The organism is Paraburkholderia fungorum (genome assembly GCF_003610895.1).
Lineage (GTDB): Bacteria > Pseudomonadota > Gammaproteobacteria > Burkholderiales > Burkholderiaceae > Paraburkholderia > Paraburkholderia fungorum_B.
In genome coordinates this window covers 1-114514 of the sequence record NZ_MCAS01000068.1, presented here as the reverse complement: position 1 = coordinate 114514, position 114514 = coordinate 1, and the positions used below count along the sequence as shown (strand labels likewise).

General features: G+C 58.7%; 107 protein-coding genes and 2 pseudogenes (1 of these 109 cut by a window edge). 65 read left to right on the top strand and 44 right to left on the bottom strand.

Annotated features, from left to right (window positions below):
• The 4 genes from BCY88_RS37505 to BCY88_RS37490 form a co-directional block, all read right to left on the bottom strand.
• Positions 1-454, bottom strand: the 5' portion of a protein-coding gene (locus BCY88_RS37505; RefSeq protein WP_120349122.1) for a UbiX family flavin prenyltransferase. It extends 161 nt beyond the left edge of the window; only the first 454 of its 615 coding nucleotides appear in the window; the start codon lies at positions 452-454; the stop codon falls past the left edge of the window.
• A complete protein-coding gene (locus BCY88_RS37500; RefSeq protein WP_120349121.1) occupies positions 451-1848 on the bottom strand; it encodes a UbiD family decarboxylase in 1398 nt (465 codons plus the stop codon). The genes BCY88_RS37505 and BCY88_RS37500 overlap by 4 nt, the downstream gene beginning before the upstream one ends.
• A 94-nt stretch (positions 1849-1942) precedes the next feature.
• Positions 1943-2869, bottom strand: a complete 927-nt coding sequence (locus tag BCY88_RS37495) for an amidohydrolase family protein (RefSeq protein WP_120349120.1) — start codon at positions 2867-2869, stop codon at positions 1943-1945.
• The gene (locus tag BCY88_RS37490) at positions 2869-3834 is read right to left on the bottom strand and encodes an amidohydrolase family protein (RefSeq protein ID WP_120349119.1); all 966 of its coding nucleotides are present in this window, start codon (positions 3832-3834) and stop codon (positions 2869-2871) included. The genes BCY88_RS37495 and BCY88_RS37490 overlap by 1 nt, the downstream gene beginning before the upstream one ends.
• A gap of 242 nt (positions 3835-4076) precedes the next feature.
• Between BCY88_RS37490 and BCY88_RS37485 the strand changes: the two genes are divergently transcribed.
• On the top strand, positions 4077-4982 hold the full coding sequence (locus BCY88_RS37485) for a LysR substrate-binding domain-containing protein (RefSeq protein WP_120349118.1): 906 nt from the start codon (positions 4077-4079) through the stop codon (positions 4980-4982).
• 8 nt (positions 4983-4990) lie between these two features.
• Here BCY88_RS37485 and BCY88_RS37480 read toward each other — a convergent pair whose 3' ends face one another.
• Entirely contained in the window at positions 4991-5887 is an 897-nt protein-coding gene (locus BCY88_RS37480; protein WP_120349117.1) for a LysR substrate-binding domain-containing protein, read from the bottom strand.
• Positions 5888-6037: 150 nt separating this feature from the next.
• Between BCY88_RS37480 and BCY88_RS37475 the strand changes: the two genes are divergently transcribed.
• Both BCY88_RS37475 and BCY88_RS37470 read left to right on the top strand, forming a co-directional pair.
• Complete coding sequence (locus BCY88_RS37475; RefSeq protein ID WP_120349116.1) at positions 6038-6568, top strand: (2Fe-2S)-binding protein; 531 nt, start codon at positions 6038-6040, stop codon at positions 6566-6568.
• A gap of 1 nt (position 6569) precedes the next feature.
• Complete coding sequence (locus BCY88_RS37470) at positions 6570-8843, top strand: xanthine dehydrogenase family protein molybdopterin-binding subunit (RefSeq protein ID WP_120349115.1); 2274 nt, start codon at positions 6570-6572, stop codon at positions 8841-8843.
• 88 nt (positions 8844-8931) lie between these two features.
• Here BCY88_RS37470 and BCY88_RS37465 read toward each other — a convergent pair whose 3' ends face one another.
• Positions 8932-9843, bottom strand: coding sequence for a LysR family transcriptional regulator (locus tag BCY88_RS37465; protein WP_120349114.1), 912 nt, complete (start codon positions 9841-9843; stop codon positions 8932-8934).
• Between the two features lie 111 nt (positions 9844-9954).
• Between BCY88_RS37465 and BCY88_RS37460 the strand changes: the two genes are divergently transcribed.
• The 3 genes and pseudogenes from BCY88_RS37460 to BCY88_RS37450 all read left to right on the top strand — a co-directional run bounded on the left by BCY88_RS37460 (position 9955) and on the right by BCY88_RS37450 (position 13251).
• Positions 9955-11256 carry an SGNH/GDSL hydrolase family protein gene (locus tag BCY88_RS37460; RefSeq protein WP_120349113.1) on the top strand — a complete coding sequence of 434 codons (1302 nt, stop codon included), beginning with the start codon at positions 9955-9957 and terminating at the stop codon, positions 11254-11256.
• Positions 11257-11259: 3 nt separating this feature from the next.
• Positions 11260-11409: pseudogene (locus tag BCY88_RS37455) on the top strand (oxidoreductase); the annotation flags it as partial.
• Positions 11410-11571: 162 nt separating this feature from the next.
• On the top strand, positions 11572-13251 hold the full coding sequence (locus BCY88_RS37450; protein WP_120349112.1) for an ABC-F family ATP-binding cassette domain-containing protein: 1680 nt from the start codon (positions 11572-11574) through the stop codon (positions 13249-13251).
• Between the two features lie 187 nt (positions 13252-13438).
• On the opposite strand, the gene BCY88_RS37445 is transcribed toward BCY88_RS37450, so the two are convergent.
• Positions 13439-14986: a glycosyl hydrolase family 79 C-terminal domain-containing protein gene (locus BCY88_RS37445; protein WP_147408617.1), complete on the bottom strand. Its 1548-nt coding sequence runs from the start codon at positions 14984-14986 to the stop codon at positions 13439-13441.
• A gap of 840 nt (positions 14987-15826) precedes the next feature.
• On the opposite strand from BCY88_RS37445, the gene BCY88_RS37440 reads away from it, so the two are divergent.
• From BCY88_RS37440 to BCY88_RS37430, 3 genes are all read left to right on the top strand, one after another.
• Positions 15827-16813 carry a zinc-dependent alcohol dehydrogenase family protein gene (locus tag BCY88_RS37440; protein WP_120349110.1) on the top strand — a complete coding sequence of 329 codons (987 nt, stop codon included), beginning with the start codon at positions 15827-15829 and terminating at the stop codon, positions 16811-16813.
• A gap of 523 nt (positions 16814-17336) precedes the next feature.
• Positions 17337-17627 (top strand): GNAT family N-acetyltransferase, encoded by a 291-nt coding sequence (locus tag BCY88_RS40645; protein WP_404935763.1) that lies wholly within the window; start codon positions 17337-17339, stop codon positions 17625-17627.
• 56 nt (positions 17628-17683) lie between these two features.
• On the top strand, positions 17684-18145 hold the full coding sequence (locus BCY88_RS37430) for a GNAT family N-acetyltransferase (RefSeq protein ID WP_220669724.1): 462 nt from the start codon (positions 17684-17686) through the stop codon (positions 18143-18145).
• A 243-nt stretch (positions 18146-18388) separates the two neighbouring features.
• Here the strand turns inward: BCY88_RS37430 and BCY88_RS37425 are convergent, their stop codons facing one another.
• On the bottom strand, positions 18389-19885 hold the full coding sequence (locus BCY88_RS37425; protein ID WP_120349108.1) for an RNA-directed DNA polymerase: 1497 nt from the start codon (positions 19883-19885) through the stop codon (positions 18389-18391).
• Positions 19886-20278: 393 nt separating this feature from the next.
• Between BCY88_RS37425 and BCY88_RS37420 the strand changes: the two genes are divergently transcribed.
• The 6 genes from BCY88_RS37420 to BCY88_RS37400 all read left to right on the top strand — a co-directional run bounded on the left by BCY88_RS37420 (position 20279) and on the right by BCY88_RS37400 (position 25757).
• Positions 20279-20656, top strand: a complete 378-nt coding sequence (locus BCY88_RS37420; protein ID WP_120349107.1) for a hypothetical protein — start codon at positions 20279-20281, stop codon at positions 20654-20656.
• Positions 20657-20987: 331 nt separating this feature from the next.
• Positions 20988-22604: a hypothetical protein gene (locus tag BCY88_RS37415; RefSeq protein WP_120349106.1), complete on the top strand. Its 1617-nt coding sequence runs from the start codon at positions 20988-20990 to the stop codon at positions 22602-22604.
• 42 nt (positions 22605-22646) lie between these two features.
• On the top strand, positions 22647-22952 hold the full coding sequence (locus BCY88_RS39720; RefSeq protein WP_147408616.1) for a hypothetical protein: 306 nt from the start codon (positions 22647-22649) through the stop codon (positions 22950-22952).
• Positions 22953-23012: 60 nt separating this feature from the next.
• The gene (locus tag BCY88_RS37410) at positions 23013-24458 is read left to right on the top strand and encodes a DEAD/DEAH box helicase (RefSeq protein WP_120349105.1); all 1446 of its coding nucleotides are present in this window, start codon (positions 23013-23015) and stop codon (positions 24456-24458) included.
• Between the two features lie 169 nt (positions 24459-24627).
• Entirely contained in the window at positions 24628-25350 is a 723-nt protein-coding gene (locus BCY88_RS37405) for a helix-turn-helix transcriptional regulator (protein WP_120349104.1), read from the top strand.
• A 32-nt stretch (positions 25351-25382) separates the two neighbouring features.
• Complete coding sequence (locus BCY88_RS37400) at positions 25383-25757, top strand: VOC family protein (protein ID WP_120349103.1); 375 nt, start codon at positions 25383-25385, stop codon at positions 25755-25757.
• 100 nt (positions 25758-25857) lie between these two features.
• Here the strand turns inward: BCY88_RS37400 and BCY88_RS37395 are convergent, their stop codons facing one another.
• The gene (locus BCY88_RS37395; protein WP_120349102.1) at positions 25858-26715 is read right to left on the bottom strand and encodes a LysR family transcriptional regulator; all 858 of its coding nucleotides are present in this window, start codon (positions 26713-26715) and stop codon (positions 25858-25860) included.
• A gap of 142 nt (positions 26716-26857) precedes the next feature.
• Between BCY88_RS37395 and BCY88_RS37390 the strand changes: the two genes are divergently transcribed.
• Both BCY88_RS37390 and BCY88_RS37385 read left to right on the top strand, forming a co-directional pair.
• A complete protein-coding gene (locus BCY88_RS37390) occupies positions 26858-28327 on the top strand; it encodes an MFS transporter (RefSeq protein ID WP_120349101.1) in 1470 nt (489 codons plus the stop codon).
• A 201-nt stretch (positions 28328-28528) separates the two neighbouring features.
• Positions 28529-29824 (top strand): flavin-containing monooxygenase, encoded by a 1296-nt coding sequence (locus tag BCY88_RS37385; RefSeq protein WP_120349100.1) that lies wholly within the window; start codon positions 28529-28531, stop codon positions 29822-29824.
• Positions 29825-30092: 268 nt separating this feature from the next.
• Here the strand turns inward: BCY88_RS37385 and BCY88_RS37380 are convergent, their stop codons facing one another.
• The gene (locus tag BCY88_RS37380; RefSeq protein ID WP_120349099.1) at positions 30093-30725 is read right to left on the bottom strand and encodes a TetR/AcrR family transcriptional regulator; all 633 of its coding nucleotides are present in this window, start codon (positions 30723-30725) and stop codon (positions 30093-30095) included.
• A 123-nt stretch (positions 30726-30848) separates the two neighbouring features.
• Between BCY88_RS37380 and BCY88_RS37375 the strand changes: the two genes are divergently transcribed.
• From BCY88_RS37375 to BCY88_RS37365, 3 genes are all read left to right on the top strand, one after another.
• A complete protein-coding gene (locus BCY88_RS37375; protein WP_120349098.1) occupies positions 30849-31583 on the top strand; it encodes an SDR family NAD(P)-dependent oxidoreductase in 735 nt (244 codons plus the stop codon).
• A 64-nt stretch (positions 31584-31647) separates the two neighbouring features.
• Positions 31648-32415 carry an SDR family NAD(P)-dependent oxidoreductase gene (locus BCY88_RS37370; protein WP_120349097.1) on the top strand — a complete coding sequence of 256 codons (768 nt, stop codon included), beginning with the start codon at positions 31648-31650 and terminating at the stop codon, positions 32413-32415.
• Positions 32416-32442: 27 nt separating this feature from the next.
• Positions 32443-33039 (top strand): NADPH-dependent F420 reductase, encoded by a 597-nt coding sequence (locus BCY88_RS37365; protein WP_120349096.1) that lies wholly within the window; start codon positions 32443-32445, stop codon positions 33037-33039.
• 552 nt (positions 33040-33591) lie between these two features.
• On the opposite strand, the gene metC is transcribed toward BCY88_RS37365, so the two are convergent.
• The gene (gene metC, locus BCY88_RS37355) at positions 33592-34752 is read right to left on the bottom strand and encodes a cystathionine beta-lyase (protein ID WP_120349094.1); all 1161 of its coding nucleotides are present in this window, start codon (positions 34750-34752) and stop codon (positions 33592-33594) included.
• A 244-nt stretch (positions 34753-34996) separates the two neighbouring features.
• On the opposite strand from metC, the gene BCY88_RS37350 reads away from it, so the two are divergent.
• Complete coding sequence (locus tag BCY88_RS37350) at positions 34997-35752, top strand: AraC family transcriptional regulator (protein WP_220669723.1); 756 nt, start codon at positions 34997-34999, stop codon at positions 35750-35752.
• A gap of 487 nt (positions 35753-36239) precedes the next feature.
• Here BCY88_RS37350 and BCY88_RS37345 read toward each other — a convergent pair whose 3' ends face one another.
• Positions 36240-36644: a hypothetical protein gene (locus BCY88_RS37345; RefSeq protein WP_220669722.1), complete on the bottom strand. Its 405-nt coding sequence runs from the start codon at positions 36642-36644 to the stop codon at positions 36240-36242.
• 456 nt (positions 36645-37100) lie between these two features.
• On the opposite strand from BCY88_RS37345, the gene BCY88_RS39715 reads away from it, so the two are divergent.
• Positions 37101-37496, top strand: a complete 396-nt coding sequence (locus tag BCY88_RS39715) for a hypothetical protein (RefSeq protein WP_147408615.1) — start codon at positions 37101-37103, stop codon at positions 37494-37496.
• 52 nt (positions 37497-37548) lie between these two features.
• On the opposite strand, the gene BCY88_RS37335 is transcribed toward BCY88_RS39715, so the two are convergent.
• Positions 37549-37881, bottom strand: a complete 333-nt coding sequence (locus tag BCY88_RS37335) for an SMI1/KNR4 family protein (RefSeq protein WP_220669721.1) — start codon at positions 37879-37881, stop codon at positions 37549-37551.
• A gap of 252 nt (positions 37882-38133) precedes the next feature.
• Between BCY88_RS37335 and BCY88_RS39710 the strand changes: the two genes are divergently transcribed.
• From BCY88_RS39710 to BCY88_RS37300, 7 genes are all read left to right on the top strand, one after another.
• Complete coding sequence (locus tag BCY88_RS39710; RefSeq protein ID WP_147408614.1) at positions 38134-38820, top strand: hypothetical protein; 687 nt, start codon at positions 38134-38136, stop codon at positions 38818-38820.
• Positions 38821-38939: 119 nt separating this feature from the next.
• Positions 38940-39428 carry a hypothetical protein gene (locus BCY88_RS37325; protein WP_147408613.1) on the top strand — a complete coding sequence of 163 codons (489 nt, stop codon included), beginning with the start codon at positions 38940-38942 and terminating at the stop codon, positions 39426-39428.
• A 403-nt stretch (positions 39429-39831) separates the two neighbouring features.
• Entirely contained in the window at positions 39832-40209 is a 378-nt protein-coding gene (locus tag BCY88_RS37320; RefSeq protein ID WP_147408612.1) for a hypothetical protein, read from the top strand.
• 142 nt (positions 40210-40351) lie between these two features.
• A complete protein-coding gene (locus BCY88_RS37315) occupies positions 40352-40939 on the top strand; it encodes a DUF6817 domain-containing protein (RefSeq protein WP_147408611.1) in 588 nt (195 codons plus the stop codon).
• Positions 40940-41204: 265 nt separating this feature from the next.
• Complete coding sequence (locus BCY88_RS37310; RefSeq protein WP_120349086.1) at positions 41205-41915, top strand: hypothetical protein; 711 nt, start codon at positions 41205-41207, stop codon at positions 41913-41915.
• 477 nt (positions 41916-42392) lie between these two features.
• On the top strand, positions 42393-43193 hold the full coding sequence (locus BCY88_RS37305) for a PhzF family phenazine biosynthesis protein (protein WP_120349085.1): 801 nt from the start codon (positions 42393-42395) through the stop codon (positions 43191-43193).
• A 384-nt stretch (positions 43194-43577) separates the two neighbouring features.
• Entirely contained in the window at positions 43578-44093 is a 516-nt protein-coding gene (locus BCY88_RS37300) for a 2OG-Fe(II) oxygenase (RefSeq protein ID WP_259461646.1), read from the top strand.
• 297 nt (positions 44094-44390) lie between these two features.
• On the opposite strand, the gene BCY88_RS37295 is transcribed toward BCY88_RS37300, so the two are convergent.
• Positions 44391-45410 (bottom strand): aldo/keto reductase, encoded by a 1020-nt coding sequence (locus tag BCY88_RS37295; protein WP_120349084.1) that lies wholly within the window; start codon positions 45408-45410, stop codon positions 44391-44393.
• Positions 45411-45515: 105 nt separating this feature from the next.
• On the opposite strand from BCY88_RS37295, the gene BCY88_RS37290 reads away from it, so the two are divergent.
• Together BCY88_RS37290 and BCY88_RS37285 are read left to right on the top strand one after the other, a co-directional pair.
• Positions 45516-46430: a LysR family transcriptional regulator gene (locus BCY88_RS37290; RefSeq protein ID WP_147408610.1), complete on the top strand. Its 915-nt coding sequence runs from the start codon at positions 45516-45518 to the stop codon at positions 46428-46430.
• A 241-nt stretch (positions 46431-46671) separates the two neighbouring features.
• On the top strand, positions 46672-48135 hold the full coding sequence (locus tag BCY88_RS37285) for an amidase (RefSeq protein ID WP_120349082.1): 1464 nt from the start codon (positions 46672-46674) through the stop codon (positions 48133-48135).
• A gap of 386 nt (positions 48136-48521) precedes the next feature.
• Here BCY88_RS37285 and BCY88_RS37280 read toward each other — a convergent pair whose 3' ends face one another.
• Positions 48522-48908, bottom strand: coding sequence for a MerR family transcriptional regulator (locus tag BCY88_RS37280; protein ID WP_120349081.1), 387 nt, complete (start codon positions 48906-48908; stop codon positions 48522-48524).
• An 86-nt stretch (positions 48909-48994) separates the two neighbouring features.
• On the opposite strand from BCY88_RS37280, the gene BCY88_RS37275 reads away from it, so the two are divergent.
• From BCY88_RS37275 to BCY88_RS37250, 6 genes are all read left to right on the top strand, one after another.
• Positions 48995-49903 (top strand): alpha/beta fold hydrolase, encoded by a 909-nt coding sequence (locus tag BCY88_RS37275; RefSeq protein WP_120349080.1) that lies wholly within the window; start codon positions 48995-48997, stop codon positions 49901-49903.
• Positions 49904-49928: 25 nt separating this feature from the next.
• Positions 49929-50840: an alpha/beta hydrolase gene (locus BCY88_RS37270; protein ID WP_120349079.1), complete on the top strand. Its 912-nt coding sequence runs from the start codon at positions 49929-49931 to the stop codon at positions 50838-50840.
• Between the two features lie 274 nt (positions 50841-51114).
• Entirely contained in the window at positions 51115-51741 is a 627-nt protein-coding gene (locus BCY88_RS37265; protein ID WP_120349078.1) for a HEAT repeat domain-containing protein, read from the top strand.
• 344 nt (positions 51742-52085) lie between these two features.
• On the top strand, positions 52086-53504 hold the full coding sequence (locus BCY88_RS37260) for an esterase/lipase family protein (RefSeq protein WP_120349077.1): 1419 nt from the start codon (positions 52086-52088) through the stop codon (positions 53502-53504).
• A gap of 354 nt (positions 53505-53858) precedes the next feature.
• A complete protein-coding gene (locus BCY88_RS37255; RefSeq protein ID WP_120349076.1) occupies positions 53859-54179 on the top strand; it encodes a hypothetical protein in 321 nt (106 codons plus the stop codon).
• Between the two features lie 291 nt (positions 54180-54470).
• Positions 54471-55115 (top strand): ankyrin repeat domain-containing protein, encoded by a 645-nt coding sequence (locus BCY88_RS37250; protein WP_120349075.1) that lies wholly within the window; start codon positions 54471-54473, stop codon positions 55113-55115.
• A 269-nt stretch (positions 55116-55384) separates the two neighbouring features.
• On the opposite strand, the gene BCY88_RS37245 is transcribed toward BCY88_RS37250, so the two are convergent.
• Positions 55385-56950, bottom strand: a complete 1566-nt coding sequence (locus BCY88_RS37245; protein ID WP_120349074.1) for a S53 family peptidase — start codon at positions 56948-56950, stop codon at positions 55385-55387.
• Positions 56951-57516: 566 nt separating this feature from the next.
• Positions 57517-57624, bottom strand: a complete 108-nt coding sequence (ligD, locus tag BCY88_RS40845) for a non-homologous end-joining DNA ligase LigD (RefSeq protein WP_404935764.1) — start codon at positions 57622-57624, stop codon at positions 57517-57519.
• Positions 57625-57659: 35 nt separating this feature from the next.
• On the opposite strand from ligD, the pseudogene BCY88_RS40860 reads away from it, so the two are divergent.
• Positions 57660-57791 (top strand): annotated as a pseudogene (locus tag BCY88_RS40860) (IS481 family transposase); the annotation flags it as partial.
• Between the two features lie 194 nt (positions 57792-57985).
• On the opposite strand, the gene xylB reads toward BCY88_RS40860, so the two are convergent.
• From xylB to BCY88_RS37205, 7 genes are all read right to left on the bottom strand, one after another.
• Positions 57986-59446 (bottom strand): xylulokinase, encoded by a 1461-nt coding sequence (gene xylB / locus BCY88_RS37235; protein ID WP_120349073.1) that lies wholly within the window; start codon positions 59444-59446, stop codon positions 57986-57988.
• Between the two features lie 49 nt (positions 59447-59495).
• Entirely contained in the window at positions 59496-60374 is an 879-nt protein-coding gene (locus BCY88_RS37230; protein ID WP_120349072.1) for an AraC family transcriptional regulator, read from the bottom strand.
• 44 nt (positions 60375-60418) lie between these two features.
• Complete coding sequence (locus BCY88_RS37225; RefSeq protein WP_120349071.1) at positions 60419-61594, bottom strand: ABC transporter ATP-binding protein; 1176 nt, start codon at positions 61592-61594, stop codon at positions 60419-60421.
• Between the two features lie 3 nt (positions 61595-61597).
• Positions 61598-62632, bottom strand: coding sequence for an NAD(P)-dependent alcohol dehydrogenase (locus BCY88_RS37220; RefSeq protein ID WP_120349070.1), 1035 nt, complete (start codon positions 62630-62632; stop codon positions 61598-61600).
• A 10-nt stretch (positions 62633-62642) separates the two neighbouring features.
• Positions 62643-63455, bottom strand: coding sequence for a carbohydrate ABC transporter permease (locus BCY88_RS37215; RefSeq protein ID WP_120349069.1), 813 nt, complete (start codon positions 63453-63455; stop codon positions 62643-62645).
• On the bottom strand, positions 63443-64321 hold the full coding sequence (locus BCY88_RS37210; RefSeq protein WP_120349068.1) for a carbohydrate ABC transporter permease: 879 nt from the start codon (positions 64319-64321) through the stop codon (positions 63443-63445). Before BCY88_RS37210 ends, BCY88_RS37215 begins: the two co-directional genes overlap by 13 nt.
• A 107-nt stretch (positions 64322-64428) precedes the next feature.
• Positions 64429-65649, bottom strand: a complete 1221-nt coding sequence (locus tag BCY88_RS37205) for an ABC transporter substrate-binding protein (RefSeq protein ID WP_259461641.1) — start codon at positions 65647-65649, stop codon at positions 64429-64431.
• A 316-nt stretch (positions 65650-65965) separates the two neighbouring features.
• Between BCY88_RS37205 and BCY88_RS37200 the strand changes: the two genes are divergently transcribed.
• The gene (locus BCY88_RS37200; RefSeq protein ID WP_120349067.1) at positions 65966-66397 is read left to right on the top strand and encodes an NUDIX hydrolase; all 432 of its coding nucleotides are present in this window, start codon (positions 65966-65968) and stop codon (positions 66395-66397) included.
• Between the two features lie 77 nt (positions 66398-66474).
• Here BCY88_RS37200 and BCY88_RS37195 read toward each other — a convergent pair whose 3' ends face one another.
• The 5 genes from BCY88_RS37195 to BCY88_RS37175 form a co-directional block, all read right to left on the bottom strand.
• On the bottom strand, positions 66475-67464 hold the full coding sequence (locus BCY88_RS37195; RefSeq protein ID WP_259461640.1) for a hypothetical protein: 990 nt from the start codon (positions 67462-67464) through the stop codon (positions 66475-66477).
• A 2-nt stretch (positions 67465-67466) separates the two neighbouring features.
• Positions 67467-67985 (bottom strand): (2Fe-2S)-binding protein, encoded by a 519-nt coding sequence (locus BCY88_RS37190; protein ID WP_120349066.1) that lies wholly within the window; start codon positions 67983-67985, stop codon positions 67467-67469.
• Complete coding sequence (locus tag BCY88_RS37185; RefSeq protein ID WP_120349065.1) at positions 67982-70714, bottom strand: xanthine dehydrogenase family protein molybdopterin-binding subunit; 2733 nt, start codon at positions 70712-70714, stop codon at positions 67982-67984. The genes BCY88_RS37190 and BCY88_RS37185 overlap by 4 nt, the downstream gene beginning before the upstream one ends.
• An 813-nt stretch (positions 70715-71527) precedes the next feature.
• Positions 71528-72991 carry a surface-adhesin E family protein gene (locus BCY88_RS37180; protein ID WP_147408609.1) on the bottom strand — a complete coding sequence of 488 codons (1464 nt, stop codon included), beginning with the start codon at positions 72989-72991 and terminating at the stop codon, positions 71528-71530.
• Positions 72992-73399: 408 nt separating this feature from the next.
• A complete protein-coding gene (locus BCY88_RS37175; protein ID WP_120349063.1) occupies positions 73400-73786 on the bottom strand; it encodes a hypothetical protein in 387 nt (128 codons plus the stop codon).
• 437 nt (positions 73787-74223) lie between these two features.
• Between BCY88_RS37175 and BCY88_RS37170 the strand changes: the two genes are divergently transcribed.
• A complete protein-coding gene (locus BCY88_RS37170) occupies positions 74224-75171 on the top strand; it encodes a GlxA family transcriptional regulator (RefSeq protein WP_120349062.1) in 948 nt (315 codons plus the stop codon).
• Positions 75172-75411: 240 nt separating this feature from the next.
• On the opposite strand, the gene BCY88_RS37165 is transcribed toward BCY88_RS37170, so the two are convergent.
• The 3 genes from BCY88_RS37165 to BCY88_RS37155 all read right to left on the bottom strand — a co-directional run bounded on the left by BCY88_RS37165 (position 75412) and on the right by BCY88_RS37155 (position 77758).
• Positions 75412-75876, bottom strand: coding sequence for a YybH family protein (locus BCY88_RS37165; RefSeq protein WP_120349061.1), 465 nt, complete (start codon positions 75874-75876; stop codon positions 75412-75414).
• Between the two features lie 128 nt (positions 75877-76004).
• On the bottom strand, positions 76005-76859 hold the full coding sequence (locus tag BCY88_RS37160) for a DJ-1/PfpI family protein (protein WP_120349060.1): 855 nt from the start codon (positions 76857-76859) through the stop codon (positions 76005-76007).
• A 152-nt stretch (positions 76860-77011) separates the two neighbouring features.
• Positions 77012-77758 carry an SDR family oxidoreductase gene (locus tag BCY88_RS37155; RefSeq protein WP_120349059.1) on the bottom strand — a complete coding sequence of 249 codons (747 nt, stop codon included), beginning with the start codon at positions 77756-77758 and terminating at the stop codon, positions 77012-77014.
• A 364-nt stretch (positions 77759-78122) separates the two neighbouring features.
• Between BCY88_RS37155 and BCY88_RS37150 the strand changes: the two genes are divergently transcribed.
• The 3 genes from BCY88_RS37150 (at position 78123) to BCY88_RS37140 (ending at position 81523) form a co-directional block, all read left to right on the top strand.
• Positions 78123-78827, top strand: a complete 705-nt coding sequence (locus BCY88_RS37150) for an SH3 domain-containing protein (RefSeq protein ID WP_259461639.1) — start codon at positions 78123-78125, stop codon at positions 78825-78827.
• A gap of 305 nt (positions 78828-79132) precedes the next feature.
• Positions 79133-80143: a hypothetical protein gene (locus BCY88_RS37145; RefSeq protein WP_259461638.1), complete on the top strand. Its 1011-nt coding sequence runs from the start codon at positions 79133-79135 to the stop codon at positions 80141-80143.
• 135 nt (positions 80144-80278) lie between these two features.
• The gene (locus BCY88_RS37140; RefSeq protein WP_120349056.1) at positions 80279-81523 is read left to right on the top strand and encodes an MFS transporter; all 1245 of its coding nucleotides are present in this window, start codon (positions 80279-80281) and stop codon (positions 81521-81523) included.
• 348 nt (positions 81524-81871) lie between these two features.
• Here the strand turns inward: BCY88_RS37140 and BCY88_RS37135 are convergent, their stop codons facing one another.
• From BCY88_RS37135 to BCY88_RS37125, 3 genes are all read right to left on the bottom strand, one after another.
• Positions 81872-82813, bottom strand: a complete 942-nt coding sequence (locus BCY88_RS37135; RefSeq protein WP_120349055.1) for a dihydrodipicolinate synthase family protein — start codon at positions 82811-82813, stop codon at positions 81872-81874.
• Positions 82814-82930: 117 nt separating this feature from the next.
• Positions 82931-84073: a mandelate racemase/muconate lactonizing enzyme family protein gene (locus BCY88_RS37130; protein ID WP_120349054.1), complete on the bottom strand. Its 1143-nt coding sequence runs from the start codon at positions 84071-84073 to the stop codon at positions 82931-82933.
• A 113-nt stretch (positions 84074-84186) separates the two neighbouring features.
• Complete coding sequence (locus tag BCY88_RS37125; protein ID WP_259461636.1) at positions 84187-85146, bottom strand: LysR family transcriptional regulator; 960 nt, start codon at positions 85144-85146, stop codon at positions 84187-84189.
• A 149-nt stretch (positions 85147-85295) separates the two neighbouring features.
• Between BCY88_RS37125 and BCY88_RS37120 the strand changes: the two genes are divergently transcribed.
• The 4 genes from BCY88_RS37120 to BCY88_RS37105 all read left to right on the top strand — a co-directional run bounded on the left by BCY88_RS37120 (position 85296) and on the right by BCY88_RS37105 (position 89076).
• On the top strand, positions 85296-85661 hold the full coding sequence (locus tag BCY88_RS37120) for a cupin domain-containing protein (RefSeq protein WP_120349053.1): 366 nt from the start codon (positions 85296-85298) through the stop codon (positions 85659-85661).
• Positions 85662-85747: 86 nt separating this feature from the next.
• On the top strand, positions 85748-87082 hold the full coding sequence (locus tag BCY88_RS37115; RefSeq protein ID WP_183081546.1) for an MFS transporter: 1335 nt from the start codon (positions 85748-85750) through the stop codon (positions 87080-87082).
• Positions 87083-87267: 185 nt separating this feature from the next.
• The gene (locus BCY88_RS37110) at positions 87268-88452 is read left to right on the top strand and encodes a porin (protein WP_120349052.1); all 1185 of its coding nucleotides are present in this window, start codon (positions 87268-87270) and stop codon (positions 88450-88452) included.
• A 195-nt stretch (positions 88453-88647) separates the two neighbouring features.
• Positions 88648-89076, top strand: a complete 429-nt coding sequence (locus tag BCY88_RS37105; protein ID WP_120349051.1) for a YciI family protein — start codon at positions 88648-88650, stop codon at positions 89074-89076.
• Positions 89077-89235: 159 nt separating this feature from the next.
• On the opposite strand, the gene BCY88_RS37100 is transcribed toward BCY88_RS37105, so the two are convergent.
• Positions 89236-89784 carry a TetR/AcrR family transcriptional regulator gene (locus tag BCY88_RS37100; RefSeq protein ID WP_120349050.1) on the bottom strand — a complete coding sequence of 183 codons (549 nt, stop codon included), beginning with the start codon at positions 89782-89784 and terminating at the stop codon, positions 89236-89238.
• A 116-nt stretch (positions 89785-89900) separates the two neighbouring features.
• Here BCY88_RS37100 and BCY88_RS37095 point away from each other — a divergent pair, with 116 nt between their 5' ends.
• The 4 genes from BCY88_RS37095 (at position 89901) to BCY88_RS37075 (ending at position 94118) form a co-directional block, all read left to right on the top strand.
• On the top strand, positions 89901-90560 hold the full coding sequence (locus BCY88_RS37095) for a DJ-1/PfpI family protein (RefSeq protein WP_120349049.1): 660 nt from the start codon (positions 89901-89903) through the stop codon (positions 90558-90560).
• Positions 90557-91066 (top strand): DUF2867 domain-containing protein, encoded by a 510-nt coding sequence (locus BCY88_RS37090; protein ID WP_120349048.1) that lies wholly within the window; start codon positions 90557-90559, stop codon positions 91064-91066. Before BCY88_RS37095 ends, BCY88_RS37090 begins: the two co-directional genes overlap by 4 nt.
• Positions 91067-91995: 929 nt before the next feature.
• Complete coding sequence (locus BCY88_RS37085) at positions 91996-93243, top strand: GGDEF domain-containing protein (RefSeq protein WP_259461635.1); 1248 nt, start codon at positions 91996-91998, stop codon at positions 93241-93243.
• Between the two features lie 569 nt (positions 93244-93812).
• Positions 93813-94118, top strand: a complete 306-nt coding sequence (locus tag BCY88_RS37075; RefSeq protein ID WP_259461634.1) for a DUF6881 domain-containing protein — start codon at positions 93813-93815, stop codon at positions 94116-94118.
• A 46-nt stretch (positions 94119-94164) separates the two neighbouring features.
• Here the strand turns inward: BCY88_RS37075 and BCY88_RS37070 are convergent, their stop codons facing one another.
• Positions 94165-94803, bottom strand: coding sequence for a nitroreductase family protein (locus BCY88_RS37070; protein ID WP_120349046.1), 639 nt, complete (start codon positions 94801-94803; stop codon positions 94165-94167).
• A gap of 363 nt (positions 94804-95166) precedes the next feature.
• On the opposite strand from BCY88_RS37070, the gene BCY88_RS37065 reads away from it, so the two are divergent.
• The 7 genes from BCY88_RS37065 to BCY88_RS37035 all read left to right on the top strand — a co-directional run bounded on the left by BCY88_RS37065 (position 95167) and on the right by BCY88_RS37035 (position 100083).
• Entirely contained in the window at positions 95167-96069 is a 903-nt protein-coding gene (locus tag BCY88_RS37065) for an amidase family protein (RefSeq protein ID WP_120349045.1), read from the top strand.
• 116 nt (positions 96070-96185) lie between these two features.
• Entirely contained in the window at positions 96186-96680 is a 495-nt protein-coding gene (locus BCY88_RS37060; RefSeq protein ID WP_120349044.1) for a GNAT family N-acetyltransferase, read from the top strand.
• Positions 96681-97031: 351 nt separating this feature from the next.
• Positions 97032-97322, top strand: coding sequence for a hypothetical protein (locus tag BCY88_RS37055; protein ID WP_120349043.1), 291 nt, complete (start codon positions 97032-97034; stop codon positions 97320-97322).
• Between the two features lie 468 nt (positions 97323-97790).
• Entirely contained in the window at positions 97791-98243 is a 453-nt protein-coding gene (locus tag BCY88_RS37050; protein WP_120349042.1) for a hypothetical protein, read from the top strand.
• Positions 98244-98411: 168 nt separating this feature from the next.
• Positions 98412-98936: a P-loop nucleotide/nucleoside kinase family protein gene (locus BCY88_RS37045; protein WP_120349041.1), complete on the top strand. Its 525-nt coding sequence runs from the start codon at positions 98412-98414 to the stop codon at positions 98934-98936.
• A 42-nt stretch (positions 98937-98978) separates the two neighbouring features.
• Positions 98979-99308 (top strand): TfoX/Sxy family protein, encoded by a 330-nt coding sequence (locus tag BCY88_RS37040; RefSeq protein ID WP_120349040.1) that lies wholly within the window; start codon positions 98979-98981, stop codon positions 99306-99308.
• Positions 99309-99462: 154 nt separating this feature from the next.
• Positions 99463-100083 (top strand): alpha/beta fold hydrolase, encoded by a 621-nt coding sequence (locus BCY88_RS37035; RefSeq protein WP_120349255.1) that lies wholly within the window; start codon positions 99463-99465, stop codon positions 100081-100083.
• A gap of 116 nt (positions 100084-100199) precedes the next feature.
• On the opposite strand, the gene BCY88_RS37030 is transcribed toward BCY88_RS37035, so the two are convergent.
• Positions 100200-101114, bottom strand: a complete 915-nt coding sequence (locus BCY88_RS37030) for a LysR family transcriptional regulator (protein WP_120349039.1) — start codon at positions 101112-101114, stop codon at positions 100200-100202.
• A gap of 171 nt (positions 101115-101285) precedes the next feature.
• Here BCY88_RS37030 and BCY88_RS37025 point away from each other — a divergent pair, with 171 nt between their 5' ends.
• Together BCY88_RS37025 and BCY88_RS37020 are read left to right on the top strand one after the other, a co-directional pair.
• Entirely contained in the window at positions 101286-102644 is a 1359-nt protein-coding gene (locus BCY88_RS37025; protein ID WP_120349038.1) for a nucleobase:cation symporter-2 family protein, read from the top strand.
• Positions 102645-102688: 44 nt separating this feature from the next.
• A complete protein-coding gene (locus tag BCY88_RS37020; RefSeq protein ID WP_120349037.1) occupies positions 102689-103198 on the top strand; it encodes a nucleoside deaminase in 510 nt (169 codons plus the stop codon).
• 59 nt (positions 103199-103257) lie between these two features.
• Here the strand turns inward: BCY88_RS37020 and BCY88_RS37015 are convergent, their stop codons facing one another.
• Together BCY88_RS37015 and BCY88_RS37010 are read right to left on the bottom strand one after the other, a co-directional pair.
• Positions 103258-104583, bottom strand: a complete 1326-nt coding sequence (locus BCY88_RS37015; protein ID WP_120349036.1) for an arylsulfatase — start codon at positions 104581-104583, stop codon at positions 103258-103260.
• 28 nt (positions 104584-104611) lie between these two features.
• Positions 104612-105916 (bottom strand): MFS transporter, encoded by a 1305-nt coding sequence (locus BCY88_RS37010; RefSeq protein ID WP_259461633.1) that lies wholly within the window; start codon positions 105914-105916, stop codon positions 104612-104614.
• 104 nt (positions 105917-106020) lie between these two features.
• Here BCY88_RS37010 and BCY88_RS37005 point away from each other — a divergent pair, with 104 nt between their 5' ends.
• A complete protein-coding gene (locus tag BCY88_RS37005) occupies positions 106021-106929 on the top strand; it encodes a LysR family transcriptional regulator (protein WP_183081545.1) in 909 nt (302 codons plus the stop codon).
• A gap of 95 nt (positions 106930-107024) precedes the next feature.
• Here the strand turns inward: BCY88_RS37005 and BCY88_RS37000 are convergent, their stop codons facing one another.
• From BCY88_RS37000 to BCY88_RS36990, 3 genes are all read right to left on the bottom strand, one after another.
• The gene (locus tag BCY88_RS37000) at positions 107025-107627 is read right to left on the bottom strand and encodes a hypothetical protein (protein ID WP_120349033.1); all 603 of its coding nucleotides are present in this window, start codon (positions 107625-107627) and stop codon (positions 107025-107027) included.
• A gap of 288 nt (positions 107628-107915) precedes the next feature.
• Positions 107916-108479 carry a GNAT family N-acetyltransferase gene (locus tag BCY88_RS36995; protein WP_120349032.1) on the bottom strand — a complete coding sequence of 188 codons (564 nt, stop codon included), beginning with the start codon at positions 108477-108479 and terminating at the stop codon, positions 107916-107918.
• A gap of 232 nt (positions 108480-108711) precedes the next feature.
• Positions 108712-109344 (bottom strand): FMN-dependent NADH-azoreductase, encoded by a 633-nt coding sequence (locus BCY88_RS36990; RefSeq protein ID WP_120349031.1) that lies wholly within the window; start codon positions 109342-109344, stop codon positions 108712-108714.
• Between the two features lie 131 nt (positions 109345-109475).
• Here BCY88_RS36990 and BCY88_RS36985 point away from each other — a divergent pair, with 131 nt between their 5' ends.
• Positions 109476-110375 carry a LysR substrate-binding domain-containing protein gene (locus BCY88_RS36985; protein WP_120349030.1) on the top strand — a complete coding sequence of 300 codons (900 nt, stop codon included), beginning with the start codon at positions 109476-109478 and terminating at the stop codon, positions 110373-110375.
• Between the two features lie 209 nt (positions 110376-110584).
• Positions 110585-111154: a hypothetical protein gene (locus BCY88_RS39705; RefSeq protein WP_147408608.1), complete on the top strand. Its 570-nt coding sequence runs from the start codon at positions 110585-110587 to the stop codon at positions 111152-111154.
• Positions 111155-111220: 66 nt separating this feature from the next.
• On the opposite strand, the gene BCY88_RS36975 is transcribed toward BCY88_RS39705, so the two are convergent.
• Entirely contained in the window at positions 111221-111781 is a 561-nt protein-coding gene (locus BCY88_RS36975) for a cysteine hydrolase family protein (protein ID WP_120349028.1), read from the bottom strand.
• 367 nt (positions 111782-112148) lie between these two features.
• On the opposite strand from BCY88_RS36975, the gene BCY88_RS36970 reads away from it, so the two are divergent.
• Together BCY88_RS36970 and BCY88_RS36965 are read left to right on the top strand one after the other, a co-directional pair.
• Positions 112149-113381, top strand: coding sequence for an alkaline phosphatase family protein (locus BCY88_RS36970; RefSeq protein WP_259461631.1), 1233 nt, complete (start codon positions 112149-112151; stop codon positions 113379-113381).
• Positions 113382-113385: 4 nt separating this feature from the next.
• The coding region (locus BCY88_RS36965) for a cytochrome-c peroxidase (RefSeq protein WP_404935762.1) at positions 113386-114514 on the top strand (1129 nt) is incomplete at its 3' end.

The window sequence follows — 114514 nt, the reverse complement described above, 5'->3', positions numbered from 1 at the left end:
CCGGCACGGGCGGAGCGACGATCGCGCCCATTTCGGTGACGGCGATCATGTTGCGCAGATGCGCCAGCGTATAAGGCGTCTCGCGTGCCAGCAGCACCAGAGGGCGGCGCTCTTTCAACGTGACGTCGGCGGCGCGCGAGATCAGGCTGGACGACATGCCGCTGGCAATTTCGGCAAGCGTCTTCATCGAACACGGCGCGACGATCATGCCCAGCGAGCGGAACGAGCCGCTGGAGATCGCCGCGGCCATGTCGTCGCAACGGTAGGTGAAGCTGGCGAGGGCACTGACTTCGGCGAACTTGTAGTCGGTTTCGTGCGTCATGGTCAGCAGGGCGCTGCGCGAAACGGTCAGATGCGTTTCGATGCCGAGTTCACGCAGCAGTTGCAGCAGACGCACGCCGTACGTGAAACCGGACGCACCGCTGATGCCGACAACGAGTCGCCGCGGGGTCATGGTCGGGCTCCGGCGCTGGCGCGGGCCAGGATATCGACGGCGTGTTGCATGGCGCTCTCGCTGATCTTCGCGCGGATGCCGTCGAAGTGGGAACCGCGCGTCGCATCGATGCCCATGCGCGACGTGGTGCCCGCCGCGGACGAAGACGGGTCGAGCGGACTGCCCGGCAAACCGTCGACGATAAATATGTCCTGATGCGGCTGGAAATGCGTGGCGATGGCCCACAGCACTTGCGAATCGTTGGTGATGTCGATGTCGCTATCCACCGCCACCACGTTCTTCAAATACGGGTCCCAGCCGAGCAGCGCGAGCATGATCTGACGTGCTTCGCCGTCGCGCGATTGATTCAGTGCGACGTAGCAGTGAAAGTGCGTGCCCGAGTTCGGGTAGTGCAGTGCGGTAACGGCAGGAAAGCGCGCCTTCAGCTTCTCGCTCATTTCCGCTTCGCGCGGCAAGCGGGCCAGCGTCAGATGCTCGGCGTACGGACCACCGACGACATCGACAAGCCATGCATCGTTACGCCGCATCATCGTGTCGACGCGCAGCACGTTGTTGGTCGAGCGGTCCGATGAATAGCCCGTGAATTCGCCGAACGGACCTTCTTCTGCATGAGCGTCGGGATCGATCGTGCCTTCCAGCACAAACTCGGCGGAAGCGGGCACGCCGATTCCATATCGCGGTGTGCGGACCAGTTGCAGCGGCGCACCGAATAATCCCCCTGCAATGGCGCGCTCATCTGTGCCGAAAGGCACCCGCGCCGCAGCGGCCAGCATGAACAACGGATGCGCGCCGATCACCATCGCGACCTTCAAGGTGTCGCCGCGCGCTTTGGCGGTTTGCAGCATGCGCCAGAGATGGCCGCGCGAATGCAGGCTGGTTGCGAGCGCGTTGCGGGCATGCCGCATCGAACGGTGATAGCTCAGGTTCGCCACGCCCGTCACGGGGTCTTCGGCGACGATTACCGCGTTGGTGATGTAGGGACCACGATCGGTATCGAAGTGGCGGATCATCGGCAGTTGCGCGAGATCGACGGCGTCGCCTTCGATAACCTGGTCGAGAACCGGACCGGTCGGCACGAAAACCGGCGCGATGGGTGCATTCGCACGCTGCTGGTAGGCGTCGAACAAGCCAGACGCATCGACGTCGAACAAGCGGCCAATACGCGTGCGTGAAGCGAAGAAATTGGTGACCAGCGGTGTCGCGATACCGTCGACCTTTTCGCAGATCAACATGTCATGCCGTCCGCGTGAGGCCAATTCGGCCACGATAGCGGTGACGTCCTGATCCGCCGCCACCGGTTGCTGAATAGTCAATACGTCGTCGGGAAACTGCTCGCGATACGCATGAGCAAAGCGATGAAAATCCTGCGTGGCGCGGAAGAGGTTATCCGCCATAGTGAACTCCGTCGAAAGCGATAACGAAAGCGGACTGTCGGGACCGGCAGGCGCGGTGTGAGCCGCGCCTGCCTTACAGCAAGCGCTAAACGCGTCAGGCAGGCTGCGTTACGTCATTCACGTAGGTCGCCTTCAAGCGCTTTTCCGCTTCAGCCAGATCCTTCGGCGGCTTGGTGGGTTCGATGCCGACCAGGCGGGCGATGTTGTTGCCCATGTAGTCTTCGAGACCGTCTTCGTCCAGATCCATACCTTGCGGCGCCGGTCCACACAACATTTCGAGCTCGCGCAGCCACATGCCCGGCTCATTCGGTGGCGAATCGGTACCGAACACGATCTTGTTGCGCGGCAGTTCACGAGCGAATTCGACGATGCGCGACTGATAGCACCAGCCCGATTCGCAATACACGTTCGGTGTATCCATCGCCATCCAGAACGCTTCGAACGAGTAGTTACCGCCCGTTTGAATCCCGAAGTGACCGATGATGAAGTTCACCATCGGGAACTCGCGGATGATTGGATAGAACTGCGTCGGAATCGTGTACGGTCCGTCGCCGGTGTGAATCAGCACCACCACGCCGAGCTCCGCACACTTCTTCATTGCCGGGCGCAGCCAGTCGAGCGCGCGATCCGGCCGATAGCCGTGCATGTTCGCGTGCAGCTTGAGCATCTTGAAGCCGTACTCCTTCACGTGGAATTCGAGTTCGGCCGCGCCGTTCTCCGGGCCCCAGCGCGGGTTGTACGTGAAGTTGCCGATAAACCGATCCGGGTACTTCTGCGTCAGCTCGGCGATATACGACATGTAATCGCGAATGCCTTCACGGCCGCGGCGATTGCCGTCGCGATAGCCGGTGTTGCCCGGCGGCGGCTGAATGAAGCCCATGTCGATGCGGCGCGGCTTGCCGTTGATGATGTACGGACCGTCCATCATCTTCAGCATGCGTTCGCCGGTGAACGGCTCGCCGGTGTGGCGCCACGCTTCGTCGACGAGATTGGTCGGGTGCAGATGGGTATCGATGATCATCAGCGGGCTCCTGCGTAGGCTGCTTGTGATGCCTGGGCGGCGTGTTTGTGCGACGCGCCGGCATGGTGTTTCAGATAGGCTTGCGCTTCTTCGACGCTTCGCGGCGGCGCGCTCGGCTCGATGCCGATCATGCGGGCGAGGTTGTTGCCGAGATAATCCTCGAGCGTGTCTTCGTCGAGATTCAGGCCTTGCGGCGGTTCGTGACACAACACTTCGAGCAATCGCAGCCACATGCCGGGTTCGTTCGGCGGCGTGTCCGAGCCGTAGAGAATCTTGTGGGTCGGCAGCACCTTCGCGAATTCCACGATCCGCGATTGCAGGCACCAGCTCGATTCGCAATACACGTTCGGTGTATCGAGCGCCATTTGATACGGCTCGAAGCAATACACGCCACCGGTCTGCACACCGAAGTGCGCCATGATGAAATTCACCGACGGGAATTCGCGGATCAGCGGGTACCATTCGCTCGGAATGCTGTACGGCCCGTCGCCGGTGTGCAGCTTCACGAGCAGGCCCAGGTCCGCGCATTTACGCAATGCGGGCCGCAGCCAGTCGAGCGCGCGGTCGGGACGATAGGCGTGCATATTGGCCTGCAGCTGCACCATCTTGAAGCCGTGTTCCTTCGCGTAGAACTCGATTGCTTCGGCGCCGTTCTCCGGGCCGCAACGCGGGTTGTAGACGAAGCAACCGATCAGACGGTCCGGGTACTTCTGCGTCATTTCGACGGTGTACGCCATGTAGTCGTCGATCGACTCGCGTCCCGTGCGGTTGCCGTCGGTCCACGTATAGATCGTGTTGCCTTGCGGCGGCTGAATGAATGCCTTGTCGATGCGGCGCGGCTTGCCGTTGATGAGGTACGGCCCGTCCATCGTTGCGATCAGACGCTCACCGGTAAATGGCTCGCCGTCGTGGCGCCAGGCGAGGTCGACCAGATTGGTCGGATAACAGCTGGTGTCGATGATCATGTACTCGATCTCCTTGAGAGGAACTGGTGTATCCAGTTGCCGGATCGCGGGCAGGCGCATCGATGGAACGGAGCCCAGACGGGCTTGCCCATGCGGCCCTTTGCAAGGCGCCATTTTTGAGCGCCTTCCCCTCGCCGGCATCGAGTGTCACACTGATGTGCACTGCTGCTTGCGATGCAGTCTCACAAGATAAAAACGCTCTGTACAATATTTTTTAACCACGATCTTGATACGTTTGCGATATGGACATCCGGCTGTTGCGTTACTTCGCGGTACTTGCCGACGAACTGCATTTCGGCCGGGCAGCCGCGCGGCTGCACATTTCGCAGCCACCTCTCAGTCAGCAGATTCGTATCCTTGAAGAGGAGATGGGCACTGCGTTGTTCATGCGCTCGCAGCACCGTGTCGAACTCACTGATGCAGGGAAAACACTTAAAGAGCAGGTGCCGCTGATCTTCGCGCAGTTCGAACGCGCGATCGATCTGACGCGTTGCGCGGGACGCGGTGAGGTGGGCAGTCTCGAGATCGGCATCATCAGCTCGGCGATGGTCGAGCCGATTCCGCGTGCGCTACGGGTATTTGCGGAGAAACATCCGCAGGTGCAGTGGACGCTGCATGAGATGACACCCGCTGCGCAGATTCTCGCGCTCAAGGAGCGGCGCCTCGATGTGTGCTTTTTCCGGGTGTCGCACGAGGACCCGGAAATTCGCAGTGAAGTGGTGATGCGCGAATCGGCGGTGGTGGCGCTGCCGTTAGGGCATCGGCTTGCCGCGCGTGAGGAGATCGCGTTGAGGGAGTTGGAGACCGAGCGGTTTGTGTCGTTCGGTTTGCGGCAGTCGCAGCTTGCGCGCTTTCTGCAGGACTGTTGTGTCGAGGCAGGGTTTACACCGCAGATAGAACAGGAGGTGGTCGAGGTGCATACGCTGCTGTGTCTGGTGCGCGAGGGCCTGGGCGTGGCGCTGCTGCCTTCCTCGGCTCGGCAATTGACGACCGGCGGCGTCGCCTTCGTGTCGCTGGCAGCACCTCGTCCGGAGGTGTCGTTGCATGCGCGCTATCGTGCTGAGGATGCGTCGCCGGTGCTTTCGCTGTTTCTTGACACGATGCGCGAGGTGGCCACCAGCATGGACATGAATGCGCAGAGCGGCTGAGCTTAACGCTAGTGCGCGCCGACCGCCTGCGCGACCAGCTCGCGAATCACATCGATTAACGGCGCGACGCGTTCAGCTTTCTCGCGCGGCCATACGGCATACAGGTTGTAATGCGTCGGAATTTCCACCTGGGTGAGTTCGACCAGATTCCCCGCGCGTCGCGCGTCCGCTGCGAGCAGGCCGCGCGCCAGGCCGGCACCTACACCCGCGCTGGCGGCTGCAATCAGCCCTGCTGCGTTGTCGAACACGGCGACGGCATCCGGTTCGACCGCCGGCAAGCCTGCCGCGGTGAGCCACGGAATCCACGAGCGTTTCGTGTAGCCGAGCAAGGGTAAATCGAGCACCTGTTCCGGCGTGAGCGGCAGGCCCAGCCCGCGCGCCTGAAGCAGCGCGGGCGAACCCACGGCAGTCAATCGATCGCCGCAGATCAGCGCGTTTTCGAAGCCATCCCATTCCCCATACCCGTACCGCAGCGCGATATCCACGCGGTCGAACGCGCTGCGCTCGTAGCGCGGCGTGGACAGCACGGTGAGCGACGTACCGCTCAATGCGCCGAGCAACGTGGGCAAGCGCGCCACCAGCCAACTCTGCGCAAGTTCGGGATCGACATCGAGCGTGATCGACTGCTTGACCATGCGCTCCTTCACCGACGACAACGCGCGATCGATCTGCTCGAAACCATCCGCCAGCTGGTTGGCGAACAGCACGCCCGCATCCGTGAGCACCACGCGGCCGCTCTCGCGCACGAACAGGGGTTGCCCGACGAACTCCTCGAGCGTGCGGATCTGCTGGCTGATCGCGCTGTGCGTGAGCGACAACTGGCGCGCCGCGCTCGAAAAGCTGCCGACGCGCGCCGCTTGCAGAAAGGCCTGCATCGACTGAATGGAAGGGTAGCGCTTCAACATGGGTGTTAGCCGGACTTACGGGTGATGGAAGAAATCGTCGCTGGCGTTGTGTTTAACGGCTTTCAATAATGACCGCAAGCACCCGGCCCTGGCGGCACGTACTCCACGCTGCCTCACGCCGCGCTGCACAACAACATTCAGGAGACACGCATGATCGAGATCGTGGTCAACGACACGCAGCACTCGCTCGACAATGTACCGGAAGACATGCCCCTGTTGTGGGTGTTGCGCGACCGGCTCAAATTGACAGGTACGAAATTCGGCTGTGGCGGCGGGTTTTGCGGCGCGTGTACGGTGCATCTGGAAGGCGAGGCCGTGCGCTCCTGTTTGTTGCCGATTGCCGCGGTGGCGGGCAAGCGCATCACGACGAACGAGGGATTGTCGAAAGACGGTACACATCCGCTGCAACTCGCGTGGGTGGCAGAGGACGTGCCGCAATGCGGCTACTGTCAATCCGGTCAGTTGATGCAGGCGGCCTCGTTTCTGAAGGATAAGCCGACTGTCAACGATGAAACGATTGCCACGGCGATGTCCGGCAATATCTGCCGCTGCGGGACCTACTCGCGGATCAGGAAGGCGATCAAGCGTGCGGCTTCGGGCGATGCGGCATTGGCGTCGGTTGCGCCGGCGTGCGCATTAGTCTGCTCCCCTACCTCCGCCTCCGCTAACGAGGAGGTTTGACATGCACAACGATAAACAGGCGCTGAAAGATGCGCATGGTGCCGCACGCCGACGCTTCATCAAACAAAGCTCGGCGTTGTTGGCCTCGGGTCTCGCTATCGGGTTTCAATTGCCTGAAGCATTTGCCGCGGATGCGAACGCGAGCGGCGACCCGAAACCTCAACCCGGCGAATTCGAACCGAACGCGTGGGTGCGTGTACTGCCCGACGATACGATCAAGCTTGTGGTTCATAAGCACGATTCGGGCACGGGTACGCGAACCGCGCTGGCTGCCGTGGTTGCGGAAGAACTCGATGTCGATCCGTTTCGCGTGGAGGTGATCACGCCGGAGAATCCGTTCTTCGGCGACTATATTCATCCGCTGTGGAAGGTGTTTTCGACAGGTGGCAGCACGAGCGTCTCGCTTGAATACGAGCGCTTGCGGCGTGCCGGCGCGACCGCGCGTGCGATGTTGATTGGTGCTGCTGCGAAACAATGGAATGTGGCGCCGTCTTCCTGTTCGACGGAGAACGGTTTTGTTGTCGATAAGGCCAGCGGTAAGCGCGCGAACTATGGCTCGCTGGCGAGTGTGGCAGCGCAGTTGCCCGCGCCGAAAGATGTCGTGTTGAAAGACCCGTCGCAGTTCAAATACATCGGCAAACTGCAGAAAAAGCGTGGTGCCGATCTGAAAGCGAGAGGGGCGTTTCCGTACAGCATCGACGTGTCGTTGCCGGACATGCTGGTGGCGGTTGTCACGCGTGCACCGGTGATCGATGCACGCGTGCGGAGTGTTGATGCGAAGGCCGCGTTAGCCGTGCCGGGCGTGCGGCAGGTGTTGCAGATTCCTGGCCGTCCTGATCTTCTCGGCGGCAACCAGGCGGGCGTCGCCGTGTTGGCCGATGATTACTGGTCGGCGCATCAAGGTCAGGCTGCGCTGAAGGTTGAGTGGGAAGACAGTCCGCTGGAGACCTTCGACAGTAGTACGCTCGCCGCGCGTCAGGCTGCGTGGCTCGATGATCCTGTCGCGCATGTTGTGCCGACGATTCAAACCGGTGACGCGAAGACGGCATGGCCACATGGCGCGCGGGTGATCGAGGCGTCCTATTCGATGCCCTATAAGGCGCAAAACGCGCTTGAACCGATCAATGTCACTGCCTGGGCTAAAGACGGCCACATTGAGTACTGGGGTGGGTTGCAAGTGCCTTCAACGGTGCAGGAAGCGGCTGAGGTGATTGGTGGGATTCCTGCTGAACGCGTTGTGCTGCATGAGCTTGTGTCGGGCGGCAGCTTCGGTTCGCGTGAATCGAAGTATTGGCTATTCGAAGTGACATGGCTTGCGTTGAAAGTCGGCAAGCCGGTCAAGCTGATGAACAGCCGCGAAGATGAAATGCGTGCGCTCTTTTATCACTCGGCGAGTTATCACCGCGCCAAGGCCGCTTTTGATGCGCATGGCAACCTCACTACATTGCAGTTGCGCGCGGTGATGCCCGCTTCGCCGGAACAATGGGAGCCGGGTTATTTCGATCGTCCGGACCGGATGGATTACAGCACTACCGAAGCGATCAGCAAGTATGAGTTCGCTTACGATGCGCCGCACGTGGATATTGGTTGGGTGCGTCATGAAACCGGTGTGCCGACAGGTTGGTATCGCGCGGTGAGTTATATCCCGAACGTGTTCGCGGTGGAATCTTTCATGGATGAAGCCGCGCATGCCGCGCAGCGCGATCCGATTGAGTTCCGGCTTGCGTATATGAAGGACCCGCGGCATAAGGCGGTGTTGCGCGAGGCGGCGCAGCGGGCTGGGTGGGGAAAGGCGCTGCCGGCTGGTACGGCGTTGGGTATTGCGACGAATCAGGCGTATAGCAGCTATGTTGCCGTCGTAGCGCGAGTTGTTAGGAAGGGTGACGCGGTTGTGGTGGAGAAGCTGACCTGTGTGGCGGATTGCGGGCTGGCCGTGTCGCCGGGTGGGGTTGAAGAACAACTGTATGGCGGGCTGATGTGGGGGCTAGGACACGCGACGGCGGATCGCATCGATATTCGGCATGGGCAGGTGGAGCAGAAAAACTTTGATTCGTATCGCGTGATGCGGATGAGTGATATGCCGGAGGTGGATATTCTGATCGTGCAGGGGGATCCCGCGAAACCTGGCGGCGTGGGGGAGTTATCGAGTCCTTCGGTGGCGCCGGCGGTGGCTAATGCGGTGTTCAGGTTGACGGGGAAGAGGGTTAGAGATACGCCGTTTGATCTTGAGAAGATCGGGACGCTTGGGAAGGCCGGCGGGAAAGTGAAGGTTTGAGTGGACAGTGGTGGGGCGCTCAGGTGGTGGCGTTGCGGGTCGCCTTCCTGACATTCGCATATAGCGTCCCCCTCTATGTCAAACAGAATCAGTGTTCGCAGATGTTGACCCGTTCCGCGAGGAAATCCAGAAAAGCTCGCGCTCTCATGGGCAGGTAGCCACCTTGTCCGACGAAGACGGCATGGACTTCTTCAACATCGTTTGGATTGAATGCTTCGAGCACTGGCGACAGGCGGCCGGCAGCAATGTCTTCCCGAACCTGGAAGGCGGCAAGGCGCGCCAGGCCCAACCCGGCGAGCGCCAGACGATGCAAGGCTTCACCGTCACTGGCTTGGGCGTTTCCAGTTACGGGAAGCACCGCATCCGTACCTTCGTGCCGCAGGGGCCAGCCGGGCTGGGCGCGCACGTAGTTCGCCCCGAGGAGGTTGTGCCGGCGCAGCTCATCTGGCGTGGAGGGTGTGCCGTGACGCGCCAGGTAGCCGGGTGCTCCGACAATGACCATGCGTGTCTGACCGAGCTTGCGTGCCATGAGGCTGGAACTTTTGAGTGGGCCTGCACGAACCGCCACGTCGGTACGCTGCTCCAGAATGTCGATGACCTCATCGGTCAGCACGATGTCCAGTGTGACATCGGGATAGCGCTCCAGGAATTCCGGCGCAAGCGGTAGCAGGAAGTGGTGTCCGAACGGCACGTTCGCGTTCACCCGCAGTCTGCCCCTGGGCGTGATGTGTGCGCTGGCGCAACGCTCCGCTTCGTCCAGATCGGCCAGCACACGCCTGCCGCGCTCATAAAAAGCGCAGCCTTCGGGAGTAAGTAGAAGCTGCCGCGTGGATCGGTTGATCAGCCGCGTTCCAAGGCGTTGTTCCATGCGTCCGACCAGCTTGCTGACGGCAGATGGCGTCATCCCGCAGACACGGGCAGCCGCCGAGAAACCGCCCAGCTCAATTACACGGACGAACACTTCCAGTTCGCCAGATCGGTTGACCTCAAGACGAGCCATGTCGGCCTCCTAGGTGAATTCAACTCACAAATATTTTTACTGGGGACAGTCTATTCGATATTCGTCGTTGAATTCATCATTGACGCTCATGCCGCCATTGAATTCACTGATATGAAAAAACTCTCCAGGCCATCGACATGCGCCGTGTTGGCCTTCGCGCTTACGGCCGGCGCAATTGTTCCTGCTGGCCGCGCCAACGCCGCCGATTCCAACTGGGTAGCCAGTTGGACCGCCAGTCCGCAGCCGGTATGGGACGCGGATTTCCTGTTTCCCACCAACGTTCCTGCCGCGCTACATGACCAGACGGTGCGTCAGGTGGCTCGTGTCAGTCTGGGAGGGCCGCGCGTGCGCATCGTGTTGTCCAATGCCTTTGGAAAGCAGCCGGTCACCGTGGGTAAGGCCACGATCGGGCTGCCGGCCGCGGGCGGCGCCGTGTTCGCCGACAGCCTGCACACCGCCACCTTTGGCGGGCAAAAAATTGCGACGATCCTGCCTGGCGCGTCGTTGGTCAGCGACCCTGTTGCGTTGTCCGTGCCCGCGCTTGGGCAGGTCGCGGTGAGCGTGTATTTGCCGGAAGAAACGCCGATGTCCACCTTCCATTGGGATGGTCGTCAAACCGGCTGGATCGCTTCCAACGACCAGACTGCTGCCGCGAAACTGGACGAATCCGGTCCTCATTTTGAGCACACTACAGCGCGCCCGCTGCTGACCGGGATTCTCGTCGAGGCCACACCAACCACGCGCACGATCGCGGTCATCGGCGATTCCATCACGGACGGCGCCACGGCCAGCCTGGACAACGACAGCCGGTGGCCTGATTTCCTCGCCGCGCGATTGGCGCCGCATGGGGTGGCGGTCATCAATGCAGGTATCTCCGGCGCGCGCCTGTTGTCTGATGGCATGGGCGTCAACGCGTTGGCGCGGTTCGACCGGGATGCTCTCGCCCAGCCGGGTGTGCAGAGCGTCATTGTGATGCTGGGGATCAACGACATTTCCTGGCCAGGGACGGCCTTTGCGCCAACCAGTTCGCGTCCGGCGCTGGACGCGCTCACGGCGGGCTATCGCCAACTGATCGAGCAAGCCCATAACCGTGGCGTGCGCGTGATTGGCGCGACGCTCACGCCCTTCGAAGGCGCGTTGCCCGGCACACCGCTGGATAACTACTACCAGCCCGCCAAGGAGGCTTTGCGTCAGCAGGTGAACGAGTGGATTCGTCACAGCGGCGCATTCGATGCCGTCATCGACTTTGATGCGGCACTACGCGATCCCGCTCATCCGACCCGCATCGGCACGCTTTTCGATTCCGGCGATCACCTGCATCCGGGCGACGAAGGCAACCGCGTAATGGCCGAGACCGTCGATCTGGAAGTCTTGCTGTCCGGCAGCGGCCGCACCCACTCACAGGAGCGCTGAATCGTGTTGTTCACGCCTTACCGTATGGGCAACCTGGAGTTGCCCAATCGTATTGTCATGCCGCCCATGACCCGCTCACGTGCAGGTGCCGGTAATGTGCCCACTGCATTGATGGCCGAGTATTACGCGCAGCGCGCCACGGCCGGGCTGATCGCTGACCCCGCAGCCGGATCGCCCTGAGCGCCAGTGCCCGCCTCGCTTTGCGGCCGGTGGGCGCCGCAAAGCGCAAGCGGCTCTTCCCTCGTGCGGCCAGAAAAGAGGCAGCCGTGTACGTCCGGTCGGCTATCATGCCTATCCTCTCCGAAGTAGCTCCTTATGATTTCCGTCCGTAATGTCACCCTGCGCCGCGGCGTCAATGTCGTACTCGACCGCGCGTCCGTCACCTTCACCCCCGGCGAAAAGATTGGCCTTGTCGGCCGCAATGGCGCCGGCAAATCATCTTTCTTCGGCCTTCTCAACGGCACGTTGCACGAAGATGGCGGCGAGTTCTCGATTCCCGCTGCATGGAAAATGGGCCAGGTCGCGCAGGAGATGCCGGAGACCGAACAAAGTGCGACCGACTTCGTCATCGACGGTGACACCATACTGCTGGCCGCGCAGGCCGAAGTAGCCGCCGCTGAGGCCAGCGACGACGGCATGCGCATGGCGCACGCCTACATGGCCCTGCACGACGCCGGCGCGCATGATGCCCCCGCGCGTGCCCAGGCGCTGATCCTGGGCCTGGGCTTCAGTGCCGCGCAGCTCGACCAGCCGGTCAACAGTTTCTCCGGCGGCTGGCGCATGCGACTGCAACTGGCGCGCGCGCTCATGTGCCCGTCCGATCTGCTTTTGCTCGACGAACCGACCAATCACCTGGATCTGGACGCGTTGGTCTGGCTGGAAGCGTGGCTCAAGCGCTACGAAGGAACCATGGTCGTGATCAGCCACGACCGCGAATTCCTCGACGCGGTGACGCAGGTGACCGTGCACGTCGACAACGCCAAGCTGGTGCGTTATGGCGGCAACTACAGCAAGTTCGAAGAGATGCGCGCCGAGCAACTCGTGTTGCAGCAGGCCGCGGTGGCCAGGCAGGCGGACAAGATCGCCCACCTGCAGAAGTTCATCGACCGTTTCAAGGCCAAGGCCTCGAAGGCGAAGCAGGCGCAGAGCCGGGTCAAGGCGCTCGAACGCATGGAGAAGATCGCACCGGTGCTTGCCGACGCGGAGTTCACCTTCGAGTTCAAGGAGCCGCTCAACGTCCCGAACCCGCTTTTGTCGATGCTGGACGCGAGCTTCGGCTATCCCGCGCCGACCGACGCAGCGCCGGACACGCCGCCAACGGTCATTGTGCGGGGCATCAACCGCTCCGTGCTGGCTGGGCAGCGCATCGGCATTCTCGGTGCCAACGGTCAGGGCAAGTCGACGCTGGTGAAGACGGTGGCGCACGAGCTGGCGCCGATTGCCGGCGAAATCAGCGAAGGCAAAGGCCTGAACATCGGCTACTTCGCACAGCAGGAGCTCGACGTACTGCGTCCCCTCGACACGCCGCTGGAACACATGATCCGCCTTGCCAAGGACACGCCTGCGCACCTGCGTGCCCCCGGTCAGAGCGGCACGGAACAATCGCTTCGTACCTTCCTCGGCACCTTCAACTTCAGTGGCGACATGGTCCATCAGGCGGTCGGCACGATGAGCGGCGGCGAAAAGGCGCGGCTCGTGTTGTGCATGATCGTGTGGCAGCGCCCCAACCTGCTGCTGCTCGACGAGCCTACCAACCACCTCGACCTGGCCACACGCGAAGCGCTAGGCATGGCACTCAACGAATTCGAAGGCACAGTGTTGCTGGTCAGTCACGACCGGTCCCTGCTGCGCGCGGTATGTGACGAGTTCTGGCTCGTTACCAAGGGTGGCGTCGAGCCCTTCGACGGCGATCTGGACGACTACCAGCAGTTCCTGCGCGAAGAAGCACGTCGTATGCGCGAGCAAGCTGCCGGGGAGCAGAAGGCCGTCGCCTGAATTAACTCCGTGGCAGTTGCAGTTCGGAAGCTGCGATAGCGCTCGCATCACGAGGAAGCAATGCCGAATTAATCAAGACGCCTAAGCCCCGCCGACTGGGCGCACCAGAATCAGTTCGATACGTTGGTGAGCTCTGTCTATAGCGGGACTCCGCGCAGGGAGAGCGCCTCATCCCCACCAGGCAGGCCTAGCGAAACTCTACGATGGCCGCACTGGCATGCGGTAGCGACACCATGTAGACGCCATCCTTCGGATGCACTGTCGTGCTCTCCCTGGTACCGTGCAGGACGCCGTCCTGGACGCCTCCTGTAACCTTGAATGTCTGTCCGGCCAGCGTGACCTTGTCGTCGGCGGTGTAGTGCGTGTAGTCGCTCACCCGGTAGTCGTTGTTGGTGGCACGCAGGGCCGAGACCATGGCGTCACCATGCCGTGTCAGATGCAGTACGACATCGCCATCACCGGCCTGATCTTCTTCCTTGTTGATGAGCAGGACTCGAATCTTGCCGTGTTCGTCTGTCGTCGCATACGCCTTGATGTGGAGCGGCGTCGACAGGCTTACCGGAAGCAGCGCCGCCTTCGATTGCAGCATCTCATCAACAGTCAGCATGCCGTAATAAATCGGGTTGATCTGCGAGATCGTGTATTCGCTCTCGGGAAAGGTCCCCGTGTGACTGAAGCGGAACGGCGTGTAGTAGGCATTGGCGTTCGCGATCGTGAAGATATTGATGCCACTCACGCCGGCTTCTGCATAGCTCATTGCTTCGTCAAGCACCCACAGTGCGGACTGGAAGGTGTTGCTCACGCCGTCTTGTCCACCGCAGGCAACGGAGTTCACTTCTCCGATACGTACGTTCCCGCGGCCGGCACGGTTCAGGGCGGCAATGTAGCCGCCAATCCGGTTGGGACTCACGGTGGATGTCGGGTGGTTGATGGCGTCGCTTGAGAGCAGGTAGTCGGCCGGCACGACCTTGCCGTTGCAGTGGCTTCCGCCGTAGTAGTGCAGGTCGAGCATGCCCAGGTGTGCATGCTCGGACGCAATGAAATCGTCGAGGCTCTTCATGAAGCCGCCCGGATAGCCCGAGAAAACCGGTGCTGCCATCGGCACGCCGGTCCCTTTGCTCTCGATGGCTGCGACCGTCTGTTCGTACTGGACCTTGTACTTCGCATAGGTATATTTCGACCGGAAGTGCTCGGCGTTGTACAGATCGGGTTCGTTGCCGATCTCGTAGCTCAGCACACTGCCTTGTGGCAGCAGACTATGAAACGATTCCGCCTGGCTGGCCGCGATGCCGTTCTCATTGCCTTGCGCGTCGAAATTACCGAAGAAGTCGACACCCATGAAATATTTGACGCCATGCCGTGGGGATTGTGTGTCCCGGTAGAGATTCGACAGCGCTGGAAGATGATCGGAAATCGTCGTGGGGCCAAACGCTTCGTCATTCAGCTCCCGGATTTCCATGGGCCCGTTGCTGTAGGTCGACAGGTTCCCGAGAAGCTGCCGGAAATGCGGATTGGGCGACGTGCTGGTCCCCACCATGTAAGGCGTCTCGCTCAGGACCATCGACAATCCAAGGAAGGATGGCGCCACGGATTTCTTTCTGGCATTCGGATCGACGCTCACCGTAGCCGTCACCTTGGGTGCACCAGTTGAGGGCAGGCTCTGACTGGCCAAAGCACTGGACATGAGCCCTGAGAGCAGGGAAGTGGCCAGGATTATGCGCGTGATGTTCTGCATCGTTTGATCCTGATGGAGCGGAGCTGCGACGGCCCCGGACAAATCGGACAACCCAGACCGTCGCCGCTCTTGGGAAAAGAGCGGGCGATGGCGCACTTGCGCAGCTTGTCGTGATGCCATGCTTCGATGGACGCTCTTGCATTGAGGTGCGATCGGTCTGCTTGACCGCTCGCACTCACGTGCGGAATGCATCGGGTCCCGGATAGGCTGTCATCTGGTCGACAGACGAGCAGGCCATAGTGCAGGATCCGCTTAGATAAAACGGCGGAACCTCGATCCTCGTTGACAATGAATTGTCATCGGGGATCGAGAGTGGTGGCTGGAGTCGTCATGCCACGGCGTGGCCTTTCCAGGAGCCTTCATCCTGCCTGCATCAGCCCTATTTTTTCTTTCGTTTATATTCCGGACTTCTGATGATTGGCGCGAAAACGGCAGTCTCCATGGCCGGGTTCTGCGGTTTCTCAACTGTTCTAGTGTCGGCTTTACTTATCAATCTGCCGCACCTATGCTGCACGGAAGGCGCTTCGGCGCTAACAACAAGTGGTGCCCGAAAGTCGGTGGGGTCGATCATGGCGCCGTCAACTTCAGTATCGAGGTCACGACTTACCACGGTCCGCGTCTCCCAGACGGTGCGTCACCCGCAAGGCATCCGACTGCGGAGCCCGTTATGTCCACTGTCTCAGTGTCACCGCAAGTGCGTCACTTTCCGGTTCCGGCTTCTTCGTTCGGAATCGTCCTCGCAATTCTGGGTCTTTTTCTCGCCACGCTAAGACTCCTGTTGCGTGGCAAGCTGTTTATGAAATAAACGAGACCATTGATGGTCACACGAAGGATGTTTCCATGAAGATGCGAGCGCTCGTCCTCGATCGCTACAACGGTCCACTTGAACTTACCGAACTTGACGTGCCGGCACCGGCGCAAGGAGAGGTGCGAGTCCGTATCAAGGCAAGTGGTCTGAATCCACTGGACACGAAGATTCGAGCAGGCACGGCAGATCACGCAAGGCATCCGTTGCCCCTGATACTCGGGATAGACATGGCAGGCGTGGTCGACGAGGTTGGACCCGGCGTCACCGCCTTCAAAGTGGGCGATGCAGTGTACGGAATGACGGGCGGTGTTGGCGGTATTCAAGGGTCGCTGGCCCAATACGCTTCGGTCGATGCGAGCCTTCTGGCACGCAAGCCGGCTAATCTGTCGTTCCGCGAGGCCGCTGCTTTGCCGCTGGCGTTCATTACCTCGTGGTCTGGCATCGTGGATCGCGCGCATTTGCAAGCGGGACAAACCGTGCTCGTGCAGGGCGGCGCAGGCGGTGTCGGCCATATATCCGTGCAAATCGCGCTGGCGCTCGGTGCGAACGTGTTCGCGACAGCCAGTGCTGCGAATCAGGAGGTGGTCGCGCGTTTTGGTGCAACGTCAATTGACTACTCCGCGCAGACAGTCGAACAGTATGTGGAGTCTTGCACGCGTGGGAAGGGCTTCGACCTCGTCGTCGATACCGTTGGCGGCGCGACGCTCGACGCGTGCTTCCAGGCAGTGAAGCACTTCGGACACGTGGTCAGTGCGCTCGGATGGGGCACACACGCGCTTGCGCCTCTTTCCTTCCGCGAGGCGAGCTATTCAGGGGTTTTTACACTTTATCCTCTCTTGAGCGGACAGAACCGGGCACACCACGGCGAGATGCTGGAGCAGGCCACCCGCCTGGTTGAAGCAGGGAAATTGACGCCGCGTCTCGATCCGGGCCGCTTCGATCTCAGTTCCGCGGAGTCCGCTTACGCATTGATGGTTGGCGGAGCCGCCGAGGGGAAAGTGGTGGTGGATGTGTCTTGATGAGGTGTCCGTCAAACATCGAAACGTGCACGTCACGGGACATCGACATGCACGTTGTTGTTCGCGGTGGATCCGTCTTGGCGCAATTGATTGAAGGTACGGGTGCTTTTTAACTCTGAACCAGTTGCGACTTCGACAACCAATTGGTCGTGCAGGTCGAGCGTGTGAGATTAAAATAGCCCATGGCAACGTCTTCAGGATCGTTCGCCTGTCGGACCGGATTCGGCCATGAAGAGACGGTCGACTGCAGTACCAGGATCCTCAACAATCGGAGTGCTAGTGCGCGTGCGGCTACACACGGCAAGGGCACAATCGATGATGAAAAAGAACATCCCGAAGGCTGTGACAGAAGACGCATCCGGAACACGCAACCGCAAAACGATGCGGTCGTCACACGCGAATCGCAGTTGTCCCACCACTGCTCAATCGCCAAGCTGTTGCATCAGCTTGGGTACGAGGCGACGCCGCATTATTTCTGAAGAAGCTGCAATCATTGGTACGTAGCCCGGCCGACGAAATATTCGTGGCCACCTTGCATCACAAAGTTGTTGGTAGTGTCAGCGTACACGCGCTTCCGCTGGTCCTCGCAGCCGGATATCTGGGACGGATTACCAGCATGGTCGTCGACGAGAACCACCGGGGAGGCAGTGTCGGCAGTGCCATGATTGCGGCTGTGGAACGGTGGTTTAACATGGTTGGATGCGTGAAGTTGGAAGTGACGGGCGGCGATGGCCAACCCGACGCCCATCGCTTCTCTGAAAGACACGGCTTCCTGCGAGCCGGACAGAGGCTCGCCAAAGAGAGCATGCTGTAGGCTGTCGGTCGAACCATGCGTCGTCTAGACTCGTCTTAGCTTTCCCAATGACCCTTATGAACTCATTGCTGACCATTCGAACGGCACGGCGCGCAGACGCTGATGCCCTCCAGTCGTTGTATCGTCAGTTGGTCAACGACGAGAACGTCAATCCAACGGAGTCACAAATTCAGATTCTCGAAGAAGATGCTCGCACTCAGCTGCTGGTCTGCGAGATTGAGGGCCATGTTCGGGGCACTGTTTTGATCTGTCTTTGTTCAGATGCCATGTATGCCGGACAGCCTTTTGCGGTAGTGGAGAATCTCGTCGTTGATCTGGAATTCCGGGGAAATGGAGTTGGGCGGGCGCTCCTACGTGAGGTCGAGCAATTTTGCCTGTCACGGAACTGCTCAAAAATGATGCTTCTTAGCTCAGCGTCTCGCGTCCGCGCACACCGATTCTTCGAGCAAGTCGGTTTCAGTGGTGACCGAAAACGTGGGTTTATCAAATACCGCCGCCAGTTCGGCCAAGCGGCCTGAAGTTCGTCGTCGCTCGTCGGCCAGGAACGGTCGTTTAAGCAGGTGCGGCCCGGTCGCTCGAGGCGCCGTTGCCAGCACTTGAGCCGGCGCTCTCACTTTTTGTCGCTGGCCGGAAGCAGGAATTTTATGCGTAGCTTACCGCCACCATGACAGGTTCAAATTACCACTGCGAAAGCCACGAACCTCGATTAGAGCTCAATGGCGGAGTATCTGCTGAAGCGTCATGGGAAAGCAGTCAGCTCGCTAGTACGCCCACGCGTTCTGTTGAAACAACTCCACTTCGTTCGGAGCGACGACCTCCGGCGTGTCGCTCGCCTCTTTGACCACGATCTTTGATACATTCAGCGCGGCATTGAGATCTGCTGAACTTATCCACGAATTGTTCCAGAGATCTATGGTCTCGCCGTTCACAATCTTGCAAATGGGTTCGTCGCTTACGTACTCGACGCCGACGCTTTTGGGCTTCGTCACTCGCTGAAGCCAGATCTGGAGATACCCGTTGTATGGCACCTTGCTCATCTTCTGGTAAACCTTGTTCCAAAGTCGGTTTTTCTCATCAGTGCTCTGGAACGAAATGAGATGGCTCAAGATACCTGCGATCGCTGGAAATGTTTGTGGCGAAAGCACCGCGATGTCCGTTGCGATGGCGACCTGAACTTCCAAATCATCGGGTTCGACTTTTTGTTGAATCACCCTTGTATGTAGTTCTCCGGATAGACGACGGAGCGCGCCGCTGTTGGGATATCGCTTGCCGAACGAATGAAGACGAAGTAGCTGCTTCTGTATGGTCTTCGCATTCGTGTCACCCAAATCGGCGAGGTCAATCCCGGCCAGCTTGTCCGGCTTGATTGAACCTTCTATCACGTTTGTGCTTATGAAAGTTTTCGACACGCCAAGACGCATCCCGACACACCTGAGTTCGTCGCTAACTATCTTAAGAATTTCTTCCGCCCGTACGTCGCTGTTCGTGAAAATTCGGTAGTCGTCTCGGTATCGTAGAATGCGGAAATCGTCGGTTTCTTTCAGTTTTTTTGTGATTAATTCGTCGACGTAGCCAAGCACCAGCTCAGCAATGAAATCCATTAGAACGGACCCTTGCGAAATGCCATTGGTCTGTCCGTATCGACCTGCACGGATGAGGGTATCTATCTGATCGCCGAGCAGGCTGCCCTTGGGTTTTGTCGTCTTCGCCGTTTCGAGTCCATGCAGCGCCCAAGCGATACTATGAGTGTAGAGGGAGCCGTAACAATCCGTCACGTCGGTGTGAAGGACATGACTGAACTCCAGTGAATAGCGAAGGGACCTCTGTTCGACTTCTTGCCACCATTTCTTCACCTGAGTTGCCTGATCTGATTGATGGTCGACAGATATTACCGGCGCGCTGCAGCAAGTGACGCACGCTTCGTCGAACGACGCAAACCGTTTCGTAATCGTTGACCAATTCCCCGACGAACATAAAAGATTGACGAGCGCGACGTAGATGGCGGGGTGCATCAGCTCGTAAGGGCGCCACGCGAAGCGCCCATCTTTGTTCGCGATGAAGCTGTAGTTCACGTCAGAAAGATGTTCGGGTTTGCTGCTCGCGAGGCTAGAGTAATTTCCGCCTTTTAAGACTGCGGCGACTCCTGCAAGAATAGGTTCAAAACTAAGATAACTAGGGAGATCACCATTGAAGTAGCTGCTGCCCTTCATGAAGTATTTGGCGGCATCTTCTGGACCCAGATCTGAAATCTTTTTCATCTTGTGTTCCAGACGTTATTTGGTGCAGCAACGTTGAAAGACCATTCTTGACTAGCCATCTGAAGGCGACGCTGCGGAATGGGGTCTCGTGATCGAAGTACCGGAACCCAAGGCTTTCGAGTCCGCGATAGGCTATTACTACCATCGAAACGAGCTTGAGCTGAGCAACTCGCCATCGCGGTGTCTGATTCGGTTGTTGCGTGAGCTCTCGACGCTTGCCTCCCACTCGAGAAACGGTAATATACCGAGAAATTTGTAGGCGCGCCTTGGTGCCTGTAGTCGCTAGGTCCGGCGCGGCACCTAGCAAGCTTCCTATCCCAAAGCGCGCGAGGGCAAGCGTGCTTCCTAAGATGCTCAAAACCTAAAAATGTCAACGAATACAACAGACGGAATATGGACATCATCGGAACAGTAAGCACCGCGATCACCTTGGCGAAGCGGTTGCGCGAAATTTCGAAGAACATCGAGGACGCTGAGTTCAAGAATCTACTCGCCGATCTCTCAAATGAGCTTGCAGACCTGAAACTCGAGGCTGCGATACTCAAAGAGCGCATCGTTTCGCTGCAGGAGGAGAATGCGCTGTTGAGTAAAACATCAGAGTCTCCGCACACGAAGCCGACGGGTCGAAAATGGGGGTGCTATCAGTTTGCGGAAGACGATGGGCTATATTGCCCTGCCTGCTGGGATTCCAAGCGAAAGAAGTCGTCTACTACGCGAGTCAATTCGCGGTTTAGACATTGTCCTGTTTGTAACGCGCCGATCGGTGCTTGATTTATCTGGACGCTGTGAGACCATCGGATCAGAAAATCGATCGCCGGCCCAAACAGTTCATACGTGACCGCTTAGCCCGGAAGCGGTCGTCGGAAGTACGCGCCTTCGGACAGCCGCTTTGGGGCGTTCTGAGCCGACCGCGTCCGATCCGAGGACTGGACATTGAGATGATCGCACCGCGCAGCGAACAGTCGCTCTTCGCCAGCCACGAGCCTTCATTGCCAACGAGCGGGGCGAATAGAGGGACTCTTCATCGACTCGCCCGCGGGCGCTAAAGTTTTATTTGCCAGCGCCGATAGGATCACTATCAATACGTTGGGCGATAAAAAACGTGGCAAAAGACGAAAAACTCAAATCGCATGATTTTTGGCTAACTGCATGCGGCTTCGATACTTACCAGCGCAACTCTAACTTTGCCCGTCTCGATACTCCGTGGAATGCGTTCACTATTGACGAAAGAGTGCTTGTATGTGCTCTTTGGAGCGACCAGATTGTGAGTGTCCGCGATCCAGAGACGGGACAGGCGAGGCGGTTCGTGCGCTTGGGTGGGAAACTCCGGCGGTGGAAGGGCGTTGCGCAAAAGCACGGCGAAGAAGCGCGTGAAAATCTGGACCGGGCAGTTGAACAAAGGATTCCAGTGCTCGGTTACGAAGTCGAACCACATCCCGGACTGCTGGAAACTGGGCAACGGAAGGTAAAGCACTTTTATTTGAACCGGGTGACCCAGTTGCGGGGCTGGGTAGGGTTGCGTCTGGACGACCTCAAGGAGCGACTCGACATCGACGGTGAGTTCGATCGTCGAGGAATCGAGCGCGATGACTATCCCACAATTGCCCCGACGTTGTTCGAGCTCGTAGAGACGACCGCTGAGATACCTGTTTATCGGCGGAGACCTGATTCAGTCGCCGCGACCGCCAATGCGGATGAAGAGGAACACGCTCGCGAGCAAGGCGACGAATTAGAGAATTCCGTACAGGACGACAATGATGGAGAAGTTGGCAACCGCAACGAGGCAAGCAGCCCAGCAGACAGCCGAAAGGTTTTCGAGAGCGAAGAAGATCTCGTCAACCAGCCCGCAGACGGCGATCTGAGCAACGATGAATATGCTCGTCTTGCGTTACCGCTTCTGGTGCATCACGTGCTTCGTCAGACCGACAATGTGATGAAGACGATCACATACTCGGATCTGGCAGAAGAGCTTGGTCGACGCAATAAGCATGGTGAGCCATGGCCCCGCGGCTTGGGTCAGGTATTGGGCAGGGTCTCTGCGATCATTGAACGCGCCGGCTTGGATTACCGTGATCCGCCACCGTTGCTCACGTCCGTAGTAGTTCTTTCGTCTGGCCAGAATGCGGGGTTGCCTGGTAGCGGACTAAAGAATGAATGGCGTGGCTATGAATCGCTGCCCTACAAGGACAGGAAGGCGAGAGTGATGCTCGAGTACAGTCGCGTCCTTAGCTATGGAAGTCGCTGGAACGATATATTGCGAATCGCCAGCTTGCCAGAGGCGAGTGTTCCACCCGATCAGGTTCGTCGCAACGGTGGATGGGGTGGAGGCGAGTCGCAAGCCCACAAAGCCCTGAAACGCTTCGTGCTCAACAACCCGGCGCTATTCGACGCGCCAGTCGACTGCTGGCTCCAAGAGACAGAGCATGCACTTCACTCTGGTGACGGACTCGATGTCATGTTCAAGTCCGAAACGATGTGGCTTGGTGTCGAGGTGAAATCGCGTGTGTCGGACGGGAACCTGGATGACTACCGCCGTGGACTCTTTCAGGTAGTCAAATATCGGGCGGTTTTGGAGGCCCAGGCACGCGTCGACCATCCTGCCGGGCCGCCTCAGGTGCGGGTCATCCTTGTGCTTGAGAGTTGTCTGCCATCGGAACTCAGGCAGGTTGCGGAGATGCTTGACGTCCCATTCATAGAACAGATAGTTCCTGAGTCCTGAGGCAACCGCTCGGGAGCAGACTCCGCGAAGTCCGGCGCGGCGATGACACAACAGCCGCACCACTTTGATCAGCGAACGTCGGCTCAGGCAGATGACCCACCAGCAGCCTTTCCGCGACGAAAGTCCGCTTCACTCTTTAAAGAACCATTGGTGCTCGATATGCCGGAAGTCGGCTCAGGGTCGAAAACTGCCCGACAGGAAATCAACACGCGTGAGCCATGGCAGAGCCCATCGCGCAAAGGCTTATCTGGCGCTTGCGGCAATGCTGCCCATCGCCGTCTCGTCGTACAGCGTGTCGGCACCGTACGTTTTTCAGTGGCGACCAACATCGATCTTCTTGACCATTGATCTGCGCGGTGCAATCAGACGGTAACCGCTAGAATTGCGGTTTTAACCCGGAATACGCCAATGTCTTTTGCCTCGCTTGGCCTGATCGATCCCTTGCTGCGTAATTTGCAGGACCTCAATTACCAGACACCTACGCCGGTGCAGGTCAAGGCGATTCCTGCTGTGCTCAAGGGCAAGGACGTCATGGCTGCGGCGCAGACCGGCACTGGCAAAACGGCGGGTTTTGCGCTGCCGCTGTTGCAACGGCTGGTGCAACACAGCCCGGCGGTGTCCAGCAACCGCGCGCGTGTTCTGGTGCTGGTGCCCACGCGTGAACTGGCCGAACAGGTGCTGCAAAGCTTTATCGCTTACGGCAAAGGTCTCGACTTACGATTTCTGGCCGCCTATGGCGGCGTGAGCATCAACCCGCAGATGATGAAGTTGCGCAAAGGCGTAGATGTGCTCGTTGCCACGCCGGGCCGTTTGCTGGATCTGAATCGCCAGAACGCAGTGCAGTTTGATGAAATACAAACGCTGGTGCTGGACGAAGCCGACCGCATGCTGGATCTGGGCTTTGCGCGCGAACTCAACGCCGTCTTTGCTGCCCTGCCCGTTGAGCGCCAGACGCTGCTGTTCTCCGCGACGTTTACCGATGATATCCGTGCCATGGCGGCGGGCATTCTGCGCGACCCGCTCAATATCAGCGTCAGTCCGCCCAACGCCACGGCCAGCAGGATCAAGCAGTGGGTGGTGACGGTGGATAAAAAGAACAAGCCTGACCTCTTCATGCACCTTGTTGCTGAGAACAACTGGGAGCACGCGCTGGTGTTCGTCAAAACCCGCATTGGCGTGGATTACCTGGCGGCCATGCTGGATGAAGCGGGCTATGCGGTCGACACCATCCACGGCGACAAACCGCAACCTGCGCGCCTGCGTGCGCTGGAACGCTTCAAGACGGGCGAAGTACAGATGCTGGTCGCCACCGATGTGGCTGCGCGCGGGCTGGATATCGACGACCTGCCGCTGGTGATCAACGTTGATCTGCCGATCGTGGCGCAAGACTACGTGCACCGTATCGGCCGTACCGGCCGCGCGGGCGCGAGCGGCGTGGCGGTGTCCCTGGTATGTGCCGACGAAGCGCCGCAACTGGCTGCGATAGAAGCGCTGATCCGGCAAACGCTGCGCCGTGAAGAAGAGCCGGGTTTTGAAGCCGAACACCGCGTGCCGCAAACCAGCGCGACGGGCGAGATCATCAAGAAACCCAAAAAGCCCAAGAAGCCCAAAGTGCAGCAAGCTGCGCCGGGCGCCATGCAGGTGCCCAGCAAAAAACCGCGCCCGCAGAGTGGCGAAAACAAACGTAAGCCTGCGGCGCAGCGCGCTGTGGCGACGGGTAAAGGCACCGGCTTTTCCAGCGGCAGCCCGTTCAGCGTACAAAAGCCACGCAGCAAACCCGCCGGCAAGCCAGCTGCGGGTTCAGTCAAGCCGGCTGGCAAATCCGCTGGTGGCCGCGGCAAACCTCAGCCCTGATACGTGGGGACGAGCAACGCCAGTCTTGGAGCAGGTTAGTGAGCAGGGCGCTCTATCGAATTTTCCCGCTGCATACCTGAATTATTTCCGCTGGACGTCCCGCAGCAAACTTGCCATGGCGCGGACCTTGGGCGGCGGAGCTTCCTTGCGCCGATATCAGGATCAACGTATGACCCGTTCCGAACGTCTTCTTAGTCTCCTGCAAGTGCTACGGCGCTACCGCCGTCCCGTGAGTGGCCAGGCTTTGGCCGAGGAACTCGGTGTGAGCATCCGCACGCTATACCGGGACATCGCCAGTTTGCAGGCGCAAGGAGCGATGATCGAGGGGGAGCCGGGGGTTGGTTATGTGATGAAACCGGGCTTCATGCTGCCGCCAATGATGTTCCGCTCAGAGGAGCTCGATGCTTTGGTTCTTGGCATGCGCTGGGTGGCTGATCGCTGCGACAAGACGCTATCGGACGGCGCGCTGAGCGCGCTTGCGAAGATAGCTGCCGTGCTGCCCACTGAACTGCGCCGCGAACTGGACGAATCGTCGCTGCTGGTCGGTGCGCCGTTAAAGAGGCCTGCCCATAAAGTCTCGTCGGACCTCCTGCGCGCGGCGGTCCGGGCAGAGCGAAAGCTCAATATTACTTATATGGACGGCAGCGGTGCTGAATCGCAACGGATAGTTTGGCCATTTGCGCTGGTGTATTTCGACCAGGCCCGGGTGCTGATGTGCTGGTGTGAGCTTCGCGCAGACTTTCGGAATTTCCGCTCGGATCGCATCTTGAACGTCGAGGAAATGGAGGAGCGCTACCCCGAAAGACGATCAACGCTGCTTCGCAAGTGGCGCAAGGTAAACCACGTAGCCAGCCGCACCATACTGCCAGAATCTGACAGTATGGTCTCTTAGACTGAGTTCCCTTTCTTGGTCAGGAGCTCAAAATGAAGTTTGCGTCTGTTCGCGTTGTTACCCAGGATGTCGAAGGTCTGATCGAGTTTTACCAAAGGCTTGCCGGTCTCGATGCTGCACGGCCGGCTGATGGCTTTGCGGAAATCCAATTCGGAGGGGCGGTGCTTGCGATTTCGTCCGAGCACCTGATCAAGCTGTTTAATGTCGGTGCCGCCACTGCGGCTGCGAATCGGTCGGCGATCCTGGAGTTTGAAGTGGAGGACGTTGATGCAGTGTTCGAACGGATGAATGCGTCGGGAACAGAAATCGTCATGCCGGCGACGGTGATGCCGTGGGGCAATCGCTCTCTCTTGCTGCGCGATCCGGATGGAAATCTCGTCAACATATTTTCCCGACCCAGGCGCTGAGGAAGGTTGCCGGACCACGGTCACTTTCCCTGACGCAGGTTCCCGTCACGGCCGCTCCACAGTTTCACAAAGCACATCATTCGAGTCTCGGGCGAGCCGTCTATCGGATCGCCGGTCGATGCTCCCGAAATGCGGCGGCAAGCGTACGCAAGGCTTCACGCGACTTCGTATCCGAGAGGCTGGAGTGCAGCACAATTTCCGACGGAGGAAGCGCGGGCAGGCCCAGTGGCGCGCCGACTTCGATGAGACCGAGCGGCGCGACCCGATGCGCGAAGGCCCCGACGGCCAGCCCGGCCGATACGGCAGCAGTAACGGCCGTTGTACCCCCACCGATAAACACATCGACCCAGGCAATCCCCGCTGCGTCCAACTTGCGCGTCGCCACGTTGCGTATTCCGCACGATGCCGAGAGCGACGCGAGTCGCAGCGGCCCCCCTGCACGATGCACGAAACCGGGCGATGCAAACCAGCCCAACGGCTCCAGCGCGAGCACTTCGCCATTGCGGCGGTCGTCCTCGCGACGCAGGATCGCAGCGTCGAGCTTGCCGAGTTCGAACGCGTCGAGCAGTTCGCGGGACGACTCGATCTGTACTTCGATCAGCAAGGTGGGATCGTAAGCGTGCAACCGCGTGAGCAGGACCGGCAGATCAGGGCCCGCGATATGGTCACTGATACCGAGGGCAAGGCGCCGTGTGGTGCCCGCTAGCTCTGCGAGGGCGCGCTCATGCGCCGCGACGAACTCGCGCGCAGCATCCAGAAACGAGGCTCCGCGCGCGGACAGCCGTACTAGCCGCGGCGTGCGCTCGATCAGCTTCTGGCCGAGCCGGTCCTCCAGCCGCTTCAGCTTCATGCTGATCGCGGCCTGTGTCGTGTCCATCGCCTCTGCGGCGCGCGTGAAGCTCTGAAAGTCCGCGACGAGTGTGAAGGCGCGCACCGCGTCGACATCCAGGTTTGCCATGATAATCATCTCCAAACGTTATCACTGATATATTCATTCATCCCATTGAGTTATGGCAAGTGGTATCGCATAGTGCTCTTCATCGACCACCGGTCCGGTCAATCATCACGCTCGCATCTCCATTCGACGAACGATGACACCCATGAGCACACTCGACAAAGCGCGCCTGCATTCTTCGCTCGACACGCACACAGCCGACCCGCGGCGCTGGCTCGCGCTACCCGTCCTGTTGACGGGGGCGTTCCTTCCGATCCTTGACTTCAACGTTGTCAACCTTGCACTTCCGTCAATCAGGCAGAGTCTCGGCGCCACGTCTGGTGAGATCGAATTCGTCATCTCGGCGTATGCGGCAACCTACGCAGTTTTCCTCATCACGGGTGGGCGGCTCGGCGACCTGTTTGGCCGCAAGCGCATGTTCGTGACCGGCGTTGCCGGCTTCACACTCGCGTCGGCATTGTGCGGACTGGCACCGTCCGCTACCGCACTCGTCGCGGCGCGCATCCTGCAGGGCCTGACCGCGACCGTCATGGCGCCTCAGGTGCTGGCCTCCATTCGCGTATTGTTTCCGCCCGCAGAACAGGGACGCGCACTCGCACTCTATGGCGCAACGTTCGGCCTCGCGAACATCTGTGGCCAGGTGCTGGGCGGCGCGCTCGTATCGTTCCATCCGTTGGGGTTCACCTGGCAGGCTATCTTCCTGATCAACGTGCCTATCGGTCTTGTGGCATTCGTCGGCGGTCTCGCGTTTCTGCGTGACTCGCGGGCTGAGCACGCCCAACGTCTCGACATTGGCGGCGTGGTGCTGCTCTCGGTTGCCCTCGGCCTTCTCGTCTATCCGCTTGTCGAAGGACGGGAAACCAACTGGCCGATATGGATCATCGCGATGCTCGTCGCAGCGCCGTTCGTTTTCGCGCTGTTTGTGCGCTTCGAAACGCGCCTGGCCGCGAGGGGTGGTTCACCCCTTGTCGAGTTCGCGCTCTTCCGGGAGGCGGGCTTCGCGGTCGGCGTTGCTATGGCATTCGCGTTGTATATGCTCTCGTCGTTCTATCTGACATTCTCCGTGTACCTGCAAGGAGGCTTGCATCTCTCACCACTTCAAGCAGGCCTGGAGACGTTGCCGTACGCCGTCGCCTATTTCCTGGCGTCCCTTGTCTCCGCTCACGTCGTGCAGCGGCTTGGAAAGCTCGCCCTGACGGTTGGGTTCGCCTTGCAGGTGGTCGGCTTCAGTGTCGCGCTTTTTGCGGTGGCGGGAATGCTGGCGAGCGGTCTTCATGTGGGTCTGGCGATCGCCGGGCTGGGGTTCGGCACGGTCATGCCGTCAGTCATCAAGGCGGTGATCGGTGGGGTTGCGCCGAAGCATGCAGGTCTTGCTTCTGGAATTGTCATTTCGACGTTTCAGATCGCCTCGGCGCTAGGTGTCGCGATCATCGGCGGCGTGTTCTATGCCGAACTGGGTGCCGGTCGCGGAGCAGTTGCGTTCGGTCACGCATTTGCCGTCGCGCTTGGCTGCAACGTGGTGTTGCTGGCCATTGGCGGCGTGCTTTCACTATTCCTGCCCGATCAGCGGCACGCGCCCTCAAAAGCAACTTCCAGCTCACGCGAACCGTCGTGAATATCGCCGCGCTACTTCAAATTCAGCATCCGCGGCCTATACTTTTCAGGGACATTTCGTTTGCTACCTATTAGAACCAGGGGCATTTTCGTATGAGGAACACATCCTGACCCGCAATGGGCTGGTCAACTCTGGCGCTTACTGGTGTAGCTGAGGCGAACCAGGTCGTTCCGGGGTTGAGTGTGAGGGACGTTGAACATCATGACCACAGGCTCGGATCTCGATCTGGTTATCGTGGGCGGTGGCATTGGCGGTGTCATCTGCCTGAAGTACGCCAAAGATGCCGGGCTCAAGACGCTGCTGCTGGAGCGCCGTGAGCGAATCGGCGGACTGTGGCGCGATCTTCCCTCGTGGCAGGACATCCAGTTTCGCAAGGAAGACTGGGCGCTCGGCGATGTCCCACTGTCCGAAGAAAGGCAGCCGGGTGTTTTGCGCAACATCGAGGCCTGGGTCGAACGGTTCGATCTCGCGCCTCAAATCGTCCTCAATGCACCGGTCACGAGCGCACATTCCGGCGAAGGCGGCTGGCAAGTGACAACAGAGGGCGCCTTGTATCAATCGAGGTGGCTCATCGCCGCAACAGGGGGACACAATCGCCCCGTCGTGCCGCAGGTCAAACGGGATGATTCGGCGATCACTGAATATCACTCGTTCGGACTGCGTAATCCGGAAGAGTTGAAAGGCAAGCGCGTCACTGTCGTGGGCGGTGGCGCATCGGCGTACGATCTGCTTGACCTGTGCTTCGCATACGAGGCGAAGAGCATTGCGTGGGTCTATCGTTCCACCAAGTGGATGCGCCCGACGCGCCAGGCCAAGTATCTCGGGATCGACATGCGCCTGTTGGCGAAATACCAGATGCTTGGTCTTTCATCGAGCGCGTTGAACCGCCGCATCAACGAGGACCTGCAGGCAAGGTACAAGAAGGCCGGAATCACGGAGATCATGCCCGAGGGCGACTTCGACATCCGTCACGACCAGCTCATTCCGGGCCGGCCACGTATGATCCAGGGTTTCCGCAGTATCGAGCGCCACCGCGGTGAAGTGCAGTCCGTCCACGGCCAGACGATTCGCCTCGCGAACGGTGAAGAGATCGGGACGGATCTGTTGCTTTGGGGAACCGGGTACGCGATGGAACTTGGCTACCTGGGGCTGGATTCGCTGACAACGGCAGGAGGACTGAATGAAATCTCCGCGCGCTGCTACTCCGCCTTTCGCTCAATCGACGCCCCCAACCTGTTTCTCCTGGCACCTGGCGTGCTTGAGACAAATACCTCGACGCCGTGGGCTTACGCCCATGTAGCGAGGTCGATCATGGCCCACATTGCTGGCACCTCTGTTTTTGTGGACCCGCCGGTTCAGGCTCTTACCAATCATTTCGACCTTGTCAAAATGCTGGCACTGCACGATCGACGAAACTACCCGTTAGGCCTTTGGTACCTCACGTATCTTTGGCTCGCGATGTTCCATCCGAAGGCACAAGCGATGCCGATCCCTTGAGGTACACAGCTGATCGAATCACAGCGCCGTGGCGAGACGATTGAACGAGCGTCCGGGAAGGACCATGGAGTGCGAGACGCCAGCCGAGCGATTCCAGCAAACTATTGCATCGACCGGTTGAGTTCCCCGTCGACCTCGACCAATCGCGAACTCGCAAATTTCAGGTTCTGCGCGCCACCTGCATCACGCAGAGTCGAGCCAGAAGCGGCCAATCGCTCAAGTGCACTAATGGCCATTCGAGTGTCGGCTCCAGCCGGCTTTCCGCCATCTAGTCCGAATCCCCAAGGCTTCCCTGGCACGAAGTATCCGTCGGCAATTTGATTCGCCGCGTTGCCTTCCTGGCATCGTTGCCAGGCCGACTTGTCAGGATGGCGCTGGTAATGAGGTGAACGAGATGATCCGCTCGTGGCGCGAATGAGGGTTGGTCGACCGCCCAGCCGAGGGCCGTTATCAGGGCGAACAGGTCGTCCCCATTCATATCGGCGCGTGCCGTTCCCTCGCCCTGAGCGCGGAGCAGTAGGCGCGCGCCTGCTGAGTGCACCGCTGCGCACGACGCATAAAGCGCGGAATCCGTGTTCGTGTGGGCTGCCGCCATCATGGCGACAACACCCCTGTAGCTTTGGGTGAATACCACCAATTCCCGAAACCAGATGAGAAGTGCTTCGTCAGCCGAAGTCGATGTTTCGAGCTCGGCTGCCTTCTGCGTCAGTGCGTCCAGATGAGTGCATAGCAAGGCTTCGAATAGGGCTTCGCGTGTCGGGAAATGACGAAGCAGTGTGGCCAACCCGACGCCGGCCCGGCGCGCAATGTCGCGCATCGATGCGTCGGCACCATGCTCGGTGATGACGTCACGCGCGACTGTGAGGATCTGGCTGCGATTTTTTTGAGCGTCGGCTCGCATAGGAGATGTTGACAAGTGGATCAGTGATCCATATAGTGTTTATGTGGATCGGTGATCCATATAATACAGCGCTGTATGGCATTTCTCCAGCTTCCACGCAACTCCAATGAAAGAGCACATGAAATGAACAGACTGAATGGAATGACCGCCGTGGTCACCGGCGGCGCTACCGGCATCGGCCTCGCCGCGGCAAAGCGCTTCATCGAGGAAGGCGCATTCGTCTTCATCTTCGGCCGCCGGCAGGATGCACTCAATGCGGCTTTGGCCGACCTCGGGCCTAATGCCCGCGCGGTGAAGGGCTCTGTCTCCAATCTGGCCGACCTCGACCGACTCTACGCGGCGGTGAAGGCCGAGCGCGGCACGCTCGATATCGTCTTCGCCAATGCCGGGGCGGGAAGCCAGCTTCCGCTCGGCAAGATCACATCCGGGCACATTGACGAAATCTTCGACACCAACGTAAAGGGCTCGATCTTCACGGTCCAGCAGGCGTTGCCGCTGATGGGTGCGGGTGGTTCGATCATCCTGACCGGATCGAGCGCCGGCGCCACGGGCGCCCCGGCATTCAGCGCCTACAGCGCGAGCAAGGCGGCAGTGCGCAACCTCGCGCGGACCTGGGCGGCGGACCTGAAGGGCACCGGCATCCGCGTAAACGTGCTGTCGCCCGGGCCGACGGCGACCGAACTCGCGAAGGAAGCGCTGGGCGAGGAAGGCGTGAAGGCCTTCGGCTCGATGACTCCGCTCCAGCGCATGGCCGATCCGGCGGAGATCGGGGCGGTGGCCGCCTTCCTCGCGTCACAGGACAGCAGCTTCATGACCGCCAGCGAAGTCGCTGTTGACGGCGGCCTGGCGCAAATCTGACGTGCCACGCCCGGCCGGTCACTCCAGTGATCCGGTTATGCACACATCCACTGAGGAAAATGAAATGGAACGATCTCTTGAAGGAAAAACTGCTCTCGTTACCGGAGCATCGCGGGGCATTGGCCGCGCCATCGCCGAACGTCTTGCAAAGGATGGCGCGACGGTCGCGCTGACCTACAACGCCAGCAAATCCGGCGCAGACGAAGCGGTCGCGGCCATCGAGAAAGCGGGAGGCACCGCGTTCGCGATCCACTCGGACCTCGTTGACCCGGCGACCGTCCCGGCCCTGTTTGAGAGACTCGATGACGAGTTCACCAGGCGGAAGGGAAGCAAAGCGCTCGATATTCTGGTGAACAACGCCGGCAATTCCGGCTGGGTTGGCTTCAAGGACGCGACGCCGGAGAGTTGGGACACCCTGATTGCGGTCTACGCCCGCGCGCCCTTCTTCATCGTTCAGGCTGCTCTGGACCGTCTCGCAGATGGTGGACGCATCATCAACATCTCATCCGCTGCCGCCACGAAGCCCGTAACAGCCGCACCCGTCTATTCGATGGCCAAAGCGGCCATCAACAACCTGACCCATGCGCTCGCGTCCGAGTTGGGGCCACGCGGGATTACCGCGAACGCCGTAGCGCCGGGCTACACGCGAACGGACGTGAACGCCGCCATCCGGGAGAATCCCGAACTCGTAAAAGCGGTCGAGGCCGAAATCGCGCTGGGACGCTTTGGCGAGCCTGCGGAAATCGCCGCCGTCGTGGCATTTCTGGCCTCCGATGACGGCCACTGGGTGACTGGTCAGACGATTGAAGCGAGCGGCGGCTACAAGCTCTGAGCGCGCCGAAAAATCAAAGGAGAACTTATGAGCTACGCAATCATCGGCTTCGGCAAGATCGGCTACGCGCTTGCCAAGGCGTTTGCCCGCAGCGGTATCGAAGTATCCGTTGCAACCACGCGCGACCCGGAAAGCTTTGCGTCCGACGCCGCCGCGATCGGACCCGGAATCATTCCCAAAACCCTGGCGCAAGCCGTCAAGGCAGACACCATCTTTTTAGCTGTCCGTTTCGAGTCGCACCCGGAGATCGCGAAAGCGCTGCCGAACTGGAAAGGAAAGACCATCATCGACGCGATGAACACGTTAGCCCCGCTTGAGGAGCTGGACGATCTCCCGTCCTCAGTTTTCGTCGCGAAGGCGTTCAGCGGAGCCAGGCTGGTGAAAGGCTTCAACCATCTGGTCGCTGCCGTCCTTGACCAGGACCCGGCCGTACACGGTGGCAGGAGAGTCGTGTTCCTGGCGAGCGACGATGACGGCGCAGCAGCGGAGGTTGGTGCGCTTGCGGAAAAGCTCGGTTTCGCGCCAATCAACCTCGGTGGGCTTTCGGAAGGTGGACTGCTTGTGCATGCGCGCGGGAATAGCTGGGGTCAACTGATATTCAAGGATCTCGTCAAGTTCAAATAGCGGCGCGTCACGACAAAGTCACAGCGGCCACGCGCATCGCCAGATGCATGCGGGGATCTGATCGAGATTCAGTTAGTGCTTCTGAGCGAATGCCTCATAGCCGCTAACGACCCACCGGCCCCGAGCGCTCGTAACGGCAGACGCGATGCGAGCGAATGTCCGTTCGGGATTGGAAAGCGGTCGTTGCTGACATGGCGACCCGGATGACGGCTCGGGTGTCGACTCCAGCCTTCCGCGGACGAAATCGCGAAAGCCCACTTTGCTAGATCGAAATCAGGCCGGTTTCGGCCAGAATCCGACACTCAGCCGGATTTTCGTAACGGCCGGTCACGCGCGAATAGCCGCCAAGGAGATAAATAAGCCGTAAGCCAGCATTGATCGACGCTCGCCGGCGCTGAGGCGTGAAGAGCGCTGCGGGTTGGCCGCCCTGAGCGCGGCATCGTCCGGCGACGTTCTCCGCCTGTCTGCACGGCAGCTTGAAGCCGACATTGGCGCGAGTTGCATGATGCCGTCGAACTTGAATGGCCATGCTTCCTCGCGCGCAACCAGGCATCAGAGCGTGCCGGTCATCGCCGCAAACGCCACTTCGAGGTCGGCCCGGAGGTCGTCCGGGCTTTCAAGACCAATGTGCAGCCGCACCAGACGGCCCTCGTCAGCCTGTTCTGCGTTGCGCAGGTGATGAGGAATCGCAGGCATGACAAGACTCTCGAAGCCGCCCCAACTCGTCCCCAAGGCAAAGAGCCTAAGCGAGTCGATGAATCGCGCGAACGACGCTTCATCGCATTTTGTCAGCTCGATCGTGAACGGGCCCGCTGCGCCTGAAAACTGATTGCGCCAGAGGTCATGGCCGGGATCAGTATCGAGCGCAGGAAATAGCACACGACGCACCTCCGGACGGTTCTGTAACCATTCGGCAAGCTCCATGGCGGTAGCTTGATGCCGACGCATCCGGACGGACAGCGTTCTAATACCACGAAGAGTAAGCCAACAAGCGTCGGGGGCCGCGTGTGTGCCATTGAGGTCACATTGCGCCCGCACTTTCTCGAGCGCGTCATTCGTTCCCGTGATCAGTCCGAGCAACAGATCGGAATGTCCGTTGATGTACTTGGTGGCCGCGTGGATGGAGAGGTCGATTCCAAGAGCATGAGCCCTGAAAAACACGGGTGTACCCCATGTTGAGTCGGCTGCGACCGGAATGTTCGCCGATTTCGCCATGGCACATATTTGGCGTATGTCGTACATCTCCATGGTCAATGACGCTGGCGATTCAACGAAAATCAGGCTCGTGTCTTTTCGAATGCGTGCTTTGATGTCGTCGGCTGGGCCGTAGAACTCAACATCGGTCCCGGCAGGCACCAGTACCTTTTCGCAGTAGGCCCTTGTCGGGCCATACACACCATCGCTGACCAGAACGTGACGGCCAGGACCGCTGAAGGTAGCCAGGACCGCGACGATTGCAGACAGGCCGCTGGTTGTCGCAATACACCCTTCGGTTTCCTCAAGAGCAGCCATCATTCGCTGCAGTTCGAATGTCGTCGCCGTGCCTGAGCGGCCATACCGCAGGGAGTCAAATACCTTTTCGCCATAGCCTTTCCTGAAGGTAGCGAGCGAGTCCGAGACGATGGTCGACGCTCTCACGAGAGGTGGATTCACCGCACGGACCGCGCTTGCAGTCTCTCTTCCTAGATGGACGATTGCAGTTTCTTGTTTCATAAGTTCTGTATCTTCAGGAGTGGTCCGATTTCAGGTTCTGTACCCGAATACGGGTTACGGGGACACTGGGCAACGAAGAGCCGATCGCGATCGCAAGTGATGGATTTTGCACCGTGTGACTTCGAGATCTGGACGTCAGGGAGTGCGTCGAGGGGTGAATGTGCGTGCAATAATAGGCTCTCCTGCAAGGGCCTACTTTCGCAGTCGGGCCAGCTTTATACGAGAGTGGGCCATGGTACGCCACATGCTGATCGACGCTGTTGATGACGCCGCAGCGTCGATTATTGCCGTGGGGAATGACTACCCTGATGGCCACGTTATTCCGCCGCACTCCCACCGGCGCGGTCTGCTGTTATGCGGTACCTCGGGCACGCTCGTGATGACGACATCGCGTGGATCCTGGGTGATGCCGCCGCGGCATGGCATGTGGATTCCACCGAAAATCGAGCACAGCGTGCGGGCCGTCGGATCCGTGCAGATGCAGAGTCTGTATCTGGAGCCAGGTAAGACGACGGCAATGCCAGCGGAGGCACAGGTGGTCGCGATTCCACCCTTACTGCGCCTTCTCATCGCTGACGCGTTAGATCTTCCTGTTGACTACGCGCCAGGTACTCGGGCCAGTGCACTGATGGCCTTGATTCATCATGAGGTGCTGCGTCTTGAGGTGTTGCCGCTGTCGCTCCAGTATCCGGAGCATCGGGCTCTCGCCGAACGCTGTCAGCGGTTTCTGCTCAAACCGCGTGTCTGTGAGACCACAGACCAGTGGAGTGCTGACCTGCATATGAGCCGCCGCGCGTTCACGCGACTGTTTCGTGCGGAGACCAACCTGAGTTTCGTGGCGTGGCGGCAGCAGGCATGTCTGACGCATGCATTGACGCTCCTGGCATCGGGAACGTCCGTCACGACGGTGGCTCTGGAATTGGGGTACGACAGTCCGGCGGCGTTTTCCACGATGTTCAAAAAGGCACTTGGCGTCTCACCACGCCTGTACGGCGTTTGAATCCCTGGCGCTACGATCGCGAACTGAGCTGGTCAGTTCGCAATTCGTTCGTCCGCCCTTGGACGGTACTGCGCTGGACATGTTGAAACTTGTCGGGTGAAGACGGTGAAGCAAAACACCCTCAGGTTCAAGCTGCTGTGGTCCCAACTCAGCCTTCAGATATAACTGAACTGCGGGCCATGAATCGTTAACCGAGGTTATCGAAGGGGACGTCGCAATGTCTCATCGCACCGTCAAAGCAGCCGCTTGCGATGAAGGGCGGTGACTGACCGTGCTGGGTCGCGTGCTGCCGGTCGCATGAGACGGCGTTGGGCCAGTCTCGGCCGTTCGACATCGAGTGGTCGATTGTCAACGATCGAACTGCGAGGCCATTCCCTTTGACTTTGCTTGGCAAGTATTACAGTCAATTCGCATTAGGTTTTGTCCAGCACCGTGGGCCTTGGATAAACGCGCATGTCTCTTGCGGCTTATGGACATCGGAAATAACTCAGACAGTAACAGTGGCGTCTGACCCATGAAACGAACTGTCGGGTGAGCTAATCCTGTGGGTGAGCCAGACCAGCATGACGAGTGCAAACACGTTCACGCCTATTTGACCAAAGCCGTACCAGACGGCAGACAGAACAGCGTTGAAGCCTAGAGTGAACGAAAACTGAAAATGAGGAGTCAGTACGTGGACTATCTGGATTGCCCAGAAACACAGCCCTAGATAAGCCGCCCAGCGCTTTTCCTTAAGACAACCAAAACCCGCGGTTGCACCTGCGACCGCTAACGTTAGATTGCTGATCAGAAAAAGCGGGGGATTGCCGTGAGTGGATGCAATCCACAAAGTCCAGACAGCGCCCAACAATCCGTGGACGGTGAGAATGACTGCGATGACCTTGTCTTTCATTGCCATACTCTCCGCCCCCGGCCCTTTGCTGTAGTCTCGGCGTATCGGTTCGATTCAAGACCCGCGTCGTGTTGTAGATGTGCAGCGAGGCAAGGTCTGCGCCTGACTATTACGCAGACGGTGCCCAAGGCCCTGGGCGCGGTCAGCATTACCCTCTGGTTCCCCTTGCGGGGTGTCCGTCCCCTCGCCGCAAAATCATTATATCGACATCCCGGAAGAAGTTGAGTGGGTGGCTGCGTCAGTGCAGGATGGAAATTTGTTGCGCCCGACCGTCCGTTGACGAGAACGCTGAGAGACTGTTCAGGGTCGCGCACAGCCAGTCGTATCAGGTGGAGTTCGGCAAACCTGCGATGCTCTCCGTTCGTCCCTGTGCGGCCACGAGCGGCCAATCACCGATCGAGGCTAAATGGTTGACAATAGCTGTCGTCCTATACCAGACCTGAGGCCCTAAGTCGCATGAGAATCGCTCTTCAAGATCCGTTCAGCGTCGTCATTGACGTTGTGGGAATAGACGAACGTCTCCCCTCAATGCAATGCACTGTCGCCGTGAAAGCAGACCAATTCGAGCAAAGGCTGGAGTATCGCGATCATGTATGGATATCCTGCTCGGCTTGGGATTCGTTCTTACGCGGACTGGCCTCCAATGATTGCTTAGATCCAGAATTGGTTGATATGGACCGCAGAGTTGCGCTGCGTATTTTGAAGTCAGCGATCAGCTGTCAGGTGTCTTTTGAAGGATCAAGGGCTCATCTAACTGGAATGGTCTGTAAAACGATGATTCAGGCGCCACTTCATCGTGACGATCTTGCGGTGGTTCACCGTAAGTTCGCCGATTTCGACCGTTGGTGGTAAGCACGGACGAGACCAAAGGCGACGGCAGGCGGCCACAAGCGACCGGTCAGCCTCACTTCTTGTTCAGGCGTTTCAAGAAGTCAGGGTCAATCCACGCGCGTCGCACTTGCCCTTCCTCTAGCGTGACTGGCCGCGGCTCGGTAAGTCGGTCGATAAACGCGTTTTCGGATGCTGCGAGCCTTGTGACGTTGCCCGTTTCGTGGTCCCAAAAAGAGACGCCATCGTCGGTGCGAAGGAAGTAGTTCCCGCAGTCATCGACGGCAAATGGCTTGAAGGACGAGCTGAAAAGCTCATTTCGGTCGCCTTGTGGAAGCGTCCGGATAACCCCGTATTCTTCGCCAGCATCGTCGTGAAACACTTTGCCATATATCTTGTTCCAGTCCATCGTTGGCCTCTGAGAAGTCGATGCGCCCGATCGTATCAGGACAGCGATCTAGCGATTGTCTTGTGCGTTTTGAATGACCGCTTACTGGAAGCGCAAGGGACCGTTGTGGGTCGAGCGCTGAAGTTCGGCCAGGAACGGACGTTCGACAGCGGTGTACAGATCGTCGACAATTGCAAGCATAAAATGTCGGCCACTCCCGGTCAACTCCGGCCAATAGCGACTGTTTTCCTCTCCAGACAAGGCGTTGCGACAATGGGCATCAGCAAGTGGTTTGAGCGCGCTCGCAAAGATACTCACAAGGCTGAACCATTCGAGATCGTGACTTTGGAGGCTGCGCATCGAGTGATCTCCCCCATTGTTGATGCGGCTTTAGACGGGAGGGGATTTGAGGCAGTGGCACCGCTAAAGTGGGTACGATTTGATGGAACGCCCATACGGCAGATGTTTGCATTTCAGGCATGGAAAGGCGGCGTAATAGCGCCACGATGGGGCCTGTCCTTTGACTTTGTCCCGCACGTATCGGGTAGCTCTGTTCGATGGCATCGAACCAATAAATCTGCGATGTTTGATCTCGCTGTCGACGCGCGCGACAGGGTCTTGGACGTTAGTCTTATTCGCGGAGAGAATATTGTCGTTCAAAGGTCGGCAGCGATCGTCGATAAGGCAGTCGCGCGCGCAGACGAGTTTTGGCGACGGGTCAATTCGATCGAGGATGTTGTTGCGGCATTCGAATGGCTGCGAGGCTATCTGTCGACAGGGGGCTTGGGATTCTACAACTACGTCCAGCATCCCATCGCGCTTGCGTTCGTGCTCGCAAGGGGCGGCGACGTAGCTGGCGCACGTCGGGAGCTGGACCGCTTTCTGGCACGGCGGTCGCCGGAAGATCCGGTTTCGATACGCCTCAGCAAACTGCTGACCGAAGCCATCTGCACCGCATGACTGCGGGCGCGCTCGCGCAATGCCAATAGTCCGGGTTCGGCCAGAAACAGTCGCTCGACGACCTGCGGTGAATCGTTGACAATTGGTTTCGATGTCCTCGCTTACGTAGACCAAGAAAAATGAACTTCCACGAAACTACCGTGACATTCGATGATGTTTCAGCGCTAACCCACGCGGTGACGAAATTCGGACCAGTTACTATATTCAATTTTGTTGCGAATGGCCGGCATGAATATGCGGTGCAAATTGGTGGGAAAGTTTGCGTGGAACCGAAAATGACGGTTACCGCCCTGCTTGGGGAGGCCGGCAATTGGCAGACGCTGGAGGGTTGGATCGACCATCAAACTGGTCGGATTGAGGGCGCCCCCTCAACTTCTTCGTTGCGATTCTCTGCACTTCTATTTGGCAGTCTATTTCTCATCGTACTCGTGTTGGGCGCTTCTTTTTGGTCTTGGGGCCGAGGCGAGCATGGGCTAGCGATAGGGATGGACTTGGCATTCGGGTTTGGCGCTTTATATACCTTCGTAGGTTGGTATCGGGGGAGCAAAATCCGGCACCACCTTGAGACGGTAAAATCAGGCAACTTGGTGACCGCTCGATCAGGCTGATTGCGGCCAGGAACAGCCGTTCGACTGAACGAGTTAAATGTGGACAATCAGTTTTCCTAGGTCTCAGGCCACGCACACATAAAACGTATGGTTCGCCCGCCCCGTCAAGCCGACCTGATAGTGGACTTCTCTTTAACGGCTCATAGATCAGATGGTTCATTGAAGGAGGTCATTTCAGGCTACCGCCCAATCTACAAGGTGCGTGCCGATTACTGGTCTTCCGCTCACCACGAGTTCGTAGACGCAACGGGTGTCTGCACAGGGCAGCAGTGCAAGGCAGAGGTGTGGCTCCTTTCACCTGAGGCTTATCCACATACATTTTGGATTGACCGACGTATTGAAGTAGCTGAGGGGTCAAGAGTTGTCGGCGTTGCCGACGTTCTGCAAATACTCAATCCACTGCTTGGACTACGCACAAATGGTTAAGCGAGATCGTTTGTTTAATTTGAGCCTCTGGATTGATGTACTGTGGGGGAACAAGCGGGCAGTTGTGGTTCTCATATCGGCAATCGCGGCGATTACCTATGTGTTTGATGTCTTGCCTGGGCAGCAAATGCGGGAATTCAGGTCGCAGCCGACGGTCACCGAGTCAGGCAAGGTCATCGCGCTTGGTCGCGAGTCAATTACCGTTCAACTCGCAGATGGCCCCATCTCCACGCCGACCACTCTGTCAGTCCACGTCGGCGAGACCGTTGAGGTTCAACACATGAAGGAGTTTCCAGCCCGCGTGGTAAGCATCCGTCGTGTAGATAACAAAAGCGTTCCCTCATTTGCGCCATGAACGGCTGCTTTACGGCGGGGCGATTGATCGCTCGGGGTCGAGGTGGGTCGCGCGCTATCCGGCAGAGTTCGGCCACTTTGAGACGTCCGACAGGTTGGGTTGGATCGTTAACAATTCAGCACCGTTGACCATGAGGGGGCTCATGCTTGAGCAACTACAACGCGAAGTCCGCAAGTTCGGCACCGATCAGATCTTTCATTTTGGAAGACCGCTCACATCGCATCTTGTCGAGACCAGCAGATGGCTTAAGACATGGGGCAGCCCACGCGCTCTAGTTGCAGCCGGTGCCTTTCACAGTATCTATGGGACTGAAGAGTTTCGTGAAAGAGCCGTCTCACTGGAGCGACGCCCAGAGATACGGGAGATCATTGGCGAAGAGGCCGAGGCGCTTGTCTATCTCTTTTGCCTGGCAGATCGTCATGCGCTCTTCTCTGCCCAAGCGGCCGGTTCTTACTCGGTTCCTCTTCCATCCCTTGGAACCCGCGCGGAACTTGATGAACCGACGTTCGCTGCACTTTTGGAACTGGAAGCAGCAAATATCGTCGATAGCGCATTGCATCAGGCGGACGCTCCATCCACCGCAGGACGGTTCTGGTTGGAACGGTTTGAGTCAGTCAAACCTTGGCTCTCTGACAGGGCCTACCACACTGCCCGCGACGTCTTGACGACTTGGCGCGCGGAGACGGTTCGTGAGCGAATGAGGATGGAGGGATGGTTGACCGATATCTAGCCGGACGACTTTGTGTTGACGTCGCTCGGCTACGAAGGAACGAGTGACCGCTTTGAAGTGGACTGAAGGACCGCTGTGGGTCGGGAGGGGCCGATTGCGGCAGCGAAGGATCGGCCGGTCCATGCCGTTTACATGAGGCAGTGACCGGCCAAGAGCAGTCCTTCGACAACTACGCAGAAATCACTGACAATCCGACTCGTAGTCGAACCGCCAATCGCACTTAAATTACGAATGTATTGGAATTTCAACGTTTCGGACTTTAGACGTGAGCACATTCAAAAGCGATCTCTACGATATCTGCAACATTGTCGCAAACGAGTTCTCCGGTTGGAAATTCTCTTCCGGTCAATTTAAGAACAAGTCTTTGAAACACACCGATTTGATCGTGCACCCAGGTTTCGGATTCGAACGAGGTACGACACCACTGCAACCCGGTGTGACTTTAAATAACAAGCGCGCGATGAGATTGTCAAAGCAATTGTTTGGGGCGGTCCGAGAGACATCGATAGTCAATTTCCAGGTGATCGCGCATGCGCTGGTTCACATGCCAGCACATCTGCGGCTTGGTGCCCTGATCGTTGAGGAAAAGGATGCGTTCCTCACGGCGGCGAAGACCACACCAGCTGTCGAGGGGATCACTCTGGACATTTCTGAAGCATATCCTGTCCTTGTTGCGATGATGAAGGATGGTATCTCCTTCATTGAAACTCACTACGACTTGGGAAGCGAAGAGGCGCTCTTGAAGGCACTCCCGCCCGTCTACACGACGCGACACGAGAACTTACCATACGATCAGATGGAGCAACAGAAAGGTGTCCAGGTATGCCTGGCTCACACGTTGTTCGGGGATTTCGAGTTTGTCGAACGCTATCTAAGTGATGAGTTCAGAACCATCTTTCCGAAACGTACTGATGAACTGAAGAAGATCGTCGACGCACTGCCGCGATTAAAGAAGCTCGATTGCGAGAACGGCTAGGCAATTTAGTGACTGGAGGTTCTGGACGCGGCCGGCATTCGCCGCTGGAGATGCTTGCGGGGTTTAGGCCTCGCGCTGCGGCATCAGTTGTATCGACGTGGTAGATTTAGACGGAGAGTCGGTGGCCTGCGAGCGAACAATAGGAAACGTTGTCCGCGAATGTCTGATAACGAGAAAGCGGACTGCCTCTTGTGGATCGAACTGGGTCCCTCATCATCGGGCGGAGCTCACCACCTACGGACATCCGACCGCTCGCTCACGCGGACACTCTAACATCGGCATTAGCCAGACAACGTACCTTCACACTCGGCCTCTGCCCCGCGTCGTCGGCTCAGGCGGATGGCCACTGACCACGGTTGCATTTTCTCCCCAGCATCGAAAACTGTACATGTTGGCCAACTGAACGGGCTGATATCGTGTTCAACGCTTTGGACTGCAGGTTGCTGACAAACCTATCGCTTTGAACAGGAGCATTTCATGAAACTCCCGATCTATCAGATCGATGCATTTTCGGACAAAGTCTTTAAGGGTAACTACGCTGCGGTGGTGCCGCTCGAACACTGGCTGCCCGATAGCTTGATGCAGGCGATCGCTACCGAGAACAATCTGTCCGAAACAGCATTCTTCGTGAAAAATGCTGACGGTGCGTTCGACGTGCGCTGGTTTTCGCCTCTCACCGAAATCGCATTTTGTGGACATGCCACGCTGGCAAGTGCATATGTGATCTTCAAGCAATGTGACGATCTGGAAGTCATCGAATTTGTTGCGAAGGCAGTCGGTCGGCTTACTGTTCGCCGTATGGACGACGGTCTGATTGAAATGAGCTTCCCACAGCGTCGGCCTGAGCAATTGAACGAGATACCCGACAACCTGACGATGGGGCTTTCGATACGGCCTCAAGAAATACTGGTAAATCAGCAAGCCTACGTCGCCGTCTACGCAACCGAACACGAAGTGCGATCCATTGTTCCCGACCTCAATCTGCTGTCAACGCTTGCTCCGCTCGATGTGGTCGTGACGGCGCGCGGTGAGAACCACGATTTTGTGTCCCGCTACTTCTGGCCTGCCAATGGCGGCGATGAAGACCCGGTGACCGGATCCATTCACGCTGCGCTTGCACCATTCTGGTCCGAGCGTTTGGGCAAGCCCGAACTCGTGGCCTTGCAGGCGTCACGCCGCAGCGGGCTGCTCTATTGCCGCGTACTGAACGACCGGGTGTATATCTCTGGCCAGGCCGTTCAATATCTTGAAGGGACAATCGAAGTTCCTGACGCGTAGGAGATAAAGTTCACGCTGCGTAGAGTCTTTCGCTGCAGTCCCGCGCTCCGATCACGCACGTCGGCCAACACCACTGCAGGCGCGGCCGATACATGTTCGAAGCTGCCTTGAGGCCGCGTCAGGTCGAAGGGCGGCTCTGGAGCGACTCATAGCGCTTGAGCGCATTCCACAATGAACCCAGCGTAGATCAAAGCCCACCTCGATCAAATCCCTCGGACAGTAGTTCGAATTTCCAATCAGCACCCTCGTTCGAAGGAACAGGCAGTGAACCGCATACATTCGTCGGCACATTCCGAAGCGCCCGGAGATGGAGGGCATCGACGAATCCTGGATGCTCTTCATGACCATGGTTGGTCGGAACAGGACAATTTTCTTCCACCGGACTTGACACTCGAACTCGCACTGGAATGTGCAGCGCTTGAGGTGGCCGGGACGCTCGCATTGGCGCGGGTCAGCCAGGGTGCGGCGCGTTCGCTCCAGCCCGGTGTACGCGGTGACCGGATTCGCTGGCTGGAGGCGGGGCAATCCGAAGCCTGCGATCGATATCTCGCGATCATGGAAACGCTGCGTATCGCGTTGAATCGCAGGTTCTTTCTGGGACTCGACGAATACGAGAGCCATTTCGCGTTCTACGCGCCTGGCGACTCGTATCTGCAACATCGCGATCAGTTTCGCCACGACGACAGCCGCACCGTGTCGGTTGTCGTCTATCTGAATGCAGACTGGCTGCCTGAGCATGGCGGTGAATTGCGACTGCATCCGGAGGGCTTGGACATGTGGGACATCTCGCCGGTCGGCAGCCGGATCGCGATGTTTCTATCCGCCGATATGCTGCACGAAGTATTGCCCGCGACGCGCGAGCGCATGTCGCTCACTGGATGGTTTAGACGCCGTGCGTAATGCCCTTGGCTTTGGCGTGTTCACGTGCGGCGAACTGCTGGCAGCGCCAAACACGACCCTGAAGACTCTCGTCCGGTTCATATCTGCTGCATTCAGCGAGTGATCGAGGTATGCGTCGGAGCGGGTCCGGCCAGGACGAGACAGTCACGCTTTCATCTCGACTGGCCGAAGTGTGATCCAGGGCGGACCCTCGCGCTAACCAGCTGGCCGCGGCGAAACGAGTCGCAGCCTTGACGCAGGAAGCCCTCGAAAGCGGCCTCATGTCGAAGCTACGGCATCGTTGCATATGGCGTTGCGTTAAACACGATCTCTATCGTGGAAGTGCTGCATCCAGTGCGGATACGGGACGATCGCCTGCGAAACCTTGTCGAGGCGATCGCGAATCTCCGGGGGTAATTGCAATTCACCAGCCTGCAGATTGGAGGCAAGCTGCGCGTCTGAACTGGCTCCGACGATAACGGTGTCGACCTCATCCCGACCAAGTAGCCATGCAAGCGCGATCTGAGCCGGCGTCGAACTCAGTTCCGCAGCGACCAGACGCAGTTCGTCAACGATCGGATCGGCCGTCCTGGGGTCGATAGGGGGGAAGTTCATGTTGGTGCGTCGCCCCTTTGCAATTGCACCTCCGTCACGGGTGTACTTGCCGCTGAGATACCCTCCAGACAGAGGACTCCATACCATCAGGGCCATGCGATGCCGGCGCGCTACTGGCGCAACTTCATGTTCGATATCGCGCGCCGCAAGCGAGTAATGTACCTGATTGCTGGTTACTCGCGCCCAATGCGCTTGCGCGGTGATGGCGTTCACCTGTTCGAGGTCAGACGCGCTGAAGTTGCACACGCCGATGTGACGGACCTTGCCTTGTGTCACCAGGTCGTCGAGCGCGCGCAGCGTCTCCTCAAGGGGCGTATGCGGATCGCGGTCGTGAAGCTGCATCAGATCGATGTGATCCCGACCGAGCCTCTTGAGGCTGGTTTCAACCGTGCGCATGATATGCGAGCGGCCCAGTCCAACTTCGTTGGGCCCTGGCCCGGTGCGCAGACGCACTTTCGTGGCGACCAGCATCCGTGTTTCGTCTAGTCCAAGATCCGTCAGAACCTGTCCCACGACCTGTTCGGATTGGCCCTGGGAGTAGGCATCGGCGGTATCGATCAAATTGACACCGTGCTCCACTGCGATGCTGACAAGCCGGGACGCCTGATCACGACTCAGGCCGGCGATCGAAGCCCAGATGCCGTCGCCCGAGCCAAATGTCATGGTGCCGAGAGTGAGGCGGGAAACCCGCAGGCCAGATCGGCCAAAAGTTACGTAATTCATTCGAGAACTCCTAGCAATGTCGCGGAGTTCGGACGATAAGTCTTTTGCTTTAAATCGCCTAGACCGTAAAATACGAAGACTTTATTCGTCTGAAGCGAGCAATCAGTGCGCCTTGATCAACTTGCTGCGATGCGCCTTTTCGTCCGCATCGTTGAGACCGGGTCGTTCGCTAAAGCCGCGCGGGCTCTGGATATGTCGTCCTCGAATGCGACGGAGCGGATAGCCGGCCTCGAAAAATCCATCGGCGTTCGCCTGCTCGCGCGTACAACCCGCGCTGTAGCGCCTACTCAGGCCGGAGCCCGTTATTTCGAAGTTTGCCGCCGCGTTATCAGCGAGCTCGACGAAGTGGAGGCATCGCTTTCGGAGTCGCGCGAGGCGCTTGCGGGACGAGTGAGAGTCAGCGCGAACGTTTCAGTGGCAAGGTCCATTCTGATTCCTCGTCTTCCTCAATGGTTCGAGTCGCATCCACGCATTCGGGTCGAATTGATCATGAGCGACTCCCGCAGCGATTTTGTCCGCGACGGTATCGATTTCGCTGTACGAATCGGAGGCCTTGAAGATCAGGATCTGGTATTTCGACCCCTCGGCAAGCCGAAGCGCGTGACTGTAGCGTCGCCCGAGTACCTTCGCCGGATGGGGCGACCCAGAAACCTGGAAGGTCTGTCGAAGCATCACCTGATAGATTTTCTGCTTCCAGAGCCGGGAGCGCGGCTGGAATGGGAGTTCGAGGAAACGGGCAGGCGGGCGGCGCGCTTTCCACAAACGGTGGCAGCCATCGGGGACGCTGACGCTCGCCTGCAACTCGCCATCGCGGGGATGGGGATAGTCCAGAGCCTGAGCTTTATAGCGGCACCCGCCTTGCGGGAAGGCAAACTGGAGAGGGTGCTGAAGAAGCTGGAAACGGCCGCGCCCGAGGTTGCAATCCTCTATCCGCGGGATCGGCATCTTCCCGCCAGAACGTTGGCCACCATGGACGCCTTCACCGGCTGGATCAGGGACGCAATTCAGGAGGCAATCTAGGGACAGCCCCGTCCGTCTCCCATGAACCATTCTCGTGGCGCGTAGCGCACGATCCTGTACGACCGAGTTTGACCGCAAAAGTGGACGGCGATAGCGGCAATTTTCGTGATTGAGTTTGCAAAACAACGTGTGCTCGTTTGATCTCTACTATCCCGCGAGTTAACATCACCGCGGAGTGGATGGCGGCCATCAGCTCGTTTCGGGCGGGGCGCCTTGCCTGGCATCGGGAGCGGTTGTGCACATGACGAACTTCGAATGGCAATACAAGTCTGTCCGGGAAATGGCGTCGGCGCTGGCGGCCAGGGAGATTTCGGCCTGCGAACTTGCGGAAGCTGCCATTGCCCGAATTGAAAGCCTTGACCCGAAGCTGAATGCGGTCTGTGTGCGCGACTTCGATCGGGCGCGTGACGCGGCGCGCGCCGCCGATCACGCATTGGCGACGGGCGAGCGGCGGCCCCTCCTTGGCATTCCGCTGCTCGTCAAGGAATCCTTCAACGTCGCGGGCCTGCCGACGACGTGGGGCTTTCCGCAGCACAAGAACTTCGTTCCAACGGAGGACGCGCTGCCGGTGGCGCGCGTGAAGGCCGCGGGCGCCGTGATCCTTGGCAAGACGAACGTTCCGTTCGGCCTTGGGGACTGGCAGAGCTACAACGACATCTACGGCACCACCAGCAATCCCTACGACTTGACCCGCTCGCCTGGCGGGTCATCGGGCGGGTCGGCCGCTGCGCTTGCCGCGGGCTACGTGCCGCTTGCGCTCGGCTCCGATCTCGGCGGATCGCTGCGGATGCCGGCGCATTTCTGCGGCGTCTATGCCCATAAGCCTACGCTCGGGGTCGTGCCGGCACGCGGACATGTCCCACCGCCTTACGCGCCCCTGCCCGATACGATCGATCTCGCGGTTGTCGGGCCGATGGCGCGCTGCGCCGCGGACCTTGCGCTCCTTTTCGATGTCATGGCCGGGCCGGACGAGATCGATACGGGGATCGCCTACAGGCTCGACATGCCGGCTCCGCGACATGATCGGCTGAGCGACTTTCGCGTGTTGGTCCTCGACAGGCATCCGCTCCTGCCGACCGACAGCGCCGTGCGGCTCGCGATCGGGACGCTTGCCGAACACCTTGAGGGAGCCGGCGTTCGGGTCGCGTATAAAAGCGAGCTGCTTCCTGATCTCGGAGATAGCGCGCTGCTCTACATGCGCATGCTGATGTCCCTTCTGGCCTTGAACTGGCCCGCGGACGTTTATGCCAATCTTCAGAAGCAGGCGGCGGCGATGCCCAGAGAGGCCTCCGGCCTGGACGCCGAGCGGGTTCGTGGAGCGGTGCTGAGCCACCGCGACTGGATCGTAGCGAACAACGCCCGTTGCCAACTGCGTGCGCAATGGCGTGAGTTTTTCAAAGCGTTCGACGCATTGATCTGTCCCGTCTCGCCCGTGACTGCGTTCTCACACGATCATTCGAATAGGGAAACACGGCAGATAGTGATTGACGGTGAGCCCCATCCCTACGGCAACCAACTCATATGGCCAGGCGTCGCCACGCTTCCGGGCCTGCCGGCGACGTCCATTCCTATCGGTATGTCAGCGGAGGGTCTTCCAATCGGCGTTCAGATTGTCGGACCGGCATTCGAAGATCGGACGCCGCTCAAGCTAGCCCAATTGATAGAGGCTGAATTCGGCGGCTTCGTTCCGCCGGCAGACTTTTGACCCGCAATTGGCGCCGCCTCGAAAATTACGCTAACTCCGAGATTGAGTAGTTAGGCTAACCATTTCAAGCGGGCAGGCACGATCGATTTGCCGGTTCAATGTCCGCCATGGGCTCCACGTTGCCCCACGGCGCGGCTTGTTCGACCAAAGACCGATGACGTGCTGCCGTCACCAAGTGCGCGCCGGGGTGGCGTCGCATGAATCCTGAAACTCGGTACGTCGCAGGTTTTGGGAATTCTGCGAACGGACGGCGACCATGTGGTGTCACCTGTGCGTTGCCCCTACCGGCCGTAATGGCGCGACTCCAGCCTTCCGCGGACGGGGCCGCGAAGGCTCACTTCGCTAGAGCGAGATCGAGCCGGTTCCGGCCATTCGAACGCCGCCCCTTACTCGACTGGCGGAATCGCGCCTTCTGACAAGGTTTTGATGAGCCTCATGCGACGTCGTTCGAGATCCGCGATTTGACGATCGATGGTTTCGAGGCGTCGCCGCTGGAGATCGGTGATCTGGTCGCATGAACGAGCGCCTTCGATCAGAAGCATGCAGTCCGGGAAGCCGAGAATGTCGTCAATGGTGAAACCGGTCGCGATCATACGCTGGATCTGCCTGACCTGCGTGACCGCCTTGTCGGGGAACATGCGGTATCCATTGCTCGCGCGCACCGAGGCGAGCAGACCGTGTTCGTCGTAGTGACGGATCGATCGCACGCTTGCGCCGGTGCGTTGCGAAACTTCGCCGATAGTCAGTAGTTCCTTCGGGGGCATCTTGTCCATGAAAAGCAGGCTAGCACAAATTGCTTGACCCTGACATTGGTGTGAGGGTTGAGACTGGGCCGCTGATTCACCTTGAGGACTTCTTGATGCCCACCCGAATGCTCAGTTATCTGCTGACCGCCGCAGTCTCGGCGGCAATGCTATGTGCGTCGATACCCGGCGCGGTCGCTGCTCCGACAAGCTATATGGTTACATCGAAGGATGGTGTAAAGCTTGCGGTTCAGGAAAGCGGCAACCCCAACGGCCCACCGGTCATTTTCATTCACGGCCTGCTTGGCAGTCGCCTGAACTGGGAAGCGCAAGTGCAAAGCCCCGAGTTACGCCAATACCGGATCATTATCTACGATCTGCGCGGCCACGGCCTGTCGGATAAACCATCCGGTGCCACGCCGTATCACGATGGACGCCGTTGGGCCGACGACCTCGAAGCGGTCATCGACGGCTCGCATGCGAAAAACCCCGTCGTGGTCGGTTGGTCGCTTGGTGGTGTGGTGATATCGAACTACCTCGCAACATATGGCGATAACAACATCGCCGGCGCCGTGTACGTCGATGGTGTCGTCGAACTCGCGCCGGGTCAGATAGTCGATCACCCCGAGGTCTATCGCGACATGAATTCGCCGGACCTGAAAACCCATCTCGATGGCGAGCGTGCCTTCATTGGGCTGTGTTTTAACCATCGTCCGGATGAAGTCACCTTCAGCCGATTGCTCGCCAACGCCGCGCTAGCGTCGTGGGACATGCAGAAGGAAATTCCGACGATGACGGTGTTTGCAGCCGAGGCGCTCAGCAAGACGCGCGTACCATTGCTGTTCATATACGGCAGCCGCGATGCTCTGGTCGACACGCCCACCACGCTGGCCCGCGCGACCGCGCTGAATCCACGCATTCTGAGCAAAGTGTACGCTGGTGCGGGCCACGCATCGTTTATCGAAGAACCCGATCGCTTCAATCACGATCTTGCCGAGTTCGTCAGATCGGTGTCGGGGAAATGAAGTGCTGTTCCACAGGGAGGTAACCATGGAACCCGAAGTCGAACGCACTGCGGCGGCGGATTTTTTTCCTGGTTTCGCCAGGCTCGACATCGAAACCGACGATGTTTCGTTTCAGGGCGTCATCGGCGGAGCGGGACCACCGGTTCTGCTGCTACACGGCTATCCGCAGACCCACGTCGCGTGGCGACTGATTGCGCCGATGCTCACCAAGTCGTACACCACCGTCGTGCCGGACCTGCCGGGATACGGTGGCAGCCGGACACGTAACGATCAGCCGCGATGGACCAAACGGCGCGTGGCTAGCGCACTCGTCGCGTTGATGGATCGGCTTGGGCACGAGCAGTTCGCCGTAGTCGGACATGATCGAGGCGCTCGCGCTGGATACCGGCTTGCTCTGGATCATCCTCAGCGTGTCACTGCCTATGCATCGCTGACCGTTGTGCCCACGCTCGATGCTTTCGCGCGTATCGACAAGACTTTTGCGCTGAATGCCTGGCACTGGTTTTTTCTGGCGCAACCCTCGGACCTTCCCGAGCGGATGCTGGCGGCCGATCCAGACGCCTACATTGATGCTGCGCTCGCGAAGATGGCGGGAGGAATCGAGCGGATCGATCCATTGGCGCTAGAAGCCTATCGAACCGCATTCCGAAACCCGGACGTGCGTCACGCGATTTGCGAAGACTATCGCGCCGCTACGTCAGAGGATCTGGAACAGGACGCGAGCGATTTTGCAGCGGGCCGAAAGCTCGCCTGTCCGATGCTGGTGCTATGGAGTGAAACAGAGCAAAAGGCGAGAAATGTTTCGCCCATCGATACGTGGTCGAGATGGGCTGAAAATGTGGCGGGTGGCGGACTGCCTGGTGGACATCTGCTGCCTGAGGATGCCCCGAACGAGGTGTTGGCTTACCTCGAAAATTTTTTGGCCGAACGGCTTTAGCGTGGTTGCTTGCTAACCGTTCTGGAATTGCACCTGACTGACGCCAGAGAGCGAACGACTGCTTTACCGCTCGGAAGCGGCGAAGGGACGGTCGGTTAGCGAACGGCGGAGAAGGCGGCGAACTGGATCTTTCATCATTAGGCAGAGTCCGGCCAAAACCGAACCGTCGACAACACCTCCTCGATCGCTGACAATTTGAACTGCCGAGTCGGCCACCGTTCGCTCAGTCGACCGACCCGTTACATTCAAGAATATGTTTTCGTGAGGTGTGGTAATGCGGCAGGATCTCGTTGATCTGATCCAACGGATGACGGCGCGTGAGAAGCTAGCCAACTCGGACAATTCAATCTCGTGGCAGGCGCATCGCGAAGCGGAACTGCTTGCCGACAAGACGTTAGTTGACGAACTCGATGCGTACCTGGATCAGAAGCCTGAAAGGGAACAGCGTTCAGCGGCTTACTTCATAATCGGTAAGATCGGAACGAACTGCCTCAGCGAGGAGTGTGCGTCACGCCTGATTGGATATTCATCCAGGGAGAGCGACAAGCATGCACTGGCAGGGATCCTTGAACTGCTAGCCGATATTCCGAAGCCAGAGAGCGTCGATGTAAGGCCGCTGTTTTCTCTTCTCAAGGATAAACGATGGCGCGTGAGGTATTCCGCAATACTGTCTCTTAAGCTTTGCCAGAATGCCGAGGCTGAAGATAGGTTGCTGGAGATTCTCGCGACCACCTCGGATCCCTATGACGCAACATACTGCCACGCCACTCTTTACCAAATTGGTACGCGCAAAGCTCTGCCCGCTCTTGCGCAAAACCTAAAGTCTCGAAAGCGCGACGTGAAGGCGTCAGCTCAAGCGGCTATACAGGCTATTGAGGCACGTGAGGCCAGCCAGTCGTAGGGGACGACGATGAGTCTTTATCCACCCAACGCATTGCTTTCTATACGGGTGGATTCAACGTCCGCTTTGGGACAATGCGCCTGACCCTTACGGGTCGACTCCAGTTTTCCGCGGACGGGACCGCGAAGGCCCACTTCGTTAGATCGACATCGGACCGGTTCCGGCCATGAGCGGCCGTTGGAGGTGGCGGCCCGGATTGTTGACAATAAGTGCGCTCTTTGCGTGGATCATCACAATGCCACTGCCTTCCGTCTGCGCTCAAGTTCTCCCGGTTCGTGCCGTTGATAACAGACTTGCGGCTTCGGATCATCGGGCCGTGTTGAACCTATGACGAGGAGAATGTCGTGCTGTGGCCGCATACTGTATTGGATGGGATGATTGTGCTGGGCGCTGGCGTTATGTTTGCCCTCGGGGTGTTCTTCTGCGCTTCCTTTCTATATTTTGTCGGCAGACATCGTGTCGGGGCGCTGGATTATGCTGTCAAGACCGTTGCTATCGGCCTGCTCACGGTTCCGGTAGCCATTCTCATCACCGTCACCCTCATCATTTACGCATTGTTTCGGATCGCGCGCGGTATTCATTCCGCATGGCGATCGATCATGAAATCGCGGCAGGTCGACGAGTTGGACGGCGGTGAGCCCGCGGACACCTCCGAAGTCACTGTTCACCTCGTGCACGGCACGTTTGAGCCCAACGCGGCATGGACGCTTCCCGGTTCCAATATGCGGAAGGCGATCGAGGAGATCAGGCAGAAGGTGAAGCTTGCGCGATTTTCATGGAGTGGAGCAAATACCCCGAAGGCACGCAGTGAAGCTGCTCGGGCGTTGGCCGAAAAGCTATGTGCTTCGCCTGGCCGCAAGCACTACATCGTGGCGCATAGTCACGGGGGCAATATCGTCCGAGAAATGTCGCACTTATATCCCGACACCGCATCCAAAGTTCACGGCGTCTGTCTACTTTCCCCGCCGTTCATATACCGACGGAAGATTACGCGCACAGCGGGAGGCTTGATTTTATTGAACAGCATTGGCTTTGTCCTCGCCATCCAGATTCCCGTCGCGGCGGTTCTGGTGCCACTCGGCCTGTACTGGCCCTACGGAGTTCTTGCGGCGGCAATTCCCACCTTGTTCGTTGACCTTGGGCTGTCGGCCTATTGCCGCCGCTCGAACGCAAACGAAATGAACCCCGCACACGAGTCCGTGAACTTTCGAGATGTTCAGATCTACCACGCGATCGGAGATGAAGCTGACTCTGGGTTGCGGTTCGCGAGTTTTCTGCATGAGGTCTGTTTTGGCGTGCTGTCGCAGCTGAAGGCCACCGCGCATGCCGCAAAGGGTAAATTTCACTGGCCGTATGCAATGAGCTACCTGTTCTTCATCTGCGCCATCGCTTATGTGATCCGGGGTCCGGCGGGGCCGTGGATGGCTGTCGATCTGGTTGGTCTGGTATCGATTGCCGCAGCCCATCTGCTGCAGACGGTCCGGCCGCCAAACGATGAACCGATGGTGCTGGTGGCCGCGGCCGTACCGATTGCCGCCTTCTCATTCTGGCTGGCCGTTGCGAAAGCGATGGCCTATGGGGACTGGCGCCTGATCTTCTGTCCTGACATTTTCGTTTCGTCGTCGGAGACGCCGGAGGGCGACCACTCGATGTTGAAGTTTGCGCCGCAAAGTGATGGCACTATGGTTCATTCGACACACTCGCATCCTCAGGCGGTACTCAATGTCGCTCAATGGCTGGAAAGCCTAATCGACCGACACTGAGCGCACGTTGGTAGCGTTGCGCTACGAAGAGATCACGGGTGCGCTGAATTGTGAGTTCCGAGACGTCACTCCTTCTATTTCAGACGTCTTGAATTGCATGGCACAGCTCGGATTACTGCCGTCCGTGCGTGTTACCTTCGCCAGCGACGTGTAAATCCAGCGACCGCTATCGGGCCAGGGGAAGGTCCGTTGTGGGTCGGGAAGGGCCGACTGCGGCAGCGAAGGATCGGCCGGTCCATGCCGTTTACATGGGGCAGTGACCGGCCATGAAGAGACGTTCGACCGCAGTAGCAAGATCGTCTACGATCGAGAGTGTTAAATAAAAGCCTACCCGTGTGCTGATAAAACGAAATCATGGTGACCAAAGAAGAAATCGGCTTGGAGCAAGCTCGTGGAATTGCGAGGGAGCAAGCGTTGCTTCACTTGGGAGACGCAGTTGACAACGAATGTCTCGATGCTCTGCATACGCACTATTTGGAGGCGAAACACTGCTGGTTCTTCTTTACCAACCCGGCAATCGCCCTAGACGACAACGCTCATTTAGGCATCAAATGGGCCTATGCGGTTAGCAAGCACGGGACGTTCAGTTTGATCCAAGACTTCTCCGGCGATCCAGAACAGTTAAGAGCTTATTTGCTGACGATGTCGGATTATTTTGCACGCAAGAGCCTTTAATTTCGAAGGTCAGCCGTGTCTCTGGTGGTCTCTAGAATGTTGGTGTGCCGGGTAGCTTAAGCTCCTCACACGAGTGACCGCTACCGGGAACAGCGAAAGTCGGTTCCGGGTCGACTCCAGCCTTCCGCCGACGGAATCACGAAGACCCACTTCGCTAGATCATCATCAGGCCGGTTCCGGCCAAAACCGGCCATTGGACTGCCCCCAGATTGACGACAATCTAACAGTCTAAACTTTGTGACAATTAGCGCTGCTCGAATCGGAGCGCTCGCGATCAAGTAAGGAGACGAAATGGGTAAGCCGTCGAGAACAGCACTAATTTCCGCATCCCGCATGTGGGATTGGCCGACAGTCGCTGCACTATTGGCTGCGGCCCCTGAACTTGTCGCGGCAAACGACCCGCAGGGGCACACCGCTCTGCATCGGGCATGCGCAGTCAAGCCTGGTAGTAGTCCACAACTGGTCGAGCCGAACGGCATCAAGACCATCACGACTTTGCTCGAAGCGGGTGCGGACCTCGAACAGGCCGTGCCAATGGATGAGGACGAAGGGGATTTTCGGGCCACGCCGCTATGGTATGCGGTCGCCCGTGGAGAAAATTTTCCTTTGATCGAGTTTCTTTTGCGGCGTGGCGCCAACGCCAGCTATTCGCTTTGGGCAGCAGTATGGCGCGACGACGTGGGCGTATGTCGCGCACTGCTGAAGTCCAAGCCTGAACTGAATCTCAGGGCGCATGGCGAGACACCCATTTTCTATGCGGCGAGGCTCCAGCGGCTCGCCACGTTAGCCCTCTTGATCGACGCCGGAGCGGACCCGTCGATTCCAGACTCGGTAGGTCGCGACACCGTAGCAATCGCTCGGGAACGCAAACTGCCCGAAGAAATTATCGAACGATTGGTGTCGCTGCAGCAGCGCAAGTTACGTCGCCGTACCTAAAACGTATGCTCGTGTTCCTCCAGCACCATTCTGGCGATGGGTTGTTTCGGGGACTTGCCGCGGTCCGTTCAGGGGCGTGTACTGCCGATCGTCGTCAGGCAGTGACTGGTCGCTTTCCGTCGTTCGATAACATCTCCAATGCCGGCGAATACCGAGGGGGTCTGGTTGAACCGGCACATGTTCGCGCACGGCGCCGCTGCTGGCCAGAGCGGCGGGCACGCTAAACAACGGCGATACAGAGGACCCCCCGGCGTGTTCTCACCCATACGCTAGACAACTCCCTGAATGCCTGGGCCATTAGGACTTCCTAATCCTGTGCAGGCGTCCCACCCAGGTGCTGCGTAGTACGTACCGTTATTCCCGGAAATGATGTCCTTCAGGCTGCCGGCACTCGCGTAAAGCCGCGGGTTTATGTAGCCCGCCGAAGAACCGTTGTTCGCGTTGACTCGCGCGATCAGGGCGGCCCATAACGGTGCGACCGCGCTGGTCCCCCCGGCTACCTGGTCCTGTCCGTCAACCCGGGTGGCGTATCCCGTATCGGGATCCGCGTCTCCAGAAACATCGGGAATCCCGCGCATAGTTAATGGGCTTGAAGCGCCGCCCGTCTCCGTAACCTGCAGTCCGGATTGCCAGGAAGGGATTGGAAAGAAACTGCTGACGCCGCCGCCAGTAGCACCGTCGTTGCTAGCAAGGTTGTTCCACACCGTCTCGCTCTCTATCTGGCCGCCGGAGACAGCGATGCTCGTGCCCCCACACGCGAGCGCGTATGGGCTGGACGCTGGAAAATCAGCATGATCTGCGTCGTCACTCTGGCCGTCCGTTGAACCGTTGTCCCCAGTAGCAACGCACACTGTGATGCCCATTGTCGCGGCGGCCTGGAATGCCTGATCAAATGCCGTCATGGATTGACTGGTCCAGGTCGACTCAGCGCCACCCCAACTGATTGAAATCACCGACGGGTTGTTTGTCGTGTCGTGGATCGCGGTTGTCACAGCATTGAGAAACGCATCGTCGGAGTTCTGCGCAAAATAAAGCACTATGTTGGCTTGCGGTGCTATTGCGCCAGCGACGTCGATGTCGAGATTGACCTCGCCGTCGTTGTTGTCGCTTGGGTTCCCCGTAGGCGTATTCTCACCCATTGCCACGGACACGTTCGGAGTCGCAATGCCTAGCTCGCCAAAGTAAGTGCCGAGATCCGCGGTTGCGTATCCGCCCCCAAGTTCGATCAGTGCTATGCACTGGCCAAGGCCAGTTCCTGCCGGGAAACCATACATCGTGGCCACCTGGTTGGGCGTAAAGTCCTGCGGTTCATCTGCAGGCGCCGCGTGGCCTGCTGCTGCGGGCGACGTATTACGCCTGCGGATGTGCGGCTGGGCTTGCGGCCGGTTATCGAGGCCTAGTACGGCAACAACCGAATCTTCCAGCTCGGCGGGCAGATGAACCGCCCCCTCGCGCCCTCTATATTTTCCCCCTGCATATTCGTATGTTTGCAGGTCTACGCCAAAGGCATCATTGAATTGCGCGACCGTCCCAGAGAGTCTTATTCTTTTACTCCCATGGTGTTCATCGACAACTCCTAGACCGTGTGTGGCCGCAAAATTCTTAACGGCGGCGACAGCGTCGGCACGCGCGCCGAACTGGGTCGCGAAGTTTGCCCGGCTGAGGTGGCTACGTGGAGTAAGTCCAGCTTTGTCCGCGGTCTCCTTCAGCTTGTCATCCGCTATACCCTTCACGATAACGGTGACTATGAGTCGCTCTGTGGGATCTGCCTTACCTACGGATCGCGCTCCGCGAAAAGCCTTTCTTTCGCTTCCTTTCAATGAGATTCCTGTCATGGCGGTACCCCTAATGGTCGATAGTTCCACCCTACGGAGGTTCGATAGGCCGGCCTAAGCCTATTGGCTTTCGGCAGCAACGCATAACGAACCGGATTTGAAAGCGGTCGTACAGTCCTCCATTCCACCGTTCTCTGTTGCGAGTGCGAGCTTCGCATCTCGATTCGCATTTGATGAGTGCGCATGCGCGGTACGGTGTTTCCCCGAGGGATTGTCGGTAAGCACGCAAACCGTCGAAGAGGTCAGGAATCTGAACCATTTGAACGGGATCGTGAGCGTTAGTTACCCAGACGCTGTTATCGACTGCCGCGGTGGTTATTAAAAAATAGTACTGCGTATGAAATACAGGAAGTCACTCTGGAGTAAATCAAATGCTTAATTATCGATCGTGCCGCATCAAGGAGGCAGATCATCCGATCTGCGGGACCCTATATTTCGACTTTGCGGAAGCTTTGGTATCTCGCCGGATTTTTCTCTTATCAACTGGAGATCGTCGTAGTCGAAGGAAGTATAGTGCGGGCGCGTCTAACTACAAGACAATAAGAGGCGCAATAGCGCGCGTTCTTTCACCCTCGTTTTCGCGAGAGTGGTACGACAATGTGTATGTATTTTCCGCCACGTGTCTTGGGAAATGATTGGAGGCCCAGATCGTCGAGCACCACCTTGACCGGCATCGACTCCTCTCGCATCGCGTTCCGAGGCAATGCGGGATCTGGACGCATGGCTTGATCAGTACAGCAATGAGCGCAAACATCAGGGGCGATGGTGCTATGGCAAGACGCCTGGGCGTACCTTCCTCGATTCACTCGAAGTCGCCAGAGAGAAACCGATCCCTTACTGATTAACGTCTTTGGCTTCGCTTCCCCGACTACCTGTCAGGTCCGATCCGGGCTAATACAGGTAAAGAAACCGACAATGGAGTTTGCGCCAAATGTGGCCGGGTGATCGGCAGTCAGTTAGCGCGCCAGCTGCTGGAATTAAATCCTCACCGGCGCAACTGAACTCCTTGCCAGAATGATGGCAAACAGCCGCCATTCATCTGGAAAACTCGTCCTTAAGCGCCCCATATATCCTGCGGTACCGCGCGAGCCGATCCTCCATCAAAGCCCGCTGCCCCGCATCCGGCTCGCATACCTCAATCGTTGCCGGAGCCGCACACACCTCCGTAACGTTCTCCCCCGTCACAGCCAACCGTGCCAGCCGTGCAGCGCCCAAAGCCGCGCCGACGTCCCCACCATCATGACGGCGCATTGCAACCCCCGTCGCGGTTGCACAAAGCTTCGCCCAGAACCGGCTACGCGAGCCACCGCCAATGAAAGAAGCCGTGTCCAGCGTCGTGCCGGCATCCTGTAGCGCCGCGTAACCGTCGGCCATCGCGAAAGCCACACCTTCCATCACACTGTACGCAAGCTCCGCCTCACCGTGAGCGCCGGTTAGCCCCCAGAACACCCCCTTGGCATTCGCGTCATTGTGTGGCGTACGCTCACCGCTCAGATACGGCAGAAACAGTGGCGCGTCCTGCGCATCGGCATTCTCAGCCAGACGCGCGAGCTCGCCGACATCCGTCTTGAGCACCTCGGACAACCACGCGAGACTCGACGCCGCCGACAGAATGACGCTCATCTGATGCCACCGATCCGGCAAGCAATGGCAGAAAGCGTGCACCGCCTGTGCGGGATTCGGCGCAAACCGGTCCGTCCCGGCAAACAGCACGCCCGACGTACCCAATGACAGGAACGCGCTACCGGCCTCGGCAACGCCCATGCCGATCGCACTAGCCGCGTTGTCTCCCGCGCCGCCACACAGCAGCACCGGACCTGCAATGCCCCATTCGCGCCGTAAAGTATCGTTCAACTGTGCCGCCGCCTCGCTGCCTTCCACCAGCCTCGGCATGTGCTCACGCGAGAGGCCGGTCGCGGAGAGCATCCTGTCCGACCAGTCGCGTTTCGCGACGTCGAGCCACAGCGTGCCCGACGCATCGGACATGTCGGAGACGAACTCGCCAGTGAGCCGCCACGCCACGTAGTCCTTCGGCAACAGGACCTTGTGCGCGGCGCGGAACACGGCCGGTTCGTATTTGGACAGCCAGAGCAGTTTCGGCGCGGTGAATCCCGGCATCGCGAGGTTGCCGGTAATCGAGCGCGACTCTGGAACCAGCGCTTCAAGCTCGACACATTCGGCAAACGCCCGGGTGTCGTTCCACAGGATCGCGGGGCGTAACACCTGACCGGTGCGGTCAAGCAGGGTCGCGCCATGCATCTGCCCGGATAGGCCAATACCGCGTAGCGCCGAAAAACCGGCGGGATTGGACGTCCGCACCTGCGCGATGGCATCCAGTGTGGCGTGCCACCACGCCTGTGGGCTCTGTTCGGACCAGTGCGGGTGAATTTTCTCGACTTCAAGCCGTGCACTGCCGGTGGCGAGTGTGTGCGATTCGTCGTCTGTGAGTAGCGCTTTTACCTCGGAGGTCCCAAGGTCGATTCCAAGGAAGGTCAAGAGTGTCGTCCTGGTTCTTGCGGCCGGCTGGTCTTGCCGAAGCAAAACATCAAGCCGCGATCATGTGTTCGTTAAGCTGATGCAGCGCGCGAAACTTCGACGGCGGCATCGCCTTCGTTGAAAGGAATTGACGATTGAAGTTCGACAGATTGTTAAAACCGATGCGGTAGCAGATCTCCGTCACGCTAAGCGTCGAACACATCAGCAGTTCACACGCTTCGTTGATCCTCAGCCTGTTCTGGTACTGCACAAACGTGCACCCGGTGTGCCGTCGGAAAAAGCGTGTGAACGTGCTCACGCTCATGCCGGCAAGCTCGGCGACATCCGCTTCGCGCAACGTGCCCGGGAGGTTCTGCTGAATGTACGAGAGCACCTGATTGATCGTGGACTGCATGTAGCGATGCGCGTTGACGTCGTATGCGGGTCCCGCCAGCAGGGTGCGCTCCGTGCACGACGACAACCTGTCGAAGATCGCCATCAACAGTTCGACGCGGCGGCAACCGTGTGAAACAGCAAGCTCCAGCATCATGGGCGCAATGGCCAGACCCACCGCGTCCGGAAACTGGATGCCGCGCCCCGCATCGTCGACGAGGCCGACAATCGAATGCAACTCGGTAAACGCGGCCGCCATGCGTTCGACCGCGTCACGCGAAAACTGCAGAACCACGTCGCGTGACGGCACGGTGTCGCGTTCGCCGACTTCGCTGATCCAGTTGTGCGGCAAATTCGGTCCGGTGATCACCAGGTTGCCTGGCGCGAAGTCGCCGATGAAATCGCCGACAAAGAACTTGCCGGTCGACGCCCGGATGACGTGAATCTCGTACTCCGGATGAAAGTGCCACTTCGCTACCGTATGCGGATAGTCGTGCACCCAGGCACGGAACGACTCGTCCCGTCGCGTGTGCACTAACTCCAGATCTGGATTCATACCGATTCTCCTTCCCGGCCGTCTCGCCGCCGCGTCTTCTTGTGTTAATGCAAAGCCGCTCCCTGTACATCCGTGTCCTGATGCGGCGGACTGGCGAGCGCTGCCCGGGTCCTTTGAGGAACGGGCAATGACACGTTTTGCTCGGTCTGGGCATCGAAAACGTGCAGATCGGCGACCTTGAACTGAAACGTTACCACGCTATCCAGTTCGGGCAGATTGTTCGCCGGCACCAGCGCGGCCAGGCGTTCACCGGCGAATTCGAACGTGACGAGCGCCTCCGCGCCCAGCAGTTCGATCAGCTCCACCTTGCCGCGAAGCCTTAGCGAGCCGACTTCGTCGTCGGCGGAGGCCACCTTCAGATAGTTCGGCCGGATCGCCAGCTTCACCGCCTGGCCGGCCTGCAGCGCTGCGAAACGCGGCCCGGCAAGCGCCCAGCGCTGGTCCTGCACCTGGACGAAACACGCTTCACCTGCTCGCTCGACCGTCGCGGACAGGAAATTCATGGCAGGTGTGCCGATGAACCCCGCGGCGAACAGCGTATGCGGGAAATGGTAGAGATCAGATGGCGTGCCGGCCTGTTCAATCCGTCCGCCTCGCATCAGGATCACGCGATCGGCGAGCGTCATGGCCTCGAGCTGGTCATGCGTCACGTACACGGTCGTGGTCTTCAGGCGCAGATGTAGCCGCTTGATATCGCCTCGTAACTGGGCCCGCAGTTTCGCATCGAGGTTGGATAGCGGTTCGTCGAAGAGAAACACTTCAGGTGTCTTGATCATTGCGCGGGCGATCGCCGCGCGCTGCTGCTGTCCGCCGGACATGGCGCGCGGTTTGCGATCGAGCAGCGCGTCGAGGTTCAGCATCGCAGCGACTTCCCGCACGCGGCGATCGATCTCCGCAGCCGGTACCTTCAATCGACGCAAGCCGAACGCGACATTGTCATACACCGTCATGTGCGGATACAGGGCGTAGTTCTGGAACACCATCGCGACGTTGCGCTCGCGTGCCGGCAAGTCGTTCACGATGGTGTCACCGATCGCAAGGTCCCCGCCGCTAATACCTTCGAGACCCGCGATCATGCGAAGCATGGTGGACTTGCCACATCCGGATGGTCCGAGCAACACCACGAACTCGCCGTTGGTGATTTCCATATCGAGCGGGTGCAGCACGGGCGGGCCGCCGTCGTAACGTTTCGTGAGACCTCTGCAGACGATTTTGGCCATGGCTCAGTCCATCTCGATCTGGATTTTGACATCGTTCGGGCGTCCGGCTGCGGCCTCTTCGAACGCTTTGAGGCCGTCGGCGAATGCGAACTTGCGCGAGATGAACGGCTTTACGTCGATCATGCCTGAGCTGATCAGCGCCAGTGCGCGCGGGAACACATTCGCGTAGCGGAACACCGACTCGAGGCGCGCTTCCTTCGCCTGCATGGCGACGACGTCGAGCGGCACGCGGTCGACCGGCATGCCGACGAGGACCGCGCAGCCGCCCGGGCAGAGCAGATCGAACAGGTCGTCGTAGACCTTCGCGCTGCCGCTCGCTTCGAATACGACGTCGGCGCCCCAGCCCGTGGTGACTTCACGAACGACGTCCGTGAGCCGTTGCTCGCGCACATCCACGGTTGTCACTGCCGGATTGCCGGCAAAGAGCGCCAGCTTTTCCTTGACCATGTCGGCCAGAATGACGCGCGACGCGCCGCCCGCCAGCGCGGCCAGGGCGGTCATCGCGCCGATCGTACCAGCGCCGATCACGACCGCTACATCTCCCGGTTTCATCGCGGCCTTCTTGGCGGCCTGCAGTCCGATGGATAGCGGCTCGACGATCGCGCCCTCCGCGAAGGACACATTGTCAGGAAGCCGGAAGGTGAACGCCGCCGGATGCACGACATACGGCGTCAGGCAACCGTGAATGGGCGGTGTTGCCCAGAAACGCACCGCGGGATCCAGGTTGTACAGGCCGCGCATGGTTGCCGGTGAGTCGAATTGTGGAATGCCGGGCTCCATGCAAACGCGGTCGCCCACATGCAGGTGCGTGACTTCGCTGCCCGTTTCGACCACCGTGCCAGACGCTTCGTGACCCAGCACCATCGGTGCATCGACCTTGAACGGCCCAATGCGTCCGTGCGTGTAGTAATGGATGTCGCTACCGCAAACGCCAACCGTGTGAATCTTGATCTTGACGTCGCGAGGACCGACTTCTAGCGGCAGGTCGATATCGCGCAGCGCGAGCTGGCGCGCTTCTTCGAGTACGAGGGCTTTCAAAACGATCTCCTTACTTGCCTTTGAGCATTGAATTCAACAGCCGGCTCAGAACGCCGACGAAAATGATCGGAGGAAGCGCGAGCAGGACGGTGGACGCATTGATCACGCCCCACGGCACCTCCTGCCCGAGCGAAGTGAATGCGGAGGCAACAACGGGCAGCGTCGCGCTTCTCGACGACGTCAAGGCGAGTGCAATCATCAGTTCATTCCAGACCAGCACGAAGCTGAACACGATGCCGCCCATCAGCGTGGTGGCGCTGATCGGCAAGGCAATCCGCCAGAACACGCCGTACGGGCCGTAACCATCCAGCGTGGCGGCTTCTTCGACTTCGCGCGGCAGACGCTGGAATACCGGAATGGACAACCAGGTAATGGTCGACAACGTGACCAGCAGATAAGTCACCACCATCGAGAGCTTCGTGTCGTACAAGCCAAGATCGACCCATATCGCAATCAGGGGGATGGCAACCGCGACCGGCGGCAGGAACCGCAGCGACAATAGAAAGAACTGGATGTCGCGCTTGCCAGGCACGTGATAGCGCGCGATCACATAAGCCGCGGGTACACCAAGCAACGCGCCCAGCAAGACGGCACAACCGACGATAGAAAGGCTGTTGGCGAGTCCAATGAGAACCTCGGGGCTCGACACGACCTGCCGGTAGTTGTCGAGGGTCGGCGTAAAAATGAAGCGCGGCGTTGGCGTAACGATATCGAGCAGGTTTTTCAGCGAATTGAGAAACGCCCAGAAGATCGGAAACACAGCCAGGATGGCGAGCGCCGCGCCGAACGACCATGCGGCGCTACGCGAAATCAATCTTCCCATTTGTTCACCCGCTTCCAGATGAAAGTGAAAATCAGCGTGGTCGCAACCATCATCAGTACTGCCATACTCGACGCATAGGAAACCTTGCCGGACAACCCGATACCTTGCGAATAGGCGTACATGTCGAGGGTTTCAGTCGTGATTCCAGGGCCGCCTTTGGTCATGACATAGACCAGATCGAACGAGCGCAGCGATTCGACCATCTTGATGAACACGAGACTCATGATCGGCACCTTGAGCATGGGCAGCGCGATATACGCGTAGACCTGCCAGGTGCGTGCATAGTCGAGCCGGGCGGCTTCGAGCGGTTCGGGCGGCAACGTTTCAAGCAGTTTCAATACGACGACCGCAAAGAACAGCCCCCACTGCCAGATGTCGACGAGCGCCACCGCATACAGCGCCAGGTGCGGATCGGATAGAAACGCCGTGTTGTCGATTCCCAGCAGCCCGAGAAACCAGCTCAGAATGCCGGTGAGCGGCGAATACATGAACTTCCAGATGAAGGCCGCCGACACGCGCGGTAGAAGCACGGGCACGATCAGCAGGAGCGAAATGACACTACGCATCCGGCCATGAATCTGCTCGAACAGATAGATCGCGATCAGAACGCCGACCACGACTGCGCCGACCACCGTGACAAATTCCCAGATGGCCGACACCTCGATGGAATTGAGGAACCGTCTATCCGAGAACAGCCGGGAAAAATTGCGCAGCCAGACGTACTCGCTGTCCGGGTAGCGCAGCACGCGATTCTTCAACGCGAGGTTGATTGCCGCGATGGTAGGCACGAGACCCAGGAGCGCCATCATGGCAAGAGGCGGCCCTAGAAATACGAACGGAAGGCTGGTTTTGCCCCGATTGAACATTGATTTCTCCAACAGCGTGGCGTTCGTGAAGCGGGTGTTCCCGTGAGACCACGACCGGATCTGCATTGCCCCCTGGCGCGCATGTCGCGCGGCAAGGGGCGCCCACGCTACTTCTTGCCGCCGTGTTCCATCGCATCCTGAGCGTATTGAACGGCGTCGTTCAAGGTCGCCTGAACGTCCGGCTGCGTACCCGTGAACACTTCCTCCAGCGCGATACCGAGGTTGTCGCCGATGTCCGGCCACTGCGGGCTCGACCAGATCGTCACCTTCGTAACCGGATTGGTGTCGTTCAGGCCGGCGAGAATCTGCGGCTTCACGTGCTTCTGGAAGTAATCGCTCTTGATCGTGCTCGAGCGGTTGTAGTCGCTAAAGACGTTGTCGCGCAGGCGGGCCTGTTCCTGATCTTTGCCGGTGGCCCAAGCAATGAACTTTCCTGCCGCCTGACGCGTGCATTCGTCCTTGGCGCCGACAGAGGAAATCGCGAGACCATGACCGTAGGCAGCCGAGGGCAACGGTGCCGGCGGCCTGACGTATCCCACCTTGTCGGCCACACTGGACTTGCTCGGATCCTCCATCCAGTCGGCGAACGGCGTCGATTCGATCATGAAGGCGACCTTGCCGGAACGGAACGCTTCGAGCGCATTGCTCCAGTCGTACGTCGCCGCGCCCGGCGGCGCGTATTTGAAGAGGTCCCGATACAGCAGCGTGGCCTTCACCGCGGCCGGCGAATTGAAATCCGGCGCCTGGTTCTTGTCGGTCCAGGTGCCGCCCTCGGCCAGCATGAACGGCGCCCAGCGCCACACGTTCATGCCCGAACCACGTTGCCCGCGTGCAACCCAGCCGTACATGTTGGGCGGGGCATTGAGCTTCTTGATGTCTGCAACGAGCTCATCGAGTGTTTTCGGCACCGGGAGATGCGCTTTCTCGAGAAGGTCGCGCCGGTAGAACAGGAAGTCGCCTCCGCCGATCAGCGGGGCGAAATAGGCGACACCCTTGTAGCTCGCCACGGCGCGGCGGCCCGGCAGGAAGTCGTCGTAGTCGGCGTCTTTCGGGTAGTACTTCAGCAGCGGAACGACCCAGCCCGCCGATGCAAACTCGGCGACGTTCGCCTCATCGACGTAATAGATCTGATAGGAACCTGCACCTGTCGACGCGTCGAGCCGTGATTTCGAACGACGGTCGTTTTCGCCAAAGTAGTTGATTTCAATTTTGGTGCCGCTGCGCTTTTCATAGTCGGGCAGCGACTTCTCCATGACCGTCAGGCCGAGGCTCTTCTGGGCCAGCACCTTGAGCACGGGAACGTTGCAGGTCTGTGCCGTCGCTAGCATCGGAAAACTTGCGCTCAGGAATGCGCAAGCTGTCAATAATTGAACTGGTTTCACGCTCGTCTCCGCTTTTGGAATGTTCTTTGGCATCGCCATACGGCGCTGCGATTGGGAGCACAGCAAGCGTACGGTGAGGAGAACTGTAGTGGGCGCGGCCAATGGCCAGCCACTGCAAAAGGCGGAAACGGCTGATACTTTTTGCTCGCGCTTTGGGTGCGGTGCACAAAATGTGTCAGTGGGCGGGCGGCCCCGTAAGATGGCGGTTTTGGTGGAAGCGCCGCGAAGTTTCTGTGACGAGGTTATCCAAGGTGCCTAAAAAATGACCCGACTGCAAAGCGTTGTTGACGTGAATGTGCTGTTCCTGAACGAGAAGGGCGAGTGTCTTTTCATCCAGCGAGCCAACACCGGATTCCGGGACGGCCAGTACGCGCTGGTCGCGGGTCATCTTGAGCCGGGTGAATCGATAGTGGAGTGTGCGATTCGCGAGTCGAAGGAAGAGGCCGGCGTGACGATCGCGCCTGGGGCGCTGGACTTCAGGCTCGTCATGCGTCGCGATTCGGATCAGAACCGCATTAGCTTTTTTCTGTCATGCCGGTCATGGGAAGGTGTGCTGAAGAACATGGAGCCACAAAAATGCTCCGGTTTTGTCTGGGCAGATCCGAACAATCCGCCCGTTCCCGCCGTCGACTATGTGGTTGACGCCCTCGCGCGTATTCGGGAGGGCGTCATGCTTACGGATTTCAAGGTATAGGTGTTTCGCTTCTCACGTCCGCTTCTCACGTCCGCTTCTCACGTCCGTTTTTCACGTTTGTTTGCCAGCCTTCCCCTTCAGCCGCCTTTTGCACCGCCTTGCGCATTGGGTGTGAAGTGGCATTTCGGATCGTTCTTCCCCTGCTCGGAGCAACAGGTCAGCAGATTCCTGACCGAATCAACGCTCGCGGCGTCCCACTCTGCCTGGCTTCGGTTGTTGTCGACCGGCATCCAGTGGTTCAGCGGATAGCTGCTAGCGAGCTTGTCGCTGCCCTTCGGCGGCGGCAGCATGCCCGCCGCGAGCGGAACGTAAATGTCGCAGCTATGCTGGTTGCCGATGCGGTGGCAGCCGATGCAGGTGTTGCCGGGCGTGCTGATCGCAAGCGACGTCCACGAGGCGAAGGCGTCGCCGATATTGACGTATCTGCCCCACGGATCGGTTGGCACCTTATCCCAGACCTGACCGAGCCACGGGCTGTACATCACCGGGCTGGCATCGTGGCACGACACGCACTTTTTCGTTGCGGTCGCGGCGGGCGGCCACCAGAATGCCTCTGCGGAAACATGACCCGGCGGCGGTGTCGTTTCGTTGGGCGGCGGTACGCGCGAGGCGTTGAACCCTGCGGCACTGCCCGGATGCTCCGCATGGAACCAGCATGTTTTGCCGTTAGCTGTGTTGTGCAGCACGATGTCGACTTCGTCGTAGAGAGGGCTTCGGTCTGCGCGAATCATCTTGCGGCGGCAGAACGCGGAGATCTCCGTCGTGCCGTGCGACAGGTTGAGGATCTTCGAGTACGGCGTGCAGGGGCCGGAAGTGGGCGATTCATAGGGCAGCAACGCGGGACGGTCGCAGGTCATGTTCGCGAAGTAACGCCCGGGCACGTGGTTGTTCACCGTAATCGGCACCGTGGTGCCGGCGTTGCAGTTGAAGGCGGGAATCTCTCCGACTTCATCGGCGCACTGCTGGCCATATTGAAGAAGCGTCTGATCCGCCGCGTCGGCGGCGAACGCGGAGCGTGCTGCGAACGTCAGCAGCAACAGCAGCAGGACACGCAAACAGATTGTCATGGTCATGCTCCGTTACGTGCGAACGGCGCGGCGATCTTGCGGATCGCTTCGATGTACTTGACATAGCCGGTACAGCGGCACAGATTGCCGCCAACCCATGTCTCGATGGTTTCGTCGAGTTGCGCGACATTGACGGGATTTGACTGTAGGTGATCGAGCATCGCGGTGGCCGCCATCAGAAAACCCGGCGCACAGTATCCACACTGGAAGGCGAACGATTCCAGGAAGCTCTGCTGCAACGGCGATAACTTGCCATCCTGCATGAGGCCTTCGACGGTGTAGACGTGCATGTTCCGCATCGCACTCACCGGCGTCGAGCAGGCAAGCGTTTTTTCCATGGGCGAGTCGATCAGATTGCGCGTGCCGACGGTGCATGCCCGGCATGCGCCGATTCCGCAGCACAGTTTGGTGCCCGTGAGATCGCGCCGCTCATGCAGAAAGTCGATCAGGCTCATGTCGCCATCGGCGGCTTGCGCCTCGACCGCATGTCCGTTGATGTACATCCGAATAGTGCCGCTCATTGCAAGACTCCCCGAATCTGTTCCGGCGTTACCGGCGTTTCTCTGAAGCGATGACCCGTTGCCATTGCAAGCGCATTGAGCAAGGCTGGCGCGATAGGGCACATGACGGCCTCTGCAATGCCGCGCGCGTTGCCGGGATCGTCGTTGGGCGGCGGTAGCGCGATCAGCGTCTGTACCGGAATGTCGGTCAACCGCGAGATCTGGTAGCGGTCCAGGTTCCAACGGCCGCCCCCCGGCCCCTCGTTGCCGAGCGGGCAGGTCTCGGTCAGCACGTTGCCAATCCCCATTGCCACCGCGCCCTGCGACTGTCCTTCGACCAGTTCCGGGCACAGCAGACGCCCAACGCTCACTGACGACACCACGTGCTCGACCTTGACGCGGCCATTCGCAGGATCGACCGCCAGCGCGATGAGCGCAGCTGAGGGCGCGTAGGTGGTGCGCTGGAATTTCGCGCCGTTGATCACCGGCTGATGCAGTTCGCGATACAGCGGCGTCAGGCTGTCTGGATTCGTGCCCACGGCGACGTAGTCGTATTCGACGTCGGCCGGTCCGGACCTGAAGGGATAGGTGCCGGTCCAGAAAGAGCCGGCGTAGCTTGCATGGACGGCCGCGACGGCGGGCAGATTCATGTTGCGCATCTGGACAACCAGATCGCTCCATGGCAGTGGCTTGCTGATGCCGCGTGCGGTCAGCGCGCCGTTGACCCATTTGATGTCGGCGGCTTTCACATTCTCATGCCAGAGCGTTGACGCAGCGGGCAGCACGCTCTCCAGCAGCAACGCCTGCGCCGCTCCCTTCACCGCGTGATATTGATGAAACGCGCCGAGACACGCGCTCGACGAGCCCGACGTGTAGCGCACGTCAGTTTGCTTCTGTGGGGTAGCGGTGCCGTTCAGGCCCAACGCCTCGAAAGGCTCGAACACGCTCATCGCGATCGACTGGGCGTTCTGTCCCAGGTATTCGGATGGCGCGAGGCCGAGCGTGGTGGCGGCGCCGTTGCCCATGTCGGTGTATGTCGTGATCACACGCAGGCTGCCGTCCGGAAGGATTTGCACCATGCCATACATACCGTCGCCAGACGTGCCGAACGCTTCGTTCGCCATCGCAAGACCGATACCGTACTTCAGGCCCTGCGCCTCGCGCTGCGCACGCGTCTTGTCGCGCTCCTGCCAAAGCGGATGTTCTTCGAGGCGGTCGAGCACGCTGTTCAATTGCAGGTCGAACAGGATCGGTGCGCCGGTGATCGCGCGACCTCTGCCGAGCGAAGGGGTTTGCCCAAGCAGGTTCTTTCTGCGGATCGTAAATGGCGACACGCCCAGTTCGACGGCGGCTTCATCCATCAGCGTTTCGACCGCGATGAATGCCTGAGGGCCGCCAAAACCACGCTGCGAACCGCCGAATACTTCAGGCGTGTACAGAGACTCGGCCGTCGCGTTCGCACGCGGAATTTCATAGCAGCTCATCGCACTGAGCGCCGCGAGTTGGGCGACGTATGGCGAGAGATTTTTCTTGCCGCCGCCGTTCATCGTGAAATCGCATTTGAGCGCCTGGAGCTTGCCTTCGCGGTCGAACCACAGCGATTCGGTAAACTGGGTTTCGCAGCGTTTGAGACCGACCTGGAACTGCTCGTAGCGCGATTGCTGCCAGCGCAATGGGGCCTTTGCAAACGGCGCGGCGAGCGCGAGGTAAAGCGGAAAATACGAGCGATCGCGTCCACCAAAACCCCCGCCCGGATAGCACGCGACGATGTGCACACTTTGAGGGATCACCCGGCTGTCTTTGAACAACGCCACCACACCACTGGCATCCTCGCTGGCGGATTGTGTGCCCAGTACGAGACGCAGTTCGCGCGAGGCGGCGTCGTACCATGCGAGGCCCGATTCCGGCTCCATGAACACCGGGTCTATCGCAGGCGTCATGAAGCCTTGATCGTTCGACGCACCTGCCTTAAACCACGCCCCCTGCTGCGCGTTGTGCTGGATGGCAGTGTCGATGTTCGCGCGTGCTTCTTCGAGTGCCTTCAGATATTCCGGCGTGGGCTTGCCGTCGCTCCCGGTCTGGTAGTCCTTGACGTAGTTGAAGTTCGTCTCGTCGTCGCGCACATAGGTTGTGGTGGGAGTAAAAGCGACGGGCTTGGTGCGGCTGTCCGGGTCTATCGTCGCACCGTAACGAATCGTGTTGTCATTGAATTCGAGGAGCTTGCGCGCACGCCGGTACACGTCGAAATTCGCAAAGATCAACAACGCGGCAGGTTGGCCGAAACAGTCCGCCGGATAGCCTTTGCGAGCGATCCAGTAGATATCCTGACTTGCGATCGGATCGGTCTCCGGGGCAAGCGCGATTTCCTGAGCGCGCAGCGCGTCGTTATCGACAATCGCAACAGGCCGCAACTCGGGCGGCAGCATGCTGAGGTCGTAGTCTTCGTATACCCGGTCGACACGATTGCAGCGCAGCGCGTACAGCCAGTTCTCCTGTCGCGGCCAGCCGACGAAATCGCTCGCCTTGAAGTCGCGCGCGTAGATTTTCTGGCCCGTCACCTTGGGGATGCCGTCGATTCGCCAGCGTGCCTTGCCGGGATCGGGCGCCCACGGCGGCCCGTTGTCCGGCTCTGTCTGCATCGACGAACCAAGGACCGCCGCCGGCAGACTGCTGATGGAAATCGCGACTACCGCGCCGCTGCCCATGACTTTCAGGAAGGTACGGCGCGTGACAGGTATATCGAAAGCCATGTTTGACTCCCCGGATTAATTGGTATTCAACTCTTTATGCAAACTGCCTAAGCATTCGCTTTGCCGGTCGATGTAATTTTTAAATAAATCCTGTACAGGTTTCCGGCGTAGGGGCGTAATTGATTAACCCGTCAGTTTGCGGATGCGGCGTCGTTAGTAATGGCGAGTAATTTCGCCCCCCCCGGCATCTTGTATGTCTGGGGCGGCAGAGGAGGTCATCCCAGCGGTCGCCGACCGTCCCGGGAAGCCTCGGATTAGCTGTCTCTTCCTGTCATTGTGGTGTCCTCCCGAGTCTTATTTATTGCGTATTTGAATAGACTTTCGGCAATAGTAGGCGTGGGCAGATCTTCCCGCAAGAAATTCATTAAATATATCCATTCCAGATAAATGGGCGGACTTTACGTTATGCGATGCGTATTTTTCTAATCGAAGTTTTAAATGGCCAATTGAAAGGGCGCGTACTTCGACCTTGCGATCGGTAATCGTTATTCTTTCATTTTTATTTCATTATCGGCACTTGCCGACGAGTATTTGTGATCCCAGGGTGCCGTTGGTGCTGGCTGTCGATGGTCGATTTGCCATTCATCGCATTGATATGCGAGTGCAAGTCGCCTCGACGAGCGATCGACAACGAGGGGGAGCGGCTGTTTTGGAGTCGCGTTGCTCCATAGCTATGCTGCGGAAGGCTGGGAGTGTGTGCCGATTGCATGAGGCACTGACCGGCCAACAGCGACTGGTCGATAGCGCCCGCCGATCGGTAACAATTTAGGCCCGTAGATTCCTACGAGCCACGCGCGTATCCAAGGCAACCCACTACTCGATGGTGACGGAATCGATATGAGCAGTTGATTTGCCGTAGCTATCCGATTCGCTTTCCGTGACGAGGAAGAAACGAAGCGCTTCCACGTAGTAGCCCGACCGCCGCGGCCGACCTTCGCCACTACAATCGACAGGCCACGCACGGCCCGCAAGCCTGGCATTCAACATTGCAGCGTCCATGGGTTTCCCGACTCGGCAGGTTTCGTCGTCTTTGACTAATCTGCCCAGCCCGGAATTTCTCAAGCTGCTCCGATAGTCGAATGTCGCTCCGTCATCGAACATCGATACCGCGGCGCTGAGTTGCTCGGTAATGCTCCCGCTGCTCTCAGGCGTGTTGGTGATCATCCTTGAGCCAAGTTGCGCAAACCCGCCGACGGAAGCGCGATCGACGTAAAAGGTTGAGTAGGATTCTCGCAACAACGTCGTACCGTCCGACTGCGGTTGCAATTCGATCACGACTTTGGATTGAGGAAGCTGGGGTGATGAACTGGACATCGTCTCCACAACGGTAGCTTTTGAAAAACGTGCGACACCGGGCAGTGCCCGACCGAATGCGTCCGCCGCGGCCCGTACATCGTCAGCTATCCGGCCGACTTCGATGGCCGGCATCTCAGGGGTTTCCGGCTTCTTGCGGACAACGTCGCCACCGATCGGGCCGGCGAAGTGCTCAGGATCGATTGGTGCGCCGCAAACGGCATGCGCGGCCTGTGCAATCAGCGGATCGGATTCAATCGGTGAGGCGGGCGGAGGCGCATCGAGCAATCTCGTCGCGTCAGTAATGTCGCCGCCAGGTGAAAAGTAGTAGCGAATTGGCACTTGCGCATTGCCGGCGGCACAATCGAGAGCGATCAATTCGCGAATTGAATCGTATGGCGCACCATAGGGTGGATTGAGCGTCATCTTCGGATAGTCGATGCGTGCCCAAACCAGTCTCAACTTTCCAGAATCGTGCACGCTGCGCGTGTCGATCTGAAGCAGCGTATCTCCGTCCCCTCTGCCAACGTTGACGAGACGCTCCCGATGCAGCGGTAACGCGCACATCGCCTTCAGTCTCGCAAGACGCGGTGGGGGCTCGTTACCCGACTTGAATACCGCCCGCTTGTAAGATCTGGACGCGTCCTCAAATAGCCGAAGGAATCTGCCGCTTTGATAGGTATCGGTCAGCAACATTCGTTCGCGCTGCGCTGCGCAATCGATTTCCTCGAGCGACGTTGCTTGTGTCGTATCGTCGCGGACTGCTTCACCACCGCGCTCCATGCGATAGACCGGACCTTGCTCTGCGAAGTAGACGTCGTCACCGATACGAATGGCCGACTCGGTCAGGTACGTGAGGGTGGAATCTGTCGGCATCGGCGTCCAGTCCATCGCAGTCGCGTTCCCGGATAAGCCGGCAATGACCATCGATAGCGGAACCACCGCAATGCGCCAGCGGCGGTGGAAGTCAGGTGTTGAAATCATGTAGTGGATGGAGGGTGGTTTGTCCGGTCGTGTTCACGACGACGTACATACTTCCGATCGTTTTGTTCACCTGGTCGAGAAGCGATATTTAATCGGTTTTCGGCCGATTCCGTGAAAACTTTATTTTCGATGCGCGAAGATGCTTTCGGGAGCGAACAAACGCTGATTGCCTTTGGTGGATGACCAGGAACCGGAATGACAGCGATATCTCAAGCACCGGCGCGGTGCGCTTGTTGCGGGTTAGAACTGTCGGCTAGCGAGCAAGCTCAAGTCTCTTCAGGGTCGTGTGCTGCCGATCGCTGTCAGGCAGAAAGCGACCAGTTTCGGCCAGGCGCGCCGAAGCTCTAAATCGTTGACAGCGCGAGTTCCAGAAGCCGATCAGAGCGTATCCTGGCTCGTCGCCCAAGGTCAAAAGCCCGGCGCTGGTCGCCAGTGCACAAAGGGCGGATACGGTGCACCGCTGAGGAAGGCGAGAAATACTTCCACAACCTGATCAGCCATAAACCATTCGTCCGATTGCATCGGAATGTTGCCTGCGCTGAAGACCAGGATCGTTCCATCCGGGCGCACAGGAGACGGGTTGTCGTGAAACGCCCTCCAACGATGTGCGCCGGAATCGAAGCGCTCAACCATACAGCTGACGCCACCTCCGGCTACCTGCACATAGTTGCCTGCGGCGTCAGTTAATGACGCGTAGGACGACTTGCCGTAACTTCGCAGGGACTTGAGCGCGCGAGCAATCTGTATGGGAGTCGGCGTAACCAATGCCGCCTTACCTTCGATGTCGAATTTCATTGGCTGATTTATCTCGATTCCTCTCGACCGGATGTGAATCCTACCAGCACCGAAACCCTATGGCGAATGGCTGCTACTGGCGAACTCGGCGATCGCCTCGAGCCGCGAGTTACCGGTCGCCGCATGGCGCGCCACGGGGAATGCATGCCTCATGCATGAGGCGGCACGTGGCCATGAGCGGACATTCGGAATGCGGCTTGAATCTGTTAGCAGTCCACAGACGAGACAAAGGGCGTTGTGGCACTTCATCCACTGACGTGGTCGCCGGTCTGCGGAGCGCGTAGGTCAGCTTAAGCCGGCCGCTGACGTTCGATTGCGAGTGCGAAGTGGTTGCGTGGCGCCTGCTATCAGCCACCAAACAGGAAAATCCGAAATGGCTTTATTCAAGGGTTCTCCGTAAAATATGTCACTTCGACGGCTTCGATAACTATTTCACCATGCATCGAATTGGATTCTTCGTTTGCCGTGGCTACGATGCTCTCGATCTGGGCGGACCACTTTCGGCTTTTAATCAGGTGATCACAGCCGCTGGCCATACCCCATATGAACTTCATGTGGTCTCGCAGTCAGGAGGCCCCGTTCTTGGCAATGTAGGCCTTCCGATCGAGACAAAGCCGATCGGGAGGCGCACGTTTGACACGGTCATATTCGTGGGCGGCGATATCGATCCGATGCAGACACCGGAGAACATCGCCGCTGCCAGGAAATTGGGCTCCAGAGCCTCGCGGGTGGCAAGCGTCTGTACGGGAGCGTTTTTGCTTGCGGAAACTGGCTTGTTGGACGGCCTGAGAGCAACAACACACTGGCGGTACGCTGCTCATTTGCAGTCGCGCTTCCCTCGCATCAGGGTCGAGGGCGACAGCATCTACATAGCAGATGGCCGTGTTTGGACGTCGGCCGGCATCGCCGCCGGAATAGACTTGGCGCTCGCCATGATTGAAAGAGATATGGGCGCGGAAATTGCGCGCGCTGTTGCCAGGTATCTGGTCGTTCCGTATCGCCGACCCGGAGGCCAGTCCCAATTCTCCGCTATGTCGCAAATGGAACCGGAGTCGGATCGTATCCGCATCGCTCTGAGTTTTGCCAGAGAACATCTGGCTGAAGCGCTACCTGTCGAGCGGCTCGCCGATGCCGCAAGATTAAGTCCGCGGCAATTCGGGCGAGCATTTCGCCGGGAAACGGGTGAGACGCCTGCTAAAGCGGTCGAGCGCTTGCGTGTTGAAGCTGCGCGGTTGCGTCTGCAGAGTGGTAGCGAACCGATCGAACAGATTGCTCTGGCTGTGGGATTTGCCGATCCGGAACGGATGCGAAGGGCTTTCATCAAACTGCTTGGACATCCACCGCAATCGATCCGACGCGAAAGCAGATTGAACGGTGAGCGCTGATCGACGGCAGATCAGTGCGTCACTTGGTCGGTATTCATCTAATGACCGATTGGCGTTTGCAGTACGCCATTGTTTGCCAAACTCATATTCCGGTTGATCAGCCGGATCAGCAATCGTTGCCCCAGCGGGAAGCCTGGGCGGCGAGCCGTGTGCCGCAGGATCCAATTCCGACAGATCGCGCCACTGCTGTCAGACCCACCGTCCAGGAGACTTTCGCCGCCTCTTAACGAGCGTCAGGTCTCAAGGGGTGTAACTGTTCCAGATGTCGCGATGTAGCTTCCAGGCGCCGCCCTGCTTCAGGAAGATGAGGATCTGTTTGCCGCGAAATTTGAGCTTTCCATTGTGATCGTGAATTTCGGCATCCGAAACTTCGGTCACAGTCTGATCATTGCCGTAGAACTCGTAATTGCCGAAGGATACGGTGTCTGGCGTGGATCCCGCATATCCTTTGGTGAAGTATTCGGCGATCGCGTTGGGGCCGGCGACGCGGTCGCCCCCAGGTGGTAAAAGTGCACCATCTTCCGTATAGAGACGACCTATCGCGTCGTAATCACCTCGCCCGAAAGCTTCCGCCCATCGTGCGTTTTCGGCTTTGATTGCCGCTTCGGGTGGACGCAGGGAGTCGCTTGCAGTTGCAGGTGGCGCAAAAACGAAAAGGGTCAAACAGGCCGCGAGGGCCGCAGCACAAAGACGAGTCTGTCGCATTGAATGATTTCCGATCCTGGCTTGAATTGGAGAGGTCCGCACCGGATTGGACAAATGGTGCAGACAATGTCGTTTGCGGTCTTCATCGAGGCCAGTGGTGCGGCCCCCCGCATAACGCTGGAAGCGTTTCAGCGAACCCCTGGAATTCGGGCGAGACCCCTGGATGCGCCGGGCAGTTCCTTGTCGACCATCGCAAGGACTTCTGGCCGGGCATCTCTGGGATGGCCGGAATGGAACGGGGGCGCGGGATCATATTCGATCACGAGTTGCGTGAACTCGGCGGCCTGTTGACCGCGCAGCTTCGCGGCAACGCGAAGCGCAAAGTCGATGCCCGCCGTTACGCCGCCGCCGCTCATGAACCGGCCGTTGTCGTCTTCTACGAAGCGATCCGGCACGGGGATGGCGCCATATTCGGACAGCTTGTTGACGAAAGCCCAGTGGCAGGCGCTTCGTTTACCCTTGAGAACGCCTGTTGCGGCGAGCACGAGCGACCCGTTGCAAACCGACGTAACATGTTTGGCGCTCTCGGCCAGACGCCGAACCTGCGCTTGATACGCCGGCTGCATCGGCGCGGACAGATCGGATCCACCAGGAACCAGAATCAGGCCTGCCTTCTCGATGTCGGCCAGTCGTTCAGTCTTGCCATACATGACGCCAAATTCGAGGGGCACATAACCACCATCGAGGCTCGCGTAGCGAACGTTCGTATTCGGTAGCCGGTGGAAAATCTCGCTAGGGCCGGCAAAATCGAGAAGCGTCCCGCCGGGATAAACCGCGATGACGATGTCGAGTGGATCGGTCGGAGAGAGCGTTCCCTCGCTGCCTGCCTGCGCAAAAGCGGAAGTGGCGCGGCCAAGCAGGGCTCCGCCTCCCAGGATGGCGCCGAGCGTGGCAATGCTTCCAAGCTTGAGAACATCGCGGCGGGAATGGCCCGCGCCGATCGGTCGCTCGCCGGCCGCGTTGTTTTTACTATTGTCGGTCAAGATAATTTCTCCTTGTACATCGGCCCCTCTGCGAGCGCAGTCAGGTTGGGCCGGATTGCAGGACCACCACGACGAAAAGCGTGGCGGGCGTGTGATTGAGAAGTGGAGGAGCCTGGACCTCGCGTAGGGCTGTGGAATCGGAGGCCGAAGCCTTAGAGTTGCGAGGTGCCGCCATCGACGACCAGTTCGGTGCCGACCACGTAGGAGGATTCGTCGCTAGCGAGATAGAGTGCGGCGTAGGCAATGTCCTCGGCCTTGCCCATGTGGCCCACCGGGATAGCCTGGGCGAACTCCGCCTTGCGGTCGCGAACCCATTCGTCGGACATACCCCACTTGCTGATCAGGGGCGTGTCCATTGCGCCGGGAGCGATCGCGTTAAAGCGGATCTTGCGGTCGAGAAACTCGTAGGACCAACTGCGGGCAAGTGATCGTACGGCGGCTTTCGCCGCCGCAGTCAGCGAGATGCCATGCTTGCCAGTCTGCGCGACGAACGATGTATTGAGAATGACTGAGGAACCCTCTCGCAAGTCCGGCAGCACCGCCTGAAGCGTGAACACCACGCCCTTGACGTTGATGTCCATGATCTCGTCATACAGTTCCTCGTCGATGTCGTTGATGGCTGATGGGAAAGCTCGGCCAGCGTTGGCGAACACGACATCCAGGCCGCCGAACTTCTCCTTCACTTTGGTGGCAATCGCCCGCATGTCCGCGATCGAACGTACGTCGCCCTTGAGAACGAGCGCATTCTCGCCAAGCTCGGCCCGCACGCGCTCAAATACGGCATCGTCGCGACCAGTGACCGCTACTCGTGCGCCTTCCGCAATGAAGAGCCTGGCGGTTGCAAGACCAATGCCGCTAGTACCGCCGGTGATCAAAGCTGACTTGTTCTTAAGTCTCATCCTGGGTTCCTTTCTCTGCCTCGTGGTTGACCAAGCCGAACGTGCAAGGGGCAATCATGTTGGCGCGCTTTGCACGTTTCCGTCTTTCATGTGAATTATGAAAGGCGACTCTGATGGCGCAAAGGTCGTATAACCCTCAAAAAACGTCACCAGACCGCAGACTGTCGGTCAGAGAGCGGGCAAGCACGAAAATTGCTGAACGGTAACAACGCTGACAAACCGTAATTGCGCGGACAGTCGGGTGCAATTCAAATGCCACCAGGCTTGTCAAAGCAATGTGGCGTTGCTATCGACGCACCGTTCTGGCCGGGACGAAACGAATAGCGCACCTCATGCATCGGCCGCTCTTTCAGAGGGAGGAATCGTGCAAAAGAAAATCATCATTAGAACCATTGCGGGAGGCGTTTGCCTGATGGCGCTGTCCGGCGCGGTGTTCGCTCAATCGCTGGCGTATACGAATCAGCCCGTGGACGTTTATGCGGGGCCGTCCGGGGAGTATCCGGTGGTCGCGCAAGTGCCGCCGAGCGCGCAGCTAGCGGTGTACGGCTGCGTTGCCGATTACAGCTGGTGCGACGTCGGCGCGCCCGGGCTGCGCGGTTGGGTCTACGGCGAGTATCTCGACTATCCGTACCAGGGCACCGAGGTGCCGATCATGACTTACGGCGTGCAGATTGGAGTTCCGATCGTGACGTTCTCGTTCGGGACCTACTGGGATCACTACTATCGCGGCCAGCCTTGGTATCACGACCGGGACCGGTGGGCGAATCGTCCGCCGCCGATGCGGGGCGGTCCGCCGCCGCATGGTGGTCCGCCGGCGCAGGGCGGTCCGGTTGTGAACCCGAGGCCGGTCATGCACGGCGGCCCGCAGCCGCAACCCCAGCCGGGATACGCGCATGGGTCGATGCAGCCGCAGCCGGGATATGCGCACGGGCCTGCGCAGCCGCCTGGACACGTAATGGGCGGTCCTCAGGGACAGACTGCCGGGCACCCGGGCGGTCCGTCCGGTGAGCACGGCGGCGAGGCGCGCGGTGGCAATGAAGACCGCAATCACCCGCCGGATAATCATTAGCGATTGAACGCTTTTTACTCGCCGCCGTTTTGTGATCGCCTATTAACGCGCCGAAAAAGATTTGAGGGTTTTAGAAACCGACGACGAACTATAAATCCGTGCGGGCGGAAAGCGGATCAGGCTACGCGCAAAGATGTGAGGCAAATCGGCGACGGGCAACGAATGTCAGGGTGGTGACGATTCGAGGCGGTAGACGGCCAGAAACGGTCAGTAGCATCAGCTGCTCGAATCACCGACAATGCAAGGCGCGAGGACGGGTGAGGCTACCTCGCAGTGCCTCGAAAGAAGGCCGATGACAGACATTCGTGTTGACGGCCGAGAAATGTGCGCGCAAATTGCGCATCACGATTCGTAGAAGCTTGCGCGGGGAAAAGCTTGTCGGCCCGGCACAAGAAAAAACTTTCACAACATTCGTGTACAACGGGGTCAAGGATGAACCAGTTACCGGCACTCATGCCAAGTGGCGTCACAGACGAAACCTCTGGCTGGGTCAAGCACCAAACTTGCTGCGAACCTGGCCCTGTACGCATCGTCGCCCTGTGGAAGATCTGGAACCCGACCTGTTGCTCAGGAGCAGCAGCATGACGTTCCGATCTCTGGTTGGCGCGCTGTTGGGACGCAAGCGGCAAGAACTCTCAGTCCACCCGGTTCAGGACGCCGCAGCCACCCCAAGGCTGAGCCAACAGTTTGAACTGCCGGCACAATGGGCCTTTCAGCAGGAAGATGAACGCATCGCCGTTTTTCACAACGCTGTGGGCGATGTGCTGACGATCAACTTCTTTATGGCCGTGCCCGACATTGGAGCGCCCATCGACGACGTCGATGCGCTGCGTGCGTTTTACCGTCGCACAACCGAGGCGGCCGGTCTCGCTCTGGTTGAGACAGAGCTGGCGCAACTGAATACATTAAGCGCCGTGCGCACGCTGTTCAAGGCGCGAATAGAGCAAATACGTGGTTTCGCCTTTGTCGGCTCCTACACGCTGCCCTTTGCCGACCGCTCTTACGTTATTAAGGTACAAAGCATCGAGCAGGGCGTCACCGGTATGCGCGAAGCTGCCGTTATGGTTCTGATGGGACCACCAGAGATCGACGAAGTAACAGGTGAGTTAGTCGGATGGGCTCAGGACCCCTACGACCCGGACTATCGCGCTGCGTTCATGCGCAACCAGGCCGATGATCAGAAGTTTGATGCCCAGTTTCCCGATCATCCTCTGAGCAAGGTTCGGCGCTATCTGGCAGAGCTTGAATCTGCCGTACGTGTCGATCCGGCCATTCATGAACTTCAACCATTCGCCTATCAAGCACAGGAGTATTGAAGGGGCGACACGTTCGCACTGAGTAAATATGGGCACGGCTGTCCAGAAGCGGTTGCGATAATCTCTAGTGTGCGTGGCGTGCGGACCGTCGCTGCCGAACAAACTCAGGAGCATAACCAGGAGGTTCGTTCCACGATGTTTGACCAAAGCGATAGTCAATCCGCCACGGTATCTGTCCACACCGGTAGTCAATCTGCATTGCGTCAAGTTGCAGCTTCGAGGCTTTTTCTCGGTGCAACAATTGCGATGTTTCTGTCGGGTCTCGGCGCATCAGCGGCCGCACCACAGATCGTTCTGTTCCTGGTGAACGAACTCGGCGCTTCGCTGCGCTTGGCCGGGTTCTATTACCTGACCAGCCTTGCAGCTCCAGTCGCGGGGTATTTCGTCGGCCGCTATTCCGATCGCACAGGGAATCGCCTCGGTCTTTTTCGCGTGTGTGCCGCGGTGGGTTTCGTGGGCTGGGCGGGGCTGGCCCTTGCTACTTCGGTCTGGATGCCCTTCATCATCGCTGTCGTTTTGCTGGCGGTTTCCGGTGCCACCGCCTCGCAAATTTTTGCGGCTGTCCACGATGAACTTAGCGGCAAGCCCGACGATACAAATGAAAGTGTCGTTGCCATTATCCGTATGGCGCTTACCGGCGGATGGATAGTTGGACCCGTGCTCGGCGCTTGGGTGGCCGCTACCTATGGCCTGCGCCCCATGCTTTGGATGACCGCGATCTGCATGCTTTTACAGATCGCACCTCTCGGAACGCTGAACCCACCTGCCAGGCTGAAGCCGGAGTCTGCGAGTGAGCCCGCGCGTCACGCCAAGCTACGTGCCATGCTGCCGCTGCTGACGTTCACAGGACTGTTCGTCCTGGTCTACGCAGGGGAGCCGGTGAAGTACGGATTCCTGTTGATCTACATGGAAGAACACCTCAAGCTAAGTCCGGCCGTACGGGGAGCAGTCATCGGGATACAGCCATTCATCGAGCTACTCATCATGCCCTTCAGCATCGGGCTGGGCCGCAAGCTTGGCAACGTGTGGTTGATGTGCATCGCAGCCGCCATTGGCGTGTTTGCCAATCTTTGCTTTGCGCTCTGGTCGTCCGCAGCGGGCATGTTCGCCGGACAGATCCTCATGGGTGGTGTTTGGGGCATATTTATGGTTCTGGGCATCATCGTCGCTCAACGCCTGCTTCCCGAGGCGGTAGGGACGGCGTCGGCAATCTTCATGAGTTCGACGGCCCTCGCCTCGGCATTAGGAGGTGTCGCAGGCGGTTTCGGGGTCGCCTCCCTGGGCCTTCCCAATGTCTTCCTGCTGCCAGCGCTCTTCGCGGGTATAGCCGTGATTGGGCTGGCATTGATGGCGCGCGCCGAAAGCTTCAAGGTGTATTGACCTCGGCCGGCTCGCACGCGTGCTCGAGCGCAGTTGCGGCGCGTCGAGAACAAGACCGCTTTCTAGCGCGGCGTTCACCGGAAGACCCGGTTTCAATACGCCTTGGCGAATTGCTGACTAAAGCTACCTACATCGCATGACCGCGGGCGGGATAGAAATACTTCCGGAGCAAACAGGACAGGCATGCTATTGAACACGCGCTGAATGGCCGTTGCGGGACGCGGCCAGCGTCCGCTTCGGCGTCGACCTGAGCCAGTCGTCATGAGGCCCAGATCGGCCGCGAGCGGGTATAGCCGTAAAGCGCGAAGTGGCACCACTCCCGCCCTTAGAGTGGTCGTTCCGCCCGTCCTAATGAGCTAACCGATGCTTCAAACGTTTGAAATCGAACCCAGCTGTAGTCAAGGCATCGATCAACATTGCCGTGCCGTCCGGCTTCAGTTGCTCAAGCGGCGGCCGAACCGTCATCCAGTCCCGATCATCCGTGCCATAAGCGATAACCTGCTTCATTGCCGGAATCATCGGCACGGTTTCGAACAGTTTCCGTATGAGGGTCACTTTCTCCTGTAGCGCGGTTGCTTTCTCGTTCCGCAGCCGTTCGCAGAGCAACGCGATATCTCCAGGATTGACGTTCGCCGTCGCGCTGATGCATCCCGCCGCGCCGAGCGGGAGTGCCGTGCTCAGCAGCGCCTCACTGGCAGGAAAAATGTCGAGACCATCTCGTGCGAAGACATCGATCATGGCCTTCGTATTGTGCCAATCTCCGGACGAGTCCTTCACCCCCGCAATGGTCTCAGGATATCGTTTGAGCAAACGTTCAATCAACTCAAGCGTGATCGGCACGCCCGATAGCGCGGGTATGTTGTATAGATATAGCGACATGCGTGCGTCGCCAATGCGCTCGATCACTTCAGCGTAGTAGGCAAACAGTCCGTCGTCGCTGATCTTCTTGTAGAAGAAGGGCGGCAGTATCAACACGCCGGCAGCGCCGGCGTCAACCGCATGCCGCGTGAGTAGCACTGTGTCGGTCAGTGACGACGTCCCCGTTCCCGGCATCATGGAGGCCGCGGGCACGCCGGCTTCCAGCAGCGTATCGGTCAGCCGGATGCGTTCTGCCACCGACAGAGAGTTCGCTTCGGAATTGGTGCCGAAGATAGCAAGGCCGGCTCCGTTTTCCAGCAGCCATCTGCAGTGGCGCACAAACTCGGTGGCATTTGCTTCCAGATTGGCATGGAACGGTGTTACGACGGGAGCGAGCACGCCGCGTAGGCGTGTTGGTCGCGCATCGATCATTGGATCTCCGTGGAAGGAAGAGGTGGATAAAACGCCGTTCGCGGCAGCAGGCAACCGTGGTGGCCGCGCCATCGAACTGCGTTGGCATGCGGGGCGCAGGACGCGATGAAAGTTGCGTTACATCGCGCCGGGTTGGCTGAACAGCAGTGACGTACGGTCCACCTTTTTGAATTCCTTGATCAATCCGCGCTTCGGATTGAGTCCGAGTCCCGGTTCCTGAGAAACGTGCAGATAACCGTTCTCAGGTTGCGGCACATTCTCGAAGATCGCGTTGTAGGCCATCCATTTGTGGAAGTGGTACTCGACGATGCCGCCGTTCGATAGCGCCGCCTGCAACGCGATGTTGTGCGGGCCGCTGCCGTTGCCGTGACCGAGCGATCGTCCAAATGCCTGCGCGAGCATGCCGATACACAATCCCGCTGTATAACCTCCGTCATTCGTGACATTGGGTTGAAGAATGTCCACCGCGTCGTTGACCAGCAGATCGCGCGCGGAATACTTGTGATTCTCGGCTGCGGCGATGGGAATCGACGTCTTGCCGCGAAGTTCGCGAAGTAGCGTCGGATGATTGTCGATGACGGGCTCTTCGATGAACGAGATATCGAGTTCCTCAGTCATCTGGCAAAGCCTGGTTGCTTGCGCAACGGTCATCCGCGAATTACCGTCCATCGCGAGTTTCACGTTTGGGCCGACCGCCTCGCGCATGGCCTTCATGCGGATGTAGTCGTCAGCAGGATTGGGTACGTTCTGGCGACCCACCGTGTTCTTCAAATGCAGATTGCCCAGTTCGGCGAGATGTTTGGCTTCTGCCGCCAGTTCTTCGACGCCGTACACCGGTGCACCGCCATAGGCTGCGCCGTGAGTGACATACACCTCGACTTTGTCGCGCGCACCACCGAGCAGTTTGTGTACGGGCACGCCGAGCGACTTTCCCTTCAGATCCCATAGCGCGATATCGACCAACGCAAGCGCCGAGAGATAAGCCCTGCCCATGAACCGAACGACCGAATGGCGATCGAATCGGGCAATAACCCTCTCAATGCAGCTAGCGTCCTCGCCGACGAGCAGATCGGCCGCATGATTGTTAAGGAAGTCGACGACGACGGGATGCGTATAACCGCCCATCGAATAGCCGATCAGTCCGTCGGTGGTTTCGATCTCTACGATCAGTGCATGCTCGACGTTCGGCAGCTTGCGAAACGGCGGCGGTTGAATCGGGATATTGGCGAGGTGATGGGCCTCTAGGCGAGCAATTTTCATAGCTTGAGTCCTTGTGTTTCGTGCCGGTAAGGTGGCACGTCAGGACTCAAGCGTGAGCCGAATCTATATTTTTTAAAATCAGATAATTTGCGCCAATTATTCTGTTTAATAGATCAATGGTTCGTCGCTGCAGTTCGGCGACGCGAAGGTTTCACCGCATCGTCGATTAATTCGCGTACCACTTGCGCCAGTTGCGCGGCTGCGGGAGACAAGCTGCGGCCACGCATCGTAATCAGGCACACCTGGCGCGTCAGCGAAGGCTCGACGAGGCGCAGCGTCTGCGTGTTCGACGAGGCGACGCCCTTGAGCACCGACTGCGGCAGGAGGGCCGCGCCCATGCCTGCAATCGCCATGGAGACGAGCGTTTGCATCTGCATGCATTGATAGTTGTTTTCGAATTTGAGCGACTGCGCGTCGATCGCGTTTTCAATCATGCGGCGCATCGCGCTGCCGGGCGTGTGGAGCAGGAGCGGCATCGTAACCAGCTCCTTGAGCGAAATCGTCTTACGTGTGCTGGCCAGCAACACGCGCGGCACAAGGGCCATGATCCGGTCGTCGAGAATCGGCTCGAAGCAGATGTCGTCGTCCACCGCGTCGACCCGCGGGCCGACCCCGAAGTCGGCGTCGCCCTGGCGAACCATGTGAAAGATCTCGGCGGAGTGCTGTTCCATCAGGCTGATGTGTACGCCGGGGTGCACCTTCTTGAACGTCGCCAGAATCTGGGGCAATCGGTTGGCGGCAACGGATGGCGAACACGCAAGCGAAACGCGACCGCGTTTGATGTCAGCGGATTCGCGAATCTTGCGCAACCCGAGATTCACCTCGTGCATGGCGCGCTTGGTTCCCTCCAGCAACTCGCGGCCTTCCGGCGTGAGTACGACGCTGCGCGTCGTGCGATGCAGCAGTGTCATACCCAACTGGGTTTCCAGCTGTTTGATCTGCGTGCTCACCGCGGACTGCGACCGGTGAGTCTGCTCCGCCGCGTCACGAAAGCTCAGGCTTTCGGCGACCAGCATGAAGGTCTGCAGCAGGCGCAGGTTGAACTGGGTCACAGGTACGGGCAGATCGCTCACGGTCCAGCTCCATCCGATTGATTGAAAAAAGAGAATAGTAGCGCCGATAAATGCGTTTTACCTAAGTCTTCTTACAGGTTAGTGTTCGGTCGGGACGGATGACAAGGGTGCATCCAGCACAACGCGCACAAACGAGGAGGAGACACTGCATGCTGATCGATTGGACCTGCATTCCCGCTGCCGATGGCGCCCGGCCAGGAATGGTCCGCAAAACGGTTTGCGGGGAAAAGATCTCTGCGATGAAGGTCGTCGTAGCGGGCGGAACACGTTTTGACGGCAGACTTCATCACCATCCGCATGAACAGATGCTGGTCGTGATTTCGGGGCGGGTGTCCATTCAGATCGACGACGCCGTTCTCGACGCAGACCCTGGAGAGCTGGTCTTTTTTCCGTCCGGCAGCTTGCATGCGGTGGTGGGCGCCGATTCGCAAGGGGCCTGTTATTACGAACTGTCCGCGCCCGCTCGCATCGATCAACTGCCTGGTTGGGTGGCCGCTTCCGCGCTGCGGTATTGAACCCGAAGAGGGGCCGGAGGCGGCTCGCAAAGGGTCATAAAGCTGGGACCGTCACGGCGGCGCCAGCCAGAAAATTGGAGGAGACAATGCAGGTAGAACTACCCGAAGTATCCGTATTGGAACGCAGCACGATGCGCAGAGTCATCTTGCGATTGGTGCCGTTCCTGATGGCGTCGTATTTCATGGCGCTGCTGGATCGAGTGAATATCGGCTTCGCAGCGCTGCAGATGAACGCCGATCTGGGGCTGTCTCATTCGATGTTCGGTTTTGCCGCCAGCCTGTACTTCGTGGCGTACTTTATCGCCGAAGTACCAAGCAACCTCGCGCTGGAAAAATTCGGCGCCCGGCGCTGGATCGCGCGGATCATGATTACGTGGGGATTGATCGCTTCGTTGATGGCTTTTGTCGTCGGCCCGAATTCGTTGTACGTCATGCGGTTTTTGCTGGGCCTGGCGGAAGCCGGATTCTTCCCGGGCACGATCCTCTATCTCAGCTATTGGCTGCCGAAGCGCTATCGCGCGCAGGTGCTCGGGATTGTCGCGACGTCGAATGCGCTGGCGAGCTTCGCGAGTGGACCGTTGTCAGTCGCTTTGCTCAAACTGCATGGCATGGGTGGCTTGCGCGGCTGGCAGTGGTTGTTTTTGCTTGAAGGCATTCCTGCCGTTTTACTCGGTATTGCCGCATTGTTTATCCTTGTGGATTCGCCGAAGAACGCACGCTTCCTGACACCCGAGCAACGCGACTGGCTGGAGGCGCGTCTTGCGAGCGAGCGGTCGCAAGGCAGCGCGGTGGGGCATTTGAGCCTGTGGGCATTGCTGCGCAATCCCTATTTCCTGGTCATGGCGCTGCTGTGCTCGGTAGCTTCGGCAACCAGCAGCGTGCTGGCCGTGTGGCAGCCGCAGTTTCTCAAGTCGTTCGGTTTGACGAATACGGAGACGGGTTTCATCAACTCGATTCCGTATGCGATCACTATCGTCGCGATGATTCTTTGGGCACGTCATTCGGACAAAACGGGCGAACGGCGCTTGCACACCGCGGTGCCACTGTTGCTCACGGCGACCGGTTTTGCCGTGATCAGTTTCGGTAGTGTGTCTTTACCGATTGTTCTGATTTGCCTGACATGCTGCCTGGTCGGCGCTTACTCGTTCAAAGGGCCATTCTGGGCAATGTCCAGCCAGATACTGTCGCCGCAGACGATGGCCGCCGGTGTGGCGGGGATCAACGCGATATCCAATCTGATCGGCGGCGGGTTGATGGTGAATGTCGTCGCTCAGATCAAGCAGCACACCGGCAGCTATTCCACCGCGTTGAGCCCGCTTGTCGCATTGGCCGTGATCGCCGTAGTGGCTTTAATGATTATCACGCGTAAAAGCAGGCGTCGCGTTGACGGAGCGGGCAGTGCTTCAGCTCAGCGCGTGTGACGCCGGTGTTCGATCGCCGCGTCCAATGGATGCCGGCGACGCGCGCTGAACGTTTCAACCTGTAGTCAATTCACCTCGAAAGTCGCTTTCTCGCTCGAATGAAAAAAGCATTCGCGCAGGGCGGAGCTTTGTCCGCGTCAAACGCAAACGCTCCGTCATTCCACAAAAAATATAGGAGACGCTTCATGAAGAGAATCGCTTTTGCGACCGTTGCCGCCTGCGGCATGATTTGCAATGGAGTCCAGGCCCAAAGCAGCGTCACGCTATACGGTCTCATCGACGAAGGTTTCAACTACAACAGTAATCTGAACGGCGGCCGCTCCTACGCGCTGCAAAGCGGTGTGATGCAAGGCAGCCGATGGGGGCTGCGTGGCGCGGAAGATCTGGGTGGTGGTCTGCAGGCGATCTTCATGCTGGAGAATGGGTTCGATCTGAACTCCGGAAAAATCAGCCAGGGCGGCCTGCTTTTCGGTCGGCAGGCGTATGTTGGTCTCTCGAGCCGCTATGGCACGGTAACGCTGGGGCGGCAGTATGACGTCAGCGCCGATTTTGTCGGTCCGTTCGAAGCCGGCAATCAATGGGCCGGCAACGTGGGCGCTCATCCCGGCGATCTGGACAATTTCAATAACACGGTTCGCACCAACAACGCGATCAAGTTCAAAAGCCTGTCGTACGGCGGTTTTTCTTTCGGCGGCCTATACAGTCCCGGTGGTGTGGCAGGGGATGCAACGCGCAATCAGTCGTGGTCGATCGGCGCGGGTTACTCCAATGGACCGTTGTCGCTCGGCGCTGGCTACATGAACGTCCGCAATCCGAATCTGGGTTTTTTTGGCAATGCGACGACCGGCACACCGTCGGCGGCGAGCGCCAATAGTAGTTATCCGATCTATAGTGGTTTTATGTCCGCCCACACATATCAGGTTGCGGCGGCGGGGGGCGCCTACACGTTTGGCCCTGCAACGCTGGGGTTCACGTACTCGAATGTCGCTTTCAAAGGATTGGGCGACACAACCAGCGGACCGAATCCGAGCGGCTATTCCGGCAGCGTGCATTTCAACAATGCTGAAGCAAATTTCCGCTATCGCCTGACGCCTTCTCTCTTCGCAGGCATCGCCTACGATTACACGCGGGGAAGCAGCGTGGCGACCCGCACCGGGCAGAACGATGGGGCCACGTACCACCAGATCATGACAGGGCTCGACTATTTTCTGTCGAAGCGCACGGACGTGTATCTGATCGGCGTTTACCAGAAGGCGTCGGGCACGGATTCGCGCAACCGGCCGGCGGTGGCATCGATCAACAACCAGTCGTCGCCGTCCAGCGACGATCGCCAGGCATTGATGCGAGTAGGCGTTCGGCATAAGTTTTAGCGGAAGGGCGAGTTAGAGAATTGCTCCGCCGCTTGGGGCCGTTTCGCGGCGGCCAATGCATGACTATGTTCGCCGCGTTCAGAAGAAGCTGCGAAATCGTGTCTTGCGCATGTCGATTTCTCCCACGATCATTCGTCGTAGTCACAGGAGGCGCTTTTGCCTCCAAACACTATCGTCCTCAAAGGAGAACCCCAAATGCGTGTAATGGTCATTGTCAAGGCAACCCCCGAGTCCGAAGCCGGGCAAATGCCAAGCATGGAGCTCATCGCGGCGATGGGCAAATATAACGAGGAACTGGTGAAGGCCGGGATCATGCAGGGCGGAGACGGGCTGAAGCCGAGTTCGGCAGGCGTGCGTGTGAGGTTTTCAGGGAAGGATCGAACCGTCGTTGAAGGCCCATTTGCCGAGACCAAGGAGTTGATCGCCGGGTACTGGCTCTGGCAAGTTCAATCGATGGACGAAGCGATTGAATGGGTCAAGCGCTGCCCGAATCCGATGGTGAGTGATTCAGAGATCGAGATTCGGCCCTTCTTTGAGCCTGCGGATTTTGGTGAAGCCTTTACACCCGAGCTTCAGGATCAGGAAAAACGTCTACGGCAGCAGATTGACGGACAGACGCGTTGATCGTTTTTACGGCATCTGTCTGCGGGGTGCGGGGAGGCACAACCCAAACCCCGCTCCCTGAGACTTAAGGCAGGCCGGGCCACGCCACCCATGTCAGTCGTTGACTGCCGCCGGTCCGGCTCGGAGCCGTCTTTTCGAACGCATCGATGCGCGCCAGGGTTAAAGCTGACTCGGGCGCAGCGAACTCCCCAACAGCGTAAGCGCGGTTCGCGCGAGTCGAGAAAAATCGGAGGGTTGATTTCTGTGGCCTGATTGCTGTCCGCCGATCAGACACAGGTGTGCGAAGCGCGCAATGAGTTCCGCATCGACAGGGTTGTCTATCCTCGCACTGCAAACCGAGATGGCGAATGACAATCGGGTGCGATCCACCCGCTCCTGGTATTCGGCAACCAGTGGGTCTTGGCGCGCCCATGCCCGAATTTCGATTTCTCTCTGCGGCCGTTTGTCGGCGGCCACCACCAGGTAACGTGCCAGCACGTCATCCAGGGTGCGCCCCTCAGCCGCATACGCGAGCATCCGGTCGGTGTAGTCCGACTCCCATTGCACGAGCAGGGTACGGACGAAGTCCTCTTTGCTGCGGAAATGATGATAGAACGAGCCGCGCGTCACATTCAATCGCCGAGCCAGGCGCTCGGCGGAAACACCCAGATATCCTTCCTGATCGAGGGCATCGAACCCAGCAGCAATCCATTGATCTCGTGTCAACATTTGGTTATACCGATAACGTACAGGCTGTGTATGGTCGTGCCGGCGTCGCTAGACTGCGGTTTCCATTGTGTTTGTTCCTGATCGCAGGCAATCAGGAGCAGTGAGCGGAGCCACCAATGAAGCAACTCGCGTTGATCACCTTTGAGCAATTCACCGACATCGACCTGTTCCTGATGTGGGATATTCTGGGGCGCAATCGAGACGATTGGCAAGTTCGCATATTGGGCAAGCAATCGGAACTCCGATCTTCAAATGGTCTGCTGATCCACACACACGGCCGGCTCGAAGAGGCCAACCATGCCGATGTTGTGTTATTCGCCAGCGGTAAAGAGGGTGTGCCGGCTGCCATCTCGGACGCAACCTTCATGGGGGCGTTCCAGCTGGATCCAGGGCGTCAATTGATCGGTTCCATCTGTGCGGGTGCGTTCATTCTTGCGCGGCTGGGCTTGCTTCCGGAACACCGAGCAACAACACATCCTGATGCGCGAGCGGCCCTGCACGCAGAAGGCGTGGAATTGGACGACAGGCCGTTCACGAGCAGTGGCAATGTCGCGACGGCTGGCGGATGTCTTGCCGCGCTCTATCTGGTCGGCTGGGTTGTCGAACGCCTGTTCGGTACACAGAAAATGCTGGAGGCATTACGGCCGGTATTGCCTGCGGGGCAGTATGGCGTCTACGAAGGGCTGGTTGTATCCAGTATCGAGCAAGGGGCACGCAGTATGGTGGCCGTTGATTCTTTGCGACGTTGGACAAAGACTGAGGTGAAGCATCCATGACCAAAGCGCACGCCGTGCCCATGCCTGGCAACAGCGTACTTGCGCCGCTCTACGTCGGCGCAGACCTGTCAGACGCCTTTGCAATTCGACTGCCGGCAGAGGCCAGCGATGATCTGGAGGCGCTGGCACGCATCGTGTTAGAGCGGCAGGCGTGGTGGATTCGTGCACTCTTGCGTGTCCGCGATGTAGTGATGGTGACAGTCAACGTCAAATCGTCTCACGCCGTCGGTCTTGCTGGAGCAGCGCGTGGGCCAGTTATCGGCTTCTTTCCGCTGCTGTCAAAGAGTGCGACGGAGTTGATCGTGGGCGCGGATGACCGGCATCTCGACTTCCGCGTCACCATCCAACTTCGCGCCGATGCGGCAAATGGGCGAGAACTGCTCGCGGCGACGGTGGTGCATTGCCATAACAGACTGGGACGTATCTATCTTGCGACGATTGCGCCGTTTCATCGTGTGATCATGCGGGCGAATCTGGAACGGGCGGTCAGAGAAATGAGGACTTGAGCATGCGTAGCGGCACGACGGGTGGACTCATGACTGGCGCTGCGCTGAACTCCACGGTTGCTGGCAGGCGATTCGCCACCTCCATCGGCTCCTTTGGGTCGACATGCGCCGACCGCATCCGGCAGTGCTCGACTAGCTTCGCTCATTGGAGGTTGACATGAAGATCGTCGACAATCCGCAAATTCGGTCTCGGCGAACACGTGGCAGTGAGGCGAGAGATCGACGAGAAGATGCGACCGTTTTACCAGTGCAGCGGTTCAAACAGACACAGAAAAGGGGCGCCGCTATCGGAAAACGAGACCGGAGCTGGGTTTTCCTGAGTCAGCGAGCAGCCTGAGAGTGTAAGCAGGATGTACAGCACGCCGCACTTCATGATGGACTCCAGATCTCCGCGCAACTTGCCCCTGCTCACGATTGGCTTTCCTACAATTTTTCATATTAATTCGACCGGAAATCATAAAACAATGAAAAATTAGGAGTAAGGGTAACTGCTGTCAGATGTTGCTGAAGTTTATGTAGTCAAGCGCTTCAGTTCTTTAGGTAAATGCTCGCCTTTTTTGCGTGGGCTAAAGTTCCAGTAGTGCCTGCCGTTAATGACTGTGTGCCTAAGAAAGCGCTGATTGAAGGTTGATTTCACGCGATCGGTCACGATCCAATAAGGGGCTGTGGGGTGAGCAGGTGAGTAAATCAGCGTTTCCCTAAGGCGCTCCCATTCCACCCATTAGACTTCTTTGGGTGCCCGTTTATTTTAAGGAAGTCGAACGGCCGTCTTCCCGCCTGTCCATTGACGGCCTGGTTCGGTCGTTCGACATCGGTGCATAGGTCGCCGACAATCGCCGATATGCTGTCGCCTCATGACGAATCGGCGCCGGTGACCTTTTTGACAAACCGCGCGGCAACACGCGGAGGGCTCGCCACAACCAGTGGACTTGGCTCTGACTGTTTGCCTGTTTCCGGACTATGTCACTCGTATGCTAGATCCCGCAGTGGCTATCGCCACATCCGCACTCATGAGCACGGTATTGCTGGTGCTGCTCGGTTCCCTGCTTCTGTCGGGGATACCCGGCGTTCGTGAATGGTTCGCCGCTAATCTCGGGATGGTCATTGCATTGGCGTTGATCCTGATGCGTGGCAAGATTCCAGATACCCTGTCCGTCGTTGCCGCGAACATGTTGATGGCATTGTCAGCTGTTACGTACTACGCTGGCTGCGCACGTTTTCTAGGGCGTCCGACCCACTGGCCTGTGCTGACCGCCTCGCTTTTACCGCTTGGTGCTGCGCTTGTCTACTGGCGTTACGCCTTCGACAGCATTCCCATTCGGGTGCTTGTCACAGCACTGTTCGGTGCTGTGGTTTGCCTCGCGATCTCGCTTCTTGTTTTCCGCCACCGTCCATCTGGGCGCGCTGCCTATCCTTATTGGGTCACGGCTGTGATGGCACTCCTCTTTGCTATATGCCAGGTCGCGAGAGGAATCTATTTCATGACGTTGGACGGCGTGTCGAGCCCGCAGATGTTCGCCTCCACGGGCAGTGTGATATTGCTTGTCGCGGCGGCCGCAATTATGCCGACGCTTTCGATGTCCGCGATGATGATGGTGCACAACGTACTTCTTGCTGATGCACGCGAGGCCGCGAACCGGGACTTCCTTACTGGGGCGCTCTCGCGTAAGGGCTTCGAAGCCATCGCACGGACGCGGTTGCGCGAAGCGGGCAGGAACGGTTCGCCCGTCTCGCTTCTGATCGTCGACCTCGACCATTTCAAGTCGATCAACGATACGTTCGGTCATGCTGGCGGAGATACCGTGCTGCGCGAATTTGTCCGCGTGACTCAGATGGAGCTGAGGCGTAGCGACGTGTTCGGGCGTTTGGGCGGCGAGGAATTTGCTGTGCTACTGCCGGCAACCGAGCCAGACGATGTGCAACGGCTCGCGGAGCGGTTACGTACCGCAGTCAGCGCAAAGCCCGTGATCACGGCTACTGGGCCTTGCACATATAGCGTCAGCGGCGGGATAGCTAACTGGAGACCGGGAGAGACTCTTGATCACCTTAGTACGAGAGCGGACAACGCGCTTTACGAGGCAAAGCGTTCGGGACGCAACAGGGTGTGCTTTCACCGCGCGACCAGGAGTGCAGACGATCTGCTGTCGCAAGACAGGGTTGAACAGGGTTCGGAGTAGGCACGCTCGGCTGGTGCATGGTGGCGTTTTCCATGCTGCCGCTGCCATGGTGCCAGGCGGGCGTATTGTTACGTGCGACGGCTATCGCGTGGTTCTGCAAAAGATGTCTTGGACGCGGTAGCGGTTCCGTTTGCGGTGTTTGGCGCACACGTGTGGATGCATACTCCACTAAGAGAGGGTTTACATGAAGAATAAGGGGCCGCACATTTTTGGCGGAAGTGCAGTCTTCTTTGGCTTGCTCGCCTACTTGGACTGGCGCGTCACCTATAGGGCGTCTGAAAGCGGCGTGATCCCGAAAGGCAGTCGGGGTTTTAGTACCATCTCGCTCGCTACTGATCCCACCGCCTTTCATTACCAATATCATTACGATCTTGTGCAGGCCGCGGGTCTCTCGCTTATCAGCGCGGTCCTTCTCGTTGCCGCGATAGTCTGCTTCGTCCGGTACCGGTGAGGATGCATTGGCATGGTTGAACGCCACGCTCGATTTACAGTGTGGCTGCGAAAACGCACTTGGTTGATGCGTCCGGAGCGTCAATGGGAGCTATTTCGATGCTTGCGGAGAATGGGGAATGGAAGACGGTTTGATCGCAATCGACGTCGCGTGGAAGCACGATTTTGTCGCGGAACCAGTTCGTCTGGTGTCCTTGCTCGACCGAAATCGCTACGAGATCCGTAAGCTTGAATTCTTTCGCGATGGGCGAGTTGGGTTTGCGGACGAAAAGAGCGCGACGCTGGGAACACAACTCGGTCTGCAGGCGGTGCCCGCGTTGACTGCGATAAACACCGATCCGCAGTTCGAAGCGCACGAATTGACGCTGCAAGCATTCGAGACTCTGTGGCGTATCAATGTGCCGCATAGCAATCATATTGCCTGAGACGGCACCCGAACCAAATCGCCCGTCAGTCGCATTCCGCGCCGTTTCAGTTCACTTCAGTGACGAAGTTATCTCGACTACGCCGGACTTTCTTCAAGTTCACAAGCCAATCCCCTTCGGCTGCCCGATACCCAAGCGGCAGCATGACAACGCTTCGCAGGTTCTTCGATTTCAGATCGAGGATCTCATCGACCGCCGCCGGGTCGAATCCCTCCATCGGCGTGGCGTCAACGTCTTCGAAAGCCGCTGCAATCAAGGCAGCGCCGAGGCCAATGTAAGCTTGCCGCGCGGCGGCGTGATAATTCGCCTCCGTTCCTCGATCGGCAACGATACCGAGCAACATCTGGCGATAGTTTTCCCAACCCTCGTTTTTGAAACCTCGGACTTCGTTGGTGAGGTCGAACATCATATTGACGCGGTCAGCAGTGATGTCGTCCCATGCAGCAAATACCAGCAGGTGCGAACAGTCGGTCACTTGCGCCTGGTCCCAGGCCACGGTCCGAATCTTTGCGCGGATGTCCGCATTGCTGATTACGAACAACTCAAACGGTTGGAGTCCGCTTGAGGTAGGCGCCAGACGCACCGCTTCAACGATACGTTCAAGCTTATCCGCAGGCACGGTTTTCGTCGCATCGAACTTCTTGGTGGCATAGCGCCACGCCAGTCTTTCATTTACTGTTGTCATTACGTTTCCTTTCGGTGTGAACCTGGATGTCGGTATTGGACCGCCGTTTCAAGATCAGCGGACGACGACATAGCCTCTGCTCACCTCTCATACACGCAGCCGAAAATACAAATTTGCCGACATCCTAACGTAAAGAGCGTTTGCTCGCTGACAGGCAAGCAAGCACCAGCGGAACCACTCTCTGAACCTGTCTGCTCGTCACAATTGCGGGCGGGCAAGATCGGCCAGTTTGGGTCGTTCGACATCGCGCTGTAGATCGTCAACAATGAAACACTAGTGAGTTTCCCTGCGGATTTCAGGGCGTACTTCCCTCCGATTCCGTCGACTCTGCGAAGTGCCAAAGGACGCCACCGCCCGGCCGAGATGATCGCTAAAGGCGAGGCCACACCGTCGGAGTTTCTGGAAGACGCGATCGCGCGCATCGAAACGCTGAACCCCAGGATTAACGCGATCGTTCTATCCCTCTTCGACCAGGCGAGAACTGCCGCGAAAGGCCCGTTGCCGGATGGCCCATTCAAGGGCGTACCTTACGCGATCAAGGATCTCACCGACCTGAAGGGAACGCGCCGAACCTCCGGCTCGCGGCTCTTCGCCAATCACATCTCTACCGGGACAACGCCGAGCGTAGCGCGCTCGATCGCGGCCGGCTTTCTGGTCCTGGGAAAGACCAACACGCCTGAGTTCGGGCTGAACGCCTCGACCGAATCCGTCTTATTGGGTGCATGCCACAACCCGTGGGATCTGAACCATTCGAGCGGTGGCTCTTCAGGTGGCGCCGGCGCTGCCGTAGCCTCAGGAATGCTGCCCATCGCCTACGCCAGCGATGGTGGTGGTTCGATCCGCATCCCGGCCTCATGCTGTGGTGTATTTGGTTTAAAGCCGAGCCGTGGACGCACGGTCGGAGCGGGTACCCGTCCAGAGGATGTGGGGGTCGAGCATTGCGTCAGCCGATCTGTCCGTGACAGCGCTCGTCTGTTCGCATGGAACGAGCGGCAGGATGCGGCAGCGCCCTTACCGCCAATCGGCTTCATCTCGGGCCCGTCTTCGATACGGCGAACGATCGGTTTTGCAACCAGAGATCTTTACGGGCAGGAACCCACCGCGTCTGTCAAAGCCGAAATTGAGCGTACGGCGCACCTTTGCCGGGCTTTAGGCCACCGAGTCGAGGAGGCCCGGCTACCTGTGGACGGCGAGGAATTCATCAGGAATTACGTCACCCTCCGGGCTGCCGATCGGCAGTCATTTCGCCAGCCGTCGCGGCAATGAGCGGATGCTTTTCGAGTTGGCTTACGAACTGGAGCAATCCGCGCCATGGGCGGGACGCTGGCCCGGATAAGCTGCTGTTAGCATTCTTTCTCTGGTCGCTGTCAAAGGGATAAGTGATGACAAGAAGAATCATCCGTATGGCAGGAGAAGCGGATGTACCGGCTCTTACGAAAATCCGTAACGATGCACACGCAAAGAAGGTGACGCATTCCGATTATGTGTGGGGCAAGGAAGGGGATGGATTTTCCGAGAAGTGGGTACTCAACAATGTCACTCAAAGAGACGTGTATGTCGTCGAGCAGGATGGCGAGTTTGTCGGAACGTTTTCGCTCGATTTTGGCGAAGACAGCCACTGGGGGCCGCAAGAACCGATCGCCGGTTATGTGCACGGGCTTTGTGTGAGAAACGGTTTTAACGGGCTCGGTCTTGGGAGTTTCATGCTTGACTGGTGCGCCAACAAGGTGAGCAGCGTGAACCGGCGTTTTGTTCGCCTCGATTGCGATGTCCAGAATGCGAAGCTATGCGCCTACTACGAGTCGCTTGGTTTTATTCGCGTAGGACTGAAATCCGACGGCTATGTCTGGTCACTGTACGAGAAACTCGCCCAATAGCTTTCGACCCAACGACGGCGAAAGTTGAAGTCACCGACATGCAGATTGAATCGGATGACGCTTTCGTCGCATCGCAACTTGAAGTTGCATAAAAAATCGATGACATACGCTATTAACGCATGCCCCAGAGCGGTTCCCGAGATTGGGGACCGCCACCCATTACCGGTAATTCCGGAAATTGAAATAGATCGTTGCGAACAATGCGCTTAATGATCGGCGATCGCTTTCCTAAAATTGAGATCACGTGATATGCACTCGATTTTGCACTGTCGACGCACTGTATGTGGCTATGCAGAAATACGAATGGATCGTTTGTGTCGAAATTCCAATCCAATTAAGGAGGAGCCGGTCATGAACAAGGCAATCAGCACATTAATCGCGGCTGTCGCCGCACTCGCGCTGTCGGGCGGCGCTTATGCGCAGGCCAACAACACGCTGGCCACCCCGACCACCGTGTCGCCCGCTGCGGCCACCAATGCAACGAGTGGCTACGGCACACCTGGCGCCGCCAACTCGGATAGCGGCATGAGCAACGCGCCGTCGAATTCGGGCCTGCCGAATAACGCGACGTCCCTCACCAACCTTCCCGGGAGTCACAATACGCTAGCAACCCCGAGCACAGTGTCCCCGGCTGCTCAATAGCAGCAATTGAGGATGACAATGAGGCGCTAGTGTTCGAGTTGCTCGTTTGCCTCCCACGTAAAAAAGACCGCTGCCCTCATGGACGGCGGTCTTTTTTTCACCCTGACCTCTTCCTGACGGCTGCGACGGTACCCTCGCCAGCCGCGTCCTAAGTCTCCTCATCCGTTCGGCCAAATCAAACAATTAGCCTACAAGGTTGAAGTCAGCCTTGGTTGGCTGCTTTATAATTATCAAGTCGTCGGGAAACACCCGGTGACCAGGTTTAGCAGCCTGCGACGCAAACCGCACACCCGCTCAGGCGGGTCGTGCGTCTACCTCTGCACGTCTATATTTCAATGGGCGGGCCTTGGTGGGGAGCCGCAAGGCTCGCCGGTTTGTTTGTGTCCCGGTCTGCTAACCCGCTTCGTGCCCGCTCACCCCTTCTCAGCGAGTGTCGGGCGATCCGAGAAGTAACAGGGAGATCGCACCATGAGCAAGTCCACCAAAAACCAACCCGCTTCGCGCCCGCCTGTCGACGCACTCCAGTACGAAAAGCTTGCCCTTTCCGCCTTCGATTTATGCAACCGGCACCTGGGTCAACTGGATACGATGATCACACTTGCGTCCTCGATATGTAGGAATCCTTCCATCACGCTTGAGGAAAGACGGCGTCGTCAGACGCTCCTCGAACTGCTGGTGGATACGGCGGAACAATATCAGCAGGAACTCGAATGCGACCGCGAGTTGTACAAGGTCATTGCACTCGATGCGAAGGGCGTTCCGCAAAGCCGCATCACCGCACGCCATGCGGCGAACCTGCTCGCAGAAGAGGTGGCGCAGCGAGCAGGAGAACCCATCGCTACCGGAAACGCTTCACAACGTGGAAGCGGGTCGTCGGAAAGCGCCACTGCATCAAGAGACGCCGCCGCGGCATCCATCTAGGCGATCGAGAAAAGCCAGCGAGTAGCAGAACAGCGCTGCCGAATCCGTCGAAGATGCGTCCACTGAGACGGTTTTCGTCCGTCTCAGTGCGGCCGATACTGCCCACTGGAGATCGCGGCGGGAATCCGCGACAATCAGACCAAACTCGATAGGGTGGGAGCGTCGAAAATGTTGATTGCCTTCGCAGGACTACCGGGCACCGGCAAGACAACGGTAGCGCAAGCACTCGCTCGCAAGCTCGCCGCGGTTTATCTGCGTATCGATACCCTGGAACAGGCGTTTATCGCATCCGGGAGCGGCGAGGTGGATATCGGACCCGCCGGCTATCTCGCCGGATATGCAGTGGCGAAAGACAATTTGCGCCTCGGGTTGACCGTTGTCGCGGACTCGGTCAATGCGCTGCATGTGACACGCAACGCCTGGAGAAGTGTGGCGCGCGAAACCGGTGTGCCCATCTTCGAGATTGAGCTGATTTGTTCCGATGCGACGGCGCACCGTCTGAGGGTCGAGGGACGCCAGGCGGATATACCGGGCCACAAGCTGCCGACATGGCAAGGTGTGCTTGAACGTCAGTACGATGCATGGGATTCAGCGCATCTTGTAGTCGACACAGCTAACGTTTCAGTTGAGCAGGCTGTCGAAACTATCACTCGTCAGTTGTCGACGATACCTCCAGAGACTCGAATGGCTTAGCGTTTGAGCGAGTCCGTATCGAACGGCGAGTAGGAGAACGACGTGGCGCGTGATAGAGGTCTGGAAGAATTATTGAACGACGACCTGAGGTCGGTGCCGGACATCGCGGAGAAGGCCATGTTCGGTGGCTGGGCATGGCTGGCGCATGGCAACCTCCTGTGCGGTGCGCGTGATGATGGAATGCTGGTGCGATTGGGTAAGGACAATGACGGCTGGGCGCTCGAGATACCTGGCATCGTTCCAATGATCTCGCGCGGCCGGCGAATGCACGGCTGGGTACGGGTCGCGCCGGAGGTGTATGGAAACGACGCGCTACGCCAGAAATTATTGAACTCGGCTCTCACGTTTGTCAGGTCTTTGCCCGCGAAATAGCGTGACGTTGCGTTTTATCCAACGGTCAATATTGTGGCATCGGCTGGTGTTTGTATCCTGATGATCGTTCGCCGCAAGTTGCTTCCCAACGCGAAGCTTCATGCTCGGCGATAATCAACGATCCTGCGTTCATATCGCCACGGAGACACAGCGCTTGCGTACACCGTCGAAACTGCTTTTCCTGCCCGGAGCTTCTGGCAATACCGCGTTCTGGCAGCCGCTAGCGAATCAGCTATCGATCAACGCCGAGAAGGTGATCCTTGGATATCCAGGGTTTGGCCAGGAGCCGCCTGCCCCGGATATCAACAACTTCGATGACCTTGTTCGGCAAGTCGTATCCCACATCAATCAACCGACTGCTCTCATTTCCCAGTCTATGGGGGGTGTCATCGCGATCCGGGCGGCACTGGAAAAACCTGACCTGGTCACGCATCTGGTTCTGGCGGTGACATCCGGTGGAATCGATACGCGTGAACTGGGCGCACAAGACTGGCGTGAGGGATTTATCAATGCCAACCCCACCTTTCCCGAGTGGTTTGTATCGTTCAGATCCGACCTCACGAGCGAGCTAGGCAAAATTGCCCAGCCGGTGCTCCTGCTTTGGGGAGATGCAGACCCATACAGTCCCGTTGCAGTAGGCCGGAGATTGCTCGAGCTGATTCCCAACGCACGCCTGCAAGTGATCTCCGGCGGAAATCACGATCTCGCGCGTGACCATGCGTTGCGGCTGGCCCCCGAGGTCGATGCCCATCTGCGTGGCGACGACTGCAGCTAATAGCAGCGTGCTGTCGTCCTCGGCGCGTAGCTGGTCTGCAGCAGACGGCTTCAATCGATACGCAATGGTCCTATGGCGCACCTGGTGCGAAAGCATCGTTCGCAAGACAGGTGTCGCTAAAGCGTAGTCGAGTTGCCGTTGCGATCGAGTTCATAGACCTTGTGGTCTTGCAGCCGGCACTTGAGCCACGCGCCCGCCTTGCCGAGTACACGAGCTTTCGACCAGATCAGGTCGACGCCGACCAGCCAGTCTGTGTGCGGATAGGCGGCCAGTTGCAGTTCGACGAACTCGCCTTCCTCCAGCTCGCGCAGGATCAGTTGGCGCGGTAGCGTCGTCCAGCCGAGACCCGCTCGCGTCATCTCGAGAAGCGCGAGGTAGCTTTCTGCCTGCCAGCAACGCGCCGAGTCGAGGTATTCCGTACTGGGAAGCGTGTTGTTATGGGCACTGAAAACCAGACGGCGATGTGAGCGCAACTCGGCAAAGCTCACGTTTTTCTGGTGCGTGAGCGGATGCCCGCGTCGCGCAACGTGCGCGAGAATCAGCTTCCCCATCTGAGAAAAACCGAAATCGCGCGGATATGCCGGCTGGGCAAACGCGACGCCCAGATCGACTTCGTCTTTCAGAAGCAGGTCATTCACATCGCCGTGAATGGGATGGCGAACATCGAGATCGACGTTCGGGAACTGCGCGGAAAAGTCGGTGAGCACCGGCATTACCGCGTTATAAGGCACCTCGATCGCGAGGGTGAGCCTGGGCTCGACCAGTTCTCCGAGATCGTTCGCGTGCGACTCCAGATCGAGACAACGCTCCAGCACCAGTTCCACTTCATTGAACAGTTTCCTGCCGGCAGGCGTGAGCACTGGCAGTTTGCTTGTGCGGTCGAAGAGCGGTAATCCCCAATCCACCTCCAGGTTTGAGATCGCGAGGCTAATGGTCGATTGTGTCTTGCCGATGCTGCGCGCCGCTGCGGAGAACGAGCCCGTCTTCACGACGCGGGCAAATATCTCAAGCTGGTCGAGTGAATAGCGCATTGCGCTTACCTGATGTATTGAAAAAACCGATGGATGATCATTTGGTTTCATCGGAAGTGTGATGGATTATGGCGCACCGGTCGATGCATGGCGAGCCGCAACGGACGAGGGATTTCCCTCGGGTGTCACGGCTCCTCGCGCCCGGTCCATTATGAAAATCAGGAGACATTCATGAGCAAGCGAAGCACTCATCCGGTGGACGAGATATTGCCGCTGCGGCAACTCGCGAGCTACGGATTGCAGCACGTGCTGGTGATGTACGCGGGTGCTGTGGCCGTGCCCCTCATTCTCGGTAGCGCGCTGGGCCTCACACAACAGCAGATGGTCACGCTAATCAACGCCAACCTGTTGACCTCCGGCATTGCAACGCTGATCCAGACGATCGGCATCTGGAAGTTCGGCGCGCGGCTGCCGCTGATCCAGGGCTGCTCGTTCATCGCCATCGCGCCGATGATCATGATCGGCAAACAATACGGCCTCGCGCACGTGTTCGGGTCGGTGATTGCCGCCGGTGCGCTGACGGTCCTCATCGCGCCCGTATTCAGTCGACTGTTGCGATTCTTTCCGCCCGTGGTGATCGGTAGCCTCATTACTATCATCGGCGTTTCGCTGATGCCTGCCGCAGCGATCTGGCTCGGCGGCGGCAACCCCGACGCACCGGATTTCGGTTCCGCCGCCAACCTTCTGCTCGGCTTCGCAACGGTTGGCGTCACGCTGTTCGTCTATGCGCGCTTCAAGGGATTCGTCGGCAATCTGTCGGTGCTGATCGGTTTGATCGTCGGCACGATCATCGCGGCTGCGTGCGGTATGACGAGCTTCGCGCACGTCGGCAACGCAGCGTGGTTCGAGATCAGCGCGCCATTCGCGTTCGGGATGCCGCGTTTCGCCGTGACGCCGATTCTCGTGATGGCACTGGCCATGCTGGTCATCATGGCGGAGACCACGGGCAACGTGCTCGCCATCGGCACGATCATAGGCCGCGCCTCCACGCAGACAACGCTCGGCAATGCCTTTCGCGCCGACGGACTATCTACGATGCTCGGCGGCATTTTCAACAGCTTCCCATACAACGCGTTCACGCAGAACACCGGTCTCATCGCTCTTTCGAACGTGAAAAGCCGCTACGTTGTCGCGTCAGCGGGCGTCATCATGATCGTCATGGGACTCTTCCCGAAGCTTGGCGCATTGATTGCGTCGGTGCCGCGGCCCGTGCTCGGCGGCTGCGCAATCGTGATGTTTGGAATGACAACCGTGGCGGGCATTCAGGAACTGTCGCGTGTGAAATTCGACGGCACGCGCAACGCGATCGTTGTTGCGGTGTCGGTGAGCGTCGGCGTGTTGCCGATGTCCTTTCCCGCGCTTTTCGCTCACGTCAGCGGACCCGCGAAGCTGATTCTCGATAGCGGCATCTTCCTCGGCGCAATTTCAGCCATCTTGCTCAACGTCCTGCTCAACCGCGGCCGGCGTGAGACGAACGCATATGAGACGCCGCACCCGATCCCCGGTGGCGCCGGCACGGAAGCGCATTGAACTACCGACCCCATCCACTAAACGAAAACAGCGGAGAATTTCCAATGAATGCAGAAATGGCTTTTGAACCGGCGAAACTCGACGAACGTGATGCAGCGCTGCTGCGCGCCGCGATTGAGTTGGCCGACGAATCGAGGCGGAACGGGCGCCACCCGTTCGCGGCGATCGTGGCGGACGAGCATGGCAACATCGTAGCTTCAGCCGGCAACAATTCGATGCCGCCGCAGGGCGACCCGACCCAGCACGCGGAACTGGTCGCGGCGGCTAAAGCCGCGCGTCTGCTCTCACCGGAGCAACTCTCCCGATGCACGCTCTATACGAGTGCCGAACCCTGTTGCATGTGCTCGGGCGCAATCTATTGGTGCAATATCGGACGCGTCGTCTATGCCCTTTCCGAACATCGGCTGCTGGGGCTCACGGGGGGACATCCTGAGAACCCGACGTTCTCTCTGCCATGCCGCGAAGTATTTCTGCGCGGTCAACGAAGTGTCGAGGTTGTCGGTCCAGTTCTCGAAGACGAGGCGGCGTGTTCACATCATGGGTTCTGGGAGTAGTCCATAACATGTCGACGTCGTAAGAGGAAAACTGCAAGCACCGAACCTGACTGACCACATCAGTCGGGTTCGCCGGGAGGCGTATTGGGATGCGCTTTGACGCTTTCCTTGAACTGTTTGACCATTTTCAGCATGGGGCCAAGCACCCAGGTGTTACGCACCAGAATATCGGTCTCTTCTTTCGGATCCTGAATCAGGTGAAAGAGGTAAGGCGATTCCAGCTTGTTCGCTCCGGCATTGACATAGGGTTCCCAGACAAAGTGGAGTTTCCAGTCACGCCACTTCACCGCACGCAATTCGTCCTTGATGTAGAAGAGGAAGCCTTCACGGTTCGATACCGGTTTCTTTCCCGTCAGAAAATCGAGCTGGCTGACGCCGTCTATCGGTCGGTCTTCGGGTAGCGTGCTGCCAATCACCTCTGCGATGGTCGGCAGCAGATCGACTACGTGCAGGATCTGATTGTTGACATCGACCGGAATCTTGCCGGGCCAACGTGCGATGAACGGCACGCGCAGGCTGCCTTCCATCGCGGTGTGATACGTACCCGTCCACGGGCCGGCCGTGCCGCGATAAGGCGCGCGAAATTCCGGACCATTGTCGCTGCAGAAGATGAACAAGGTGTTGTCGGCGAGCCCAAGCGCGTCGATCTGATCAACCACCTGCCCAACCCGGAAATCCATCTCGGCAAGCGAATCGGCGAACTCACCCATACCAGTTACGCCATCGAAGTCCTTATGCGGTAACGTCGGAAAATGAAGGTGAACCAATGGCAAGTAAAGAAAGAAGGGCTTTGAAGCCCGCGCGTTTCGCTGAATGAATTCGTTCGACTTCTCGACCAGTTCTTCGTCGATCGTTCGCCGGGTGTCGAGGTCGTACGCCTTCACATTCGTCGACGGCTCGCCTTTCTTGCCGGCCATGATGTAAGGGATATCCGCGACGTCAGGGTCGAAGCCGATCGAAGTGGTGAACTGGGTCTCGTCGGTGGTGCGTGGAATGCCGTACCACTCGTCGAACCCGCGATCGGAAGGGAAGCGGCCCTGCACGTCGCCCAGGTGCCACTTTCCGAAATGCGCAGTGGCGTAGCCTGCTTGAGATGCCATTTCGGCGAGCGTCCACTCCGTGCGTTTCAACCCTTGCGGCAGCCCCGGCGGAACCGATTGAAATGCGCCGGTGCGAATCGGATGCCGGCCCGTCATCAGCGCACTGCGCGTTGGGACACAATCACTTTCAACGTTGTAGTTGAGAAGGCGCATGCCGCTTTGCGCCAACGCGTCGATGCGTGGCGTTGCTGCGCCGCGGATGAGCTTACCGCCGCCATAGCAACCCAGTTCGCCCCAACCCAGGTTGTCTGCAACGATAAGAACGATGTTAGGTTTGGTGTTCATGATTCTGTCTGCAGGTGGAATATCAAGCTTATTCAGTGGGCTTGTCGTCGCCAAATTTGCGAATGCAAATCAGTAGACCGATGACGCTGATGACTGCCGCCGTCGTCACGTATGCCGCCGGCACGAACTTGCTTTGGGTCACGCTCATACCCCAGGTCAGCACGAGAGGAGCAAAGCCTCCAAAGATCGCGACAGCGAGGTTATGGGTGAGCGCGAGGCCGGTAGTACGCACGCGGCTTGGAAAGAGTTCGCTGAGAACGGCGGGCATCGGTCCTTGATATCCACTGACAATCAGACCGAGGATCGCGCAGATCGCAATGAACACGGCAGGGGAGGGGCTGGCGATCAGCCATGCGAAGAGCGGCAGGACGACGAGACCCAGCGTGACGGCCGCAAACAGCAAGACACGCTTGCGGCCGCCCCGGTCGGCAATCGCGCCGGCAATGGGGCAGGCAATCATCTGCATCCCGCCCATCAGGAGCGTTCCCGCGAACGCTAGCGACGGATCGAGATGGAGTTGCTTGATCGCGAATGTCGGCATGTACAGGATGATCACGTACGACGAGGCCGTGACGAGCACATAGATGCCGATGGCGAGTACGAGTCGCATTTTGTTGTCGTAGAACGTTTCGCGTATCGGACTGCCTGCGTGAGTGTCCTGGACGAAAACCGGCGTCTCGTCGACATGTCGGCGAATGAAATAGGCGACCGGAATAATCAACAGACCAAAGACGAACGGAACGCGCCAACCCCAGCTCAGGAGTTGTTCGGGCGTGAGGTAGCGAGTCAGCAGCGTACCGAAGAGCGAGGCGATGACAGCGGTGCCGCCTTGCGCGGCCATCTGGAAACTTGCGTAAAACCCGCGCTGACTGCGTGGCGAGTGTTCAACCAGGAAACTGGTGGACGCGCCGAACTCGCCACCAGCGGAAATGCCCTGGATGAGCCGGCCCGCCACGACAATGACCGGCGCTGCCAAACCGATGGAGGCGTATGACGGCGTGACTGCAATCATCAGCGTACCAACTGCCATCAGCGCGATGCTGAGCGTGAGGCCTTTTTTCCGGCCGACGCGATCAGAGTACGAGCCGAGCAGGAGCGCACCCAGCGGTCGCATCAGGTAGGAACCGCCGAACGTGCTGAGCGCCAGAAGCAGCGACGTGAGCTCGCTTTCGGTGGGGAAAAACAGTTTCGCTATAACAACCGCAAAGAATCCGTAAACCACCAGGTCGAACCACTCGAGCGCGGTGCCGATCGTAGCTGCCATGACGACCCGGCGCAGGCGCCGCCGTTGGTCAGTCGCGGCGACGACCGCCCGATTTGCTGCGTTCGCCATCTCCATATCCCTTCCCGCTTGCGAGTGCAAAGTGAAAGAAGTATTGACAGCGAAAAATGACAGAGCAAGCATACTTGCTTCGCATTCAATAACCATTGGTTATCGTGAACCTGGACGACCTGACGTATTTTCTGGCGGTGGCGGAGACTGGGCTGCTGCATCGCGCTGCAACCCAGGTGGGCATTAGCCAGCCCGCGTTGACGAAGGCCGTCCGCCGGCTGGAGTCGCAGCTCGGTGTGTCTCTATTCGAGCGTTCACCCAAAGGCATGCAGCTCACGCGATACGGCATCGAGTTTCAGCGACACGCCGTGACACTGCGTGCCGCGTACGAAGCTACCTTGGGGCAGATCGCTGAGCTCTATTCGGGCGAGCTGGCAAAAGTCAGAATCGGCGCAACCCCGGCGACTGAGCCGCTGGTGGATCGAGCGTTTCTGTCCTTACTCAAGAAGCGTCCAGCGCTGCGCCTGGATCTGACAGTGCAGCTGTCCGACACGCTGATTCGGGCGCTGCTGGAAGGCGATATCGACGTGGCGGTGTCGCCCATGCCTGTCGACATGCCGGAAGACTTGCGCGCTGTCCCCCTGCTGAATGAAACTACCTCGGTCGTATGCAGGAAAGAGCACCCGTTGATTGCGTCGAAAACAGCGGCGACGCCACAGGACTTGAGCCGCTACCCGTGGATTTTGCCGAGTCCGAGCGTATCGGTCCGGCAACAGATTGACGCGTACTTTCTGAAGCACCGCCTCGACGGCCCACGAGTGCAGGTCCAAAGCAACTACAGTTCGCCAATGGGGGTGTTCTACCTGATCGCGAACACCGACATGCTAGGTATTTGCAGCACACAGCATTGGCCGATCGCGAAGCAACTGGGGCTTCAGGTGCTATCGGCCACCCGTGCAAACTGGCCGCGTGAGATTGCGTGCCTGATGAGGAAAAATGGGACGCTCTCTCCATTGACTGCTACGTTCGTGGAGCAACTGGTGGAAGAAGCGGCTGGGCCAGGAAAGTCTTGACCGCCTCGCTGTGGACGAGACGGGCTCTGGAGCTTGGGGTGAATTTCTGCGATCGTTGCCAGAGACTTCGACGTGGACGAATGGCTGAAGGCCAGCTACTTTGCTTGAACGCCCGGGCTTGCGATTCTGGGACGCGGCGACTGCTCATAGAACTGAATCGAATCAAAGGCATGATTTGCGATTTTCCTGACTTCTGCGCCGTCTGAGCCCTCTGCTTGCATCCAGAATATGTCGCTCTGAACCAGTATGAATCGCGATACCTCAGTATGCGAATTGTCCGCTCGGACGTTCTCATACTGGAATGCAGGAAATCCCTTCACCCCGAAGCGATTTTGCACCTGCGGCTCGTTTTCCAGCTTGTCGTAGCGGGCCTTCGCCTGAGTTGAGTCTACGTACTGAAGCCGCGTCACCTGGACTTCTACTCCAGTTCTGGATGTCGCGAACATGGTTTCAAGCGAGAGAGGTTTCTCAGGTTCGCCGGCTGAAGGCGAAAATACTCTCACGTCAGCGGTGTATAGCCCAGGCATGCTCGCAGTGAAATCGCCCATAAGGTTTTCTGATGCTACCCAGCCATCGTCTCCGACGTTACCGGCATCCTTCTCCAGGATATTGATCGCAAACGATGCCGGCTTTTCTGCGCGGAGAGGCAAGCTTGCGAGTCCGATGACCAAGGCCAAAGGCACGATTTTTCTAAACATGAGGAATAAACCACGTCAACGTGCGCTTCAAGAATACAGCGGGCATACCATCTTCCTTGCGTCCACGAATGAAGTGCGATTATAGAGGTTCGATACGATTGTCAAGACAGGTCATGTGACTAAGGCTAACCATGTTTAAGGCAATCGGGCAGAACAACGCATGCCCGCTCATCAGTCACATTAAAAGAAGAGGTAACGAGACTGAATCATGAACGACCATTGCATGTTTGACATAGCGCGAGGCAATGTCCGGTGCTGCACGGGTGATTGCCGTGTGAGGGCGGCGCGCTAGCGCTCGAGCGCTGGGCCTTCCATGTGTATATCTTCGGGCTCCAGTGCAAACAACGCCGGGTCCGGCTGTGGACTCGGCACGAAGCCCAGCCGCAGATAGAAATCCACCGTGCGCTCGGAAGGCGTTGCCGACACATACAGGCGTCGAGCACCGGCATGCGCCGCATGTGCCTGCGCCGCGCGGTACAACTGCAGGCCCGCGCCATGGCCGCGATACGCGCAGCTCACGTGCAGGAACTTCAATTGCAGCATGTCCGCGTTCGGACCGAGCCGGCGGCTGTCGACGATTGCCGCGCCGATCAGCCGCTCGCCATCGAAGAGGCCCGCGCACCAGCCACCGCGGTCGTAGCAGTCGAGCAGCAGCGGCGTGTAGTGCTCCGGCTCGCCGTCGGGCCAGCCGTGCATGTCGTAAAACTCGGGGTAACGTTCCAACTGCCCGTTCTTCAGACGGTACAGATGATGGATTACCTCGCTGCGGTCGATAGTCCAGACCCGCACCAGTTCCTCGCGCTGCAGTTCGCGCAGGGTGAAGGAGGGTGGTGTGGGAGAAGAACGGTTCATGGATTCGATCGGTGTTGAGTGCGAGAGAAGACCGGGAAAGGTTCGGAAAGTCCCTGAGAAAAAGCACAAAAAATGGTCCGCAACGGCAATCGCGGAAGTGCAGCATAGCATTCGTGCGCCGACGCCTCAGCGAATGCCTGGCGTCGAGTATGGCTACCCGGTGTAGTGCCACGGCGCAATGCACGCCCTGAATTCAGTCAGGCGGCCCGCATTGCGCCGAAGTTCGACAGGGTTAGAACGCGCGTGCGATCGCGCGAGCTTCTTCGATCGCGTTACTTCGATCGGCCTTTCCGTCTGGGCCGAACAAGGTACGCTCGACGACAATGCCGGCGACGTCTTCCACACCTACGAACTTGAGCCAGGTTTCCATATAGGGGCGCTGAAGGTCGAACTCGCTGGCCGGCGTAAATGAACCCGGCGACGTGTAGCTGAGTCCGCGCGCGTAGACGACCGCCGCTTTTTTTCCACGCAACATACCCGCAAAACCTGAACTATCGAACGTGAACAGCACGTCCTTCTGCGAGATCACGTCGATCAGATGCTTAAGCTTGTACGGGATGCTGAAATTCCATAGCGGCACGCCGAACAGGAACTTGTCCGCTTCGTGGAATGGCGCCGCGAGTTCTTCGATACGCTGCCATGCCGCCGCCTGCGCCGTCGTCAAGGCTGCTCCGCTCAGCCCGGCGTATTTGGCGGCCAGGGCGTCGCCATCGAACTCGGGCATCTCCAGGTCCCATATGTCGAGCTTCTGTATCACATGATCGGGATGCGCCCGCTGGTACACATCGAGAAATGCATTGCACACCTCGATGGATGCCGAATACTCCTTGTTGGGTGAGCCTTCGATATAGAGCACGCGTGTCATGAAACCCTTCCTTACCAAGGGGGCGGCGGGGCGCAGGATGCGCGCTCGCCTACTGTGATTCACAGCGTATCGAGTTGGCCTATAATTTAGAAACGATATTAATTGGTTAAATTAACCCGGTTCAGTGATTAATGGACAATCCCCTCGACACCGCGTTACTTCATACGTTTGTTGCCGTCGCCGATGTGCGGAGCTTTACTGGTGCGGGTCGCAGACTGAATCTGAGTCAATCCGCGGTTAGCGCCCAGGTGGCCCGTCTGGAGGAACAGATCGGCCGCGCGCTTCTCGTGCGCAATACGCGTAGCGTCGCGCTCACGGAGCATGGTCAGACGTTGCTCGGATACGCTCGTGCAATGCTCAATCTGAGCGAGGAAGCCCGGGCCAGGTTGGGACCTGCCGACGTATTCGGTGGCAAGTTGCGCATTGGTGCATCGGAGGACTTTGCGGGAGGCTGGCTTCCTGATGCGATGCGCCGCTATAGCGTTGCGCGCCGTGGTTTGCTGCTGGATCTGACAGTCGACATTGGCGAGAGCCTGTTTCGACGGCACGCAAACGGCGATTTCGATCTCGTGATCGGTAGCCGGTGTTCGCACTCGGACAAAGGTGCGACTTTGTGGCGGGAGCCACTCGTCTGGGCGTTTGCCCGTCACGAACCCCTGCCCGAAGGTGATGTGCCGCTCGCGTGTTTCCCTAATCCATGTCCGTACCGGGAGGCAGCCGTCAAGGCGCTCGCGTTAGCCGGCATGCCTTATCGAATCGCATGCGAAAGTCCGAGTATCACCGGCATCCAGGCATTTGTGCGAGCCGGCATCGCTATTGCACCGGTGGCGCGTAACGCGATCGGCGACGAGCTTCGCGAATTGGGTGTCTCCGAGGGTCTGCCGGAACTGCCGGAGATTGAATTCGTCATGATGTACGATACAAAGATGCCGGTTGCTGCCGAATTCGCCGAGACGATTTTCGACGAAGTCGCTGTTCGCACAGGGGCGGGAAACCGCAATCAGGCAGTAGCAAAACCCCCTCGCGCTTAACCCGACGATGATCATCCTTTGGATGATAGGGCCTGCCGTGGGAGGTCGATCAAAGACCGGTGTATGCCGAAAGGGGACATGGCTGCGGGTGTGAAGGGGCGCATCACTCGCCAGCCCAGGGGCGACATGGTCTCTTCAGTATCTGTCCGCAGAGCCGTTAATACGGTAACGGGCGGGTGCCCGACCTTAGCCAGATCTGCGGACTCATCGTGAAAAAAACAGTCTTTCTAGCCTCGTTTCTTTATCTGTTTGCGTCAGTGGCACACGCCGGACTCGATGTCACCGCATACAGCGGACTAACGATTGTCGAATCACCTGTTGTTGCATCTGACGGGATACCACAGGGAAACAGTCAGGTCGTCTTGTCTCCGGTCGATTTTCCCGAACGTTTTCGTGGGCTTGAGAGTGGAAAGGTGTACCACTTCAGCTCTTCTTTTGATTTTAGAGCAGGCTCGTATTCCGGCTACAACGAATGGAGAAATCGGCTGGCAAAGCTCGCGGGATACCAGCCGAGTTTGTCCGTTCGAAATGGTGTGACCGAATCGCGGTACGACGAGACAGTGTGGAAACTGGATCACGGGCCTTTCTGGGAGTTGATCAATTTCTCGGACGCAGAAGGCGTGATCGGTCCAGAGGTATGCAAAAAGGTTCACCAGGATTTCGTTCAGTATCAGGATCAGGCGACGCAACTTCCCGACGTGGATTTTCGCGAATCCTATGCTGACTGGATGAAGGCCTTTGCCATGTGTGCGAACAACGGCGCAATCGTGTTTCATTAGACGCGAGCTCGACCGAGCCGACCCTCGCGCCGATTCACTGAGTCAACCGGCCGTGCACCGTCCTCATCAACCGTAGAGCGCGAAATCGACGTCCTTGCTCTCGATGACGCCGCCCGCGCGACCCGGTGCTCGCTGATTGCTCCAGTACAGATTGGTGTGCCTGATTACGCCATCCGGCGGCGGTGCGCCCCATTGCGTCATGTCTTCCGTCGTGTGGGCATCGCCGACGAGAATCGCGTCATAGCCGCGTACGAGTGCGCCATGCAGCGTCGAGCGAATGCACATGTCCGTCTGTGCACCCGTCACAATGAGTTTGCCAACGCCCAACCTCGATAGCACCTGTTCCAGATCGGTGTCTTCAAACGCGTCACGATAGTTCTTTTCGACGATCGCTTCCCCCGGTGCCGGAGCCAGTTCGGCAACGATCTGCCACGCTTCGCTACCCGCTTTCAGGTCTTCGTCGGCATGGCGAACCCAAACGACCGGTACCTGTGCACTGCGTGCCCGTGCAACAAGCATGTTGACAGTGTCGAGTACTTCACGACGCCGATATACGTTCGCGACGACGTCATTCTGAAGATCGATAACGACAAGTGCGGTGTTGGAGCGATTGGCTAGCGTAGTCATGAGCCGATACCTTTCGACAAAGAAACCTATGTTAACGGGATCTGCCGACTGTAGCACGACAGGCCGACTGGATACGTTCAACGGACGTTCGTACGCGGGTTCGCGAGGCGGCTGCATGGTGCTCAACCCAGGCATTCGTCGTTTCCCCTTAGTCGGGTTGGACTACATGCGCTTGAATGCGCCGTGTTAGCCTCGCCATGCACCTAAACCAGCGATCCCGGTCGCGGGATACACCGGTTTTGGCACCAACGAGTCGCAAGGATAATTGCAGATTCAGCGATTCAATCCAATTTAATTCGGTATACAAAATAAATTAAACGTGTATCGATTTGATCGGATCATGAAAATACAATCAAAAGGGAACCGAATGTCAAAACGCACCTGGATGCGCGCACTTTTCGCTGCCATTTCTGCTGCCTTGATTGGCGTTGTCGTCGCCGCGTGCGGCTCGTCATCCTCGTCGCTCAAGCAGACCGGACAGCAGCAGATTCAGCACGTCTTCGTTATCACGCTCGAAAACGAAAACTACGCGACCACGTTCGGCGCGAATAGCAAGGCGCCGTATCTGTCGCAGACGCTCGTGTCGCAAGGCGCGCTAGTGCAGCAGTACTACGGCACGGGCCACGTGAGTCTCGACAACTACATCTCGATGATCAGCGGTCAGGCGCCGACGCCGGAAACGGATAACGATTGCCCGATCTATCAGGATTTCACGCTCACCGGCATGACGCCGGACGGCCAGGCGATTGGCTCGGGCTGTGTGTACCCGGCCAGCGTCAAGACGCTGCCCGACCAGCTAAAGGCCGCTGGCCTGACCTGGAAGGGCTATGAGGACGATATGGGCAACGACCCGACGCGTGAAGCCGCCACCTGTGGTCATCCGACGCTCAATACAACCGACCTCACGCAGGTTGGGGAAGCGCCGAGCGCGGCGGTTCCGCAGGGCGATCAGTACGCGACGCGTCACAACCCGTTCATGTACTTCCATTCGATCATCGACTCGCCCGATTGCGGCCAGAACGTCGTGAACCTGAACCAGCTTACGACCGATCTGCAGTCGATCTCGACCACCGCCAACTTCAACCTGATTACGCCAGATCTGTGCGACGACGGTCACGATTCGCCGTGCGTGAACGGCCAGCCGGGTGGGCTGACGAGCGCGAACGCGTTCCTGCAGAAGTGGGTGCCGATTATCACCGCCTCGCCGGCGTTCCAGAAGGACGGCCTGCTGATCATCAACTTCGATGAAAGCAGCTACGCGTCAGTGACCCAACCCGCGGCGGGCCAAACGCAACTCACGTTCTCGGGTACGACCTGCTGCAGCCAGCAGCCGGGACCGAATCTGCCGGCGTTTCCGCAGACTTCGTCGCTGTCGTACAAGGGCGCGACCATCAATCTGACCAAGCAGAGCTTTGGCGGCGATCAGACCGGAGCGGTGATGATCTCGAAGTTCATCAAGCCGGGTACGGTGTCGACGGTGCAGTACAACCACTACTCGATGCTCAAGAGCATTGAAGACATCTTCCAGCTGGGGCATTTGGGCTACGCGGGGCAGGCCGGGCTGGTCGGGTTCGGCAACGACATCTTCACGAACCTTTAAGCCGATGATAGCTTTCGCTACGCGATTCGCAGTGCGCGCTGTGCTGGCGGGCACTGTGCTCCTGCCGATGGCAGCGGGCGCGGCGTCGAACGGCGCGCCGCCCGTCTACAGCGATGCCGCGGCGCTCGGCAAGCTGATGTTCTTCGATGCGTCGTTGTCGGCGTCGGGCAAGATGTCGTGCGCGAGCTGTCATAGCCCGTCGCACGCGTACGGGCCGCCTAACGGGCTCGCCGCGCAATTCGGTGGGCCCGACATGCACCGCCAAGGCACGCGCGCCGTGCCAAGCCTGCGCTACGTGCTGAACCGCACGCCGATGTGGAGTCACGCGCAGGCAGCGAGCCTGTCCGAGCGGCTGAGCGAGACGGACAACGCGCCGGTTGGCGGCTTCGGCTGGGACGGGCGCTTTAACCGCCTGCACGATCAGGCGAGCTTCCCGCTGTTCAACCCGGACGAGATGGCGAACAAGGATCCGGCGGCCGTGCTTGCGAAGCTGGAGCAGGCGCCATATGCCGCACGTTTCAGGGAAGTGTTCGGTCAGAACATTTTCGCCGACCGTACGAAAGCGTTCGCCCAGGCGATGTACGCCATCGAGCGTTTCGAGCTTGAAGACCCGAGCTTCCATCCTTACACCAGCAAGTTCGATTACTACCTCGACGGCAAGGTCCAACTGACGGCACAAGAGTTGAGAGGCAAGAAACTGTTCGATGACCCGGCGGGTGGCAATTGCGCCTCCTGTCACATCGACCAGGTGGGTGTCGACGGCTCGCATCCGCTTTTCACCGACTTCAACTTTCAGGCGCTCGGTGTGCCGCGCAATCCGGAACTGCGTGCGAATGCAGACCCGAAGTACTTCGATATGGGTCTATGCGGGCCGCTGCGCACCGACCAGTCGAGCGACACGAGCAACTGCGGACTTTTCAAGTCAGTGTCGCTGCGTAATACAGCAACGCGGCAGGTGTTTTTCCACAATGGCCGCTTCCATACGCTGAAGGACGCGCTGCGTTTCTACGTGCAGCGCGACACGAATCCGGCGAAGTGGTACCCGAAAGACGCACACGGCAGAGTCGATAAATTCAACGACCTGCCCGTTGCGCTGCGCGTGAACGTCGATACCACCGACGAGCCGCTTACGC

Bases quoted from the DNA above. Each gene is read 5' to 3' on its own strand.
- BCY88_RS37500 (WP_120349121.1), bottom strand. From the start codon at position 1,848: ATGGCGGATAACCTCTTCCGCGCCACGCAGGATTTTCATCGCTTTGCT.
- BCY88_RS37495 (WP_120349120.1), bottom strand. From the start codon at position 2,869: ATGATCATCGATACCCATCTGCACCCGACCAATCTCGTCGACGAAGCG.
- BCY88_RS37490 (WP_120349119.1), bottom strand. From the start codon at position 3,834: ATGATCATCGACACCAGCTGTTATCCGACCAATCTGGTCGACCTCGCC.
- BCY88_RS37485 (WP_120349118.1), top strand. From the start codon at position 4,077: ATGGACATCCGGCTGTTGCGTTACTTCGCGGTACTTGCCGACGAACTG.
- BCY88_RS37480 (WP_120349117.1), bottom strand. From the start codon at position 5,887: ATGTTGAAGCGCTACCCTTCCATTCAGTCGATGCAGGCCTTTCTGCAA.
- BCY88_RS37475 (WP_120349116.1), top strand. From the start codon at position 6,038: ATGATCGAGATCGTGGTCAACGACACGCAGCACTCGCTCGACAATGTA.
- BCY88_RS37470 (WP_120349115.1), top strand. From the start codon at position 6,570: ATGCACAACGATAAACAGGCGCTGAAAGATGCGCATGGTGCCGCACGC.
- BCY88_RS37465 (WP_120349114.1), bottom strand. From the start codon at position 9,843: ATGGCTCGTCTTGAGGTCAACCGATCTGGCGAACTGGAAGTGTTCGTC.
- BCY88_RS37460 (WP_120349113.1), top strand. From the start codon at position 9,955: ATGAAAAAACTCTCCAGGCCATCGACATGCGCCGTGTTGGCCTTCGCG.
- BCY88_RS37450 (WP_120349112.1), top strand. From the start codon at position 11,572: ATGATTTCCGTCCGTAATGTCACCCTGCGCCGCGGCGTCAATGTCGTA.
- BCY88_RS37445 (WP_147408617.1), bottom strand. From the start codon at position 14,986: ATGCAGAACATCACGCGCATAATCCTGGCCACTTCCCTGCTCTCAGGG.
- BCY88_RS37440 (WP_120349110.1), top strand. From the start codon at position 15,827: ATGAAGATGCGAGCGCTCGTCCTCGATCGCTACAACGGTCCACTTGAA.
- BCY88_RS37430 (WP_220669724.1), top strand. From the start codon at position 17,684: ATGAACTCATTGCTGACCATTCGAACGGCACGGCGCGCAGACGCTGAT.
- BCY88_RS37425 (WP_120349108.1), bottom strand. From the start codon at position 19,885: ATGAAAAAGATTTCAGATCTGGGTCCAGAAGATGCCGCCAAATACTTC.
- BCY88_RS37420 (WP_120349107.1), top strand. From the start codon at position 20,279: ATGGACATCATCGGAACAGTAAGCACCGCGATCACCTTGGCGAAGCGG.
- BCY88_RS39720 (WP_147408616.1), top strand. From the start codon at position 22,647: ATGACACAACAGCCGCACCACTTTGATCAGCGAACGTCGGCTCAGGCA.
- BCY88_RS37410 (WP_120349105.1), top strand. From the start codon at position 23,013: ATGTCTTTTGCCTCGCTTGGCCTGATCGATCCCTTGCTGCGTAATTTG.
- BCY88_RS37405 (WP_120349104.1), top strand. From the start codon at position 24,628: ATGACCCGTTCCGAACGTCTTCTTAGTCTCCTGCAAGTGCTACGGCGC.
- BCY88_RS37400 (WP_120349103.1), top strand. From the start codon at position 25,383: ATGAAGTTTGCGTCTGTTCGCGTTGTTACCCAGGATGTCGAAGGTCTG.
- BCY88_RS37395 (WP_120349102.1), bottom strand. From the start codon at position 26,715: ATGGCAAACCTGGATGTCGACGCGGTGCGCGCCTTCACACTCGTCGCG.
- BCY88_RS37390 (WP_120349101.1), top strand. From the start codon at position 26,858: ATGAGCACACTCGACAAAGCGCGCCTGCATTCTTCGCTCGACACGCAC.
- BCY88_RS37385 (WP_120349100.1), top strand. From the start codon at position 28,529: ATGACCACAGGCTCGGATCTCGATCTGGTTATCGTGGGCGGTGGCATT.
- BCY88_RS37380 (WP_120349099.1), bottom strand. From the start codon at position 30,725: ATGCGAGCCGACGCTCAAAAAAATCGCAGCCAGATCCTCACAGTCGCG.
- BCY88_RS37375 (WP_120349098.1), top strand. From the start codon at position 30,849: ATGAACAGACTGAATGGAATGACCGCCGTGGTCACCGGCGGCGCTACC.
- BCY88_RS37370 (WP_120349097.1), top strand. From the start codon at position 31,648: ATGGAACGATCTCTTGAAGGAAAAACTGCTCTCGTTACCGGAGCATCG.
- BCY88_RS37365 (WP_120349096.1), top strand. From the start codon at position 32,443: ATGAGCTACGCAATCATCGGCTTCGGCAAGATCGGCTACGCGCTTGCC.
- metC (WP_120349094.1), bottom strand. From the start codon at position 34,752: ATGAAACAAGAAACTGCAATCGTCCATCTAGGAAGAGAGACTGCAAGC.
- BCY88_RS37350 (WP_220669723.1), top strand. From the start codon at position 34,997: ATGCTGATCGACGCTGTTGATGACGCCGCAGCGTCGATTATTGCCGTG.
- BCY88_RS37345 (WP_220669722.1), bottom strand. From the start codon at position 36,644: ATGAAAGACAAGGTCATCGCAGTCATTCTCACCGTCCACGGATTGTTG.
- BCY88_RS39715 (WP_147408615.1), top strand. From the start codon at position 37,101: ATGAGAATCGCTCTTCAAGATCCGTTCAGCGTCGTCATTGACGTTGTG.
- BCY88_RS37335 (WP_220669721.1), bottom strand. From the start codon at position 37,881: ATGGACTGGAACAAGATATATGGCAAAGTGTTTCACGACGATGCTGGC.
- BCY88_RS39710 (WP_147408614.1), top strand. From the start codon at position 38,134: ATGGGCATCAGCAAGTGGTTTGAGCGCGCTCGCAAAGATACTCACAAG.
- BCY88_RS37325 (WP_147408613.1), top strand. From the start codon at position 38,940: ATGAACTTCCACGAAACTACCGTGACATTCGATGATGTTTCAGCGCTA.
- BCY88_RS37315 (WP_147408611.1), top strand. From the start codon at position 40,352: ATGCTTGAGCAACTACAACGCGAAGTCCGCAAGTTCGGCACCGATCAG.
- BCY88_RS37305 (WP_120349085.1), top strand. From the start codon at position 42,393: ATGAAACTCCCGATCTATCAGATCGATGCATTTTCGGACAAAGTCTTT.
- BCY88_RS37295 (WP_120349084.1), bottom strand. From the start codon at position 45,410: ATGAATTACGTAACTTTTGGCCGATCTGGCCTGCGGGTTTCCCGCCTC.
- BCY88_RS37285 (WP_120349082.1), top strand. From the start codon at position 46,672: ATGACGAACTTCGAATGGCAATACAAGTCTGTCCGGGAAATGGCGTCG.
- BCY88_RS37280 (WP_120349081.1), bottom strand. From the start codon at position 48,908: ATGGACAAGATGCCCCCGAAGGAACTACTGACTATCGGCGAAGTTTCG.
- BCY88_RS37275 (WP_120349080.1), top strand. From the start codon at position 48,995: ATGCCCACCCGAATGCTCAGTTATCTGCTGACCGCCGCAGTCTCGGCG.
- BCY88_RS37270 (WP_120349079.1), top strand. From the start codon at position 49,929: ATGGAACCCGAAGTCGAACGCACTGCGGCGGCGGATTTTTTTCCTGGT.
- BCY88_RS37265 (WP_120349078.1), top strand. From the start codon at position 51,115: ATGCGGCAGGATCTCGTTGATCTGATCCAACGGATGACGGCGCGTGAG.
- BCY88_RS37255 (WP_120349076.1), top strand. From the start codon at position 53,859: ATGGTGACCAAAGAAGAAATCGGCTTGGAGCAAGCTCGTGGAATTGCG.
- BCY88_RS37250 (WP_120349075.1), top strand. From the start codon at position 54,471: ATGGGTAAGCCGTCGAGAACAGCACTAATTTCCGCATCCCGCATGTGG.
- BCY88_RS37245 (WP_120349074.1), bottom strand. From the start codon at position 56,950: ATGACAGGAATCTCATTGAAAGGAAGCGAAAGAAAGGCTTTTCGCGGA.
- ligD (WP_404935764.1), bottom strand. From the start codon at position 57,624: ATGCCGGTCAAGGTGGTGCTCGACGATCTGGGCCTCCAATCATTTCCC.
- BCY88_RS37230 (WP_120349072.1), bottom strand. From the start codon at position 60,374: ATGAATCCAGATCTGGAGTTAGTGCACACGCGACGGGACGAGTCGTTC.
- BCY88_RS37225 (WP_120349071.1), bottom strand. From the start codon at position 61,594: ATGGCCAAAATCGTCTGCAGAGGTCTCACGAAACGTTACGACGGCGGC.
- BCY88_RS37215 (WP_120349069.1), bottom strand. From the start codon at position 63,455: ATGGGAAGATTGATTTCGCGTAGCGCCGCATGGTCGTTCGGCGCGGCG.
- BCY88_RS37210 (WP_120349068.1), bottom strand. From the start codon at position 64,321: ATGTTCAATCGGGGCAAAACCAGCCTTCCGTTCGTATTTCTAGGGCCG.
- BCY88_RS37205 (WP_259461641.1), bottom strand. From the start codon at position 65,649: ATGCTAGCGACGGCACAGACCTGCAACGTTCCCGTGCTCAAGGTGCTG.
- BCY88_RS37200 (WP_120349067.1), top strand. From the start codon at position 65,966: ATGACCCGACTGCAAAGCGTTGTTGACGTGAATGTGCTGTTCCTGAAC.
- BCY88_RS37195 (WP_259461640.1), bottom strand. From the start codon at position 67,464: ATGACAATCTGTTTGCGTGTCCTGCTGCTGTTGCTGCTGACGTTCGCA.
- BCY88_RS37190 (WP_120349066.1), bottom strand. From the start codon at position 67,985: ATGAGCGGCACTATTCGGATGTACATCAACGGACATGCGGTCGAGGCG.
- BCY88_RS37185 (WP_120349065.1), bottom strand. From the start codon at position 70,714: ATGGCTTTCGATATACCTGTCACGCGCCGTACCTTCCTGAAAGTCATG.
- BCY88_RS37180 (WP_147408609.1), bottom strand. From the start codon at position 72,991: ATGATTTCAACACCTGACTTCCACCGCCGCTGGCGCATTGCGGTGGTT.
- BCY88_RS37175 (WP_120349063.1), bottom strand. From the start codon at position 73,786: ATGAAATTCGACATCGAAGGTAAGGCGGCATTGGTTACGCCGACTCCC.
- BCY88_RS37170 (WP_120349062.1), top strand. From the start codon at position 74,224: ATGCATCGAATTGGATTCTTCGTTTGCCGTGGCTACGATGCTCTCGAT.
- BCY88_RS37165 (WP_120349061.1), bottom strand. From the start codon at position 75,876: ATGCGACAGACTCGTCTTTGTGCTGCGGCCCTCGCGGCCTGTTTGACC.
- BCY88_RS37155 (WP_120349059.1), bottom strand. From the start codon at position 77,758: ATGAGACTTAAGAACAAGTCAGCTTTGATCACCGGCGGTACTAGCGGC.
- BCY88_RS37140 (WP_120349056.1), top strand. From the start codon at position 80,279: ATGTTTGACCAAAGCGATAGTCAATCCGCCACGGTATCTGTCCACACC.
- BCY88_RS37135 (WP_120349055.1), bottom strand. From the start codon at position 82,813: ATGATCGATGCGCGACCAACACGCCTACGCGGCGTGCTCGCTCCCGTC.
- BCY88_RS37130 (WP_120349054.1), bottom strand. From the start codon at position 84,073: ATGAAAATTGCTCGCCTAGAGGCCCATCACCTCGCCAATATCCCGATT.
- BCY88_RS37120 (WP_120349053.1), top strand. From the start codon at position 85,296: ATGCTGATCGATTGGACCTGCATTCCCGCTGCCGATGGCGCCCGGCCA.
- BCY88_RS37115 (WP_183081546.1), top strand. From the start codon at position 85,748: ATGCAGGTAGAACTACCCGAAGTATCCGTATTGGAACGCAGCACGATG.
- BCY88_RS37110 (WP_120349052.1), top strand. From the start codon at position 87,268: ATGAAGAGAATCGCTTTTGCGACCGTTGCCGCCTGCGGCATGATTTGC.
- BCY88_RS37105 (WP_120349051.1), top strand. From the start codon at position 88,648: ATGCGTGTAATGGTCATTGTCAAGGCAACCCCCGAGTCCGAAGCCGGG.
- BCY88_RS37100 (WP_120349050.1), bottom strand. From the start codon at position 89,784: ATGTTGACACGAGATCAATGGATTGCTGCTGGGTTCGATGCCCTCGAT.
- BCY88_RS37095 (WP_120349049.1), top strand. From the start codon at position 89,901: ATGAAGCAACTCGCGTTGATCACCTTTGAGCAATTCACCGACATCGAC.
- BCY88_RS37090 (WP_120349048.1), top strand. From the start codon at position 90,557: ATGACCAAAGCGCACGCCGTGCCCATGCCTGGCAACAGCGTACTTGCG.
- BCY88_RS37075 (WP_259461634.1), top strand. From the start codon at position 93,813: ATGGAAGACGGTTTGATCGCAATCGACGTCGCGTGGAAGCACGATTTT.
- BCY88_RS37070 (WP_120349046.1), bottom strand. From the start codon at position 94,803: ATGACAACAGTAAATGAAAGACTGGCGTGGCGCTATGCCACCAAGAAG.
- BCY88_RS37065 (WP_120349045.1), top strand. From the start codon at position 95,167: ATGATCGCTAAAGGCGAGGCCACACCGTCGGAGTTTCTGGAAGACGCG.
- BCY88_RS37060 (WP_120349044.1), top strand. From the start codon at position 96,186: ATGACAAGAAGAATCATCCGTATGGCAGGAGAAGCGGATGTACCGGCT.
- BCY88_RS37055 (WP_120349043.1), top strand. From the start codon at position 97,032: ATGAACAAGGCAATCAGCACATTAATCGCGGCTGTCGCCGCACTCGCG.
- BCY88_RS37050 (WP_120349042.1), top strand. From the start codon at position 97,791: ATGAGCAAGTCCACCAAAAACCAACCCGCTTCGCGCCCGCCTGTCGAC.
- BCY88_RS37045 (WP_120349041.1), top strand. From the start codon at position 98,412: ATGTTGATTGCCTTCGCAGGACTACCGGGCACCGGCAAGACAACGGTA.
- BCY88_RS37030 (WP_120349039.1), bottom strand. From the start codon at position 101,114: ATGCGCTATTCACTCGACCAGCTTGAGATATTTGCCCGCGTCGTGAAG.
- BCY88_RS37025 (WP_120349038.1), top strand. From the start codon at position 101,286: ATGAGCAAGCGAAGCACTCATCCGGTGGACGAGATATTGCCGCTGCGG.
- BCY88_RS37020 (WP_120349037.1), top strand. From the start codon at position 102,689: ATGAATGCAGAAATGGCTTTTGAACCGGCGAAACTCGACGAACGTGAT.
- BCY88_RS37015 (WP_120349036.1), bottom strand. From the start codon at position 104,583: ATGAACACCAAACCTAACATCGTTCTTATCGTTGCAGACAACCTGGGT.
- BCY88_RS37010 (WP_259461633.1), bottom strand. From the start codon at position 105,916: ATGGCGAACGCAGCAAATCGGGCGGTCGTCGCCGCGACTGACCAACGG.
- BCY88_RS37000 (WP_120349033.1), bottom strand. From the start codon at position 107,627: ATGTTTAGAAAAATCGTGCCTTTGGCCTTGGTCATCGGACTCGCAAGC.
- BCY88_RS36995 (WP_120349032.1), bottom strand. From the start codon at position 108,479: ATGAACCGTTCTTCTCCCACACCACCCTCCTTCACCCTGCGCGAACTG.
- BCY88_RS36990 (WP_120349031.1), bottom strand. From the start codon at position 109,344: ATGACACGCGTGCTCTATATCGAAGGCTCACCCAACAAGGAGTATTCG.
- BCY88_RS36985 (WP_120349030.1), top strand. From the start codon at position 109,476: ATGGACAATCCCCTCGACACCGCGTTACTTCATACGTTTGTTGCCGTC.
- BCY88_RS36975 (WP_120349028.1), bottom strand. From the start codon at position 111,781: ATGACTACGCTAGCCAATCGCTCCAACACCGCACTTGTCGTTATCGAT.
- BCY88_RS36970 (WP_259461631.1), top strand. From the start codon at position 112,149: ATGTCAAAACGCACCTGGATGCGCGCACTTTTCGCTGCCATTTCTGCT.